Genomic DNA, 115,343 nt, shown 5'->3' with positions numbered 1-115,343 from the left:
GACATCGAACACCATCTGGTAATCGCCGTCTTCATCGACCTCGTAGGTGTAACCCAGCTTTTCCAGGTGACGGGCAACGGCCTTGTCGGCCTTCGTGCTGTCAGTGGTGGTCGCAGCGCCAGCGGTGCCCGCGGCAGCCAGGGCGATCAGCAGGGCGGAGAGAAGGGTCCTTTTCATGAAGATCCTGTGAAACCAAGTGTGTGGGAAGGTGCAATTGTGACGGCGGGCGCCCGTGCCGTCCATTCCACGCGGGGCCTACGCAAGGCCGTCGCACCCCTTATAATCGGCAGATGCCTCGCGAGTCCGCCCCCGATTCCCACCACGAGCACGGCGTTGCCGTGGAGCCCGCGCGCCCGGAAGTGGCGCCGCCGCCCTTCTATCAGGTCATGCTGCTCAATGACGACTACTCCCCGATGGATTTCGTCGTGGACGTCCTGCAGCAGTTCTTCAACATGGACCTGGACAAGGCCACCCAGGTGATGCTGCACGTCCACACCCGTGGCCGTGGCGTCTGCGGTGTGTTCACCCGCGAAGTGGCCGAAACCAAGGTGGCCCAGGTCAACGAGTACGCGCGGATGAACCAGCACCCGCTGCTGTGCACGATGGAGAAGGCCTGATCCTGGCACGGCGTGCCCACCAGGGTGGGCACCTGCCAGGTTCGAGTCACGCCTCCGCCAGCGCCTGCAGGGCCATCACGGCCACCGCCTCATCGATGTCGGCCGGGTCACCATCATCCCTGAACCACACCGCTGACAGGCCGGCACTGGCCGCGATCCAGCGCAGCAGCCGCGTGCGCTCGAGATCGGCCAGCCGGCAGACCTGTTCCACCCGGGCATGGAAGCGCTCGGGCCGTGTTGCCACATGGATGCCCGGCCCGCACAGGTCCGGGTTGCTGAACATCGTGGTGTAGTCGAACGCGCGGTCGCCCAGCAACCGCTTCGGGTCGATCGCCAGCCAGCCCCGTGCGCCGAAATCCAGCACGTTGTTGTGGTGCAGGTCGCCATGCAGGGGCCGCATCTCCTGCTCGTCCTCCAGCAGTGCCATCGCCAGCGATCTGCACTGTTCCAGCAATGGCGGCAGCGGTGCCCTTGGTTGCAGCAGATCGGCGAACCATCTACGCAGGCAGACCAGATCTTCTGGTGGCGCGCTCCGTGGCCGGTGCAGCTGCTGCAGGACCTGGCACAGGATCATGGTGCAGGCGTCGTCCTCGCCCTTGATCGAGCGTTGCCGCAGCGAATCGCCGTGCGCCCGTTCGATCAGGATCGCCGGCCCCTCGTGGGCCAGCAGGCGTGCGGCACCGTCGCCGTTCCACCAGCGCAGCAGGCGATGGCCGTTCTGTTCCTCTGTCTCCGTGCTCACCTTCAACATGGCCGCCTCGCCAGAGGCGGTCAGCACCGGCCAGAGCCGGGCATGGGGGGTACGGATCGAAGGACCATCACGTCGCAATCGCCAGCGGCTCAGGTAGGGTTCGCTCATGTGGGTGGGCTGTCCTGGAGTGAACGATGATCAAGCGTTTGGTAGTGCTAACGCCATCTGAACGTCGCAATCCGCTAGGGTGATGGAAATCGTGTAGTCAGGCCGCATATTGTCTCCAACTGCCGCCGGAGTAATCCATGTTCAGCAAAGACCTCGAACACACCATCGGCCAGTGCTACAAGCGCGCCCGTGAGGCCCGACATGAGTTCATGACGGTCGAACACCTGCTGTTGGCACTGCTCGACAACCCGTCCGCCCAGGCCGTACTAAAGGCTTGTGGCGCCGACGCCGACCGCCTGCGCCAGGAGCTGGAGCAGGCCATCGAGGCCTCCGTGTCCCGCCTGGCCGAAGATGACGGCCGCGATACCCAGCCCACGCTGGGCTTCCAGCGCGTGCTGCAGCGGGCCGTGTACCACGTGCAGTCCTCCGGCAAGAAGGAGGTCACCGGCGCCAATGTGCTGGTTGCCATCTTCGGCGAGAAGGACTCCCACGCGGTCTATTACCTCAACCAGCAGGATGTCACCCGGCTGGATGTGGTCAATTACCTGTCCCACGGCATCGCCAAGCTGGGCGAGGAAGGCGAGCAGCCGTCCTCCTCCGAGGGCGAGGGCCGCATGGAGGGGGGCGAAGGCGAGCCCAAGGGCGATGCCCTGACCGAGTTCGCCAGCAACCTCAACGAGCAGGCCCGTGCCGGTCGCATCGACCCGCTGGTCGGCCGTGCCGACGAGATCGAGCGCACCATCCAGGTCCTGTGCCGCCGCCGCAAGAACAACCCGCTGTACGTGGGCGAGGCCGGCGTCGGCAAGACCGCGATTGCCGAGGGCCTGGCCCGACGCATCGTTGAGGGTTCGGTGCCGGACGTGCTGGCCGATGCGGTCATCTATTCGCTCGATCTCGGCGCGCTGGTGGCCGGTACCAAATACCGTGGCGACTTCGAAAAGCGCCTGAAGGGCGTGCTGACCGCGTTGAAGAAGGTGCCCAATGCGGTGCTGTTCATCGACGAGATCCATACCATCATCGGCGCCGGTTCGGCGTCGGGCGGCACCATGGACGCCTCCAACCTGATCAAGCCGGCACTGGCGTCGGGCGAGCTGCGCTGCATCGGCTCGACCACCTTCCAGGAATACCGCGGCATCTTCGAGAAGGACCGGGCGCTGGCCCGTCGCTTCCAGAAGATCGACATCGTCGAGCCGACCGTCGGCGAAACCTACGAGATCCTGCAGGGCCTGAAGTCCAAGTACGAAGCCCACCACGGCGTCACCTACGCCGATGAAGCGCTGCAGGCCGCCGTCGACCTGTCGGTCAAGCACATCGCCGATCGCCTGCTGCCGGACAAGGCCATCGACGTGATCGATGAGGCCGGTGCCCGCCAGCGCCTGATGCCGGAAGGCCAGCGCAAGGAGTTGATCGACGTCGAGGAGGTAGAGGCCATCGTCGCCAAGATGGCGCGCATTCCGGCCAAGCAGGTCAGCGCCACCGACAAGGATGTGCTGCAGCACCTGGAGCGCAACCTGAAGATGGTGATCTTCGGCCAGGATCCGGCCATCGGCACCCTGGCGTCGGCCATCAAGCTGGCACGCTCGGGCCTGGGCAATCCGGAAAAGCCGATCGGCAACTTCCTGTTCGCCGGCCCCACCGGTGTCGGCAAGACCGAGGTGACCAAGCAGCTGGCGCTGCAGCTGGGCATCGAACTGGTCCGTTTCGACATGTCCGAATACATGGAGCCGCATTCGATCAGCCGCCTGATCGGTGCGCCCCCGGGCTACGTCGGCTTCGACCAGGGTGGCCTGCTGACCGAGAAGATCGTCAAGACGCCGCACTGCGTGCTGCTGCTGGATGAAATCGAGAAGGCGCACCCGGACATCTTCAACATCCTGTTGCAGGTGATGGACCGCGGCGTGCTGACCGACACCAACGGCCGCGAAGCCAACTTCAAGAACGTGGTGCTGGTGATGACCACCAATGCCGGCGCGGCGCAGGCCTCGCGGCGCTCGATCGGTTTCACCAAGCAGGACCACGCCACCGATGCGATGGAGACCATCCGTCGTGCGTTCACGCCGGAATTCCGCAACCGCCTCGATGCGGTGGTGCAGTTCCAGCCGCTGGGCTTCGAACACATCCTGCGCGTGGTGGACAAGTTCCTGATCGAACTGGAGATGCTGCTGCAGGAGAAGCACGTCAGCCTGTCGGCCACGCCGACTGCGCGCGACTGGCTGGCCCACCACGGTTTCGACCCGCTGATGGGTGCCCGCCCGATGGCGCGGGTGCTGCAGGACAAGGTGAAGCGCCCGCTGGCCGACGAACTGCTGTTCGGCAAGCTGGTCAACGGTGGCAAGGTCAGCATCGACGTGCGCAACGACGAGCTGGTGGTCGAGGCGCAGGCCGAGCCGGAACGGCTGTTGCCGGCCACGGTGGAGTAAGGGTGTGCCGGGCAGCGCCCGGCAACGGAAGCAACGACAGGGCGGCGCAGGCCGCCCTTGTCGTGTCAGCTCCTCAGCGGCTGCGCTGGCGGGCCATGCGCTGGAAGGCGGCAGCTTCGAGGGGTTCGATCCGCTCGACCGTGCAGCTGGCGCGGTCGGTCTTCAGCGCGCTGCGTGAGTCGGCGCACAGCTGGTTGCTTTCGCCCTGGGTTTCAAAGGCCAGCCGCCGCGAGGTCACGGCGCTGCTGCAGGAGGCTTTGAACACCACGCGGTAGTGCTGGTCACCATTGCGCAGCAGCACATCGCGATCAGCGCCGGCGCGGACGATCTGCTGGTCTTCGCTCAAGGCAATGCAGCTGTCACCGGCGCTTGCCGACGGCGTGTCGGCGGCCTGGGCGGCGGGTGCGATCAGGGCGGCAGTGCTGAGTACCAGGGCGGCGAAGCCAGCGGGCAGGGAAGTCACGTTCATGGCAGGGGCAGGGGGTGGCGATCCGAACTGGATCGGGTGCCACGATGACGCCGCCGCTGCGAATGCGAATCTGCCGCAAGGATGGCTGACCGATGTCACGGTGCATTCGGTCAGGGTGCCGTCCGGCAGGGCCGGATTCCAGGCATGACAAAAGGCCAGCGTCCAGGGCTGGCCTTGTCGAGGTGGCGCAACGCGCCAGCCGCTTACTTCATTCGGTAGGTGATACGACCCTTGGTCAGGTCGTACGGGGTCATTTCAACCTTGACCCGGTCACCGGTGAGGATGCGGATGTAGTTCTTGCGCATGCGGCCGGAGATGTGGGCAATGATTTCGTGCCCATTTTCCAGACGAACGCGGAAAGTGGTGTTCGGCAGCGTCTCGCTGACGGTGCCCTCGAACTCGATGGAATCGTCTTTCGACATGTAGTCCTGTGCGGTTCAGAAAACGGCCACGCTGGGCCTAAGGCGCAGCATTTTACGCGTCAAACGCCCAGCTTGCAAAGATTGTGTTATTCCCCGGCAAAATCCGCTGCCGGCACGCGCCCGACGAGCCGGGTCCAGGCGCCTTCCCGGCCCTGCGCCTGCACCGCACTGCGGACCTGCTGCAGAAACGGCGCGCGCGGCAGGTGCTCGGCGCCCATGCGCAGCAGATGCGGATTTTCCACCTGCGCATCGATCAGCGGCCAACCCCAGCCGTGCAGCGTTCGTGCCAGTGCGGCCAGTGCCACCTTGGAGCCGCCACTTTCGCCACTGAACATGCTTTCACCGAAGAACATCGTGCCGATGGCCACGCCATAGATGCCGCCGACCAGTGTCTGCCGATCCCACACCTCGAAGGAATGTGCGAAACCCAGGTCGTGCAGCTGGCTGTAGGCATCCACCATCGCCGGGCTGATCCAGGTGCCGTCCTGGCCGGGGCGGGGCGCGCTGGCGCAGGCACCCATCACCTGGCTGAAGGCGGTATCGGCGGTCACTTCCCAGCGGTTGCCGCGCAGCTGCCGGCGGAACCTGCTGCTCAGGTGCACGCCGTCGGTACGGAACACCATGCGCGGGTCCGGCGACCACCACAGGATCGGCTCGCCTTCACTGAACCACGGAAAGATGCCGCCGGCATAGGCATTGAGCAGGCGCAGCGGATGCAGGTCGCCGCCCACCGCAAGCAGGCCATCGGGTTGGCGCAGCGCTGTCTCGGCCGGCGGGAAGGGGGCATCCGGCGCATCGGCCAGGCGCCAGGGCAACTGACGGGTCATGCCGGCATTGTATTCGTCGTGGCGATGCGCGATGTCTGGCACCATCACGCACTACCGGCAAGGAGCCCCGCATGAGCGATCCGATCACCGCCATCCTCGATGCGCACGATGCGCCGCGCACACGCAATGACAGCCTGGCCATGCTGTTGACCCTGGCCAGCGAAGACCGCTCCCAGCTTGGCGCGCTGCTGCTGCAGGCGCTGGACCGCCGCTCACCCGGCTCCACCTTCCTCGACACGGCCTTGGATCTGCTGCCGGACGAGGCTGTCGCCCCGGTCTGTATTGACGCCTGGCGGCGCTATCGTGACGGCGAGCGTGGCGAGCTGCTGACCAGCGTGCTGGAGTTTGCCAGCTACCAGGCGCCGCACACGCTGCAGGACGATTGGGAGGCGCTGCTGGAGGTCGCCATCGAGGATCACATCCAGCTGGCCTCGCAGGTCTGGCAGGCATTGCCGCCGTCGGTTGCGACTGACTGGGCGCATCGGTTGACCGAGGCAGACGACGATCGCGAACTGGAGCGGGCCAAGGCAGTGCTGCTGGCCACCCAGCCGGAGACCCATGCCGCCGCCCGTGGCTACCTGGCCGACTGGAGCGACCTGGATGCCGAGGTCTGGGCGCACTGGGCGGGCCTGGCCGATGGCCCGCGTCTGCGCCGCCTGCATGGCCAGCAACCGCTGCACCTGCGCTTCGGGCGCGAACAGCATCGCGCACAGGTGGCCGAAGAGCCTGCCTGGCGCAAGCGGATCTGGCGGCTGCATCCCACCTGGAATGGCGGCCAGGTGCTTCACGCCGGGCGCGTGGGCGGGCTGCTCGATGCCTTGTGCGGCAGCTGTCATGCGCCGCTGCAGCGTCTGCTGCAGTCCGATGCTGCGGCGCTGCAGCCGGACGCGGAGGGTGAGGTCACGCTCGGGCTGTGCCTGGACTGCTGTGGCTGGGAAGACCCGCCCGTGCGTTTCTATCGGCACGATGCAGAGGGCATGCCGAGCTGCCACCCCAGCCAGCACTGCCAGGTGCCGATCAATCCCACCGACAGCGGCGACCTGCTGCAGGCCGAAGTGGGTCTTGCCGCGATGGACAGCCATCGCTGGCAGCAGCAGGACTGGGGCCAGTCCAATCACCGGCAGAACCTGTCGCGGGTGGGTGGCGCACCGAGCTGGGTGCAGAGCGCGCACTACCCGGCGTGCATCGATTGTGGCGAGCAGATGCCTTTCGTGATGCAGCTGGACTCAACGTTGCCGACCACCAATGAAGGCATGGTGCTGTGGGGAAGTGGCGGCATGCTGTACAGCTTCTGGTGCGCGAAGTGCCGGGTGAGCGGGCACTTCTGGCAGTGCACCTGAGCGCCGCATCCCCGCCATTGCTGTGGTAGATGCCAACCTTGGTTGGCACGCTTCTCCGGCGCTACGGTTCCGCACGAAACGGGCCATGCCCCTGCAGCTCCTGCTGGTAGCGCCGCACATCGCGTCGCTCCTGTCGGCACCAGTCCTGCAGTGCCTCGGCGAAGTCCGCGTCGGCTACCCAGTGCCGGCTGCGCACGATGGTGGGCAGGAAGCCACGTGCCAGCTTGTGCTCGCCCTGCGCACCCGGTTCGAAGCGGGCTACGCCCTCGCGCAGGCAGTACTCGATGCCCTGGTAGTAGCAGGCCTCGAAGTGCAGGCCGGGCAGGGTGGCACCGCCCCAGTAGCGGCCGTACAGCGTGTCGCCACCGCGCAGGCACAACGCGCCGGCGATGGGTTCGCCGTCCTGTTCGGCCAGGAACAGCACCAGCCCGCGCCCCAGTGAAACCGCCAGATGGCGCAGGAACGCTTCGGTCAGCGCTGGCGCGTTGCCGTATTCCAGGAACGTCTGCAGGTAGAAGCGGTACATCGCCTGCAGATCGGCGCGGGTGGCCTCATCGCCATGCACCACCCGGAAGCTGATGCCCTGGCGGCCGACCTTGGCGCGCTCCTGGCGGATGTTTTTGCGGTGTTTGTGGTCCATCGCGCCCAGGAACTGTTCGAACGTCACCCAGTCACCCGGGTTCTGCCACTGGAACTGGATGTCCTCGCGCAGCAGCCAGTCGTCATCGAAGACCGTTTCGTCAGCTGCCGTGTGGAAGTTGATGTGTGCTGATGACACATCCAGCACAGGCAACTGTTCGCGCAGTGCCGTCAGGAGGGCGGTGCGCTGCGCATCGTCGCGGGCCAGCAGGCGCGGGCCAGTCACCGGCGAGTACGGCACCGCGCCGAGCCACTTCGGGTAGTAGTCGCGTCCGTGCCGCGCATAGGCATTGGCCCAGGCGTGGTCGAACACGAATTCACCGTGGGAATTGGTCTTCAGGTAGCCGGGAACGGCGCCGACCAGGGTATCACCGTCCCAGAGGGTGAAGTGCTGCGGCTGCCAGCCCCAGTCCTCGCGCAGGCAGCCGTAGGTTTCCAGGCCGGACAGGAAGGCGTGGCTGACGAATGGATTGCGGCCATCGTGCAGGGCATCCCACGCGGTGGCGGGAACGGACTGCAGGGAGTCGAGGAAGCGGGCGGTGGGCATGGGAGAAAGGATAGGGCAGGTGGGATGCGAGCTGGGTTTGCGTAACCGGTCCGGTTTGTTGCGGGCTCGGTCGTGCTTGCCAGGCATGGCCTGGCACTACTGAAAAGAAAAGGCCGACGCTTTCGCGTCGGCCTTCCCGGTCAACCAAACCTCGACGGTGCAGAAGCCAGCCTCAGCTGGCCTTGCCCTGTGCATCCAGGTAACGCTCTGCGTCCAGTGCGGCCATGCAGCCGAAGCCGGCCGAGGTGATCGCCTGGCGATAGTGCTGGTCGGCCACGTCGCCGGCGGCGAACACGCCTTCCACCGAGGTCTGGGTGGCGTTACCGCCCAGGCCCGAACGGATTTCCAGGTAGCCGTTGTTCATGGTCAGCTGGCCGTCGAACAACTGGGTGTTCGGGTGGTGGCCGATGGCCACGAAGAAGCCGTGGGCATCGATGTCGCGGGTGCTGCCGTCCAGGGTCGACTTCACGCGCACGCCGGTCACGCCGGCCTCGTTGCCCAGCACTTCCTCCACCTGGTGGTGCCAGACGGTTTCGATCTTGCCGGCTTCCACCTTGGCGAACAGCTTGTCCTGCATGATCTTTTCCGCCTTCAGGGTGTCGCGGCGGTGGACCAGGTAGACCTTGCGGGCGATGTTGGACAGGTACAGCGCTTCTTCCACGGCGGTGTTGCCGCCGCCGACCACGACCACGTCCTGGTCACGGTAGAAGAAGCCGTCGCAGGTGGCGCAGGCGGAGACGCCGCGGCCCTTGAACTCGTCTTCGGTCGGGATGCCCAGGTACTTGGCGGTCGCGCCGGTGGAGATGATCAGGGCGTCACAGGTGTACTCGTGGCTGTCGCCGATCAGCTTGAACGGGCGCTGCGACAGGTCCGCGGTATGGATGTGGTCGAAGATGACCTCGGTCTCGAAGCGCTCTGCGTGGGCCTGCATGCGCGCCATCAGGTCCGGGCCCATCAGGCCATGGGCGTCACCCGGCCAGTTGTCCACTTCGGTGGTGGTCATCAGCTGGCCACCCTGCTGCAGGCCGGTGATGACGACCGGCTTCAGGTTGGCGCGGGCAGCGTAGACGGCAGCGGTCCAACCGGCCGGGCCGGAACCGAGGATGACAAGACGCTGGTGGCGGGAGGGCAGGCTGGTGCTCATGTAGACTCGCGAAAAGGTAGATGGGACAAGGCGCGGCGATGTTTGCACAGCATCCTTGGCTGGTCATAGAGTGGCGGCTGGGGCAGGGCGATTCAAGCCAATGAACAGAACAGCGCCATCCACGGGCGGTTTCAGGCCCTGTCATCGCTTGCGCGGCAACGGATAACTGAAAACTGACGCCGTCTCGTTTATTATCAAACACTAACAGCGCATTCCAAAGGTATGGTCTAAGGTGGCGAAGCAGGTCCCCGAACGCTCCAAGTCCGACGACAAAAAGGCATCGCGTCGCTCGGCGGCAGCGGCCACGACCGACAACCCACGCCGTCAGCGCCTGTGGCGCGACCTGGGTCTGATCGCCATCGCGCCGGCGCTGCTGTATCTGGCTGCCAGCCTTTTCACCTATTCAGCGACGGACCCGGGCTGGTCACACACCGGCAGCGTGGTTGCGCCGGTACACAACATGGGCGGCCGCGCGGGCGCGTGGATCGCCGACGTGCTGCTGCAGCTGTTCGGCTACATCGCTTTCCTGCTGCCGGTGGTGCTGGGCGCGCTGGCCTGGATCGCAATGTTCGGCCTCAAGCGTGAGAGCAAGGGCGAGAACGATCTGGACCCCGCGTTGCGGCTGGTCGGCCTGGTCGGCTTCCTGATCGCCGGCACCGGCTTCCTGCACGTGCGCCTGTTCAGTGGCGATGTCTCCAGTGCCGGCGGCATCCTCGGCAAGCTGGTCGGCAATTCGCTCAGCGTGGGCTTTGGTGCGCTGGGCGCGAACCTGTTCGTGCTGGTGTTGCTGCTGGCCTCGATCACCCTGGCCACGGGCCTGTCCTGGTTCGTGGTGATGGAGAAGATCGGTCGCGGCGTGATGTCGCTGGCACCGTTGCTGGAGCGCAAGAAGGAGCAGGCCACCGAATGGCAGCAGACCCGCGTTCTTCGCGAGGAACGCCAGGAAGTGCGCAAGGCCGATGCCGAAGTGCGCGCCAAGCGCGAGCCGGTGAAGATCGAGCCGCGCCCGGAGCCGGTGATCGAAAAGAGCGACCGGGCCAAGCGCGACAACCAGATCCCGATGTTCCGTGGCGTCAATGGCGACGGCTCGGACCTGCCGCCGCTGGCCCTGCTGGATGATCCCAAGCCGCAACCCGTGGGCTATGACAAGGACACCCTGGACGCGCTGTCGCGGCAGATCGAGTTCAAGCTCAAGGACTTCCGCATCGATGCACAGGTGGTCGGCGCCAACCCCGGCCCGGTCATCACCCGCTTCGAGATCGAGCCGGCGCCGGGCATCAAGGTCAGCCAGATCAGTTCGCTGGACAAGGACATCGCCCGCGGCCTGTCGGTCAAGTCGGTGCGTGTGGTCGATGTGATCCCGGGCAAGTCGGTGATCGGCCTGGAAATCCCCAACGTCACCCGCGAGATGATCTACCTGTCCGAGCTGCTGCGCTCGAAGGAGTACGACAAGTCGGCCAGTTCGCTGACCCTCGCGCTGGGCAAGGACATCGCCGGTCGCTCGACCGTGGCCGACCTGGCGCGCATGCCGCACCTGCTGGTGGCCGGCACCACCGGTTCGGGCAAGTCGGTGGCGGTCAACGCGATGGTGTTGAGCCTGCTGTTCAAGGCGTCGCCGAAAGACCTGCGGATGCTGATGATCGACCCGAAGATGCTCGAGCTGAGCGTCTACCAGGGCATTCCGCATCTGCTGGCGCCGGTGGTCACCGACATGAAGGAGGCCGCCAACGGCCTGCGCTGGTGCGTGGCCGAGATGGAGCGCCGCTACAAGCTGATGAGCGCGGTGGGCGTGCGCAACCTGGCCGGCTTCAACAAGAAGGTGAAGGACGCCCAGGACGCCGGCCAGCCGATGATGGACCCGCTGTTCAAGCCGAACCCGGAGCTGGGCGAGGCGCCGCGCCCGCTGGAGACGCTGCCGTTCATCGTCATCTTCATCGACGAATTCGCCGACATGATGATGATCGTCGGCAAGAAGGTCGAAGAGCTGATCGCGCGACTGGCGCAGAAGGCACGTGCGGCCGGCATCCACCTGATCCTGGCCACCCAGCGCCCGTCGGTTGACGTCATCACCGGCCTGATCAAGGCCAACATTCCCACCCGCATCGCCTTCCAGGTCAGCTCGAAGATCGATTCGCGCACCATCCTCGACCAGTCCGGCGCCGAGACGCTGCTCGGTCACGGCGACATGCTGTACCTGCCGCCGGGCACGGCGATGCCCGAGCGTGTGCACGGCGCCTTCGTGTCCGATGAGGAAGTGCATCGCGTGGTCGAGCACCTCAAGGCAATGGGGCCGGCCGACTATGTCGACGGCGTGCTGGACGAAGTACAGACGATGGGCGATGGCGTGGTGGTCGGTGCGACCGGCCTGCCGGAGACCAGTTCCGGCGGCGGCGATGAGTCCGACCCGCTGTACGACGAAGCGCTGCGCGTGGTCACCGAGACCCGCCGCGCGTCGATTTCCGGTGTGCAGCGTCGCCTGAAGATCGGCTACAACCGCGCGGCGCGACTGATCGAGGCCATGGAAGCGGCTGGTGTGGTCAGTCCGCCCGAGCACAACGGCGACCGCACGGTGCTGGCACCGCCGCCGCCGAAGTAAGCCAAGCCCTGCCGCACTCCCGACGTCCAAGGAACCGACGCATGCTTCAACCCGTTTCCTGCGCGCTGGCGCTGGCCTGCCTGCTGGCAGCCGGCCCGGCGCTGGCCGACGCCGCCGCGACGGCTGTACCCGCAGTCGCGCCACCGTCCACCAGCAGCGATGCCGAGGCCAGCAACAACTTCAGCTTCGTACGTTATCGCGCCGACTACCAGGTGCGCGCCGATGCCGGCAACGTGCAGACTGAAACCTACGAAATCCTGCTCAAGACCAAGGCAGCGGTGGAGCAGTTCAGCCAGGTGCGGTTGAGCTACAGCGAGAAGATGGAAACGCTGGATGTGGTCAACGCCTATACGCTGACCGCCGACGGCCAGCGCCGCGAAGTGCCGGCCGACCGCATCTACACCCAGGAAAGCTATTCCAGTGCCTCGGCGGCGATGTATGCCGACCGCAAGGTGCGGGTGATCGTGTTCCCGAACCTGGCGCCGGGCACGCGGCTGTTCTACCAGGTGCGCCGGACCCAGCTGACGCCCTATTTCCCGGGCTACTTCGGCCTGTGGGAAACCTTCAATGTGTTCACCCAGTACGACGATGCCGAAGTGACCCTCAGCGCGCCGGCCAATCTGCCCATGTTCGTGGACAGCCGTGGCGTGCAGGGCAGTGACCGGCCGGTGGTGAAGAACGGCCAGGCGCAATGGCGCTGGCGCTACCAGCGCCGCGAGCCGATGCAGGCGCAGAACTGGTCGGCGGCGGTGTGGGAGTTCGGGCCGAACATCATGGCCAGCACCTATCGCGACTGGGCGCAGATGGGTCGCGCCTACCAACTGAAAGCAGGGCCGGCCGCACAGGTCACCCCGGAGATCCAGGCGCTGGCCGATGAAGTCACCGCCGGCATCAGCGACCGCCGCGCGCAGGCCGATGCGCTGTACCGCTGGGTGGCGCAGAACATCCGCTACGTGGCGGTGTATCTGGGCAATGGCGGCCTGGAGCCGAACAGTGCGCAGAGCATCCTCGACAACCACTATGGCGACTGCAAGGACCACGTAACGATCCTCGAGGCGCTGCTGGCGGCCAAGGGCATCACCAGTTCGCCGGTGCTGATCGGTGCCGGTGGCGGCCCGACGCTGCCGAAGATTCCGCTGCTGGGCCGCTTCAACCACGCCATCACCTACGTGCCCGAGTTCGACCTGTACCTGGATTCGACCAGTGCCTGGGCGCGCTTCGGCCAGCTGCCTGATGGCGACCTTGGTGCGCCGGTGCTGCACACCCGCGATGCCACCCTGGCACGCACGCCGGCCAATGATCCGCAGCGCAACGCCACGGTGATGGAGGTGCGCTTCACCTTCGACGCGCAGGGCAACCTGCGTGGCGAGACAGTGCCGCAGCTGAGCGACAACGCCGAGATCGGCATGCGCGCGCAGTTCGCCCAGCTCAATGCACAGAACCGGGCGCGCGCTGAAGAATCGATCATGGCCGCGTCCGGTTTCGATGGCCGCGGCCAGCTGCAGCTGCAGGGTGTGCCGGTCGACCTGACCCGGCCGTTTGGCTATCGCATGGCCTTCCAGGCCGAGGACTACGTGGACTTCGATGTGGCCGGCGGCATGGCCGTGCCCGATCCGCCCGGTGGTGAATCGGTACGCGGGCTGTATGCCAGCGCCTCGGCGCCGGACAATGAGACGCCGTTCTACTGCAATGCCAGCCTGCGCGAGGAAACCTATCGCCTGCAGTTCCCGGCCAATGCCCCGATCATCGCGATTCCGCGCAGCCAGCGGTTTGCCAATGCCGCCGGCGAGTACCGGGTCGACTGGAGCCGGCAGGGCCAGGAAGTGACCGTGCATCACCGCCTGCAGCAGAACGCGGTGCGCGGCGCCGAGGCGCTGTGCCAGCCGCACGACTATGCCGCGTTCCGAGCACTATTCCGCGAGGTACGCCGCGGCTTCCGTGGCCAGGTGCTGTACGGCAAGCTGCCGGCCGCTGGCAGCTGAATCGCCGATCAGCGATCAGGGCGTCATAATGGCGTCCTGATCGCCCATTCATCTTTCGCCGGGCACACTGGCACCCAACTTTCCTGGCCGCGCGCCCACAGGATCCCCGCATGAACCTTCGCCTCCGCCGTTTCCTTGCCACCACCACCCTGGCCGTGGCCTGCGCCGCTGCCGGCAGCGCCTGGGCCGGCGCCCGTGATGACCTGAAAACCTTCACCACCGGCCTGAAGGGCCTGGATGGGCAGTTCAGCCAGCAGGTGTTCGACAGCCGCGGCAAGGTCAAGGAATCCACCAGTGGTCGCGTCGCTTTGTCGGCACCGCGCCTGTTCCGTTGGGAGTACGTGCGCCCGCACGAGCAGCTGATCGTGGCTGACGGCAAGAAGGTGTGGATGTTCGAGCCGGACCTGGAGCAGGCGACCGTGCGCGAGCAGGGCAAGGAAGAGCAGAACAGCCCGCTGACCGCGCTGATCAATCCGGCACTGCTGGAGCAGCAGTACGACGTGAGCGAAGAGGCCGCCACCCGCGATGGCCTGCAGTGGCTGTCGCTGTCGCCGAAGCGCGAGACCGAAGCCAGCTTCCAGTACGCCGCGCTGGGCTTCAACGCGCAGGGTCTGGCGAAGATGGAGATCACCGACGCCGTGGGCCAGCGCACCGTGATCAGCTTCAGCGGCTGGAAGCGCAACCCCAGCTTCGCCGCCAACACATTCCGCTTCACCCCGCCGGCGGGTACCGACGTCATCGGCAACTGATCGCGGTCGCCGGGCATGGCCCGGCGCTACCGGCCCTGGTGGGTGTCAACCGGCACCGCCTTGGTAGGTGTCAACCTTGGTTGACATGCTTTTGATCTGCCGGCCAGCGGCCGGCACTACCGATTGCCGCAGCTTTCCGATCCGCCGGGCATGGCCCGGCGCTACCTGCTCTGGTGGGTGTCAACCGGCACCGCCTTGGTGCGTGTCAACCTTGGTTGACACGCTTTTGATCTGCCGGCCAGCGGCCGCCACTACCGATTGCCGCAGATCTCCGGTCCGCCGGCATGGCCCGGCGCTACCGCCCTTGGTAGGCGTCAACCGGCACCGCCTTGATGGGTGCCAACCTTGGTTGGCATGCTCTCGCGGTACAATGACCGCGTGCCAAGACATCGCTCCACTTCATTCCCCGGCCCCGATCTGCTGAGTGTCGATCGGGAACACATGCGCCCGCTGGCCGAGCGCATGCGCCCCCGCACCCTGGATGAGATGGTCGGGCAGAAGCGTCTGCTCGCGCCAGAGAGCGCGTTGCGCCGCGCCGTCGAATCCGGACGCGTGCATTCGATGATCCTGTGGGGACCGCCCGGCTGCGGCAAGACCACGCTGGCGCTGTTGCTGGCTGAATACTCCGACGCCGAATTCCGCGCCATTTCCGCCGTGCTGTCCGGCCTGCCGGAGGTGCGCCAGGTGCTGGCAGAGGCCGCGCAGCGCTTCGCCGAAGGTCGCCGCACCGTGCTGTTCGTCGATGAAGTGCACCGCTTCAACAAGGCGCAGCAGGATGCGTTCCTGCCGCACATCGAGCGCGGCACCATCCTGTTTGTCGGTGCAACCACCGAGAACCCGTCGTTCGAGTTGAACTCGGCGCTGCTGTCGCGTTGCCGCGTGCACGTGCTGGAAGGTGTTTCGCCAACCGACATCGTCGAAGCGCTGGAACGTGCGCTCGGTGATCGCGAGCGCGGGCTGGGCGAGGAACGCATCGAAGTCGCGCCCGAGCTGCTGCTGGAAATCGCCACCGCCGCTGATGGCGACGTCCGCCGTGCGCTGACCCTGCTGGAAATCGCCGCCGAGCTGGCGGGCGGAGAGGGTGGTCGCATCACCCCGCAGACGCTGACCCAGGTGCTGGCCGACCGCACCCGCCGGTTCGACAAGGGCGGCGAGCAGTTCTACGACCAGATCTCGGCGCTGCACAAGTCCGTGCGCAGCTCCAATCCCGATGCCGCCTTGTACTGGCTCACGCGCATGCTCGACGGCGGCTGTGATCCCTCGTATCTGGCGCGCCGGCTGACCCGCATGGCCATCGAGGACATCGGCCTGGCCGATCCTCGCGCGCAGAGCATGGCGCTGGAAGCGTGGGACATCTACGAGCGGCTCGGCAGCCCGGAAGGCGAGCTCGCCTTCGCGCAGCTGGTGCTGTACCTGGCCAGCACCGCCAAGTCGAATGCCGGCTATGCCGCCTTCAACCAGGCCAAGGCCGATGTGCGCAACAGTGGTACCGAAGAAGTGCCGCTGCACCTGCGCAATGCACCGACCAAGCTGATGAAGGAGCTGGGCTACGGTGCCGAGTACCAGTACGACCACGATGCCGAGGGCGGCATCGCGCTGGACCAGACCGGTTTCCCCGATGCGATGGGCGAGCGGGTGTATTACAACCCGGTGCCGCGCGGGCTGGAGATCAAGTTGAAGGAAAAGCTCGACCGGCTGCGTGCCGAGCGTGAGGCGGCGAGGGCGGCCAAGGGCGCGTAGTCGTCTGCGTGTGGCAAGGCGGCGCATTGCTCCGCTCGCATGCATTTGGCAGACTGCGCGGCTTATTTTTCAAGGAACGATGCCGTGCAGGAAATGATTCTGCCGTTGAAGCGCTACGCCCAGTTCGAAGGCCGCGCCAACCGCCGCGAGTACTGGATGTTCCAGCTGTTCCTGCTGCTTGCGGGAGCCGCGGTATGCGTGATTGCGCTGACAGTGGCGCTCGTTGCCGGCCTCGTGCTGGACGCCGATTCCAGCTGGATGGCCGGGATCACGATCGGCGCGCTGGCACTGGTGGGTGCGCTCTGGCTGGCCACGATCGTGCCGCTGATCGCGGTGACCGTGCGCCGCCTGCATGACTGCAACCAGTCAGGGTGGCTGTACCTGCTGGCGCTGGTGCCGGGCGGTGGCGTGGTGATCCTGATCTTTGCGCTGCTGCCGGGTACGCCGCAGGACAACCCGTACGGTCCGGTGCCCGCCGGCCCCTGAGTCAACGGGTTTCGGCCCGATGCAACGAAGCCGGCCCAGGGCCGGCTTCGTCGTTTCTGCGCTGCTGTCAGCAGTGCCAAGCTGATTACTGCAGAACGCAGTCGCCCAGCGCCAGGTAATCCGATCCCGAACTGAACTGCAGCGTGCAGCTGGCGGTGAAGGTGACGCCGTCCTCCATCGCTGCAAGCTTGGCGTTCTGCTCGTCGTCGGAGGCGGTCAGGCGGGCCAGCACCTGGCCATCCTCATCGCCCGCCTCAAGGACCGGCCCGCCCTGCAGGTTGCTGGAGGCGCCCAGGCTCACTGCCGTGAACTGTACGGTCTGGTTGAGCTGTTCCAGCCCGAGGGAGGAATAGCCGGCCTCTTCATAGGCCGAATACAGCCCGGCCAGGCTCGGCGCGGCATGGCCGGCCAGCGGGGCGAGAAGGCCGGCGACGAGTGCGATCAGTGCTTTGTGCTTCAAGGGGTTCTCACAATCATGGGATCCGATCCCATGGCGGTTGTGGAGCTGATGGGCAGGGGCCAGGCAGGCGCCCGCAAGGGCGGGGCGATTCCTGCGCCCCGATGGCAGGCAAAGTAGATGAACCCGGACTTCCGGTGCAAGCGCTGGCGTACGCACTGTCGCGCGCGTGATACATAGCGTGACGTTTGATCGATGTGATAATCATTCGCGTTTAAGGTAGACTGCGGTCCCTTGTGAACCGGTGGCCGTGTGCCGCTTTCGCCGTCACTGATGAAGTCTTCCGTCCTGCCTCCGCGCCGCGGCCCGCTGCTGTCCGGCCTGGCCGCCTTGATGATGGGCCTGCTCCTGGCTACCCCGTACGCATACGCGCAGCAACGCAATCCGCTGCAGAAGATGGGCCAGACCGTGCTTGATGCACCGGCGGCCAGCTATCGCTTCGAGCGTTTCGTGATCGACAGCCCCGATCAGCAGCGCCGCTGGCGGGTGAATGTGGCGATTCCGGCCAAGGCCCCCAAGGCGCCATCGCCGGTGCTGTACGCACTGGACGGCAACGCCGTGGCGATGGTGCTGGACCAGCCGCTGCTGGCCGAGCTGGCCGCACGCAAGGCGCCGCCGGTGCTGGTGCTGATCGGCTACGACAACGACCTGCGCATCGATTCGGCGTCGCGCACCCGCGACTACACCGCATGGATCGATCGCGCCGATGATGAAAGCGGCAGGACGCAGGCTGTCGGCGGCGGCGCAGCGGCCTTCCTGGACATGATCGAGCGTCGCATCAAGCCCGAAGTGGAACGCCGCGCCAACATCGATCGCCAGCAGCAGGCCCTGTGGGGCCATTCGCTGGGCGGCCTGTTCGTGCTCAGCAGCCTGTACACCCGTCCGGCCGCCTTCCAGTACTACCTCAGTGCCAGTCCGTCATTGTGGTGGAGCCAAGGTGCGCCGCTGGGTGACATCGAGCAGCAGTTCGTGCAGAACGTGCATGGCCAGCCAGCAAAGGTGTGGCTGATGCTGGGCGGTGCCGAGCGCGTCGGCGACCGTGGCAAGCGCGACATGAGCAATCCGCGCGTGGTCGCGCATCTGCGCCGCATTGGTGGCGCCACCCCGGATGCGGCGATGCAGCTGTCCGAGCGCCTGGGCAAGGTGCCGGGGCTGAGCGTGCGGTACCGCGAGTTCCCGGGCCTGGGCCATGGCCCGATGCTGCCGGCGTCCTTCCACGCGGCGCTGCACGAGCTTTATGGCGTGACCGACCGCAGCGCCGCCGACGGCGCGCCGGCCGGTGGAGACAACGCCGCCGAATGACCCCCTCGCACGGCAGTGCCGTGCGACCCCACTACCCAGGCGGACTGTCGATGTGCAGCGGCCAAGGCAACCGATGAATCCCGCGCCACCAGGCGCGGCCTACGTGTGCAAGGAGCCTTCCATGTCATTCCGTCCGTCTTTCCGCCTCACTTCCCTGGCCGCCGGCCTGCTGCTGGCAGTGACCGCCAGCGCACAGCCGGTGTTCGACCAGCCGGCCAGCGCTACCTTCAAGGGCCAGGTTGTCTCACGCGGTGAGAACGTGGTTCCCGGCAGCACCGCCGATGTCACCGGCCGCGGCTTCGTGCCGGGCCAGCAGGTCAGCCTGCTGCGTGGCGATACCGTGCTCAATAGCCAGCCGGTAGTGGTCGATGCCGATGGCAACTTCAAGACCCAGCTGGCCATTCCGGCCGACGCCGTGCCGGGTACCCATCCGGTGGTGGTGCGCGCCAGCCAGCCGGCCGCCGCAGCCGTGCTGAAGCTGCGTGTGTCGCCGCAGCTGCCACTGTCGGGCCAGGCGAAGTTCGCCACCCAGTCCAACAAGCTGGTGCCGGGCCTGTACCAGTCGGCCTACAGTGCTGCCAGCAATGCCGTGTTCGTGACCTCGGCCGTCGGCCGCCCGCCGGTCACCCAGTCGCAGCTGCTGAAACTGGACCCGAAGTCGCTGAAGGTGACCAAGGCCATCACCCCGGCGCAGGTGCCGGGCAGCACCAACGGTGCGGTGTTCGCGGTGTATGGCGTGGGCGTCGATGATGCCAATGGCAATGTCTGGGTCAGCAACACCCGCCAGGACACCGTGGCTGTCTATCGCCAGGCGGATCTGTCGCTGGTCCATCAGTTCCCGGTCGGCGCCGTGCCGCACGCCCGCGACGTGGTGGTCGACAGCACGCACGGCAAGGTGTTCGCCTCGGCCGCCGGTGAGGACCATTTGTCGGTGTTCGATGCGAAGACGCTGAAGGCACTGGAGCCGATCACCCTGGCCTCCGGCGTGGACGACGAGAAGTTCGTGCCGATGAGCCTGGTGCTGGATGAGCCCAGCGGCAAGCTGTTCACGGTCAGCATCGGTACGCCGGAAGCGGCGGTGATCGATGTGGCCAGCGGCAAGGTCGACAAGGTCATCGACCTGGGCAATTCGATCAGCGCTTCGGGCGTTGCCTTCGATGCCGAGCGCAACCGCCTCTACGTGGCCTCGCAGGGCACCGACAACCTGCTGATCGTCGACGTGGCCAGCGGCAAGGTCGTGCGCGACGTGCCGGTCGGCGCCGGTGCACTGAACGTGGCCTTCGATGCGAAGAGTGGCCTGGCCTACGTCACCAATCGCGGGGCCGGCACCGTCACTGCCGTCGACCGTGATGGCAAGGTGGTCGGCAACCTCGATGGCGGCACCTTCCCCAATCACGTCCGCGCCGATGGCAAGGGCAATGTCTTCGCCGTGAACAAGTCGCGTGGCGCTGAAGATCCGAAGGGTGACCGCATCACCCGCATCAGCCTGCGCCAGCCGTAAGCCACAGGGCAGGGCGGCACCCCGCCGCCCTGCCAGCAAGGAGAATCTGCATGAACATCGCTTCCCGCCTGCGCCAGTGCGCGCTCCCGATTGCCGTTTCATTGGTGCTGGCCGCCTGTGGCGACAAAGCGCCGCCGTCTGCCGGCAGCCCAGACGCAGCAGCACCGGCGGCCGCCACCGCCAAGGCGGGAGCACTTCCCGCAGGTTGGCAGCGGGTGGCAGGCAACGATGTGCCGACACTGCCGGGGCAGCAGGCGGTGCTGCCGAGCAAGGTGCACTCCGACGATGGCGCCGATGTGGAGGTGGATGACAGCAGCCGGATCATTGCCGGCGGTGACGACATCATCGCGGTGATCGAGGCGCTGGGCCTGGGCAAGCAGGTGTTCGCCGCGCCGACCAACACCACCACCGAGGCAGGCCTGGCCGCACCGCACCAGTTCCTGTTCAACCGCACGACCGGCGTGGAGGGGGTTCTCAGCCTGCAGGGGTCGCTGTTCATCGGCAACAGCCTGCGTCGCCACACTGAACTGGCAAAGAAGCTGCGCGAAGTGGGCGAGCCTGCAGTGGTGATCGATGACCTGCAGCCGGCGCCGGACAAGGTGCGCAAGATCGCCGCCGTGCTTGGCGTGGCCGACGCAGGGCAGACCCTGGCCACGCAGGTGCAGCGCCAGCTGGATGAGGCCGCCGCGATCGGCAAGGGCCTGGCGCATGCACCGCGGGTGATCCATGTGTCGGCGACGGGAGCGGGCGGTTCGCCCACCGTGGCCGGTGCCGACAGCGCATCGGCCAAGCTGATCGCCCTGGCCGGCGGCCTGAACATCGGCACCGAGGCCGGCGTGGCCAACTATTCGCAGCTGAGCAACGAAGGCGTGGTCGCGGCGGCACCGGACGTGATCCTGGTGACCGAGCACGACCTGCAGCTGTTCGGTGGCGCTGAAGGCCTGTGGAAGGCGTACCCGACGCTGAAGCAGACCCCGGCCGGACAGGCCAACCGGGTCTGGGTGATGCCGGATGCGCAGCTGAAGTACGCCAGCATCGGTTCCGGTGCGGGTGCATTGGCCCTGGCGCAGGCGCTGGCGGCGCTGCCGAAGGCATGAGCCCTGCGGATCGACGCCGCCGTCGCGGGCGGACGATGTTGTTGATTGCGCTGCTCGCGCTGCTGGGCGCGGTGCTGGCGTCGTTCGCCGTGGGGCCGCTGCGCTTGCCACCGCTGGAAGTGATGCAGGCGCTGGCGGTGAAGCTGGGCCTGCTGGATCCGCAATCGGTCAGCAGCCGTGACCTGGCCGTGGTCTGGCAGCTGCGCATTCCGCGTGCATTGCTGGGGGCGATGGTCGGCGCGGCGCTGGCGATGGCCGGTGCCAGCCTGCAGGGACTGTTCGGCAATCCGCTGGCCGATCCGGGCATCGTCGGTGTCAGCCAGGGCGCCGCGCTGGGTGCCGTGGCGGCGATCGTGCTGGGCGCTGCGGGTGCAGCCGGCTGGCTGGTGCCGGTGGCGGCCTTCGGCGGCGGTGCCGCCGCGATCGGGCTGACCTACGCGCTGGCGCGGCCGGGCAAGGGCAGTGGCAATGCCACGCTGTTGCTGGTGGGCATTGCGATGGCCGCGTTCTGTTCGGCACTGATCGGCTTCCTGACCTACATCGCCAACGAAAGCGAGCTGCAATCGCTGGTGTTCTGGCAGATGGGCTCGCTGGCGCGCGCGAACTGGGCCGACGTGGTGGCGGTGCTGCCGTTGTTCGCCGTCGGCGCGTTCGCACTGCAGCGCCTGGCCACGCCGCTGGACATGCTGGCGCTCGGCGAGCGCCAGGCACAGCATCTGGGGCTGGACGTGGCGCGCACACGGCGCCTGCTGGTGGCCTTCAGTGCGCTGCTGGTCGGCGCTGCGGTAGCGTTCGCCGGCTCGATCAGTTTCGTCGGCCTGGTGGTGCCGCACGTGGCGCGCCTGCTGGTTGGCCCTGGGCACCGCTGGCTGCTGCCGTTGTCGGGTCTGCTGGGTGCACTGCTGATCGTGGTGGCCGACACTGCGGCGCGCACCCTGGACCCGCCTGCCGAGATTCCGCTGGGCCTGTTCTCCGCCGCGCTGGGCGCGCCGTTCTTCCTCTGGCTGGTGCTGCAGCAGCGCCGCAAGGCGGCCGCATGAGCGCCTTCCTGCAACTGCGCGACGTGGTGGTGCGTCGCCAGCAGCGCGAGATCCTGCATGGCATCACCCTCGCATTCGAGCCGGGCACGGTGACGGCGCTGGTGGGGCCCAACGGTGCCGGCAAGTCGACCCTGCTGGGGGTGGCGGCCGGCGATCTGCGCGCCGACGGTGGCGCCGTGCATCTGCACGGACGCCCGCTGCGCGACTACAGGGCTGGGCCGCTTGCACGCGAACGTGCGGTGATGCCGCAGGAGCACGGCGTGCGCTTCGCCTTCAGCGTGGAGGAAGTGGTGGCGATGGGGCGCCTGCCGCACCCGCCGGATCCGCAGGTGGATGAGGCCCAGGTGGAGCGGGCGATCAACGCTGCCGAACTGCAGGCGCTGCGCCTGCGCGAAGTGCAGCAGTTGTCCGGCGGCGAATCGGCGCGCACCACGTTCGCGCGCGTGCTGGCACAGGACACGCCGTTGCTGCTGCTGGATGAGCCTACGGCTGCCTTGGATCTGCGCCACCAGGAGCGCACCCTGCGCAGCGTACGGGCCTGCGCCGAAGCCGGTGCGTGCGTGATCGTGGTGCTGCATGACCTCAACCTGGCGGCCGGATACTCCGATCGCATCGTATTGCTGGAGCAGGGCAGGGTGGCCGCTGACGGCACGCCTTCGCACGTGCTGACCGAGGGCAACCTGCAGCGTGTCTACCAGCAGGACGTGGTGGTGCTGCAGCATCCGCGACGCGGTGTGCCATTGGTTGTGGTGACCTGATGCAGTAAAGCTTCCTTGCGCAGCGCGACGTATCATTGTCGGTTCGTTTTTCTCAACGGAATGACCCCCATGAACTACATCCTCCCGCGCGCGACACTGCTGGCTTCGATCATTGCTGCATCGTGCACGGCGCACGCCGCTCCCGTCCGCACGGTTGTGCTGGACAAGGTGGCTGACCAGGCGACCTCGATCGAAATCCGCCATGCGAAGGGCGCCGGCGCCGCCTCCGATCTTTTCACCACGCACTACTACACCGGTGGCGCGATGCTGATGGCCTGGGGCAATCAAAGCGTGCTGCTGCTCTGCAAGAAGTCGGCGTATCTGAAGCTGCCGGGCATGAAGCCTGCGGCCAGCGAACTGCCGCTGGAGAAGCGGCAGATGATCGGCTACGAAGCGATGATGGCCGGCTACGGCAGCCTCGCTTCGATCAGTGGACTGGTGGATGGCAAGATCGAGGTGGCCGATGACGGCAGTGAAGTGCGCCGCCAGGCCGAGCGGTCGTGGGCCTACGGCGTTGAGCGTTACGACGTGATCAGCCAGCGCATGCCCAATGGTGCGCTGCGCGTGCGCGCACTGAAGACCGCCACCGTGAACAACGCAAAGCCGTCCAAGCCGGGCGACACCTTCAGCACCGATGACGACCAGGCTGCCCGCCTGAGCGAGCTGGGTGCGGTGGGCGCCTGGACTGAAGTGACCATCCACGACACCCCCCGTCGAGGCGAGATCAATGCCGCCTTCCCGCTGAAGGACTGGGTGTCGGTGACGGGGGATCACGCCGCGACGGTGGGTGAGGCGCGGCGGATCAATGGGTGCGAATGATCGTTCTTGGGTGATTGCTGCCCCGTTGCGCCTCATCGTTCCATCCATGTGCGCAATATTCACTTGCGCGCCAGACTGACAGGTCTAGAATGCGCCGCATGAACCGGATGCCGCTCCTGAAGTTTTTCACCCTGACCCGCGCAAGCGCGGAACGGGCGTGTCTGCCTGGAGCCCTACGAGGCCGCTGATCGCGGCCTTCGCTGGACCATCCACAGAGCGCCCTCCGGGGCGCTCTTTTCGTTTCCGTCCCCATCCCTCAACCCGCTCCACGCAAGGAGAACGTGCCATGCACCAGATCGCCGAGACCGAACGCTAGCCGCACACGCCGTTGCCAACCGGCGTGTGCGGCCCCCGAAGTTGGCCCAGCAGGAACCCCTCTCATGAACACCAACACCCAGACTCTGTCGCGTCTTCGCAACCTCGGCATCATTGCCCACATCGACGCTGGCAAAACCACCCTTACCGAACGCCTTCTGTGGAAGACCGGCGAGATCCACCGCGTCGGCGAAGTGCATGACGGCAACGCGACCACCGACTTCTCGGCGATCGAGCGCGAACGTGGCATCACCATCGGTGCGGCCGCCGTGCACGCACAGTGGGCGCCACGCGATCTACCGCTGCACCAGCTGACCCTGATCGACACGCCCGGCCACATCGACTTCGCCATCGAGGTCGAGCGCTCGCTGCGCGTGCTCGATGGTGCCGTGGCCGTGTTTTCGGCCGTGGACGGCGTGCAGCCGCAATCGGAAACCGTGTGGCGCCAGGCGCGCCGGCATGGCGTGCCGTTGATTGCGTTCGTCAACAAGATGGATCGCATCGGTGCCTCGTTCGAGCGCGTGCTGGAGCAGCTGCAGGACAAGCTGCGCGCGCGACCGTGGGCGCTGGGCGTGCCGTTGGGCAGTGAGGGCGACTTCCACGGCTGGGTCGACCTGGTCGATGGCCGCGTGCTGCAGTGGCAGGACGCAGGCGCGGCGACGGTGACGGCATGGAGCGAGGCCGAGCGCGCGCAGTGGCAACCGCAGCGCAATGCGCTGGTCGAAGCCGTGGCCGACCATGATGATGTGCTGGCAACGGCATGGCTGGAAGGTCGTGACATCGACGTGGCGACGCTGCGCGCAGCGATCCGTCGCGCGACGCTGGCGGGCGCCGGCGTACCGGTGCTGGCGGGTGCTGCCTTCAAGGACAAGGGCATCGAAACGCTGCTGGATGCGGTGGTCGATTACCTGCCGTCGCCGCTGGATCGTCCTGCGGTCACTGCCGAAGGCGAGGTCGGCGACGTCCTGCTGCCGCCGGACCCGGACGGTCCGCTGGCTGGCCTGCTGTTCAAGATCACCCACCAGCAGCACGGTGCGTTGAGCTTCGTTCGGCTGTACTCGGGCACCTTGAAGGTAGGCGACAACGTGGCCAGCTCGCAGCACCCGCAAGGGCGTCGCATCAGCCGGCTGGTGCGCGTGCAGGCCGACCAGACCCAGGACATCGGGCAGGCCGTGGCCGGCGACATCGTGGCGGTGCTGGGCTGGAAGGATGCGGTCAGCGGTGAAACGCTGAGCGGGCGAGGGCAGCCGCTGCGCCTGGAGAGCATCCAGGCACAGGCCCCGGTACTGGCCTGGCGGTTGGAGCCGGCACGTGCGGCCGACCTGATCCGGCTGGCGCAGGGCCTGGCAAGCCTGGCCCAGGAAGATCCCTCGTTCCGGGTGGAAACCGATCGCGAGACCGGTGAAACCCTGGCCTGGGGCATGGGCGAGCTGCACCTGGAGGTGATGGTCGAGCGGCTGCGCAGCGAATGGAAGTTGGACATCGGCATTGGCGCGCCGCGCGTGGCTTACCAGGAAACGCCGCAGCGTGCCGTGGAAGGCGTCGTGGGCCGCCTGGTCAAGCAGACCGGTGGCCAGGGCCAGTTCGCACACGTGGTGCTGGATGTGGTGCCGCGCGACGACGGCGAGGTTGTGTTCAATGACCGCATCGTCGGTGGCGTGGTGCCGCGCAACTTCATCGCTGCGGTGGAGAAGGGCGTTCGTGCCGCGCTGTCGGAAGGCCCGCAGGGCCATCCGGTAGTCGGCATCGAAGTGAGCCTGGTGGATGGCCAGACCCACGCGAAGGATTCGTCGGAGATGGCGTTCCATCGGGCCGGCAGCGAGGGCATCAAGGCCGCGTTGGCGGCCAGCGGTACGCAGCTGCTGGAGCCGGTGATGGCGGTGACGGTGCATTCGCCGTCCGCCTCGGTGGGGGACGTGGTGGGTGATCTGAATCGCCGCCATGGACGCGTTGCCCGCATCGACGACCAGGACGGTCGCGCCGAAGTCAGCGGATTCGCGCCGCTGGCGCAGCTGGTCGGGTATACGACCTCGCTGCGTTCGCTGAGTCAGGGACGGGCCAGCAGCGAATCGCACCTGCATGGCTACGAGCCGGTGCGTGCAGCGTAAGGTGGATGCAGGGAGCCCGTTCGCGGGCTCCCTTTTTTGTATTAGCGAGGGGGTCATCCACGCATGGCGTGGATCTACCGACCTTTGCATTGGCGGGGGTCTATCCACGCATGGCGTGGATCTACTTCCCACGCCATGCGTGGATGGGTGCCATCCGTGCACCACGTGCCTGCATTGCATTGCAACAAAACTGCAGAAAAAGCTGGATTAAAGTGATGCCTCACGATAAATTGCGCACCCCCCGTTGCTTGCCGCCGCCCGCACCCTGCCCATGCGTGATGACAATGATCCCGGAACCCTGGAGCTGACCCTGCCGCGCAAACGCGGTCGGCCGCCCAAGTTCGGGTACGCAATGAGCGACGCACAGCGGGCTGCACGCTATCGGGCACGGCGCGCTGGCCAGGCCAACCACGCCGATGTGCGGCATTGCAGCGACATGGTCCTGCTGGACAAGATCCGCGCAGCGGTCAGTGCGCGCGACACCGAACTGGCCGGCTTCCTGGTCCACGTACTGTGGCAGCGCTACCCGTTGCAGCTGAAATAAGTCGGCCGCGGGGTGGCCGTTGTCACCTGCCTTGTTGATAATGCGGGATTCAGGTTGTTCCCGCTGGCGCGCCCGGGATGGCAGGCGCGCATGATCGACATGGTTTCCACGATGACCACCACCAGCGACACCACCACCGAAGCTGCGCCGAGCAGCGCGCCCCTGTTCTACACCCGCCCGGTGCCGCTGCAGGCAGACCTGCACGCCGATCTGCGCATCCTGCCGGGCAAGCTCGAGTTCGCTGCCAGCAGCAACTCCATCCCGCTGGTGCTGGGCGAATTCTCGCTGGCGCTGCACCACTTCCCGATCCTGTTCGCAGGCCCGAGCGCGGTGCCGATGGCCGCCGTGGGCGTGACCACCGACAACCTGTTCATCACCGATGGCCTGTGGGACGACGAGACCTACATCCCGGCCTACCTGCGCCGCCATCCCTTCATCTTCATCGACACCGGCGCGGACAATGACTTCCTGCTCGGCATCGACGAAGACAGCCCGCGCATCGTCCGTGGCGGCGAAGAAGGCCAGCCGCTGTTCGTCGATGGCAAGGCCACCGAGATGGTGCAGCAGGCGCTTGAGTTCTGCGGCCAGTTCACCCGCGAGCACGAACAGACCCAGGCCTTCTCCAAGGCACTGGTCGACAACGGCCTGCTGGTCGAGCGCAATGCAACCGTGCGCCTGCCCGATGGTCGCGAGTTCAACCTCAACGGCTTCTTCGTAGTCGACGTCGAGAAGTTCATTGCGCTGCCGGATGCGACCGTCATCGAATGGCACCGCAACGGCTGGTTGGCGCTGATCCACCAGCACCTGATGTCGCTGGGTCGCTTCAACGACCTGACCCGCCGCCAGGCAGGCCGCAACGCCGCCTGATTCAGGGCGACGGCGCGGTTCCCGCACCCCGGGAGCCGCGCCACGACTGCAGCTCGGCCAGCAGCTGGCGCGCATCGTCCCAGCCGGGCGGCACGCGATCGCCCAGCTCCCATAGCTCGCCGGCGCGTGCATCCATGCCGCCCGCGTTGAGTATCTGCAGTACGCCCTGCAGGCGATGCGCATGATGGCGCAGCTGCGCGGCATCGCAACGAGCGATTGCTTCGTGCAGGCATTGCAGCTCGCGATCGATATCTTCTTCGTAGGCGGCCACCAGTTCGCGGGCCGTGCTTTCGAAGGCACGGCCGGGCACAGGCTGGTCCAGCGCCTGCAGCAGCGCATCGGCCTGCAACGGCTTGAGCAATACCGCGTCGATGCCGACAACCTGGCAGCGCAGCGTGTGATCGTCGCCAGTGAAGGCGGAAAGCGCGATCAGCCGAGCGCGCGGCGCGCCCTCTGCCTCATGCAGCCGCAATTGCCGGGCCAGCGCGTAGCCATCCATTCCCGGCAGACCGATGTCCAGCATCACCAGCGGGCAGGGCGCCTGCATCTGGGCCGCCAAGGCATCTTCGGCATTGGCAGCCTCCTGCACCGTCGCGCCCCAGCGCCGCAGCTGGGCGGCAATGACCTGCCGGGTCAGCGCGTGATCCTCCACCAGCAGGATACGCGTGCCGGCCAGCCGGGGCAGGGCGGGCGCAGCGGCAGTGGCCGGCGCATCTTGCACCTGCTGCACGGGCAGGCGAAGAATGAAGCGGCTGCCACGGCCATGCACGCTATGGACATCCAGGGTGCCGCCCATGGCCTCGGCCAACGTGCGACAGATGGAAAGGCCCAGGCCGCTGCCACCGCGCTGCCTGCCTGCATCGGCCTGCCGGAAGGGCTCGAACAGGGCGCTCATCTGCGCTGGCGCGATGCCGATGCCACTGTCGATGACCTCTATCAACAGTGATGCGTTCTTCGTGGGCGCATCCAGCTGCAGGCGCAGTTCAACGCCGCCTACGTCGGTGAACTTGACGGCATTGCCGAGCAGGTTGTCGAGCAGCTGGCGCAGGCACTCCGGGTCCGTTGCCAGCATCGGGAACGGCGCCTGCGGTGCGCAGAGCTGCAGGCTGAGCGCCTTCTTCTGCGCGAGGGGCGTAATGGCCCGCAGCGCCTGCGTGCAGATCGCAGGGACGTTGCAGGGCACCCGCTTTGGCCGGAACGTGCCGCTGGCCAGGCGGGAGAAGTCCAGCGTGCGGTTGAGCAATCCGCGCAATGTCTGGCTGGCGGTGGCCGCAGCGGCGACCAGTTCGCGTTGCCCGGCTGGCAGTGGCGCCTGGCCCAGCAGGTCGATCGACGCCATGACGGCCTGGGCGGAATTACGCACCTCATGGCTGATCATGCCCGTCATCTGCGCCTGCTTCTGATCAAGACCCTGCTGCTGGCGCAGCCTGCGTGCAGCCAGCAACGGGAGTGCCAGCAGCAGGGCTGCGGCTGGCAACAGCCAGAGCACGGTGCCATCAAGGCCTTCGCGCACCTTCTGGCCGAGCGCGGCCGGCAGCGTCTGCCGCGCCCAGCGCTGCAGCAGTTGGGCATGCTCTTCGATGGTGATGTCATCCAGTGCCGCCTCGATACGATCAAGCAGCGCCTGGTCCTCGCGTCGGGCAAGCAGATGCAGCTGGGTCGAAAGATCGGCATCCACTGTCTGCAACCGCAGGCTGTGGGAGAAGTGACGTCGTGCTATCGCACCTGCAGTGGATTCCAGGCCGATCGCTGCGTCGGCAATGCCGGCATCCACGGCAGCCAATGCCGCCCGCATGCTGGGGTGCGGCAGCACAGGCACTGCAGGGTGGTGCTGTGCCAGCCACACAGGGTAGGGGCCTCCTTCAACCGCAGCGATGCGCAGCGTACCGAGATCGGCAACCCGCCGCGGCAAGCGCTCGCCAATGCGGCCGGCAAGCACGCTGGCACCGCCAGGAAAACTGCGCGAGGGCGCCAGGCTGGGGCAGGGCAGGCGTGCCCCATCGTCAGCACCCATCGCCAGCACAAGATCGGCCCGCCCCTCACAGACGGCGGCCATCGCGGCGAGGGTGCTGGAAAAAGGGACTTCGACGAAGGTCAGGCCGGAATGGCGGGCCACGAGCGCGGCATAGCCATGCGCCAGCGTCTGCAGCACCTCGGGGTCGGCAGCATCTTCGGGCACAGGGTGCAGCGTGGGGGCCGCGGCCACCCGGACCACGTGCCCCGCTGTCCACTTTCCGTGCTGGATGTCGCCTGCGGACGTACAGGGAAGCAGGGTAAACAGCGCCAGCAGCATGAGCCTGCGGCCACGCTTGAACAGCGCGGTCACAGTGCCTCCAACTGCTGCCGTATCGCGAAGATCTCCGCGTCATTGCGCAACCCCAGCTTGCGCAGCGCGGCAATCTTCTGCGTGCTGACGGTCTTGATGCTGCGGTGGCGATGCAAGGCAATCTCCGAGACGGTCAGCCCATCCAGGACCAGCCGGATGACCTCGCGCTCGTTGCGGCTCAGCGCATCGCAGGGCGTCAGCAGCTTGCACGACGGCGGAATGCGGCAGAGCCCTTGGGACACGCGTACGACCGCGTCGGACAGTTCAATCAACGGCTCGGATTTGCCGACAAAGCCGCTGATTCCGGCATCCAACAGGTGGTTGATGATCGCCACCGAGGTCTGTCCGGCAAAACCCAGCAGCGTTACCCTCGGCAATGCCTGCCGCAGGTGCTCGACGAGCTCGGTGCCGCTGATATCACCGGGCGCCAGGGTGATGTCGATGATGGCCACATCGGCATGACGCTGCTGCAGCGCCTGCACGAACGCCCGGCTGTCACTGTGGCTGGCGATGATCTCGAAGCGGCTGTCGTTGCCCAGGTGGAAGGCCGTGCCGCGGCGGACGACGTCATGGTCATCAAGCAGGGCCAGGCGAAGCCGGCGCGGTGCAGGGAATCCGTTCATGCGCAGGAGTGTTGTCAGCGCCCAGTGGCGTGGCACTCATTCTGGCGCCGCTGTCGCGTCGAGCATCGAAAACATTCGATTTTTGAGATTTTTCCTAGAGTGGAAGTAGGAAAAGTTGGAGGTTTGTGTCGGGATCTGCACAGCGCGGGTGCAGCGAAGTAGCCTGTTGCGTCTGATGATTTTTGAATCGCGTCTGCAATGAGCGCGCGGACCGCGTGCACTGCTCAAGTTGAGTGCGTGCTCCGCTGGCGAGATGCCAGCGTCCACGCTCCGGTCAAGGACGGGTCCAATCACGAGACGTTCCAGAGCGGCGCGATTGACGGGTTGGCGGGCGCAATTAACGTGACGCGTCACGGTGGTCGCGGGTCCGCCGGCGTTGAATTCTGCAGGGCTGAGGGCTTGGGTTCCCTCAGAATTGAACGTTGGTCCGGTGAGGTACGCCTGACTAGTGGAGACTGGACCTTGCGACTGCTCGTGTGGGCGTGTGCTGCCAGGACATGCCGGGTTGCCCCTTGTGGGGCGCCGGCGACCAGGGGGGACAGAGAAGCTACGGCTGGGTTGGGGCCCGGGTGATGTCCGGGGTGCCATTGGCCGGGCTCGGTAGCGGAGTCGATGTCCGGTCTGCTTTGAACATAATATACATTATGCGAAATGCCATATCCGTCGTGGTTGGGTTCGTCGGCTCTGCATGGCAATGGCTGAGGCTCTGGCTCGGCTCTTGCCTGCCTACTCGTTCACCCGACAAGGACGAGCTCGCAGCATGATCAAGATTGATCCACATGACCGCATAGATCTAACCGGCCCTTGGGCCGGTTTCGGCTTTCAGGGCGGCCACATGTTTACCCCCGAAGGTCATCAGCTGGAGCCTTGCGACATGACCTGGTGGTCCTTGACCTGCAACATTGCACGGGAATGGCGGTTGATGATGGCTGAGGAACGGGCCGAGGTGGCCACCCGATCGGTACGGCCCCGGCAGGCTCCTGCCACAACGAAATCCAGCGTCATCTACCTTGCCGAAGTGCTCAGAATTCGCCGAGAACGGCGGTTGGGCGCGGGTGTATCCGGTTCCGACGCCGAGCCGTCAAATGTGGTCTATATGAGCCGTGGGCCGAAGCCCCGCCAGCGCGTGTGAGGCGCTTTCCGTAGGGGCGCTGCCCCTACACCCCGGTTCACTGCTCCCGGCAGCGCAACCATTCGCCCTTAGCGTTTCGCAGCTGCTCCCAACCGTTACTGAGTCGCCGCATCGCTGTGCCGCCCATGCAGGCGGCGCCAAGCTGCTTGGATTCCGAGGTGCCGTAGGCCGGTAGCCGGATCAATTCGCTTGATGGCGTTGGCAAACCTTGGCGGCGCGCCTCACTTTGGACGTACCAGCGCTCAATTTCGGCGCAGTATGCCCGAACATCCGGATGGGCATGCTGTTGGCATTTGAGTGGCTCGGATCCCGGGTTGTAGGCCTTCGGCACAGCCGGGCTATACCTGGGCACCGGCTGTGGCCCGGTCGCCGAGCGGACCTGTTGAGCTTGCAGAGGTTGCGCCATCACAAGTAGCGCCAGAAGCATGCCTAATCGAATATCCATACTCGCCCCCAAGAACTTGGGGCATCTTACTTGATGTGGCTTGCGACGTGATGCGTCACGCTAATTAGAGTGTTGACGGATATGGCGGCGTCTCGGGGAACGTACCCAGCGGGCGCTTACCAACTGCAATCAACGTGCTTCCGTTCGCCGCGGCGGTGGTCGGCTGTGTCTCGCTCGCGCTCGTCACAGGCGACCCCGCCGCAGCCCTTATGCGCTCAGTGGTCGAATCGGACTGTTCGCCGAACGGGTCGACGGGCCACGTGGTCGCGATAATCTCATGACCTTGAGCACTCAGCAGTACGCCAAATTCGGTCCTTTTGACAGACCAGCCCAGCGCCCACAGTTGCTCCGTGGTGAATCGATCCAGCACCTGCCCGCCTCCTGATGCTCGGAACTCAACGATATCGCGATGCCCGTACCAGCCAGCGTGCCGGGCCCTGGCATTTGCCGCCATATCAAGGATGTATTGCACGCCTGCCGGAAGCTTCTCCTTCGACTTCGAAGCCTCCACGGCCTTGGTGACCACGGTGGCCGGCTGAGCGCCGGGCGCCTGCGCCATCTTCGGTACAGCGGCCTTCTGCGAGGCGACAACCTCTTTCAGATTTCCGCTATCACCGGTGGTACCACTTGCAAAGAAGAACCTCCCAAGCATCCACACGCCAACAACAAGCGCCAGCACCATCAGAATCGCCGGTGCACGCATGGTCTTCCACAGTGTGCGGGTGTTCCCCTTGTAGACCTCGTTTGACTCAATGCCCGGCTGCACGCCGTGATAGAGCTCCCATATAGCTGGATCGTACTTGCGAACCTCCGTGCCCACAGTTTCATACTTGCCCGTGCCCGTGGCGGCGAAGAACCGCACCGAGTAGCGCTGATCGGAACCGAGCGCATCCAGCTTGGTGTACGTGTTCTTCTTCGCCATGCGGCGAATGATGAGGCGGTGCAGGTCTTTGCAGTCCTGCGAGATGATCACCATGTCCAGGCTGATATGGCCGTGCTTGGCGAAGAAATTCGCGGCACGCTCCGGCAGGTTGGCGCGATTGGTCGGCCAGTACTCATGCGCTTCATCGATCACGATCAAGGCGTGCTTCTCGATGTACGGGAACGAGATCGCGCCGTCGTTATCTGTGTCGCACACGCACCACTCAACCACCTCTTTATCGCCCATGACGTGCACCAGCTCGCGCACCTCATCCTCTGGCATGCCTAAATGTGCAGCGATCTTGTCGAGGCTCTCCCCTACCCCGTTCAGACGTACGTAGACGTGTCGCTTCGCTCGTAGCGCGGGCAGGATATGGTGCAGCACCGCCTCGTAGCTCTTGCCGCTGCGAGGCAGCCCTTCATGGCCGAAGATCATGTCGTTAGGTCCACTGGAACAAGGTGAGGAACACCCGCACAAGGCGGAATACAAGTGCTGCAGTGAGAACCGCTATGGCCTCACCAACGCGCAGTTGGGCGACGATGAATGCTGTCCACGGCCCTGCTGAGTTGAGCATCGCGCAGAAGCTGATTTGCGAGAGGAAATCCGGCGCCGGGATCAGATACACGATGGCCTTGACGAACGACAGAACCAGTTCAACAAAGTCAATTTGCAGGTCCGTCATGAAGTCCGAGAAGTCGGCCCATAGTGAGGTGATCTGTTCCTTTGCCCAGGTGGTGATTGCTGTGACCGGCCCCACTCCATCGGCGTAGGCCCACGAAGCGGACAGCGCCAATGCCGCTAGTGCCGCGCACAGCACGATCAGGTGATTTCTCTTCATAGCAGTGCCCACCTCAGTGCGACGATGCCCATGCCTGCAAGAAACACGAACCCCGCGTACTGAAACAGCTGCAGTAGCGGGCCACTGCACAAGGCGCCCAGATCGAACTTGCCCGCATACTGCCCACCATCCCACGTCGCCGTAGGGCAGCTGCCACCGCCAGTGCAGCTGCCAAAGAAGCCCTTCACCTTCGACAGGATCGGGGCGCCCTCAATGGCCGTTTTGAACTCGGCGAGGACCTTCTGCACCGTCTTGCCGGACTTCTTGTAAAGGCGCCCCGTGGTAGGCCCCGGCGCGCCACCATCACCATCACCGCCCTCGCCCTCGCCCGTTCCCGGCCCCGGCCCGGTTCCCGTACACCCATTGGGATCTGTGCAGTCACCATCCCCGTCGCCGTCGCCCGGGCCAGGACCGCCACCATCGCCGCCACCGTCGCCGCCACCACCACCGCCGCCGTCGCCGTCCCCACCACCATCACCGCCACCGTCGCCCGGATCGGTGCCGCCGCCGTCGCCTCCGCCCTCTCCCGGATCAGGCGTGGTGGGTGAAGGGTGATCATTAGTCGAGCAGGTCCCGCCTGTTGGGACGAACAGGATGCCGATTGGTGATCCTGCGTAGACCGAGCCGCCGTAGGCGCAACCGTCATGACAGACGCTGCCTACGCCACCCGGGCCGGGCCCACGCCACGTGGTCTGCTCGGGCCGCGTACTGCACTGCTTTCCTTCCGGAAATGCACGCCGAACAATGCCGATAACGGCGCCGTTAGGGCCCAGCAACTGGGCGCCAACGATGAGTCCATTCAACTCAACCGCCCCTGTCGACACTTCCCCGGGCCCATAGCCGCTAAATCCTCCCACAGCAATCTGAGCAGCCACTGTGCTCGCCGCAGAGAATGCCATTCCTTGATCTTCGCAGTATCGAAGTTCATAGGTCACCTGCTCACACGCCAACGTGTCATCTTGAGCGAGGGCAGCGGTCGAAGATGCGCACAAAAATGCGAGTAGCACAGCTATAGAAAGTCTCACTGTGAGGCCTCATTGAATGCCAGTGAAACCGCGTGACCGGCTAGTCCACCAATGAACGCGAATACCATGCACACAAGCATCGTTACTGCTCCCGTTCCGATGCGCCGCAGATCACGCATTCGCCGTCGTCATAGTCATGGCCGCTGTCAGCACATACGGCCTCTTCAACATCGCCCGCCTCATCGTCCGCATGTTCGTCGGCGTCGAGATCCTCTCGGTCCTCAAAGAACCCGGCGACCTTGTCAACGCACCATCGCCCGAACCATGGGAGCGCCATCAGGGTGCCGGCACCTATGATCGCGGCCACGACTTGCGCCACCGACAGGCCAAGAAAAACCCCGCTGAAATCCATCGTCCACCCCTAGTAGTCGATGACGATGCGGCACTCCGTACACCACAGGCTGCCGTCGTCCAACACGATCACGTCATCACCGCCGCACTCGGGGCACCAGTCGTCCTGGCATTCATCAGTGCTGACGTCATCGGGCTGTGTCTGCATAGGAATCGGGGCTGGTTTCCCAGCCCCTCCCCGTCACGATTCTTCCGCGATTAGCGGAAGAAGGTCGCGACCTTGTTGGTAGCCCAGCGAGCGAAGCCCGGGCCCGCCTTGATGGCGCCTGCGCCGATGATTGCGCTGATGGCGCTGGCCGCTGCGAGGCCGGTGAGAATTTCGCCGAAATCCATTGCACTACTCCTTCTGTGATGCGCGTTGCGCGCGTTAGGTGGGGTGGTCAATCCCGGTCTGTACTGACCGACTTCACGACGGCGCCGACGAGGTAGCCCAGCACGTTCAGTGCAAGCACCAGCGTGAACACCCCCGAGAACCAACCAGTAGCCACCTCAGGTTCCGGCCACTGGAAAAGATCGATGAGGATTGAGGCCTGTGCGTGCTCTGCCGCTGACACAAGCACGTACCCACCACACTGCGATGCAGGCTCCCCGGTGGGTACGAGCGTCCCCTCAGCAGTAAGAGACACGCACACGGCCATGGCTTAGGCCTGCGCTGCGGCGCGCGGTGCGGCCTTGGGCAGCTGGCGGAGCACGGTGTACTTGCTGAGGGTGGCCACACCCTTGTTGACCTGGAGCATCGATTCCACATCGAGCTCGTATTCGCCCTGCGGGTAGCCCGGCTGCCCGTCCTGCAGGCGCACATCGAACGGGTACGCGAAGCCGTCCGTTTCCAGCTTGCCTTTCTGCTTGCGGGTGCTGTAGGCGACGTCTTCGCCCTTGTCGTTCTTGAAGCTGCCGCCGCGTTCGTCAATTTCGCTTTTCAGGACGGTGACCTTGATGCTCATGCGTAGACCCCTTTGAGGTTTGGTGGTTGCAAGACCGAGGTGTCGGCCCAATGCGCTGCTACATTCCCGTTGAACCACTTCGGCAGCGTTGGCGAAGTGCAGGTTTCCATGACCGCCCGCAGTGAGTCGGTGTCAGGGCAGAATTTGGTGATGACGTTGAGCGTGGCGCCGTACTGACGGCGCAGGTTCCGGAATGCGCTTTGCAGCGTTGCCGCTACCGCTGCCTTGGTGACTTCCATTCGGGTGGACACACAGCGCAGAAAGCGCAGCACGGGATAGGCGCCGAGCAGGTAGGCGGCAGGATCGCGCAACAGATCGAGCGGCAGTTCCTTCCGATTGGAGGCACGGAATTGGGCCTCGTAGCGCACCCATGGGGAATTCTTGTCGCCCTGCTCCCTGCCCTTTTCGTAGACGCGCAGCTGCTTTTCCGAGACCTTTCCGCCCACGTAGAACGTTTTGCCATCGCCGCTGTCGTAGTCGTCAACCAAGCGCGCCTTGGGGCGCTGCCCACGCTGATCGAACTGGCCTTCGTCGTACCACTTCTGTGCCAGGCGCAATGGGTACTTGCCCAGCAGATCATCGGCGCACACGTCGAGTCTGGTGATTCTGCCCGCGCAGCTTTCGAGCTTCGCTCGAAGCTCCAGCCACCGCTGCGCATGGCCGCAGCGCGCTGCGCTAACGTACTTGCATCCCTCGCCAGAAAGCTCGATGCGAGCGGTGATCGTGCCGTCGATGCGTTGGCAGTTGTCCCCGCCAAGCTCGATCATGCCGACGAACTTCTTTTCGGCGTCAATGAGCTTGACCCGCCACTTGTAGAAGCGACCGCCGCCAGCCGCCTCATCCAGTTCAAGGCCAAGGCCACCGAAGAACCACGTAAACACGTGGAGCGCGGCAACCCGGGCGTTGTCGGCGCAGGCGTCGATCCACTCACGGGATTCGTCCTGTGTGTCGCGGTCGAGGAACCCCGTCTCACGCAGTGCGACGAACAGATCGATAGAGGCCGAGAACCAGTCAATCCCGACCGTCAGGGTTCCCTCGGGGTTGCTGAATTCACTGACTCCCCTGTTAGACGCGGGGAGTCCTGCCCCGGCCGGCACCGCGCTCACGGCGAAACCTCGCCCAGAATCACGGCCTTGGCCTCACCCACACACGCACAGACGCGGTAGTCCACCTTGCCGCGCAGGATCTGGCGGAACCAACGCGCATTGCGCAGGGCGTGGGCTTCGTCGCTGCCGTAGTCGCTCTTGTGATTCCAGGCGCCACCCGGTAGACGCTGCTCGATGGTGTAGCGCAGCTTTTCCATCTGGATCACGCCGTGGATCACCGCTTCAAGCGGAGATATCGAGCGAACCGGATCGTAGAAACGCGGATTGACCTTAGCGACCATCGCCCGCCCCCCTCGCACGCAGGGCGAACGCAAGCGACCAATAAAGGCCCGTGAGCAGCACGCCGCCAACGAAATAGACGACCAGCGGATCGCGCAAGAACTCAGCGACCATTCCGAAGCTCCGCACGCAGCCAGTGGATGAAACCAAACACCACGAGCACGAAGGACGCCGGGTGCGGGGCGATAGCGAACAGGCCGACAGCCGGAAGGATCCACGGGAAGGGGCGATCACGAAACATGGTTTGCCTCCTGCCGTTCGGCGTAGCGAGCAGCGGCCAGAAGATCGCCGCGCTTGGTAGCGGCAATCTCAGCCTTTGCGAGTGCGATGACCTGGGCCTCGCGTGACCGCTGCGAGGCGGTGTAATCACGCCGGTCGAGCAGCCGCGAAACGAGCTTTGCGCCGCCGATGGACACGGCCACGATGGCCGCCAGCAGCACGAAGGTAATGAGCGGATCGATCATCACTGTCCCCTACCCCAAGCCCCCAAGAGGACCCGCCAGCGGCCTTGGGGTGCCGGTGGCGGGACCGCCTACATCCGTAGGCGATGGGGGCTTTATACGCGCCTACGCCCGTAGGCGTCAACACCTGTAGGCTACACCCGTACACGAAACGAGGCAGCTATGGACTGGAATGACTTCTTTGAGCGGACCCGCGTAGCGGCCAAGGTCGAGAGCTATTCAAAGCTGGCGCCGCTGCTGGGGATTACGGATGGCGCAATCGGCCACTACCGCATGGGGAGGCGTGTGCCACAGGTGTGGGTGGTGGCGGATGCTCTCCGTATCCAAGGGCATCCGGAGCCTGAAAAACAGGCGATTGAGATCATGAAGCGTGCAGCGCTCACTTCGCCGGAGCGAACCTTCTGGAAGCGCTTAGCGGCTACCGCGATGGCCTTGTGCTTGGCTGTTGGCTTCGCCCTGCCCCACAAGGCTCAGGCGGCGGTACCGGGCTTCGATAGCGTCCACGCTGTATACATTATGCGAAATGAGGCGTGCCCGGCACAGGCTGCGCCGCTGGGCTGCTTTCGTCGGTTCTGCTTGGCAATGGCTGTGGCTCTGGCTCGGCTCTTGCCTGCCTGCTCGTTCCCCCGGCAAGGATGAGCTTGCAGCATGATCGAGATCGATCCCCACGACCGTACAGTTCTAACCGGCCCTTGGGCAGGTTTCGGCTTTCAAGGAGGTCACATGTTCACCCCCGAAGGTCACCAGCTGGAACCCTGCGATATGACCTGGTGGTCGCTGACCTGCAACATCGCCCGGGAATGGCGACTAATGATGGCCGATGCTCGCGCCGAGGTGGTTGCCCGATCGGCGCCGCCCCGAAAGGCTTCTGCCACAACGAAATCCAGCGTCATCTACCTTGCCGATGCCCTCAGAATTCGCCGAGAACGGCGGTTGGGCGCGGGTGTATCCGGCCCCGACGCCGAGTCGTCCAATGTGGTCTACATGAGCCGTGGGCCGAGGCCGCGCCAGCGCATGTGAGGCGTTTTCGTAGGGGCGCAGCCCCTACACCCCGGTTCACTGCTCCCGGCAGCGCAACCATTCCCCCTTAGCGTTTCGCAGCTGCTCCCAACCGTTACTGAGTCGCCGCATCGCTGTGCCGCCCATGCAAGCGGCCCCAAGCTGCTTGGATTCTGAGGTGCCGTAGGCCGGTAGCCGGATCAATTGGCTTGATGGCGTTGGCAAACCTTGGCGGCGCGCCTCACTTTGGACGTACCAGCGCTCAATTTCGGCGCAGTACGCCCGAACATCCGGATGGGCATGCTGTTGGCATTTGAGTGGCTCGGATCCGGGGTTGTAAGCCTTCGGCACAGCCGGGCTTACTGCCACCAGCTTGGTGCTGCCCGAACAACTGGCCCAGCAGGCTGCAGATGCGGTCCGCGAGTTGCTGGCCGAAGCCGCGGCCGAGAACACTACCCGCAGCTACAGCAGCGCTCTGCGCTACTGGGCCGGCTGGCATGCGGCGCGCTACGGTATCGAGTTGGCCTTGCCGGTACCCGAAGCCACCGTGCTGCAGTTCGTGGTCGACCACGTACAGCGCCGATCGGCTGACGGCGAATTGGCCTGGGAACTGCCTCCGGCCGTCGATCAGGCCTTGGTGGCCGCTGGCCTCACCGCCATCACCCTGCCTGAGCTGGAAGCGCTGCTGGCCACCTGCGACGACAGCCTGGAAGGGATTCGGGATCGCGCCCTGCTCTGCTTTGGGTTTGCCAGCGGTGGCCGCCGACGCAGCGAGATCGCCATTGCAGACCTGCGCGACCTGCGCCGCATCGGCGAGGCGGGCTATATCTACCGGCTGGAGCACAGCAAGACCCAGCAGGCCGGTGTCACCGCGACCTCGACGCCGGACAAACCGGTGCTGGATCGGGCCGCCCTCGCCCTGCAGGATTGGCTGGAGGCGTCCGGGATCACCGAGGGGGCGATTTTCCGGCGGCTATGGAAACAGCGCGTCGGCCCTGCCCTGTCCCCCGCCGCGGTCGGCGAAATCGTGCAACGGCGGGCGAGACTGGCCGGGCTGGAGGGGGATTTTGGTGGGCACAGCCTCAGGTCAGGGTTCGTGACCGAAGCCAGTCGCCAAGGGGTGGCGCTGCCGGCGATCATGCAATTGACCGAGCACCGGTCGGTATCGAGTGTGATGGGGTACTTCCAAGCGGGTGGCGCTGCGGCAAATCCAGCTGCACGCTTGCTAGAGGAATGACTGTCGGCGGCCGGTAACGCGAAAGTGCTGGCGCTAACTCAACAGACATTTAGCCTAGTCTTTGCTTCCACTTCGGCAAAATGCCGGCGGATGCCTTACGTGTGGGGTCGCCCTTCGCGCCACGTGGGCGTTTCCTAAAGGGCGCGCGAGCTGACCGCTGCTGGTGGCCAGGGGGGGGCATGGAAACATGCTGGCGGCGCCCCGCTTCCCTTGCCAGCACTCCCGTACAGGCATGTCCGGCCGAGCGTCCCCGATGCACCGGTATCCGGCAAATCTCGCGTCCATTGTGTAAATTTGACCCCTCCACTTCAGCGCAGGTCGCTTGCATGCTCACGGGAACACCCGCGGGATGGGTCGATACCTTCCTTGACTCAAGCATCGCTAAGTTGCTCTTGCTTCCACTTGGCTACGGTTTGTTCCGTCTAGCAGAGTACTTCTTAAAGCGGCGCGCCGAGGGCGCGGATGCCACGCGCGACTTGGCCTCATTGCACAGCGCCGCTGACCTTCAAGAGAAGCTCAACCGCAACAATATGACGTTGGAAGACCTCAAGCAATTCCGGCATAGCGCGCTAAACGAATCGGCACAGACAGCCGTTGTCACAGCACAACACTACGTCGAGCGTGCGATCTACTTGGCGGATGCCACTGACACTGCGTCATCGCGGGAGTGGCCAGAAGCGATGACCCAACTTGAAATGAATGAGCAAGCTTCTGCTCAATTCCTAGAGGCGGAAGATCAACTAACCGCTCTTCTCGTAGAGAGGTTGGCGACCGCAGAAGCTGACGAGGCAGCGGCACTGCAGCGTGCGCACAACGCATGGCATGCATGGCGTGAAGAGGAGGCGACTTGGGGTGCCCGTACCTGGGAGGGGGGAACAATCCGGCCTCTGCTGGTAAGCACGAAGCTCGAGCAGCTAACCCGAGAGCGTATTGCTACGCTAAAATCTGACAACAGCTTGGGACTTGATGCGCAACGCACCATAGTCCCCTATCAGCGCGCTCCTGCAGATCTTCCAGAGCATATCGAGCCCGGAGTAACCGCTCATCGAGTTCGCGAAATTCTCGGCGCACCCCATTTTGTTTCAGGCGACTACTGGCATTACCGATTTCAGGAAACTCGCCTTGACATCTTCTTTGAAGGCGAAGCAATTAAGGATGTCTCCTTCCTAATCATCGAGGGCCAAACATATACCGCAAGCCTTTCAAGCGAGGAATTCTCGTTTGGAGCGCTTACATTCGGCGATCTTTTGGACTTCGACTCATCTGCCAAGATTGAATTCGACTTCTCAGCGCGAACGAATGAGCTCATCGCAAGAATTCGACTAGGCCCTCCTGGTGCATGGAGTGAGTATTACTTCGGCGCCGTCATTCCAGTCCACGGTGGCGGGCAACTTCTTAACACGGACTTCCAGTGGGACAGAGACAGAGATTGCCTGTTGAGCGCACCCAGCTCCACGCTGGTGAATTGGTTCGGACAGACGAGCTCTTTGGATGGTCATCCACGTGTCAGCTGGTTCATAAAATAGAAAGAAGAGCCTCACCCGTTGCTAAGGCGCGGCTGCGCCCCGCCCCCGCCCGGTCCCAAATCCAGCCCTCCGAGACGGTGAAATTTGCCTGGATCCGGGATAGTCTGCACATAGGGGAAGGTCCGCGTCCGGGCCTGCGCGTCGATTGCCATGGGATTGCTGGAAGAACTCCTGGAAATGTCATCCGGATGGCCGACTTGGCAGAGCGATGCCCTGCGTCGCATTTTTGCGACAGGTGCGATCGTAGAACAGGATTTAGTCGATATTCGGGCCGTACTGGAGGAAACCGAAGGCGCCCCAATCTCGGTCCCATTGAAGGTTGCCCACATCCCGACAATGGGGGATGGTCAGACCACCGTGCTGCAGGAACTAAGGGACCTCCAGCACGTCAATCGGTTCGCCCCAGGAAGTCGAATTCAGTTCAATCCCGAAGGGTTGAACATCGTGTTCGGCACAAATGGCGCCGGCAAATCTGGCTATACCCGGGTCTTGAAGCGAGCATGTCGAGCGCGCAGATCGGCTGAAGTCTTGCCTGACGCATTCGCCGAAAGCTCCGGAACGCCCAGCGCCGGGATCGTGGTGTTGGACGCACAGGGAAACTCAATCCTGTATGACTGGCAGGAGGGCATGCATTCCGACAGCCGCCTGGCAATGGTGGCCGTATACGACAGCCATTGTGGCGAGGACTACATTGCTCAGGAGGGAAGCTGTGAGTACCAGCCCTATGGGATCCCACAATTAGGGGAACTCACCCAGGGCATGATGCGGTTGCAGGCGAGCATCAGGCACGAACGTGAAGCGATCCGCCTGGACGTATCGCCATTTGCCGCTCTCAAAGGCGCGCATTCAGTCGGCAAAGCCATTGATAGTTTGTCCGCCGACACTGACCTTGACCACATCCGGCAGCTGGGTGAGTTCAATCAGGCGCACGAAACCCGCATCGTTGAAATCGACCAGCTGTTGACCAACTTGGACCTAGAGCCACAGGCCAAAGCAAAGGATGGCTTGGCCACGCGACTGGAACAGGCAGCGTCGAAATGCCGAAGCATTGAAAGCGTTTCATCGGATCGGGCCGTGGATAGGCTCCAGGAGCTGCATGCCTCGGTGCTTGCGGCCGTTGATGCAGACCGATTAGCCCAAGGCCTTCTCCAGGGAGAGGATGGCGACGAACTTGCCGGCACAGGTAGCGACGCCTGGAAGACGCTATTCAGGGCTGCCGAGGCGTTTTCGGCCCAGGTCTACCTCCACGACGAGCAACACCCTTCAACCGACGAAGGTGCGCATTGTGTCCTTTGCCAGCAACCGCTTGCTCAAAGTGCCAGGGAGCGGCTGGAACGCTTCCGAACGTATGTTGCGAGCGAAGCGGCAACAGCACTGAACACTGCTAACACGGCGCTATCCAATGCAGTACAGAAGGTGGCAGATGGCAGCACCGATGTCATTGACGAGGCGACCCTGGCGGACTTGCGCGAACTTGATGCCACCACCGCCGATCTGATCGCAGTCCACCAGAAGGCGTGGTCTGCGAGTCGACAGTGGGCCGCACAGGCAAATGCAACAGAAGATTGGTGCTGCCCCCGGACCTCACCTGCCCCACAGCCAGCCCTATCTGCAGTCCTTGCCGAGAAAGCGAAAGCATGTCGGGCCAGAGCCGTCGAACTGCGCGCAGCCAATGACGAGACACGAATCCGGTCCCTATCCGATGAGAGGACATTCCTTGCGGCCAAGCGAGGTTTGGCGGCGGTCCTGCCACTGGCAGAGCAGTATGTCCAGGATGCGCGCAAGGCCAGACGCTTAAAATCACTGGAAGACCAGCTCCAAACGAAGGCTCTATCGGCTCGCATTACCAAGATGTCGCAGCAATACATCACGGAGGAAATGCTGCAAGCCATGAAGGCAGAGCTCGCATTGCTGGGAGCACGGTCGCAAAAGCCTGCAATGAAGTCTCGGACCGCATATGGGGTGAGCATGATCACCCTGACGCTGGAGAGCGCAAACTCTCCACCGAGCACGGTCCTGTCGGAAGGCGAACAACGGGCTATGGGTTTAGCCCTGTTCCTGGCCGAAGCTCAATTGCGTGGGGACAAATCCACCTTGGTCTTCGATGATCCTTCTACATCGCTGGACCATCGCTTCCGAAAGAAGATGGCTAGGCGACTTGTCGAGTTAGCCAAAGAAAGGCAGGTTGTCGTCTTCACGCATGACGCCGTGTTCCTGACGGAACTTCGTATGGCCGCCAATGGACAGGGTCTGGAGCCAACACTTCAATCTATAGAGTGGGCCGATCACCGACCCGGCGCGGTCGTTCAAGGACTTGCGTGGGAGAACGAGAAATTTTTTCCGCAGATTGACCGCATCCGCAAAGATGCAGTGGATCTTGAGGGAGTATGCAATGATCATTTGAACGACGTTGAACGCCTTCAGATGAGGAATCTCTATGCGATGCTTCGCGGTGCGCTCGAGCGGGGCATTCGGGAAGTTGTCCTGCATGACGTCGTCCACCCATTCGCCGACCAGGTCAAGATCGAGAACGTGGGCGCCGTCATCGGATTCACCTTGGAAGATTGGAAAGCAATCGTTGAGCTTCACGACGACTGTAGCGGCGTGATCTCAGCCCACGACACACCTTCCGACAACCAGCAGGAAATACCCCATCCTTCAGAGCTTCTTGAGAGACTGAAAGCCATCCGATCTGTGTTCGAAGGGTGCAAGGCGCGCAACTCAGAATTTGAGAGGACGATACTGACTCACCATCGCACAAAGCGAAATGCATTGCGAAAGGGCTGATGTCAGTGCGAGCCGCAAGCGCGCTGCAGGGCGGCCGCACTTGGACTGCGCCCTCTGGCAGCAAATCTGTATAGCCCTGCTCCCCATAAAGCATTCCGATCCACTGCCCCAATTGAAGTGGATCTGCTCATCTTCCACTGAGGAACTGAGTAGGTGCAAGTTCTGCCCTTCCCTACCCTCGATCCCTCGATAAATCTTCCTAATCTACGGCTCACCTTGAGCATGCTACGGTCCCGCAGCGATGGGAGAAAGTGCGGGATCGGATCCTGGCGCTAGCCGGATTGGCGCCAACGACCTAGATCTCTCCTAGATCCTTGAGCACGGACTGCCCCTTCTGCAGGAACCCAGCCAGCAGTCGGCCCCCTGCCACCCTCCGTCCCAGCCGCTGTTGAGGTAGCTGCTCTGCAGGCGCGCATGGGCCAGCAGATCCGTCTGGGCCATGCTGGGAGTTACGAACTGGAGCGGTTCGCCTAGGGGCGCCAGCTGGCCCCAGATCGGCTGGACCACGCAAGTACGCTGGCTGTCACTCTTCGCATATCCCGTGGCCATCATCCGGCCGTTCTTCGGCGACCAGCCACCAAGCACCAACTCGGCTCCGAGCTGCTCGATCGGCAATCCTGCCTCGGCTGCCGCCTTCTCGTAGTTCGGCCACAGCTGGTCCACCACTAACCCCAGCTCGGTAGATAGCTGTTCCATTGTGAAATCTGCGCGGAAGCTGGCCTGCAGCGTTAGCTCATAAATGCGGAGGAAGAACTGCGTAGAACCTCGCGTAGCAAGTATCAGGTTGTGCTGAGGGATCAGCAGCAGCTTTGCTCCTGCTGAATGTTTCCCTGTGAGAGCATCCTCTGCCAAGGTATCCACTGCGACGACAAGGTGGTCACGAGTGAGTAGAAGGTTGAGGAGGCTCACGGCAGGCTCGTCTGGACGTTCGCAGACTATCGCCCTCCCCTTCCCCTCCTGTCCAGACTGCCATGACCTCCGAGATTACAAAGATCCTTGATCGCCTCCATGCTTGCGACGCCGCAATTGAGATGCACCGCGGCTACCTAAAGGCAATGGAGTATGTCCTGCGGATTTCGTTTCTAACGCACCAAGATCAAGAGCTTCTGCCCGACACGTGGACCAGATTGCTCCCTTCGATCGCTCAAAGCCACGAGAGAGACGGTGGCCAACTGTTTGCGGCCGCATTCCAGCAATCTCTGACAGTTCTCACCGAGCGGATCGGCGCGGAATGCACTAGGCCCTAAAACGCTCGGGCAACGGATCGCGCTCCCGCAACCCGGCAAGATACGCTTCAAGAGCATCAACAAATTGCGCGTAGTGAATCGCCATGTCGATCATCTCAAGCCCGTGAAAAGAACCCGTGTTCCAGATCTTGTCGCTCTCCGCAGAGGTCAGCCTCCGGCCCAGCTCGGCTTCCATCGCCGATTGCGTTGCCGCAGACAACAGCCGATTCTGCTCAGATGGTGTTGCCGTGGCGGGGCTTATTCCTCCATTTTGACGGAAGAACTATGCCCTCGCCTCCAGTCTAGTGCAAACACCAAACCCAGCCATGCAAACGACCGCTTGAGCCTCTAGGCGGGAACCGGACAGAGCGCCTGCGCACGTCTGCCTCCGGCCAGAAGCGGGTAACGATCAGTGGCTGGTGATTGAAGTATTCCGTCTATCCAAGCTTGCCCGCCACTACATCATCGCGATGGTGTTGCGCCCGCTGCGGTTACCTGGTCGGTCGCATCGTCATATGGGTCGTCCAAAGCGCGCCGCTGTCAGCCCGCTGCAACTGGTGTCACTACTTCAATAGTCATGAGCTGATCTCCCGCGTGCACTCGATGCTCACTTGATCTTGGCTGGAGGCGCAAACCAAAGCCAGTTGCGCGCCGTCATTACTTGAGATAGTGTCCGCCGCATTGCAAGGGGAACGTGACTGTCACTCTTAAGCGCAGCTATCGCAGCGCGGGTAGTTCGTGCGTAAAGCGCAATGAATGAGGCTCTATTGGCAGCATTTGTCCAGGCGATGTCTCATTGCTATCCGATAAGCCCTGAAGTTGTCTTGTTGCAGACTTAGTAGTCACCGGATCATGTCTGGCCGCTCAGCCAGCGCTACATGGAGACGTACGTGTCATTGCATTCCAAAGTCATCAGTGCTGTCCTCAATCTATTTTTGCTGACACTCGCTGCCGCTGCTCAAGCACAGACTGGCGCGCCACTGACCTCATCGCAGGCGGGCGTCTTCTACGAAGACAAGCTCAAGGGCCTGAGCGAACTCACGGTGTTGGGTAACGACCTGTTCGGTGACAGGGTCAGCCTCTATACGGGCGGCATCCAGTTCACCCAGGTTGATGTTGATCTACCTGGAAACAACGCATTGCCAATGCGGTTCTCGCGCACATTGAAAATGGGCGGGCGCCGGGACACCCTCAAATCGATGAGGGACTGGGATTTTGACCTGCCCTACATCTCAGGCATGTTTGGGCAGAGTGGCTGGGTGTCCATGGTGCCGGGCGAGCCACTACGTCGTTGTTCGATCCCACTGAATTCACCTCAGCAGGCCAGCGCTCCATCCGAGTATGTGAGTGGCGGGCAAGGAAACGTCGGCTTCTCCTTTGATCCGCACTTTTTCTGGGGCGGGCTCTCCCTGAGCCTTCCCGGGAGCGACAGCAAGCCCATGATCATCATGGCTGCGGGTGCCAAGCAACCTACGGACGGTCGTGCCTATCACTGGACCACCGCTGATCGCTGGGTGTTTTCCTGCCTTCCGAGCACCAGCAACGGCGAGAGCGGGGAGGCCTTCATGGCGCATGCCCCCAATGGGGACAGGTACTGGTTTGACCGCATTGTGGCTATACCCCGCGGAACCATGACCGCGAACTACGGTAATGGCTTCTTCAACTACACGAGCACGATGGGACTGCGTGAGTTCCGCGCGTTGCCGACCCGTATCGAGGACAGGAACGGCAACTTCATTACCTTCACCTACTCCCCAAGTCAGGTCGTGATGAGCGCGAGCGACGGCCGCTCCATTACGGTGAACTCAGGGGCTGACGGGGTACAGAGTGTCGTCGCCAATGGCCGCACTTGGAACTATGAGTACACCGGCAGCACTGTCGATCGCAAGCTCACCCGCGTGGCACTTCCAGATGGATCGAGTTGGTCATTTGATGCCGGAGCTGCGTTCGATAACCCCATTGGCGGCTGGAGGAACTGTGCAGATTTTGTGCCGTTCACACCTGGTCCAAGCTCATCCGCAACGGTGGTCATGACTCATCCTTCAGGAGCCAGGGGCACATTTGAAATGAGCTACCGACTTCATGGCAGAACCAATGCGCCGAACACCTGCCGGCCCTTCACGCAGATCTTCTATCCGGTGGAGTCCCACCTCCTGACCGTGCTGGCACTGGATCGCAAGGTCATCTCAGGGCCCGGGCTCGCGACCATGACATGGAGCTACCAGTACACGCCGCTTGCTGCGAGCCTGGACACTGGACAACATGTCTACTGCTCGACTACGCCGTGCCCCGAGACGCGCGCACTCACCGTTACTCGCGAGGACGGCAGCTGGGATCGCTTCACCTTCAGTCAGAAGTACGGAGATCTCGAAGGCCAGCTGCTGAGTGAGGAACGCGGGAATACGCAGGGAGTGCTGCGGCGGATAGACACCCAGTACCGGCGTAGCTCGGACGGCAGCTATGCCCGGATTGGCAGCAATCCCTGTTGGTCATGCTCGAAGGAAGAAGAGCTACCCAAGCCATTGGAGTCACGCACCACCACGCAGGATGGAAATACATTTCTCTATCGCGTGGATCAGTTTGACGCTTATGCAAGGCCGCTGAAGATCACGCGATCCAGCTCGCCCTGAGGGTGAGCTACGACAGGCAGTCGAATGGCAGCGCTCGTGCGCTGCGTCCCACAATTTAGGGAAGCGTATGGCACGTAAATCGCCTCGTAGAAGCACATACCCGCACAAGACGCTGCTCGCAGCTGCTCTGGTTGCAACGGCCAGCCTTCCACAAGCCTGGGCCGCCACTACCTTGGAAACCCTGAGCTACCATGACAACGAAAGCTCGTGGATTCTGGGTCAAGTTGCTACTCGTGCGATCAATGGCGTCCTCGCCGATCAGGCGACGTTCGATCCTGTCACCTCTCGACCCACGCAGTTCTGGGCATTTGGGAAGTTGACCCAATCGCTTGGCTACAACACTGATGGCACCATCGCATACGTGCGTGATGGAAATGGGAACACTATCGTGCTGGGCTCTTGGAAGCGCGGTGTTCCGCAGCTGATCAGCTTCCCTGATGGCACAACGCAAAGCGCTGTCGTGGATGATCGCGGCTGGATTAGCCAAGTCACCGATCAGAACGGGTTCTCGACCGGATATCGCTATGACGCGATGGGACGGGTGGCGGGCATTGACTACCCGAGTGGAGATAGCACCGCCTGGAGCCCGATGAACCAGAGCTTTGTTCAGGTCATGGGCGACGAGTACGGCGTTGCGGCTGGCCATTGGCGAAAAACAACCATTACTGGAAACCGAGTTTCCATCGCGTACTACGACGCACTGTGGCGACCGTTGATTGTCTCGGAGTACGACGCCGCCGACCCAGGCACCATCAGATTCACAGGCAGGGAGTACGACAACGAAGGCAGGACGGTGTTCTCCTCCTATCCTGCAGCAACAGCGAATAGTGATCGTGGCACTTGGACCGTCTATGACGCACTAGGTCGCACCACCTCTGTTACTCAGAACTCCGAGTTGGGTGACCTCACCACGTCACTCAGTTATCAACGAGACGCGTCAGGCGTGTTCACCCTTGCTCGCAATCCCAGGGGGGCCGAGATCCGGACCTGGTATCGCATGCTGGATCAGCCCTCCTTCGATAGTCCAACGCGGATCCTTCAACCGGAAGGAGGGCTGACAGTCATTGATCGCGACGCCTTCGCAAAGCCGCTGAGCATTCGCCGCGGCAGCGCAGATGGCAGCCTGGAGGTTACGCGAGCCTATTCCTATAACGCGGCCCAAGAGCTGTGTCGGACAGTAGAGCCTGAGACAGGAGCTACGCTCGTCGGTTACGACGGAGCTGGTAACGTTGCCTGGTCTGCGTCCGGCCTCGCGAGTAGTACCGGCTGCGAGCCAGACGGCAGCTCGGCGTCGGTAGCTCCGCGACGCGTCTCCAGATCGTACGATGCCCGAAATCGCCTGCTCGCCTTGTCGTTTCCGGACAGCAATGGTGACCAGATCTGGAGCTACACCGCCGACGGCAAGGTCGCCCAAGTCACCACGCGCAATGATGCTGGTAGTAGCCAGGTGGTGAATACCTACAGCTACAACAGGCGTCGCCTCGTTACCGGAGAATCGATCGAACAGACGGGAATGCCTGCACGGTCGGTTGGGTACGTCTACGACCCACACGCTTCCTTGGCCGGTGTTCAGTATCCAAGCGGGCTTAGCGTTGAATACGCTCCCAATGCGCTGGGTCAGCCAACACGCGCGGGCGCCTTTGTATCCAGCGTCACGTACTTCCCTAATGGTGGCATGAGCCGGTTTGTGTACGGCAACGGGATAGTGCACACAACGCAACAGAACGGGAGACAGCTTCCAGCCAGTGTTTCCGACGCAGGGGTTCTCAATAACACTTATGGCTACGATGCTGCAGGCAACGTAGCGCAGATCACCGATGGATTGAGCGCAGCGCGCACTCGCTCGATGACGTATGACTCGCAGGATCGCCTGCTGTCCACCCATTCAACCGCCTTCGGTGGCAATGGGCAGCTTACTTATAGCTACGACGCCTTGGACAACATCCGTGCGGTCAGACTTGAAGGCCTTAAGGATCTTTCCTACTGGTATGACGGCAACAATCGCCTGACCAACATCATCAACAGTAGCGGCTCGACGGTAGTGGGGCTCGCCTTCGACGTGCAGGGAAATCTTTCTGTCAAGAACGGTCAAGGATTTCAGTTCGACTACGGCAACCGACTTCGCACAGCAGTGGGGAAGGAAAGCTATCGATATGACGGTAGCGGACGAAGAGTCCTGTCCTCGGCTGACTCTGGCACTATCGCATCCTTCTACGGAAATGACGGGGTGCTTCGTCGACAAGACAATGATCGCACCGCCAGTAGCGTGGAGTACGTCTATCTAAATGGAAGTCTGGTCGCGAAGGCCACAACATCGACGGCACCCGCGACCCCGGTGGTCAGTGCGCCTGCTCAGAGCTCCAGCGGCAACTACACGGTCTCCTGGTCAGAGGTGGCCCAAGCCAGCCGGTACGATCTGCAAGAGCAAGCGGGCGCCGGCGCGTGGTCCAACATCTATTCCGGGCCTAACAGGACGAGAGAAGTGACCGGCAGGGCTGGCGGGTCTTACGGCTACCGTGTGCGAGCCTGTCGCGCTACGGCCTGTGGCGGCTGGAGTGCCACTGCTATCACTTCGGTCCAGTCGCTCCCTTCAGCTGGGCCCTCCGTAAACGCGCCTGGGCTCTCAATAGACGGCAACTACAGCGTCTCGTGGCCAGCAGTGGCCGGCGCCCAGGCCTATAGGTTGGAGGAGTCCACAACAGGAAGTGGATGGGCCGAAATCCAGAATGACGCCATCCTCTCTCGCTCCTTTGCTGGCAAGCCCAACGGCACATTTGCCTACCGCGCACGTGCCTGCAATGCCGCCGGCTGCGGTGAGTACGGTGCAACGGCGTCGGTGCAGGTGCTGCGCGTCCCAGAATCACCCGCTGGATTGAGTGCTCCCGCACTGTCTGCGAACGGTGCCTACACCGTCTCCTGGTCTTCAGTATCCGGCTCGAGCGTCTACCACTTGGAAGAAAGCAGCGGTGGCTCCGCCTGGATCGTGGCAGCAACAGGCGCAGCGACAGCGAAGGAATTCTCACAGAAGCCAGACGGAAGCTACGCCTACCGCGTGTCCGCTTGCAACAGCAGCGGGTGCGGGCCGAGTACTGGCCCCGCGACTGTGCGGGTCGTTCGTGCTCCGACAGGCAGCTCCAACCTGTCCGGCCCGACTCTATCCAATGATGGAAGTGTCGCTCTGAACTGGTCGCCGGTTCCCCTTGCGACGACATACCGGCTCTTCGAAAGCGTATCCGGCGGTGGGTGGAATGCCATCCTCAATAGCGGCAGCACCAGCGCGACATTGACTGGGCGCGCAAATGGAAGCCTCAGCTACAGCATTGCAGCTTGCAACGATGGGGGCTGCGGGCCGCAGGGGCCGGCGTTGAACGTGGTAGTGATGCGACCACCGTCAGAGCCGGTGCTATTCGGTCCGGGTAGTTCCGGCACCGGCAGTTACACGGTCAGTTGGAACGCGGTTGATCGAGCCAATAGCTATGTAGTTGAAGAGAGCGCGAATGGCGGAGGATGGACGGCGGTCTATAGCGGCGGAAGTACTTCTGCGGTGATCTCCGGTCGCGGCGATGGTACCTATGCGTACCGGGTCGCCGCATGCAATCAAGGGGGATGCAGCGGCTACAGTGGCTCAGTTGCGGTGGCAGTGAATGTTCCGCCTGTAACACCAACCGGACTCACCGCGCGCTTCGTGGTTACCAATGCATTCCCGCCGTGGCAGGTGCGTTACTTCGTCAGCTGGAACGCAGTGGCCGGGGCTGCCTGGTACGAAGTCACAGGAAGGGGAGCCTATTCGGGGCCTGCAACGTCGGTGCAGATCGACTACACGGGCGTTCCTGCAGGCGCTACGTTCCAAGTGAGAGCATGCAAGCCCATAGGGTGCTCGGCCTGGGCCCCCGCCGTTTCCGCAACTGGAGGGTAGTGCGAATGAATCGAGCCAGCATAGCTACCCGCCACATGATCTCGTTGATGCTGATGTGCGGGGCGCTCAGTCCTGAAGTGTATGCGCAGGCGACAGTCACATACGTGCATACCGATGCCTTGGGGACCCCGGTGGCAGAGTCGGACGCATCCGGAAATCTGATAGCTGAATCATTCTATGACCCATATGGATCCATGCTCGTTGCAGGTAGCGATGATCAGCCAGGCTTCACCGGCCAAGTGTCGGATGCCCAGACGGGACTTAACTACATGCAGCAGCGCTACTATGATCCGACAATCGGACGCTTTCTATCGGTCGACCCGGTGGCTGCTCGACCACGCGGGGACAATTTCAATCGCTACTGGTACGCCAACAGCAATCCCTACACAAACCGAGATCCCGATGGTCGCGAATGCAGCGGCAAGGGCTGCTGGGTTACTGTTGAGGAAAGAGCGGCTGCCGTGTCGGGCGATTGGAAAGCATATTATCAATTGGCGGGATCGGGCGGCGATAAGTATGCGGAACGCGCAGGCGAAGTGGCAGGCAATAGTGGCTCCAACCCTCTGAATGCTCGGCTCTCAGAAATCACTAACAGAATTCTCGCAAATTCCATTGCCAGCAATATGGGCACTGACCCCCGGACTATGACAAGCACGCAGGCAATTGCGGTTGCGTTTAAGATGGAGGCCATAAGGATTGATCTTGCGAGAGCGCATGTGCAGGCGCTGGACCAGGCGGGTGCAACTGAGAAGAATCCGGTAATGTTAGACAGGAGTGTCATCGGAGAGTTCCACGAGCGAGTCTTTGAAAGAAATGGAGCAGACCCCAGGGCATTTGGTGGATACAAGACGGATGCTCTGGAGACGGTAATCAATGTTCTTGGCTCAACGACGCGGGACGTATATGACTATTGCGCGCAACCGAGTTGCAGTAACTAGATTTTTTGTGTGTGTCGTGGCAGCTCTTGGGTCCGGATGTGTGGATTCGCCCACTTCATATCGTGTCGATGGTGCGAAGACCGACTTTTGCATTCCTGGCGATCTAGATGCGACGCCTTCCCGGCGGGGTCATGAGGATCCTGTGGCCGGCGGCTTTACCCTGCATGGCTGTTACTCCAGCCATAGCGAGGCTTGTATCGGCCCCGGTAATTTGATCTCGGTAGCGGTGGTAGCCAAATCTTACTTTCCTGGAAGAAGGTTTGGCGACCTCCCCCAAGGATCCCATCTGCGTACGAGCGCTATTGAAGGCTGGCAAGACGCGAAGATGCTGGAGGAAGGATTGCTTGCCGTTCCCGACGGCGGCGACAAGAGCCACATTTTCGTATGGCGCTCGAGTGCACGTGGCGCAACACAACCCATGGATGACGATGAGCTAATGGCATCCTGCGACACGTTGGGCAGTGTTTCCTGCAATCGTGTGCTCCATGGCGACGACTTTGGCGTCACTTACTCCTTCTTCACAGACAATGAAATTCCGGGTGACTTCGGTTCATTAGACAAGCAAGTCCTGAATGAGATTGAGCGGATGAGATGTAGAAGATAGGACTCCGGCTCGGCCAAGCCGCCAGTGATGTTGCAGCGGCAGGCCTTTCGCGTCGTTCATCTCAATCCGTGACCTGGCGCGGGAAATTAAGTGGGAGTGGAGTAAGACGGAACTAATGCGGGTACGGCGGCACATTCTAGCGAGAAGCGCACCTCCCCCCCTACCCTCGATAAACATCCCTCATCGCTAGTCCGCGATCTCAGATGCACTGCAACTCCCTGCCTGGCGCTTGCCAAAACCCAGCCTTATTTCGCAGCAGGAACAGGCATCACACCCTTTCGCACAATTTCCATTCTGCCCACATCGCCAACAGGCACCAGCACAGCAGCCTTCCGCGCAGGGTCCCACAGCGCATAGCTATCACCAAGCCGACCAATCAGGCTAAGGCCGCCCTGCACCGTTCCATCAACAGTCACAGCCGTCACGTGCTTGCCGCCCCCAGAGGAAATCGTCGCGGCACGCCCGGAACCAAGCATGCTTGACACTATCGAGACATAGACCAGCATCACCAAGGCATAGATCAGCCAAGGGGAATCTTTCACTGCGGTCGGTATCACTGGCGAGAGATGGACGGCCAGCGCACAGATGATGGTCAGAAAAAGCCCTATCAGCACAGGCCACGCGTTCGACCACCAAAGCAGCGCACCTAGTCCAGTGAAGAAGATCGTTGGACCCAGCCAGGCGAACCGCTTGCTTTTGGAGGCTCCGCTCGTCAGCTTCACGTCGACCCAGCCGCTAAACAGCAAAGCCACCAGCATCAGAAACAACACCATGCCGATGCCTGCCAGACCGGCCAGGGCCAGTTCGCTCACCGCAACAAACTGAAAGGGATCAAGGCCAAAGTGGCCCCAGTACGCCTTCAGATAAAGCGCGCCTTGAATCAAGCCAAACGTGACGACAGCCGAACCCCAGCCAGCGACATCGGCCATCGTTAGTCCTTTTTGCGTACTTTCCATGTACTCCCCCTTTCAAGCGCCCCTGACGCATCCCGGATAGTGCCATGGCGTGGAGCGTGGCGTCAGCCACGCAGTGCACTCTGATTGCAGCGGATAGGGGTAGACCTAAAAGGGGCATCGAGGGTTCGCCCCGTCCATCCATTTGTCGCGTCTGCCCCACTCCCGGCCAGAGCATGTCGGTACCGGCACGAAATTTGCGGGCCAATCGGCACCGCCCACGGCCCTTGCAGGCCAAGCCTCTAGCGCCCTTCCCCGCCATACAACGATTCTGAAAACGTCGAAAACGGTGACGGCATTGCCCTTACTGTATTGGCAGCGCGCACAACCGGGCGTATTTCTTGCCATGCCACCGAACACCGGTGGTCGGGCCTCGAAATCCCGGTTGTACGATTGATGTTTACGCTTGCCAGCCGGCACCACCACCGCGTGGTGCCGGCTGGCAATCCGTCTGCCGGCTATGGCGGGCGGTGCGTGGAGGCCCTGTGCCTGCCGGTCTAATCGTACGCCGGATTTCGAGCCACGCATCGTCCGCCACCTTTATCGGTGGCGGCTTCTGCCTGCACGCAAGGAGCCCCGCCATGACCACGCCCCACTCCCCTGCCCCACAGCCCATCCACGAGGCACCCTCGGCCGGGCCTGCCGTGGACCCCAACACCCTCATCGCGCTGCTGCACAGCATCGGCTCGGGCGTGGCCGCCAACGGCCAGCCTTGGCCAGAGCGGCATCAGCTGCGTGGCCGGCAGATGGCGCTGGCCGATGCCGACTGCTCGCTGACAGGCCTGCGCGTGGTGCTGGAAGTGCTGCTGGCCGCAGAACGCACGCGCCAGAACGGCGAGCCGGAGCAGTACGTCGGCGACCGGGTGATGGAAGGGCTGATCATGGCCGGCCTGGGGCTCGCAGCCCACGCAAGCGAACGGCTGCAGCCGGCAGACTGAAGGATCACTTCGGTGGGGCCTGAAATGAAGGTGCGCCACGGCGTGATGTGGGTACTCTTTCTGGCGCTGGTCGTTGCAGTACAGATACATTTTCCAGAGCCGGTTGAGCCCGAAGTACTCGCGTACCGTGATGTACCCGATGAGACATTCTGGACGCTGCGTCGCCATGCATATCGATTCGCAGAGGCGCGGGCGCGGGAGGGCTTCGCGTTCATGGAGGGGACGCCCGCTTCGGCTTCCTTCCAGATCCTGTGCAAGGGTGCGCCGGTGCTGCACGTGGAGAGGCAGCCGCCGCTTCTGCTGATCAGGGTTGCGCTGGGTGCCGAGCAACGGGCGCCTGCGATCTACCCCCTACAGGCCACGCTGCAGTGGTCACTGGTGCCGTTGACCTATCTGGAGCAGGTCCTGTCTGGCGTGCAGGAACCTACGCTGCAGGATCGGCTGCTACTGACGCTTGCTGGCGATGTGCCTGAGGATGAGCGGTGTGGCGTGCAGAAGTAGAAGCACAACTCCGGCGACGCCCCGCCTCACCCACCCTGCCCCAGCTCGCGCGCAAGGAAGGGCGCGGTCCTGCTGCCCTTGGCGCGCGCCACCTGTTGCGGTGTTCCCTTCGCCACGATGGTGCCGCCCGCAGCGCCTGCGCCAGGTCCGACGTCAATCACCCAGTCCGCCTGCACGACCGCGCGCATGTCATGCTCGATCATCACCACCGTATTGCCCGCGTCCACCAGTCGCTGCAGCTGCACCAGCAGCCTGTCCGCGTCCGATGCATGCAGGCCGGTGGTGGGTTCGTCCAGCACGTAAAGCGTGCGCCCGCGCTGGCTGCGCTGTAGCTCGGTCGCCAGCTTGATGCGCTGGGCTTCGCCGCCTGAGAGCTCCGTGGCTGGCTGGCCCAGCCTCAGATAGCCCAAGCCGATCTCCTGCAGCAGTTGCAGCGGGCGGGCAATGGCTTCTTCCTCGATGAAGAACGCGTGCGCCTGGTCCACCGTCATCTGCAGGACTTCGGCGATGTTGCGCTCATTCCACAGCACCTTCAGCGTGGCCTCGTTGTAACGCGCGCCGTGGCAGGTGGGGCACGGCGCATAGACGCTGGGCATGAACAGCAGTTCGACGCTGACGAAACCTTCGCCTTCGCAGGTCTCGCATCGGCCCTTGGCCACGTTGAACGAGAAACGGCCGGCATCGAAACGCCGGCGGCGCGCGGCGGGCGTGGCGGCGAACAGCTTGCGCACGTGGTCGAACAGGCCGGTATAGGTGGCCAGGTTGGAGCGCGGGGTCCGGCCGATGGGTTTCTGGTCCACCTGCACTACCCGCTGGATGGCGTCCACATCGCCAGCCAGCCGGCCTCGGGTCGCTTCGATCACGGTCGGCGCGTCGGTGGGCGCACTCTCGGCGCTGTTGTCTTCGGGCTCATGCCCCAGGTGCAGCAGCACCAGCTCGGGCAGTGCCTGCGCCATCAGGCTGGATTTGCCAGACCCTGAAATGCCGGTCACTGCGGTCAGCAACCCCAGCGGCACCTGCGCATCCACACCCTGCAGGTTGTGGCGGTGGATGCCCTTCAGCTCCAGCCAGCTGCTGGGGGTGCGCTGCCGGCTGGCGGCCGCAGGCACCTGGTCGAACAGATACCGGGCGGTGCGCGATTCCTGGACCTTGCGCAGGCCGTCGGGCTCGCCACTGTAGAGAACGCGCCCGCCGTGCTCACCCGCCTCCGGGCCAACATCCACCAGCCACTGCGCGCGGCGCATCAGCTCCAGGTCGTGCTCGACAACGAACACCGAGTTTCCGCCGTCGCGCAACCGGTCCAGCGCGTCGTACAGCGCCTGGCTGTCGGCGGGGTGCAGGCCGGCCGAGGGTTCGTCGAGCACGTACAGCACGCCAAACAGCAACGAGCTGAGCTGCGTGGCCAGCCGCAGGCGCTGCAGTTCGCCGGCCGACAATGTTGGCGTGGCGCGATCCAGCGAGAGGTACCCCAGGCCCAGGCCTCGCAGCTGGTGTACACGCGCCATGACGCCGCCTGCCAGCCGCTGCGCGGCCAAGCGCTTCTCTTCCGACAGGGCCGAGGTCAGCCGCACGTCGGGGGCCCCAGCGTGGACAGGGCGGCCGCTTGCAGCCCGCTGCGTGCGATCGCGTTTCGTGGCGCTACCGCTGGTACGCGCGCCCCCGCTGTGCGCGCTGAAATCGCCCTGCGCGATGGGCCCCAGCAGGTCCGCCAACTGGTCCAGCGGCAACCGCATGAACTCGCCGATATCCACACCGGCAAAGGTGACCGAAAGCGCTTCCGGCTTCAGGCGCTTTCCGTGGCAGGCCGGGCACAACCTGCCTTCCATGTAGCGCGAAACGCGCTTGCGCATCAGTGCGCTCTGGGTGTTGGCAAAGGTGTGCAGCACGTAGCGGCGCGCACCGGTATAGGTACCCATGTAGCTGGGTTCCAGCTTGCGCTTCAGCGCGGCGCGGGTCTCTGCGGGGGTGAAGCCGGCATAGACCGGCACGGTTGGCGTTTCCTCGGTGAACAGGATCCAGTCGCGGCCCTTCTTCGGCAGCTTCTTCCACGGCACATCGATGTCGTAGCCCAGCGTGACCAGGATGTCGCGCAGGTTCTGGCCATGCCATGCCGGTGGCCAGGAGGCGATGGCGCGTTCACGGATGCTCAGCGACGGGTCCGGCACCATCAGCGCTTCGGTCACCTCGTACACATGTCCCAGGCCGTGGCAGGTGCTGCAGGCGCCCTGCGGCGTATTGGGCGAGAAGTCCTCGGCGTACAGCATGGGCTGGTTGGCCGGGTAGGCCCCTGCGCGCGAGTACATCATGCGTACCAGGCTGGACAGCGTGGTGACACTGCCCACCGAGGAACGTGCATTGCTGGCGCCGCGCTGCTGCTGCAACGCCACCGCCGGCGGCAGGCCGTCGATGGCATCCACATCGGGTACGCCCGCCTGGTCGATCAGGCGCCGCGCGTATGGCGCTACGGACTCGAAGTAGCGCCGCTGCGCTTCGGCGAAGACGGTACCGAAGGCCAACGACGACTTGCCCGACCCCGACACCCCGGAGAACACCACCAGTGCATTGCGCGGAATGGAGACATCGACATTCTTGAGGTTGTGCTCGCGCGCGCCGCGCACCTCCACGCAACCGCTGGCTGCGGCAGCGCATGAGGATTCACCGAAAGGGTTGTTGGACATCGTTGCGTTCCTGCAGGCAGTGATCGGTGCGCCCTGGAGCGCGCCCAAGGCTGCATTTTCGCTGCTGCGAGGTGAATGTGGTGAGGGCACGGCCGGAGCGCGTGCACCGCCCCCTCATCCTGGGCTGGACTCAGCCCGCAGGCTGCATCCCGCTGGGCGTTGCCCGGCGCGACGCCGCCAGATAGCGGCAGTACTTGCCGATGAAGATGCCGGTGAATCCGCCAGACAGCAGGAGATAGGCGGCGCTGAAACCTGCGTTGCTGCTCAGGCCGGGCGCCACGGCGAGCGCCGTTTCAAAACCGTACTTGATGACGAACGTGACCAGCAGCAGTGGCAGCAGGCTGTAGTCGGCACTGCGCCACAGCGTGCCCGTGGAGGCGTCCACGCTCAGCGTTGCCCGGCGCAGCAGCAGCCAGCCCACTGCTGCGCCCGCGCAGATGCCGGCCAGCCATTCGCCCCACGCCAACGGCGAGCCGCCATAGCGGTGGCTGATCGACCAGATGCCCCAGGCGCTGAACAGCGCCGGCACGATGGCCAGCTTCCGCAGCGAGGTCTGCCCCGGCCGCATGGCCGCGATGCCGCGCCAGACCAGGAACGCCAGAAGCACCCAGACCCAGATGGGGGTCTGCCAGAGAAGTTGCTGCAGCAGGTTCACGGGAGGTCCTTTCGGTGAGTGCCGGCCAGGCAGGCGGCGGTGGCGCTCACTATTGGCGGTACGCATTGCACGGACAAGTGACAGGTGTCAGCGATACGGCATGCACCCTGTCCTCTGCGAGGCGCTCGGCGACGTACGCGTGTCCTATCGTGTCACCGTGACCAGCGAACGGATGAATCGAATTCGGTTCCTGTCCGCATGTCGATTGCACCCCTGCTCCACCGGCGTTGTGCCGCTCACCGAATCGCAGCCGAGGCTGCACCACATGGCGTCTTGCCGGCCTGGCCGGCACCACCCTTGCGATGCGGATGTCCGGAATTGGCATTACCGTGACGCATCACGGTGAATGGCATGCGCCTTCAATCGGGCGCACGTCGGGTTCTGATACGGCCCTTTGCTGGCGGGGCCGGCGCTGCAGCCGGCACGGTATGATGCCGACTTTCTCGCACTTGCCATCGCTGTAGCGCGCGTTGCTGTTGGCTCGCGCCGGTGCAGCTGAGACCCCACCCACTCCATGCTCGCTTCCTCTTCCCCCTTCATCATCTGGGCGGCCGTGGCCGTTGCCACCGTCGGCCTGCTGTTCCGGCCGTTCCGCATTCCGGAGTACGTGTGGGCGCTTGGCGCGGCCGCGCTGCTTCCGCTGCTTGGGGCGGTGTCGCTCGGCACGACCTGGCACGCGGTTGCTGAAGGCCGGGATGTCTATCTGTTCCTGGTCGGCATGATGGTGCTGGCCGAGCTGGCGCGGCGCGAGGGCCTGTTCGACTGGCTGGCCTTGTATGCGGTGCGGCATGCGGGCGGCTCGGGGCGGCGGTTGTTCGATCTGGTGTTCCTGGTCGGCACGGTGGTGACGGTGTTCCTGTCCAACGATGCCACGGCGGTGGTGCTGACGCCGGCGGTCTATGCGGCGTGCAAGGCGGCCCGCGCCAACCCCCTGCCCTATCTGTTTGTCTGTGCGTTCATCGCCAATGCGGCGAGCTTCGTGCTGCCCATTTCCAACCCGGCCAACCTGGTGGTGTACGGCAACCACATGCCACCGCTGCTGCAGTGGCTGGCGCAGTTCGCGCTGCCTTCGCTGGCGGCGATCACTGCCACGTATCTGGTGCTGCGCTGGGTGCATCGCCGCGAGATCGCACAGCCGTTGGCAGCGTCGCCCGAGCATCGCCCGCTTACCGAGGGTGGCCGGCTGAGCGCGCTGGGCGTGCTGTTCACCGGCACCGTGCTGCTGGTGACCTCCGCACTGAACGGCCCATTGGGCCTGACAACGTTCTGTGCGGGCGCGCTGAGCGTAGCGGTGGTGGCGATCCGCCAGCGCCGCAGCCCGCTGCCGCTGTTGCGCCACGTCTCCTGGGGCGTGCTGCCGCTGGTCGCTGGCCTGTTCGTGCTGGTTGAAGCGGTTTCGCAGACCGGTGTCATCCAGACAGCGGCCAGCAACCTGCAGGCGCTGGCGCAGACCTCGCCGCACCAGGCGGGCTGGCTGGCCGGAGGCGCAGCCGCACTGCTCAGCAACGTGGCCAACAATCTGCCGGTGGGCCTGGCTGCGGGCTCGCTGGGCCAGATGGCCGAGCTGCCGGCGCAGACGCGCGCGGCGTTGCTGATCGGCGTGGACCTGGGCCCGAACCTGTCGGTGACCGGCTCGCTGGCTACCATGCTGTGGCTGGTGGCGCTGCGCCGCGAAGGCGAGCATGTCAGCGCGCTCGACTTCCTGCGTGTCGGCGCGCTGGTGATGCCGCCCGCGCTGATCGGGGCGTTGCTGCTGCTCTGATCAGGCGCGGGCGCAGTATTTGCCTAGAACGCCACCTGCAAACGGGTGTTGAAGGTGGTGCCTTCGTCCCTGCCCGGCCCGGTACCGCTGCGGTTGTCGGTCTGCCAACGGATGGCCTCGAACATCACGCGGCTGAAATCGTTGAGGTACCAGTTCGTGCCCAGCGTCCACGCATGGCCGGTACCGCCGCTGGGCAGTTCGGCGTAATCCACGTCTTCATAGCGCGCCTTCAGCTCCCACGCGCCCCTGCCGCCGCGTGTGACCGGGTCGGTCACCTTCACCCGGCTCCAGGTGCCGGCCTTGCCCGAATAGGCTGGCATGGCACCGGCCAGGAACCAGCCGGCCGAGACAGCCCAGGCCTGGTGGTCGAGGTCGTAGCGACCGCTGGCATCGGCACCGCGCAGGTTGCGGGTGCCCCATTCGCCCGTCGCCCATGCCGGGCCGAAGAAGCCCGCCAGCTCCGCGCCATAGGCGGTGCTGCGCTCGGCGCCGAGCAGCGTGCCCGGCGTGATCTTGACCAGATCGTTGAAATGCCCGGCGATGGCCGAGCTGCGCACCACGCTGCTGGCACCGGCCGCGATCTCCTCGTGGAAGGCCCATGCGCCCAGGTGCACCGTCGCGGCGGAACTCTCGATGGGATTCCAGTGCACGCGCGTGGCCCAGGTCTGGCTGTCGTTGTCGGTACCGGCGTTGTTGAGGTCATTGCCCGCCACCGAGAGGCTGGCGTGCCAGCCCTTGCCATACACCCGCTCGGTAAGGCCGACACCGAACAGGCCGCGCTGCGGCAGCATCAAGGTGCCCACGACATTTCGGTCCTGGAAGGGCGTGTTGGAGGTGCTGCTGGAACCGTCGATGCCGCGGTCATTGAGGCGGTTGCCGACGGTAAGATCGGCAGGCAGGCCGAACAGGCGGTGATCGACAGTGGCGTAGACCGACTTCCAGGCCACGTCGTTGTCGGCGAAATCGCCTTCGACGGCCCAGCCCAGTATGCCGTAACGCCCTTCGGCGCCCAGGCGCACCGAACGGATTTCGGTACCGGACAGGTTGCGGTCGCTCACCGAGGATCCGTCGGTACTGGATGCGTCGACGAACAGGCGGCCGCGTGGCCGGAAGGCTGCGTTGCCGTCGGCGCTGCTGAACTCCGGCGCCCCCTTGGACCAGGACACCTTGGGCTGTTTGGACTGGCCCGATTCCAGCGCGGCGACCCGGGTTTCCAGCGTAGCGGCTGGCGTTGCCGCCGGTACCGCTGCAAGGCCCTGCCCGCCTTCGACAGCGCGCAGGCGCGCCTCCAACTGCTGGATCTGCACGGCCTGCTGCTGCACCAGTTGCGAGAGCTCGGCCTGGCTCAATGGTGCAGGCGGTGACGAAGTGGACTGAGCGCCGGCATGGCCACTGGCCAACAGCAGGCCGAGCGCGACCGACAGCGCTGCCGGCGGCAGCACGGTGGAATGGTTCATGGTCTCTCTCTCCGGCCAGCCGGCCCCCTGGCCTGGCGCTGGCCTGTTGCGGTGGTGCGGGGGAAGATCGGGGAAGGAGGCGCGCGCCGCCGGATCAGTCCGGCGGCGCGGCAAGCGGGCTCAGGCGGCCGCGCTCAGCTGGTGGCCTGCGTCTGCGCGTTCGGGCGCCAGGTGATCAGCTTGTTCTCGACCACATCCAGCAGTGCGTCGATGACGAGCACGAAGGCGGCCAGGATGATGATGCCGGCGAACACCCCCACGGCATTGAAGTTGCCCTCGGCCTGGGCAATCAGGTAGCCCAGCCCTGCCGAGGCACCGAGGTACTCGCCGATGATCGCACCGACCACCGCGAAACCGACGGACGTGCGCAGCGAGGACAGGATCCAGCTGGCCGCCGCCGGGAAGTACACGTGACGCAGCAGATCGCTGCGGCCCGCCCCCAGGATGCGTGCGTTGGCCAGCACCACCGGGTTCACTTCACGCACGCCCTGCATGGCGTTGAAGAACGTGGTGAAGAACACCAGCGTGACCGCCAGCGCCACCTTCGACCACAGCCCAAGGCCCAGCCACAGCACGAAGATCGGTGCCAGCACCACACGCGGAATCGCGTTGAAGCCCTTGATGAACGGGTCCAGGATGCGTGCCGAGCGTCGGCTCAGGCCAAGCCACACGCCACCGGCCACGCCCAGCCCGGTGCCGATGATGTAGCCCAGCGCGGTTTCGGTCAGGGTGATGTAGACGTGCTGGTAGAACGAGGTGTCGGACAGCCAGGTCCAGGCCTGCTGCACGATTGCCGTTGGCGAGGGGAAGAAGAACGGATCGATCACGCCCAGCGCGATGCCGCCTTCCCAGCCGCCGAATACGGCGACCACCAGGGCCAGCTGGATGAATTTGTCAGTCTTGGCGTGCATAGCTCTTCTCCACTTCGCCGCGCAGGCAGGCCCAGATGTCGCGGTACAGGTCGGTGAATCGTTCGTCCAGCTTGATTTCGGCCACGTTGCGCGGCCGTTCCAGGTCCACGTCGAAGCTGCGCACGACGCGGCTGGCGGGGCCGGAGGACAGCACCACCACGCGGTCACCCAGCGCGATGGCCTCTTCCAGGTCATGGGTGATGAGGATCACCGAGCGCCGGTCCTCCTGCCACAGCCGCAGCAGTTCGTTCTGCATCAGGTGGCGGGTGTGGATGTCCAGCGCCGAGAACGGCTCATCCATCAGGATCACCTTCGGTTCGACGATCAACGCCTGTGCCATCTGCACGCGCTTGCGCTGTCCGCCGGACAGCTGGTGCGGGTAGCGATGCTCGAAGCCGGCAAGGCCGACCTTGGCCAGCCAGGCATTGGCCTTGGCCTTGCGCTCGGCTTCGGGCACGCCACGAAAGCGCAGGCCCAGTTCGACGTTCTGGTACGCGGTCTTCCATGGCAGCAGCGCATCCTGCTGGAACAGATAGCCGACAGATTCCTGCACGCCGCTGACCTTGCGGCCGTCGATGGCCACCTCCCCGGACGATGGCGTGAGCAGACCCGCCACGGAATTGAGGATGGTGCTCTTGCCGCAGCCGGTGGGGCCGACGATGGCGAGGAACTCGCCGTCGCCCACCTGGATGTCGACATCACGCACGGCGGTGAATTCGCCGAAGGACATGGTCACCTTGTTGATGGCGACCATGGTCTGTGCAGGCTCCAGCTGCGGCGCGCCATTGAGCTGGCGCACGGTGGCATTGAGGGCCATGGGGTTACCTCCGCTTAACGTTGGGCTGCCGGCGCCGCAGCGTGGGCACGCTCGACGAAGGCATTGGTGTAGGTCCTGGACAGATCGATGTTGGCCTTGGCCACATCCGTGTTGAACTCGCGCAACACCTTCAGCGGCGTTTCCAGGTCGGCCGCGGTGAAGTGGCCATCGGTGGTGAAGATCGCGCGGGCGTTCTCCACGGCGCGGGCATAGGTGGCGCGGTCGCCGGAGACATAGCTGTCAGGCAGGGCTGCGACGATGTCCTCGGCGCTGTTGTCGGCGATGAACTTCAGCGCCATCTGCTCGGCACGGGCGATCTTTTCGGCCGCTTCCGGGCGCTTGTCCAGGAAGCTCTGGTTGGCGTACATCACCGAAGTCGGGTACAGGCCGCCATAGACCTGTCGTGCGCCGTCATCACTGCGTGCGTCGAGAATGATCTTCCCTACCTTGCGTTCGGTGATCAGGGTGGCGGCAGGATCGTAGTTCACCAGCAGGTCGATCTTGCCCTGCTCCAGCGCGGCGACCGCAGCGGCACCGGAACCCACGCCGATCAGCGAGATGCTGTCGACCGGGATGTCATGCTGGGCCAGGAAATGGCGAACGAAGAAGTCGGACGAGGAGCCCGGTGCGGTGATGCCGACCTTCTGGCCCTTGATGGTCTGCGGGCGCGCCGGATCGAATGTGGCGTCTTCGCGGCCGGCCATCACCAGGCCGGAATTGCGCGAGAGCAGTACGAAGGCGACTACGTCCTTGCCCTTGGCCTGCATCTGGATGGTGTGGTCGTAGAAGCCGACGGCCACGTCGGTGGAGTTGGCAACCAGCGCCTGCAGTACTTTCGAACCGCCCTGGGCGAAGTTCTCGGTCTTCACTTCCAGGCCGACGTCCTTGAAATAGCCCTTGGCGTCGGCGATGAAGAACGGCAGGTTGTTGAGGTTGTAGGAACCGACGCTGATGCGCACCGGGGCATTGTCGCCGCCGCGTGCGGAACCACCGGCCGCACCGGCGTCCGGCTTGCTGCATCCGGCCGCGGCCAGGCCGACCGCGCACAGCGCGGCCATGAAGAACTGCTTGTACATCATCCCTCCCAGGAGTGAAGCATCTACGTTGTGGTGGCGGGCAAGCACAGCCGTGCCGGCCCGACCGGTTTCAGATCATGCCGCTGACGTCCATTGGCGGGCTTGGGTAGCACTGGCCCTGGCGGGCGCGGGCGAAGTGGCGAACACACGACCTTCAAACAGACGACGTGCGGTGCGCACCACGCTGGCGATCACCGGCGCGTCGTCCGCGCTGCGACTGAGGCCCACCTCCAGGGCCCCACTCGGATGTTCGAGGGTAATGCTGCCGGGCAGCGGCAGGCACCCGACCAAAGTGTGGGCCAACGTGCCCGAGGTGACGGCGGCGGTCGCGATGCCCACCGCGCCGGTAATGGCCAGCGCGGTGTGGCACTGGTGCGGCATGAAATAGCGCACCTGCAGCTGCCCGCCATGTTGCGGTGCGGACAGCAGCACCGGCTTGGGAATGACCTTGCTGCCGGCGTCGGCGATGCCCATTCGGGCGCCGGCCTCGATACGCAACGCCTCCAGCCGCGCCATGAACGCGGCATCCGCATTCAGTTCGGCAGGTGACGCATCACCGCGTACGCCCAGGTCCTCAGCGTGCACCAGCATCATCGGCATCGCGCAGTCGATCAGGCTGACCGGCACGCCGTCGATGGCTTCCTGCGCATGGCCACTGGGCAGCAACTTGCCGGTCCGTGCGCCTGCCGCATCCAGGAAGGACAACCGGACCGGAGAGGCCGAGCCCGGCGCTCCGGCAATGCGGGTGTCGCCCCGGTAGACCACGTTGCCGCCCGGCGTTTCCACCGTGGCGATGATCAGCTTGCCGGTGTTGACGTTGTGGACGCGCACTTCGGTCTGCGGGTCCTGGGCCTGCACCAGCCCGCGCTCGATTGCATACGGGCCCACCGCCGCCAGCATGTTGCCGCAGTTGGGCGAGGTATCCACCACCTGCTGTTCCACCCGCACCTGGGCGAACAGATAGTCCACGTCGGCATCGGGGTGGCTGGAGCGGTCGATGATGGCCACCTTGCTGGTCAGTGCGTTGCCGCCGCCGATGCCGTCGATCTGCAGCGGGTGGCCCGAACCCATCACCTCCAGTAGCAGGCGGTCGCGTTCGGCGGTATCAGCCGGCAGGTCGCTGGCCAGGAAGAAGGGGCCCTTGGAGGTGCCGCCACGCATGAGCACGCAGGGAATGCTGAGCAGATCGTTGGACATACGTGTGTTAGATTGATGCGTATAGGGGATGAATGACCCCTCTGTGATTCGATACTGGCATGACCCCAATTGATCTGTGAATTGCTGATTTTTGGATGATTGATACCTGATGAGCATCAATTGCGAAATTCTCGATCTGCGCGCCTTCCTGCTGGTATCGGAAACCCGCAGCTTCCATCGCGCGGCAGAGATCCTGCACGTCTCCCAGCCGGCGCTGAGCCGGCGCATCCAGAAGCTTGAGCAGGCCGTGGGCTCGCCGTTGCTCGAGCGCACCACGCGCAGTGTCAGCACTACGGCCGTGGGCGAGAACCTGCTGCCGCTGGTGCGGCGCATGCTGGAGGAGTTCGATGGCTCGCTGTTCTCGCTGCGCGGCCGCGAAGACACCCGCGGCGCCACGGTGACCATCGCCTGCCTGCCCACGGCGGCGTTCTACTTCCTGCCGAGCGTGATGGCGCGCTTCCACGAGGCGCATCCGAACGTGCGCTTCCGCATCCTGGATATTCCGGCCACCGAGGGCCTGCAGGCGGTGGAGCGCGGCGAGGTCGAATTCGGCATCAACTTCATGGGTGCCAATGATCCCAACCTCGATTTCGACGTGCTGGCCGAGGATCCGTTCGTGCTGGCATGCCGGCTTGATCATCCGCTGGCCCGCAAGCGCACGGTGGAATGGGCTGATCTGGCCGAGCACCAGCTGATCACCGTGCATCGCACCAGTGGCAACCGCACACTGCTGGACGGCGCATTGGCGCGCGAGAACCTCAAGCTGAGCTGGCATTACGAAGTGACTCACCTGTCCACTTCGCTGGGCATGGTCGAGGCCGGCATCGGGGTATCGGTGCTGCCGAAAATGGCAACCCCTGATGGCGATCATCCGACGCTGGTGACGCGTTCGATCGGCAACCCGGTGGTATCGCGCACCATTGGCATCGTGCGCCGTCGAGGCGCCCTGCTCTCGCCCACCGCAGAGCGGTTCCTGCAGATGCTGATGAGCCAGTGGCGCGTGGAGAACTGAGCGCGGCCTGGTGCGTATCCGATGAAATGGCAGCCTGCTCTCCATCCACATGAGCAGTGCAGCGGCCCCGGTGCAGATTACTCGGCGTAGCTTGCGGTGTTCTTGCCGTGCCGTTTGGCGTGATAGAGCGCCTTGTCCGCCTTCGCCAGCCAATCTTCTGCGCTGCCCGTGCCAGCCGCTGCGGCGATGCCGATACTGACGCTGAACTGGATATGGGCTGTTTCAGGGGCGCCCGGCTCCTGCAGGTAGTGCCTTATCTGCTCGGCCACATCCATGGCCTCTGCCGGTATCCGCTGGCGCAGCAGGACGGCGAACTCATCACCGCCCAGACGCGCCGGCATGTCGCCCGGCTGGGCCAGCTGACGCAGCACTACCGCGATGCGGCGAAGCACCTCATCGCCGGCACGATGGCCATGCGAGTCATTGATCCGCTTGAAATCATCAACATCAAGCATCAGCAGGCACGCGTCGCCGCCGTGGTGCTGCCCCGTCTGCAGCACCTGCTGGGCGCGCTGGATCAGGAAGCCGCGGTTGGCCAGCTCCACCAACGGATCCATCCGGCTCAGGCGCTGCAGTTGGCGATTCTGTGATTTCACCCGGCGCGCCAGCCGCCAGCTCAGCACGCTCAACCCGATCCCGTAGACGAACAGGAAAGGCAGGCTGAGGACAACCGTGCGCTGCGAGGTGATGGGTTGATAAGGCAGGCCCAGGGCAAGCCAGGTGGCGGCGAACCCGATCACCAGGGCCAGGGTTGCCCTCGTTGCCAGGCGGATGCCGCCAGCGGCGATCTTGTCGGCCACCAGCAGCGCGGCAAACAACGCACTGGGCACCGTGCTGAGGGCCATGAAGGCGATCCATGCGCCTCCAAAAAGAGAGTCGACGATCATGCAGCGGAACTGCGCTGCTGCCGGCTCGCGGGCGCGACGTGTCAGGAGCATCGCCAGCGCCGGCCATGCGAGGGCGTTGAGCAACAGCAGCACCCAGGGCGCAGCATCCGCCTGACGCTCCAGAATGATCGAGGCAATCGGAAGCGCGCCCAAGCCGTTCCCCACGAAGCGCATCCAGCCGATGCGCCGGGCTGCACCGACGCCCTCGACGGCGACTTCTGTTGAGTCAGTGAGAAACGGCATTGCCAGCTCTCCTGATGATCACTCCCCTGCAATTCACCCGGACACCCCTTTGTGCGCGAGTCTGACATCTGTACGTCAACGACAGGTCAGTGAGGCAAGGGAGTGCTGCCATCGCAGCCGCATGCCGAGGCTGCGCACATGGGTTGATGGGCCGTGCGGCAGCCCTTCATCCGCCTGTGTTGCAGCGTTAACGCCCCGTGGCAGAGGCTGGTCAACACGCCCGAGGAGCACACTCCAGTGAACGAGAAAAAGCTGCGGGATGACCTGCCTTTCAACCCTGGCGCCGACGTGGACGATGCGTCGAAGAGCCATACCCCGGACAGGCTCAGGAATGACAAAGCGACATGGAAGGAGCACGACATGCCCGATGATGGTGATGACCCCAAAGCTGCGCCCGACGACTACGAACGGCCTGATCCAGATCCGACCGGGTAGGCACAGCGGGCTGACGCCCATTGAAGCCAACGGTGCATGTCACGCCACATGGCGTGCGCCCTTGCTGAAGGTGCGCCCGCGCCGGATCGCGTGTTGCCGGCCAGCGGCCGGCACTACCGGACGCGACGCATGGGTAACGCCGGGTCATTCCCGGCGGACGCAAAGATGGGTAGCGCCGGGCCATGCCCGGCGGACGCAAAGATGGGTAGCGCCGGGCCATGCCCGGCGGATGCGAAGAACAGAAGGGCCGCAGGCATTCGATGCGGTGGAACAGCCGTGCGGAGTTCTTGAGTTCTGCTGTGGACAGATGATCAGCTGGCGTCGACGCCAGCCAGATCGCCATCGCTGCCGATCTCCCAACGCAGTTCGAAGTTCAGTTCCAGCTGTTGTCCCGGCTGCAACCGGGTCGGCGCCAGCGTGAATCCATCGGGTGGGCCGGTCTGCGGTTCCACGCAGGTGGCGTGCGCCGCCCCGTCGTAGACCACCCAGTGATCGGTGTCGGCGCTCAGCCGCAGCCGCTGGCCGGCGGCAAGCAGCGTCACTTCGGCCGGGTTGATGAAGCAGTCATCCCACGGCCCCTGCGTTGGATGCACGCAGGGCAAGGTGGCGATGCCCTCCCCGTCGCGCGGGTACATCGCGCTGGGTGCGAACAGCAGTCGATCCGGCTTGCGGAACCAGGGATGCCAGCCAAGCACGGCTGGCATTGCCATGGCACCGGCCTGCACTGCGAGGCGCAGCTTCAGGCGGTCGGGTTGCACGAGGAGATGCTGCGATGCCCTGCCTCCGAAGGGCCAATAGGCGTCCTCAGGCAGGTCCAGCGACAGCGAGGCGCCGTCCGGTTCAAGGCGGTCGATGCGCCACGGCCGTGAGAAGCCGACGCCATGGATGGCGTGCATTCCGAAGTTCACCGGCAGCTGATAGGGCCTGCCTTCGAAGGCGAAGCGTCCGTGCCGGATGCGCCCGGCCCAGGGCAGCATGGGATAGCACCCCCACGCAATGCCCGCCTGCCCTACTTCATGTTCGCTGACGAGCCAGTCCACACCGTCACAGCGTAGTTGGGCGATGCGCCCACCGGCTTCCGGTGCAAGCGCGACCTCCAGCCTGCCTGCCCGCAACCAGTGCAGTGGGCCGGCCGGCAGTGCCGCCTGCGCATCATCCGTGGGCGAAGTCGGCTCAGGTGCCATAGGGATGGATCGTCCGGATGCTGCCATCTGCTTCCATGTGCAGCGGTGTGCACTTGACCGAACGCAGGTGGGTGACCCCGCCGGACAACAACGCGTCGTGATAGAACAGGTACCACCGCCCTTGGAACGCACAGATGGAGTGATGGGTTGTCCAGCCCACCACGGGGGTGAGGATCACGCCGCGATAGGTGAACGGCCCGTACGGGCTGTCGCTGGTGGCATAGCACAGCAGGTGCGTATCACCAGTGGAGTACGACAGGTAATACCGGCCCTGGTGCTTGTGCAGCCACGGTCCTTCGAAGAAGCGACGGGCATGGTCGTCGGCGCGCAGCGGCTGCCCGTGCTCGTCCAGGATGACGATCTCCCGGGTGGGTTCGGCAAGCCGGGTCATGCCGGCGTCCAGTCGCCCGATACGCGGGCCCAGTGCCGGCGCCTCGCCGGCAGGTTCTTCATGCGCCGGGTCGTAGCGGTTGTCGCGATACTTCTGCAGCTGGCCACCCCAGATGCCACCGAAACAGAGGTAGTGCGCGCCGTCGTCGTCCTCGAACACGGCCGGGTCGATCGAGTACGCGCCCTCGATGGGTTCGGGTTCGGGAGTGAACGGGCCCTCCGGCCGATCCGCCGCCGCAACGCCGATACGGAACATGCCGTGGGCGTCCTTGGCCGGGAAGTACAGGTAATAGCGGCCATCGCGGGAGGCGGCATCCGGTGCCCACATCTGCTGGCTGGCCCAGGGCACGTCGCGCACATGCAGCGCCACGCCGCAGTCGGTGGCCTCGCCCTCCGGCGTGTCCATCCGCAGCACGTGGTAGTCCTGCATGCCGAAGTGCCCGCCCTCATCGTCGAAGGGGGCGCCGCTGTCGATGTCGTGCGATGGATAGATGTACAGCCGTCCCTCGAACACATGGGCCGAAGGGTCGGCCGTGTAGATGTGGCTTACCAGGGGCTGGGAGATGGCGTGTGCTGCCAGTTGCTGCAGATCGCTGCCCTGGCGCCGCGACTGCAGGTCCTGCTCGATGCGGGTCTCCATGCGCTTGTTGATCTCGTAGAGGAAAAGCAGCGCTACTGCAGCCAGAAACGGCAGGGAGCAGTACACACTCACCGTCAGGCGGATACCATCCACCACGGCTTCGGGCTGTTGCGGTGCGCCTGCCTGGTAGCCGTGATGGGCGAGGATGCCGGCGACCAGCGCGCCACCGATGCTGAGCCCGATCTTCAGGCCACACAGCATCGCCGAGAAGACGATGGCGGTGGCACGGCGATGGTTCTTCCATTCGGAGTAGTCGGCGACGTCGGCGATCATCGCCCACAGCAGCGGGATGGTGATGCCGTAGCAGAACCCGTGCAGCATGAAGGCAGCGAAGGCCACGGCGACCGCCGTGGGCGGGAAGAAATAGAACGCCAGCAGGAACACGGTGGACACCAGCAAGGCACCGCCAAAGACATCACGCTTGCCGAAACGGTCGGCCAGGCGGCGCGATACACCGATGCCCAGGATCATGCAGACGATGCCGCAGGCGTTGAACAGGCTGAATGCCGATGTTGCCGGATCCTTCGGCCAGGCGAACCCGGCCAGGCCCAGACCGTTGAGTGCCGCGTTGACGGCGCCGATGAAGCGGTTGAAGCCGGAGCTGTCGAGAAATCCCGCCAGGGCGGCCTCGCTCATGTAGTACTGGAAGTAGTAGACGTAGGTACCGCCCTTCAGCGACAGGTTGATGAAGACCAGGATGGTCAGCGCCAGCATCACCTTCCATGGGCGGTTGCGCAGCAGGTCGGACAGGTCCTGCAGCACCCCGGCAGTCTGTTCCTTCGCCGGTACGATGCGCTCGCGCGTGGTGGCGAAGGTGATCAGGAAGAACACCGTTCCCACCACCGCAAATACCGTCATGACCCGCTCGAAGCCCAGCACCCGGTCGCCGTCGCCGAGGATCAGCACCAGCGGCAGCAGCAGGACCTGGATGATGAACTGCGCGATCATCACCGCCACGAAGCGGTAGGCCGACAGGCTGTTGCGCTGGGCCATGCTGCCGGTGAGCACGCCACTGAGTGCCGAGTACGGCAGATTGTTGGCCGCATACACGAGCATCAACAGGCCGTAGGTGGCCAGGGCGTAGACGACCTTGGCGCGCGGCGCCAGGTCGGGGGTGCTGAAGGCCAGCAGTGACAGCACCCCGAAGGGAATCGCCGTCCACAGGATCCACGGCCGGAACTTGCCCCAGCGGCTGACCGTGCGATCGGCGGCGATGCCGATCAACGGGGTGAACACGAAGGCACCGAGCACGCCGATCACGAAGATGATCGTGGCGGCCGTGGCGGGCGGCAGCCGGTACACATCGGTGTAGAAGAACGCGAGGTAGGTGATCAGCGTCTGGAAGATCAGGTTGGCGGCCAGGTCGCCCAGGCTGTAGCCGAGCTTCTCCCGGATGGACAGCGTGTGCCCGGTGCTTTCGATGCGGCGCGCATCAGTCACGGTTGGTCTCCACGGTGAACCCGGCCTTCGCGCGGATGTCGGCGCTGGAGCTGCCCACCCATGCCTCGTATGCGCCCGCCGGCACGGCATAGCCGCCGCGCGCGTCGTCATAGTGGCGCAGGGCCTGCTGCGCTTCCAGGTCGAACACCACGGTGCGCCGCTCGCCTGCGGCCAGGTGCACACGCTGGAAGCCGCGCAATGTCTGGCGTGCGTCGCCAGGCCCGGCCTGCAGCCGTCGCACATACAGCTGGACCACTTCGTCGCCGGCGCGCTTGCCCGTGTTGGCGATCTCGACCTGCACCTTGAGTGTACCGTCGTTGGCGATGCGCGTTGAATCGAGCTGCAGCCTGCCGTAGTCGAAGCGGGTGTACGACAGCCCGTGCCCGAACGGATACAGCGGGGTACCGCGGAAGTAGCGGTAGGTGCGTCCTTCCATCGTGTAGTCGTCAAAGGCCGGCATCGCCTCGTCCGCCTTGTAGAAGGTCACCGGCAGGCGCCCGCCCGGATTGACGTCGCCGAACAGCGCCTGGCCGACGGCGGTGCCGCCGCGTTGCCCGGGATACCAGCTCATCAGGATGGCGGACAGATTCTGCTGCGCCCAGTCCACCGCCATGGCAGAGCCGCCGGTGAGGACCATCACCACCGGTTTGCCGGTGGCATGCAGCGCTTCCAGCAGCGAGCGCTGGGGCGCGGGCAGGCGCAGGTCGGTACGGTCGCCGCCGGCGAAGCCCGGGTAGTTGACCTTCATCTCTTCGCCTTCGACGTCGCCGGTGAGGCCGCCCACGAACACCACCACATCGGCGTTGCGCGCGGCCTCCAGTGCCGCTTCGAACGGCGGCTTGGCTCCGGGCATGCGCCACCCCAGGCGGACGCCGGCATCGCGCTCGGCGTCGAAGTACTCAAGCCTCAGGTCATAGGCGCGGCCGGCCTGCAGGTCCAGGTCCGCGCCATCGCCGTGCAGGCGATCACTGTTGGCCCAGTGGTCCAGCACCCGCTTGCCGTCCACGTAGAGGCGGAAACCATCGTCGGCGGCCGCCTCGATCCGGTAGCGCCCCGAGACGGGCGGCAGCAACTGGCCAGTCCAGCGGATGCTGAAACCATCGCTGGGGATGCCCTGCCCCGGTGCGGCTTCACCACGGGCCAGCAGGTTGTCGGTCGGGGAGCCCCGATCCCAGCGGAATCCGATCTGGGCATCGGTGCGGACCAGGGCCGGAGTGCCGGAAAGATCGGCGGTACGGAAGTACTCGCCGCGCAGCCCGCGCTCCGGGGAGTCAGCCGACGGGCGCAGGTAGGTCGCTTCGATCAAGGGTGTAGCGCTGGGATCGTCGCGCCCTTCAACCAGGTCCACGCCGCGTGCGTAGCTCACCTCGATTCCCTTGGCGGCATCGCGGATGCCCTGCAGGAGGGTGACCGGCGCGGCCGGGGTGCCGAAGTAGTTGCCGAGCAATGCCATGGTGTCATCGGCCGTGGGGCCGATCACGGCGATGCGCTTCAGGTTGCGGGACAGCGGCAGCACGCCATCGTTCTTCAGCAGCACCAGCGATTCCTGGGCGGCCTTCAGGGCCAGTGCATCATGCGCCGGAGCCTGGTTGACCGACGCGGGAATCTGCGCCCAGCGCACGCGCTCGGGTGGGTCGAACATGCCCAGCCGCATCCGCGCGGCAAACAGGCGGGTCACCGCATCGTCGATCTCCGCCTCGCTGATCAGGCCCTGCCGTACTGCCGCCGGCAGCGTGGCGTACTCCTGGCCGCACTCCAGTTCGGTGCCGTTGCGGACCGCCAACGCGGCAGCCGCCTCGCGGCTTGGAACGATCCGGTGATGTTTCCAGATGTCGACGATGGCCCAGCAGTCGGACACCACGTAGCCCTTGAAGCCCCAGTCGCGGCGCAGCACGTCGCGCAGCAGGAACCGGCTGGCGCTGGCGGACTCGCCGTACACCCGGTTGTAGGCGCCCATCACCGCGTCCACCTGCCCCTCTTTCACCAGCGCCTCGAACGCGGGCAGGTAGGTGTCGTACAGGTCGCGCTTGCTCGGGCGCGCATCGAAGTGGTGGCGGTCGGCCTCGGGGCCACTGTGCACGGCCAGGTGCTTGGCGGTGGCGTCGAGCTTGCGGTACACCGGGTCATCGCCCTGCAGACCGTGCACGAAGGCCACGCCCATGCGGGCGGTGAGGTACGGGTCCTCGCCGTAGGTTTCCTGGCCACGGCCCCATCGCGGGTCGCGGAAGATGTTGATGTTCGGCGACCAGTAGGTCAGCCCCTGGTAGCGGCCATGCGAGCCTTCACGGAGGAACTGGTGGTGCTTGGCACGGGCTTCGTCGCTGATGGTGCTGGCCACCTGCCCCATCAGCGGCACATCGAAGGTGGCCGCCAGGCCGATGGCCTGCGGAAACACGGTGGCCTGCCCTGCCCGCGCCACGCCATGCAGGCCTTCGTTCCACCAGTCGTAGGCGGGAACGCCCAGGCGCTCGATCGCGGGCGCGGCGTTCTGCATCTGCGCTGCCTTCTCCTCCAGGGTCATCCGTGCGACCAGGGCAGCGGCGCGGTTTTCGAAGCTGGCCGAGGTGTCGAGCCAGGGCGCCGGCTCGGATGCGTAACCCGTGCCCGCCAGCGCGATGGCTGCGCACAGGGCCAGCGTGCGGAAGATGGGAGTGCGCGTCATCATTTGCTCCTCAATGCACGCTCGTCGCGCGCGAATGGTCCCAGCAGGGCGCCGACGAAGCCGCCTGCACGATCCGTACTCAACACCGTTCCGTCCACGTCATCGGCCAGTGTCTGCCAGCCACGCCCGTCGCCGCTGTCGAAGGCGAACGCATAGCGGCCTTCGTCACCGGCGATCTTCAGGCGCAGCGACGTCGCTGCCGTTGCCTGGCGCGTTGCCAGGGTGCGGGTGACACCGCTGCCGTCGCGCGCTTCCAGGAAGACCGCCACGCGGTCACCGCCGAGGCTGCGCACGCCAAGGAAATACCAGTGGGTCTCGCTCTGGAAAGCTGCCAGGCCTGCGGCCACGCCCGCCGCCGGCCGGGTCATGGCCGTGCTGGATTCGAAGCGCAGGTGCTGCTGGCGCCGGCCGAGGAACGCGGGGTTGCGCAGCGTGTCCAGGTTCTCCGCCAGCGGGTGCACGGCCAAGGCCCCCGGTCGCTCGCGCAGGTCCGCCCACGGCTGCCTGGGGATGCGCACGCGCAGCCAGCCGCTGCCGAGTGCCGGCGCATCGAATTCGTCACGTTCGGTGAAATTGCCGGTGGACGGCGCCTGCGACGCTTCGCCCTGCATCCAGGAGGGCGCTCTGGCCACATACGGAATGGCCTGGTTGGCCGGCAGGATCACCGGCCAGCCGTCACGCCATTGCACCGGCAGCAGATAGGTCTCGCGCCCGGTGTTGTAGTGGCGCGTGTCGTAGTTGCGGCTGGCAAGGAACACCGCCCACCATGAGCCGTCCGGCCCCTCCACCAGATCCGCATGTCCGGCATTGGTGATCGGCAACGGCCTGTCGGCGGGCAGGTCACGCTGGGTGAGAATCGGATTGCCCACATACGGCACGTAGGGCCCCCACACATCACGGCTGCGCAGCACCACCTGCGAATGTTGTGGCCCGGTGCCGCCTTCCGCGTCGGAGAGGTAGTACCAGCCATCGCGTTGGTAGATGTGCGGCCCCTCGATCCAGATAGGGTTCCTGGCCGGCTCCACCCCGCCGTCGATCAACACCTTGCGGGGACCTACCGGGGCGAAGGTCGCCAGATCAATCTGCTGCATCCAGATGGCACGGTGGCCCTCGTAACGTGGCGGGCCGGGCGGTACATCGTTGTTGAGCAGATACACGGTGCCGTCGTTGTCGAAGAACAATGACGGATCGATTCCATCGATGCCAGGCAGCCAGTGCGGGTCGGACCAGGGACCGGCAGGATCACGGGCGGTAGCGATGAAGTTGCCGCCGCTGTCGACGGCCGTGGTGACCACGTAGAACATGCCGTCGTGGTAACTGATGGCCGGCGCGAAGATACCGCGCGACACGCCCAGTCCGTCGAAGTCCAGCTGCGACGGTCGGTCGATCACATTGCCGATCTGCTTCCAGTGCACCAGGTCCACGCTTTCGAATACCGGGATGCCCGGGAAGTAGGTGAAGCTGGAATTGACCAGATAGAAGCGCCCGTTTGCGGCGACGATGCTGGGGTCGGCATGGAACCCGGCAAGAATCGGGTTGCGATAGTGCCCGGCCGGCAACGGCGCATCGAAGGCCGCGTCGCGACCGCTGTACTCGAACCAGTCGAAGTAGACCGGCGGCGCTGCCCACGCCTGCGGCAGCAACGACATCAACACGAGTACTGGAGCCAGCAGCAGACGCATCAGGGAACCTCCGCAGGGGTGATGGAAAGCTCGAACGGGCCGGCGGGCGCCCCACTGCTGTCGCGCAGGGTGCACACCGGGCCATCGGCCCAGCAGTAGCGCACGCGCCCGCCCGCGTCTGCCAGCGGGCTGCGCAGCACGACGTCGAGCCCGTCCAGCACCGCGTCGGCGTAGTGGCAGTGGTGCGCATCGGCGTCGCACAGCTCGAAGCCGATGGGGCCGTTCGCGCCGGTCGTGACCAGGGTGCCGGTGACCCCGTTGAAGCGGATACGCACGCCGGCGCGGGTGGCCGATGCCGTGTGTGCAGTTGGGCCGGCGGGCGCCAGGCTGCGCTCGCCATAGACCACATGGCGCGCTGCCCGCGCCAGCCGCCGGCCCAGTTCCTGCTTGTTCGGCGGGTGGATTTCGTAGGCATCGCCGATGTCGATGGCCACGGCCAGCCCGGTGCGCGGGTCTTCCGCCGCAGCGAGCCGCTGCGCCTCGCGCACCTGCGCCCAGCCACTTTCAACCGGCGCCACGGGGGGCTGGCCATAGCCGGCCAGCTGCACCAGCAGCAGCGGCGTGTGCGCGCCGAACCGCCCCCGCCAGTCGTCACGCAGGCTGCGCAGGCGTGCGAGGTATGCCGTTGCGTCGCCGGTGTTGGATTCACCCTGGTACCACAGCATGCCGCGCAGGCCATAGGCACCCAGCGGCGCGATCATGCCGTTGTACAGCGTCGACAGTCCCGTGGCGGCGTGCCACGGTGCCAGCGGCGGCGCCTGTGCGCCGGGCGCCACCCGGTACTGCCAGCGGGCATCCAGCTCGATGCGCGTACCGTCATCCAGGCCGATGGCGTGCGCGCTCGCGGGCCCTGCAAGGCCGCCCTCACCGTAGGTGTCCAGGACATTGATCACCACGGTGTTGGCGCCGGCTTTCAGCAATCCGGCTGGCAGCGCATAGGTTCGCCGCTCGCCCGCACCGTACTGGCTGCCCACGGCCACGCCGTTCACCCAGGTCATGTCCGTCTCGTCGATGGGGCCGAGCTCGAGCTGTGCGCGCTTGGCGGCCTGGTCGGCGCTCAGTGTCACCTGGGTGCGGTACCAGACCATGCCGTTGTAGCCGGCCAGCGCTGGCACACCCCAGCGCTCCCACGCCCCGAGCGTGGCAGGGGCGCGTTGCCATCCACGGCTGTCGCTGCTTGGCTGCCAGGGTGCATCGGCGGCGGCATCGGCGCGTGTTGTCCACCAGTGTTGCCACTGCTGGCCCCAACGTTCGTTTGCCGCCGCCGGATCACGCGCGTACAGCGCGAACACGTCAAGCGCTGGGCCCAGGCCATCCTGCATGCGCAGGGCATTGCTGCTGGTCCAGGCCTCGATACGCGAGCCGCCCCACGCTGCCTGGATCAGCCCCATCGGAACGTCGACGGTCTTGCGCAGTTCACGCGCAAAGTAGAAACACGCGGCGGAAAAGTCACGCACGGTGTCCGGTGACGCGGGGCGCCATGCCACAGATGCGGAAAAATCACTCTGCGGTGAAACCGCCGCCGCCTTCGGCACGGTGAACAGGCGGATCCCCGGTTCCGTAGCGGAGGCGATCTCGCTGCCTGCATCTAGCGCGCGCCATAGCGGAAGCTCCATGTTCGACTGCCCGGAACACAACCAGACATCGCCGATCTGCACGTCGCGCACGATCTGGCTGGCATGCCCGGACCGGACCGACATTTCGTAAGGTCCGCCGGCTGCCGCAGGCGGCAGCGTTGCGTGCCAGCGGCCATCGCCAGCCGCGTGCGCGCTGACAGTGCGCCCTGCAAACGCCACGGAAACCGAGGCGCCCGGCGTGGCCTGGCCCCATACCGGAATGAGCCGGTCACGCTGCAGCACGGCGTGATCCTGGAACAGCGGATGCAGCAGCGCCATCGTTGGTTCCTGTGCCGCTGCACGCGTGGCGCAGTTGCCCATGGCAACCAGCAGCAGCCAGCCCACCCACGACGTCGGCTTCATCGGCCATCTCCTGGCGCGGAGGGAAACTGCAGGGCCTGGTACCAGGCAAGCGGATGCGGCGGCGCGGCTTCGCCTGCGGGCAACGGTCTGCCGCTCACCGACTGGAAATACGCCACGCTGGCATCGCGCCACCACTGTGCTTCGCGCTGCTGGATACGCAGGAAGGCCGTGACCTGCGCATGTCGTTGCGCATCCACCTTGCCCTGCAGCCCCGCCCAGGTGGCCTGCATGCCCTGGACTTGCCGTACCCCCAGCGAATAGCGCCCGACCAGTTCGTCCCACAGCGTTCGCCCCGAGGCCATGCGGTGATCCCACGGCACGTGGTGGAACCACAACAGCAGCGGCTCCGGAACCCGCGCCAGGTCGCCATACTGCTCGGCCACGCCGGGGGAATACTGGGCCACAGCGTTGCTGCCGCGCGCGGTGCGGTCGAAGCCGATGCCGTTGCGATCCGCACGGTGGTAGTACACCGACGTCCAATCCGCGCGCGGGCCACCATCGACCCATGGACCGGGACCATAGTGGTGTCCCCGCGCCATCAGGTGGTGCAGGCCCAACGGCGTCATGTAGTTCACCGCGGCCTCGCGCGAGGCCATCATCATCCCGACGATGGGCTGCACCACGCCGGGATCGGCTGAGAACGTCAGCGCCGCCCAGTCCGCCGCGATGTCCTGGGCCGATTGCCGCGGATCCCACGCAAGGCGCCCGAAGGCGTACCAGTTGGCCTGGTCGAAGTGCGATCCACTCCAGGTGCGGTCGTTGCCGATGTTGGCGACCCCGGCCATGCCGGCCAGGGACTGCGCCACGGTGCCCCCCCTGCCGCGTGTGCGGGTGTCGGCCCGCAGCACTTCCTCGTACAACGGCCCCAGGTAAACCAGATGCGTGGCAAAGCCCAGGTACTCCTTGGTGATCTGCACTTCCATCACCAGCGGCGTGCGCGGCATGGCTCCGAACAGCGGATGGAACGGCTCACGCGGCTGGAAGTCGATGGGCCCGTTCTTCACCTGCAGCACCACGTTCGGGCGGAACGCACCATCCAGGCCGGCGAATTCGCTGTAGGCCTGCGTGGCGCGGTCCGCAGGAACGTCGTGCGCATACACGAAGGCGCGCCACATCACCACGCCGCCGTGCGCGGCCAGCGCATCGGCCAGCAGGTTGGCGCCGTCGGCGTGCGAGCGGCCGTAGTCCTGCGGGCCGGGCTGCCCTTCCGAATTGGCCTTCACCAGGAAGCCACCGAAATCGGGAATGCGCGCGTAGATCTGGTCGGCTTTGTCGCGCCACCAGCGTTGCACGGCCGGGTCGAGCGGATCGGCGGTGTCGAGCCCGCCCAGCTCGATGGGTGCGCTGAAGCGTGCACTCAGGTAGACACGGATGCCGTACGGACGGAACAGATCGGCCAGTGTTGCCGCTTTGTCGAGATAGTCCGGCGCAAGACTCTGTGCGTTTGCATTCACGTTGTTGAGCACGGTGCCGTTGATGCCTACGGATGCGTTGGCGCGTGCATAGTCGGTGTAGCGCGGGTCGCGCCACTCCGGCAACGTCTGCCAGTCCCACAGTGAACGGCCTGCGTAGCCACGTTCGACATGGCCATCCAGGTTGTCCCAGTGATTGAGCACGCGCAGCCGGAGCCGTGGCGATTGGCGCACATCGAGAGCGTCCAGTGCCGCGCCCGTCTGCAGCAGCCGCAGCAGGTGGAACACCCCGTACAGCACGCCGATATCCCGCGGTGCGGCAACCAGCAGCGCATCGCGCCCGCCCACCTGTGTGCGCTTGAGCAGGTAGCCTTCCTCGCCCAGCGGCTGCATCTGCGCACGCAACGGCGCGATCAACGCCGAAGACTGCGGCGTACCCAGCACCAGCATGGGGCCGGTGGCTGCCGTACCCGCCAACTGCGGAGCGCTGCCGAGCAGCCCGGCCAGTCCACGCTGCAGTTCATCGCGCGCGGCGCGCTGCGTGGCTGTGTGATCAGGGGCCACCACCTGCCCCAGGCGGGTGCGGTAGTCGGCAGCGAGGGCCGGTTCGAGCGGGACGTAGCGCATCCACAGGGCATGGCCATCCTCTGCGCGCGCGTCGCCGATGCAGGCCAGCAGCGCCAGCACGGCAGCGAACATCCAATGACACCGCTCGCCATCCGGACCGGACCGTTGGACGGCCGGCAAACCTTGTAAGCTCCGAACGTGCGCGGGCTTCGGCAGCGTCACAGAGAAGAACGGGAGCGCGTATTGGACAAGCCGAAGAAATCGGTCCGCCGCAAAACCAGTGGCGTGACGATCGACGAGGTGGCGGCCCTGGCCGGAGTGTCGCCGATGACGGTGTCGCGGGCGATCAACCAGGGCAAGGTGCGCGACGTCACCCGCGAGCGCGTGATGCGCGCAGTGCGTGAACTGGGCTATACGCCCAACCTCGCCGCCAGTTCGCTGGCCGCCGCGCAGCACACGCGTATTGCACTGATCTACACCGACCCCAGCGGTGCCTACCTGCGCGAACTGCTGGTCGGCCTGCTGCGCGTAGCGTCCAACGCTGCCATCCAGCTGGTCATCGACTACTGGGACGAGCCGGGCCCCGCGGCCCAGCGCAAGGCCGCGCGTGCTCTGGCCGGGCGGGTGGACGGCGTCATCCTGCCGCCGCCGCTGTGCGAATCGAAGCCCGTGGTGACCGAGCTGGTCAAGGCCGGCATCCCGGTGGTGGCTATCGCGCCGGGTCACCTCGGCAATGACATTTCCTGCGTGCGCATCGATGACTTCCACGCCGGCAGGGAATTGGCTGAACACCTGATCCAGCAGGGCCACCGCCGCATCGGCTTCATCTGCGGGCGCACCGACCTCAGTGCCAGCGCGCGGCGCTATGACGGCTTTGTCAGCGCGCTGCACGACGCCGGGCTGGAGGTCGACCCCGCCCTGGTCGAACAGGGCGACTACACCTACCGCTCCGGGCTGGCCGCTGCCGAGAAACTGCTGTGCCAGCCGAGGCCGCCCACCGCAATCCTGGCCAGCAACGACGATATGGGCGCGGCAGCGATCTCCGTCGCGCACCGGCGTGGCCTGGAGGTGCCCCGCGACCTGTCGGTGGTCGGCTTCGATGACAGCTCCGCCGCCACGACGGTCTGGCCCGAGCTCACCACCATCCATCAGCCCATCGCCTCGATGGCCGATGCCGCCATCGAGATCCTGCTGCGCACCATCCGCCGCCGCAGCGAGGGCGTGCGCGTGTTGACCGACCACGTGGTGCCGCACCGGCTGGTGGTGCGCGATTCGGTCACGCGCCCACCCGGTTCCCGATAGCGCAGGACGAAGCGTCACGGTCACGCGCCTGCGCACCCGACGCTGGTCTCCGCCTCGTTCAGGGCGCCCAGCGCGACACGTGACACCGACAGTGTCATCGCCCCCGCCGTTCCGATCGACCACGGGCGATCCAGCTTGCCGACGTCCGCGCCTGCGGCTGCAAGGCACTTCAGCGGCACGCCCACGCGCGTCCATTGGCCCACCGGCAGTTTTGCCAGCGTCGACGTGAGCGCAATGCGGGCCGAGCAGCCCGTGCCGCAGCCCACCGCCAACCAGGCCTCGCCACGGGGTGCAGACTCCACCCGCAACGTGGTCAGCAGCATCAGGTCGCCGTTGCTTTCGCGCTGCAGGTCCAGTGCCGTGTGTGACTGCAGCGCGGCAACTGCCTCAGCCTTGCCCGACCAGGCCAGGCGGCGGCCGTCTTCCTGTGCCAGGTGGTCCACGCCGGTGACTTTGAGCAGATCGCCCTCCAGGGCGTCCGGCACCTTGGTGACCGTGACGCCCTGCCCCGTGCTGTTCTGCAGGCGCAGGGCCATGCCTGAACCGGCTTCGCCGCGCGCGAAGAAGACGCCGGTGGCACCTTCATTGCCAGTTACCCCGGAGACTTCCGGCAGCGCCGCCAGATCGCCGTTGTCGGCGTAGGACAGGCCGAAGCCGAAGGCGAACTGCGGGTTGTAATCCTTCTGCCCCACATTGTTGGCGTACTGCGTCGCCGTGCGCGGCCAGCTGAAGCTCAACCTGCCCTTGAAATCGTGCTGCACGCTGCCATCAGGCCTGCGCAGCAGCACGTCGGCAACGCCAGCACCTTCCGAGCCGGGCAGCCACGCCGCCACGAACGCATCAGCGGCGTTGATCTCGCGGTTGACCCACAGCGGGCGTCCGCTCAGGAACACGGCCACCACCGGAATGCCGTCGGCCTTCAGCCGCTTGATCAGGTCAAGGTCGGCATCGTCCCCCGGCTTGTAGGCCAGCGTCGGCAGATCGCCCTGGAACTCGGCATACGGGCTCTCGCCGAATACCACCACGGCCACATCCGGCTTCGTTACATATTTCCCATCGACCGCCAGCACTGCCTCGCCACCCGCGGCCGACGCCTGCTGGGCGATGCCCTCGTAGATCGTGTCCGCATTGGGGAAGTCCTTGCGGGTCGTGCCGGTGCCCTGCCAGTTCAGCGTCCAGCCGCCGGCCTGCTTGCCCACGTCGTTGGCGCCGTCACCGGCCACCAGGATCCGTTGCTTGGGCGACAGTGGCAACACGCCCCCCTGGTTCTTCAGCAGTACCAGCGATTCGCGCACCGCCTGCCGTGCCAGCGCACGATGTTCCGGTGCGCCTATGAGGGCGAACTGGCCGCCGACCGCACGTGTGGACGGCTTGCCGGCCTCGAACAGACCCAGCCGCATCTTGACGCGCAGGATCCGGCGCACCGCCTCGTCCAACCGTTGCTGGCTGATGGTGCCGTTCTTCACGGCGGCCAGCGTGGTTTCGTAGAAGCCCTTCCAGCTGTCCGAGGCCATGGCCATGTCCAGGCCCGCATTGATGGTGGCCGGGCAATCGGTGGTCGTGCAGCCCTTGACCTGCCCGTGGCCGTTCCAGTCGCCCACCACGAACCCAACGAAGTGCATGCGGCCCTTCAACGCATCGGTCAGGTACTGCCTGTGACCATGCATTTTTTCGCCGTTGACGCTGTTGAAGGAGGCCATGACGGTCTGTGCGCCTGCAGCGATCGCCGGCGGATACCCGGCCGCGTGGATGCGCACCAGGTCCGCTTCGCTGATCCGGGTATCCCCCTGGTCCTTGCCATCGGTAGTGCCACCGTCGCCGAGGAAGTGCTTCACCGATGCGATCACATGACGACCATCGAGGAACGCGGGCGTACCCACTTTGCCCTGCAGCCCCTCGACCATTGCACCGGCATAGCTGGCCACCACCTCGGGCGATTCGGAATAGCCCTCATAGGTGCGCCCCCAGCGGTCGTCCTGCGGTACCGCCACGGTTGGTGCGAACGCCCACTCCATCCCGGTCGCACGGGTCTCCAGCGCGGTCACCTCGCCGATCCGGCGCAGCATATCCGGGTTGCGGGCCGCGCCCAGGCCGATGTTGTGCGGGAACAGCGTCGCGCCGATGATGTTGCTCTGCCCGTGCACGGCATCAATGCCGAACAGCACCGGGATGGCTTTGCCGCCGTTGGAGGTGTCCATCGACGCCGCGTAGAACGCATCGGCCAGCGCCAGCCATTCGGCCGGCGCGGCATCGTAACGGCCACCGGGATCGGAATTGCCACCGGCCAGGACCGAGCCCAACCGATAGCGGCGCACGTCGTCGGGCGTGATGCTGGCGATATCTCCCTGCACCAGCTGGCCGACCTTTTCCTCCACCGTCATGGTGGCCATCAGGTCGGTGATGCGCTTTTCCAGCGCGGGGTCCTCGGCCAGTGGCCAGGCGACCTGCGGCCACGGGTCCGGCGTCGCGGCTGCAGTTGCAGCTGCTTTCTCATCCTTGCCGCAGGCCGCCAGTGCCAGCAGCAGCGTGGTCAGCAGCACGCCAGCGTGGGCGCGGCTAACGTGTCGATGGGTCATCGCGTTCATCCTTCCATCTGCTCCAGTTCCTTGCCCTTGGTTTCGTGCACGTACCTGAGCACGAAGAACACCGAAATGACCGCCGCCACCAGATAGATGCTGTACGTGGCTGCCAGCCCGGTGGCGGCCAGCAGAATCGGGAAGGTCACGGTGACGGCGAAATTGGCGGTCCACTGCGCCGCACCGGCCACCGCCAGGCCCGAACCGCGGATCTGGTTGGGGAACATCTCGCCCAGCATCACCCACATCACCGGGCCCCACGAGATGTTGAAGAACACGACATAGGCATTGGCCGCCACCAGCGCCAGCGTGCCCATGCCCGCAGGCAGCTGCAGGTGCGTATCGACCAGCGAGCCACTGGCGAATGCGGCCACCAGCAGTGCCAGTGACACCGCCATGCCGGCCGAGCCCACCCACAGCAATGGCTTGCGCCCGATGCGATCGATCAGCAGCACGGTGACGATGCAGGCGCCGATGCTGAGCGCACCGGACAACACATTGATCAGCAGCGCGTCGTTCTCGGAGAAGCCGACGGCCTGCCAGAGCACGGCACCGTAGTAGAACACCACGTTGATGCCGACCAGCTGCTGGAAGGTGGCCAGGCCGATGCCGACCCAGACAATCGGGCGGATCCTGCCGGTGGCCTTGTTACGCAGGTCCGACAGCCGCGGCCGATGGTGGTCGCTCGACAGCGAAGCGTCGATCTCGGCAAGCTTCGCCTGCGCCTCGACACCGCCGTACAGCCGCGCAAGCACCTGCAACGCCTCGTCGTTGCGGCGCTTCACCATCAGGTAGCGCGGGCTTTCCGGAATGGTCAGCAGCAGCGCCAGGAACAGCAGCGAGGGCACGGCCTGCATCCAGAACATCCAGCGCCACGCTGCGTGCCCGCCCCACAGTGCCTCGGTGGACGCACCGGCGGTGGCCGCCAGCAGATAGTTGGACAGGAACGCGACGGTCAGCCCGCTGATGATGGCGATCTGCTGGACCGTGGCGAGCCGGCCACGGTAGCGCGCCGGCGCGACTTCGGCGATGTAGGCCGGGGAGATGACACTGGCGGCCCCCACCGCAAAGCCCCCCAACACCCGCGCGACGATGAACATCGCCGAGGAGGATGCGGCGCCGGCGCCGATCGCCGACAGCAGGAACAACACTGCCGAGACGATCAGCACGTTGCGGCGGCCGAGACGGTCGGCCAGCCGGCCGGCGCTGAAGGCACCCACGGCGCAGCCCAGCAACATCGAGGCGATCTCGAACCCCTGCATCCACTCGCCGGATCTGAACGCCTGGTGCAGGCCGTCCTGGGTGCCGTTGATCACGCCGCTGTCGAACCCGAACAGGAATCCGCCAATCGTCGCCACCACGCTGATCAATACGATCAGCCGGGTGTTCTCTCCACCGCTCATTGCCTGCTGCATTGCTGTGCCCCTCCCCGGTTCGGTGTCATCGATGCGAGCCGCTGTGCTCAACGCAGCAGGTACTGGTTGATCAGGTTCTCGTAGCGCTCCTGCTTGCCGCTGATCTGCCTGGGCTCGCCGCCCTTGGCACCCAGCGCAGCCAGCTCTGCGAGACTCAGCGCGCCGCCCGCGAAGTCCTTGCCGGCACCACTGTCGAAGCTGGCGTAACGCTCCTTGCGCCACTGCTCCAGCGGCGAGTCGTTCAGCAGCGCATGGGCCACTTCCAGCCCGCGGGCGAAGGCATCCATGCCGCCGACGTGGGCAATGAACAGATCTTCCAGGTCGGTCGATTCACGGCGCACCTTGGCGTCGAAGTTCAAGCCGCCTTCCAGACCGCCCTGGCGCAGCACCACCAGCATCGCGCCCACGGTGTCGTACAGGTCGGTGGGGAACTGGTCGGTATCCCAGCCGTTCTGGGCGTTGCCGCGGTTGGCGTCGATGCTGCCGAGCAGGCCGTGGTCCGAGGCGACCTGCAGATCGTGTTCGAAGGTGTGGCCGGACAGCGTCGCGTGGTTGGCCTCGATGTTGAGCTTGAAATCCTTGTCCAGGCCATGTTCCTTCAGGAACCCCACCACGGTGGCGCTGTCGAAGTCGTACTGGTGCTTCATCGGTTCCATCGGCTTGGGCTCGATCAGGAAGTTGCCCTTCAGGCCGATGCTGCGGCCATGGTCGCGCGCCATGGTCAGGAACCGCGCGAGGTGGTCGACTTCGCGCTTCATCTGGGTATTGGCCAGCGCGGCATAGCCTTCGCGGCCACCCCAGAACACGTAATGCTCGCCGCCCAGTTCAACGGTGGCCTCCAGCGCCGCCTTTACCTGCACGGCGGCACGCGCCACCACAGCGAAATCCGGGTTGGTGGACGCACCGTTCATGTAGCGCGGGTGCGAGAACAGGTTGGCCGTGCCCCACATCAGCTTCATGCCGGTTGCATCCTGGCGCGCCTTGGCCAGGCCCACCATGTGCTTCAGGTTCTTTTCGTACTGCCCGACATCCTCGGCGTCCGGCGCCAGGTCGATATCGTGGAAACACCAGTACGGCACGCCCAGCTTGGTGAAGAACTCGAATGCCGCGTCCACCTTCGCCTCGGCGGTCGCCATCGGCGAGCCGGCCTCCCAGGGGAAATGACGGGTACCCGGACCGAACGGATCGTGCCCGGCATTGCAGAAGGTGTGCCAGTAACAGACTGCAAAGCGCAGATGTTCCTGCATGGTCCTGCCGCCGATGACCTTGTCCGCGTCGTAGACCTTGAACGCGAGCGGGTTGTCCGAGCCCGGGCCTTCGAAGGGAATGCGGCCGATGCCGGGGAAGTATTCCTTGGCGCCGATGAAAGGTTGCGTGCTCATGGTGCGTCTTCCTGTCGTTGTGCGAGGTGTCGCGGAAAGGAGATCAGCCGCGGTACAGCGGCGTGATCGCGTCGAGATGTCGGAGGAAACGGGCGTAGGCCGTGGCGTAGGCTTCGGCGCGCGCCGTGTCCGGGCGTGCCGAACGCAGCGGGTCAAGCGCAACGTGTCGGTCGGCGACGTCGGCGATGGAGGCGGCATCGCCGCGGCCGTGGCCCAATGCCCACAGGGCCTGCAATGCCGCACCGAATGCCGCGCCTTCGGACTGGGCCGGCACGTCCACCGGCAGGCCGAACACATCGGCCACCAGTTGCCGCCACTGCGCGCTGTTGCTGCCGCCGCCGGTCAGCACGATGCGTTCGAACTGCATGCCCGCGCCGACGAATGCGTCGTAGCCATACTTCAGGGCGTAGGTGGCCCCTTCCATGGCCGCGCGGTAGATGTGCGCCGGCGTCATGTTGGTCGTGTCCAGGCCCGCCAGCACCCCCTTGCCCTGCGGCAGGTCCGGCGTGCGTTCGCCGTTGAGGAACGGCAGCATCACCAGGCCGTCGGCACCGGGCGGCGTGGCCTGCAGGTGCCGGTCGCCCTCGCGGCTGCTGAAGCCGAAGGCGTCAGCGACCTGTCCGGTCACTACGGTGCAGTTCATCGTGCAGATCAGCGGCAGCCAGCCGCCGGTCGACGAGCAGAACGCGGCCCATGCCCCGCCCGGGTCGACCACGGGCGTGTCCGAGAAGGCAAACAGGGTGCCGGACGTACCCAGGCTCATCACCAGACGACCGGGTACGACGCAGCCGGTACCCACGGCCGCCATCATGTTGTCGCCACCGCCGACGGCCACCTTCACCGATGCGGGAAGGCCCAACGCCTCCGCCGCGGCGGGGGTGATGCCGAACATCTCTTCGGGCGCGGCGATGCGCGGCAGGCAGTCGGCGAGATCGCGCTGCGGATCGGTCGCGTGCAGCAGCTCGGCCGACCAGGTTCGGGTGCGCACATCCAGCCAGCCGGTGCCCGACGCATCGCCGTATTCGCAGAAGCGCTCGCCGGTCAACACGAAATTGAGGTAATCGTGCGGCAGCAGGATGGTGGCAAGCCGCGCGTAGGCGTCGGGCCGGTGCGTTTTCGTCCACGGCAGCTTGGAGGCGGTGTAACCGGCGAGCACCGGGTTGCCGGCCAACGCGATGGTGCGCGCCGTGCCGCCTGCGGCGTCCATGATCTGCACGCATTCGGCCGAGGTGCTGGTGTCGCACCACAGCTTGGCCGGTGCCAGCACCTCCCCGGCCGCATCGACCGGCACGAACCCATGCTGCTGTCCTGAGACTGCCAGCGCGGCAATCCGGGAGCGCATCGCCGGATCGATCGCAGCAAAGCAGGCGTGCAGTGCCGTCACCCAATCGGCCGGCCGCTGTTCCCGGCTGCCGTCTGCAGCGCTGGTCAGCTGCAATGGCGCGCTGGCACTGGCCACAAGACTGCGCCCTTCAGGGTCGTAGACGACCACCTTCAGGCTTTGCGTACCAGCGTCGATTCCCGCAACCAATTCCATTCACTGCACCCCGTAGTGGCTTGAAGGTAGCGCTACCAATTCGATGCAACAGCGCGCACTGCGGCTACGCCACGGCCCTGCCCCTTTGCCATGCGTCCGGCGCCGCCCTGCAGTAGCGCTCGATGAACTCTGCCTGCGTCGGCATCTTCGCCACCGTTTCCTGCACTGGCTGCCGGATGCGATGCAACAGGGTGCGCAGGTCCGCATCGCCGATGGCCCGCGCAAGAGGGTGCGGCGGTCCGGGCTGGATGCCCTGGCCCATCAGGACGCTGGTCCAGGAGTCGACCCGGAACAGCTCGCCAGGGTCCTGCCAGGCATGGGCCCGCTCGCGCCACGCGCGCAGGCGGAGCTGCAGCGATTCAGGCAGCGCCATCTCGCGGCAGGCCTTCCACATCGGCTCGTCGCGCTGGTTGGCGTGGTAATGCAGGATGATGAAATCGCGCACGTGCTCCATCTCCTGGCGGCTCACGTCGTTGTACAGCGCCACCAGCGAAGGGGTGATGCCGTCGGATGGGAACAGCTGGATCAGGCGCACCACGGCGCTGATGGTCAGGTGGATGCTGGTCGATTCCAGCGGCTCGATGAAGCCACTGGCCAGCCCGAGCGCCACCACGTTCCTGTTCCAGGCCTGCAACCGGCGCCCGCTGCGGAACGGCACCAGCCACGGGTCGCGCAGGGGCTGTCCGTCGACATCACGCAGCAGCTTGGCCTGCGCCTCGTCATCGGACATGTGGCGGCTGGAGAAGACCAGCCCGCAGCCGACCCGGTGCTGCAGCGCGATGTGCCAGCGCCACCCGGCCTCGTGCGCGATGGCACGGGTGTAGGGCACCGGCGGCGCGGCCGAGTCGGTCTGCACGGCAACGGCGCGATCACTGGGCAACCATTCGTTCCAGTCTTCATAGCCGGTATGCAGGGTCTGCTCGGTCAACAGGCCGCGGAAGCCGGTGCAGTCGATGAACAGATCGCCTTCGATGACCTGCCCGTCGTCCAGCACCAGCGACGCAACCGAGCCGTCATGGGGATGCTGGCGGACTTCGCGGATCTTGCCTTCCACCCGCCGCAGGCCGTTTGCTTCGGCCTTGCCGCGCAGGAACCTGGCATAGAGCCCGGCGTCGAAATGGTAGGCGTAGTTGACCTGGGGTTGGGTCTGCAGCGAGAACCTGTCGGCCAGGGAAGCGGCGCTTTCCAGGCAGAAGTCGCCCAGCTCGGAGGGCATGCCGCGGCGCAGGCTGTCCAGCCAGAAGTGATGGAACGGCGTGGCCCAGGTGCCCTGCCCGATCGTGCCGAAAGGATGGATGAAGCGTTCACCGGGGCGACGCCAGTTCTCGAACGAGATCGACAGCTTGAACGTGCCGGCGACCGCACGCAGGAACTCCTGCTCATCGATCTGCAGGAAACGGTGGAACGTGCGGATGGGCGGCACGGTGGATTCGCCCACACCCACGGTACCGATCTGCTCGGACTCCACCAGGGTGATGTCCAGCTGTTGGCGGAACTGGTGCGCCAGTGCGCAGCCGGCCAGCCAGCCGGCGGTGCCGCCACCGGCGATCACCACTCTCCGGATCGGCCCTTGTGTAGTGTCCGCAGCGTTCAATGCGATGCTCCCATCAGCGGTTGAGTCGACCCAGCAGCTGGGCGCGCATGCGCCGCGCCTGCGTCTCGTCGAACGGTGCCAGCTCACCCCGGGCCGCTTCGGGCAGGTGTTGCCCTGCCTGCTCGCCGGGACCAAACACGTAGTACTGGAAGATCTTTGCCCACGCCTGCTTCTCGCGCGCCGGTAGATCGCGCAGGGCCCACATCGCATGCTGCAGCGCCGGCAGGGGTGAGCCGAGATAGCCAGGCGCACTGCGCCACCAGTAGTTCACCAGCACGTTGAACGGTTCAAGGCTGCGCACGTGGTGCCACCACAGGCCTGGGATGAAGATGGCATCACCGGGCTCAAGCGTGGCGGTCTGCGCGCTTGCCAGGGCATCACGGAAGCGCGGATGGCGGTCGAAATCCGGCTGGTCGAAATCCACCACGCTGACCACCTGCCCACCCGGGGTGGGCTCCATCGGCCCCGGGTAGAGGTTGTCGATCTGCTCCGGCGGAAACAGGGTGAAGCGGCGCCGGCCCACCGCGCAGCACGCCAGGTTGTCCGGAATGTCGTAATGGCAGGAAGCCGTCACCCGGTTGCCGACCCAGATGCTGGCCGAAGCATCGATGCCCTGCCCCGCCAGTCCGGCGTCGTTGTGCTGGGCGAACCCAGGCAGCGCACGCGCGATCAGCAGCGAAGCGACGTAATAGGTGGGCGGGCTCGGCGAATCGAGGTGGTCGGCGATTGCGTCCAGCACCTCTGTCAGCAGGCCACGCCGGACCTCGAAGTTCAAGCGGGTGAAGTCCGCGTTGTAGAACGGACGCCCTTCGATCTCGGGGCCGCCGAAGGAATAGGGAACAGGCACGCCTGCTTCGAACCCGCGCAGGTAGGCCATGGCCTCCTGCAGGGAACGCGACCCGGCCTGCACCAATGCCCAGTCGCGCGCGATGCCGCGCAGCACCACTGGCTCGCCGGCTGCCACCAGCGCCTGCAGCGGCAGCGCCGTGGAATCCAGGCCTTCCAGTGTGCGCATGGCGACGCCGTCCAGCACCGGTCAGTTCCTGCCGCCCGCGACGGCGGTATCCGCTGCGCGCAGGCGTCGCTGCTTCTCGGCGATCAGGCGGCGCATGTTGTGCAGCGATGCCAGCATCAGATAGGCGCCCTCCAGGTAGCCGGCGCGGTTGAGTTCGGCCAGCGCCGCACCCTCCAGCAGCGCGAGGCGGTCACGGTCGACCGCATGCAGGCCGTTGACGCCGACCCGATGCTCCGCGTCGATCCGCACGTCCAGCGTGATCGGTTGGATCAACCCTTTCGCGTCGAGCGTGGCGAACATGTCCGCGGCAAAGGCATGGCCGTCGTGGATGCCGCGCAGCACCCCGGCGATATGGTCCAGATAGGGCGAGTTACCGCCCTGTGGCAGGAACACCGGCTCGCCGTGCATTGCGGTCACGCGCGGATGATCCAGATCCACGTGCAACACCGCTTCCCGGGTAAGCACACCATCGATGTGCCCTTCCTGGAAACCGATCAGGAATGGCCCTTTCGCTGCGGCGCCGGGCAGGTAGGAGGCGTTCCAGCGACCGTCCTGCAGGAACAGGTTCTCGTGCTGTTCGAACCCCAGCAGGGCCACCGCCTGCCAGCCGCCCGTGGCGGGGTCCTTGCGCAGGAAGATGGGATATTCCCGCTGCAGTTCGGCGAACTCGCTCGGATAGGCCGGCACCATGCCCACCGCGTCGCCGAACTCGGCGCCGAAGCCGGTGGCCACACGCAGGTCCCGATGGGCAATGTTGTTGAGCATTTCGTAACGCGACATGGTGTTGTCCAATCCGTCAGCAGCCTGGAACGGGTGCCGCTGCCGTGGCAGCGGCACCCCACGGTTCAGAACCTGTAACGCACGCCCAGCATGTAACGTGGGCTCTGGTCGGCCAGCTTCACGATCATCTGCGAGGTACGCGAACGCCAGCGCACATCCTCACCGGTCAGGTTGATCGCCTCCAGGCCAAACGACCAGTGGTCATCCAGGGTGTAGTTCACGCTGAGATCCCACTGTTCGTACGCCTCCACATAGTACGGATTGCGGCTGGCTCCCTGGTTGGCCAGGATCAGGTACTGGTCACGCCAGTTCCACGCCAGTCGTACCGACCAACCGTACTTCTCGTACATCAGCATCGCATTGGCCGTGTCGCTCAGTCCCGTGAGCGAGAACTGGTCGATGCCCGGGTCGCCTGCGTTGTTGAAGCCCACATCGCCATTGACCAGGGTGTAGTTGGCCAGGATGCCGAAGCCGGTATCACCGAAGAAGTATTGCCCACCCAGTTCCCAGCCGTGGAGCTTGGCCTTGTTCTGGTTGATGGGACGATTGACGTTGAACTGGTACAGCGGATCGCCGGCCGTACCGTACAGGTCGTAGGCTGCTTCAGTGGCCAGCACCTGGGCGTCGGTACCGTTGTAGGCGCCCAACCCGGCGGGATTGTTGCGCAGCAGGGCCAGGGCGGTGAACAGCGAGGTGTCATTGGCCGAGCACGCCGCTGCATTGGCAGCGCCGACCTGTGTGACGCAGGCACCGCTGGTGAGGAACGCCAGCGCCGCCTGCGCATCCGGACCGGCGGTAGGATCGCGCAGGCCGTACAGATTCTCCTGGACAATGGTGTTGCCGACGAAATTGTCGACCGATTTGTTCCAGTAGGTCAGCGAGACGTAGCTCGCATCGGCGAAGTACCACTCCAGCGCCAGATCCAGGTTGTCCGATTCCAGCGGTTTCAGCTGCGGGTTCTGTGCGGTACCGCTGGCCCGCGAGGACGGGTCGATGAGGACCGAGCCGAACGGTTGCTGTGCGGTCGGGCCGGCATACAGGTTGCCGATCGGCGCGCGTGCGATGCTCTTGCCGAATGAGACACGCCCCTTCAGGTCCTCACGAAGATCGATGCTGAAATCCAGATTGGGCAGGATGTAGCTGTAGCTGTTCTTCTCGGTGAACGGCTGTTGTTCGTCGGACAGCACCACGCGGAAGTCATTGTTGGATTGCCACTCGATGGCTTCCGGGATGGCGATGTTCGAGGTGGAGACAACGTCGGTGGTTTCATAGCGCACACCCAGGCGGGTATTGGTACGCATGCCGCCCAGCTCGCCATCCAGCTCCACCTGGAAGTAGGCCGACTTCGTCTTCTCTTCCACCAGGTTATCGGCGGCGCGCTGCGGGCTCACGCCGAGATTGGCGCCATAGTTGTCCGCCGCCCACTGCGCAAGGCGACCGGCATCGCCGCGCCAGGCCGTGAAGCTGTTGGCATTGAAGTCGTTGAACAGCCCGACGATGTTGACCGGCTGCAGCAGGTCCATCAGCCCGTTGGCGACATCCCCGTCAACGTTGGCCACGCCCCAATCGCCCAGGGTGTTGTAATTCTCCGCTGCCTGGATGCGGTGGGTGGTCTGCTTGCTCGAGTCCACGCCAAACTGGAAGCGCCCCTTGTCGAAGCTCCACTCACCGTCGACACGCCCCTGCTTGATCTCGCTGATCTGTGTCTGCGAGTTGATGCGCAGCACCTGCGAACCGATCTCGCCCGGCGCGAAACCCGGATTGACCACGCCGTTGGTGTTGGCGATGGCATCGGCCGTGCTCGGGTACCAGACCTGGGTGCCCACCGGCAGGCCGTTGTTGAAGGCCATTTCCTGCACCCATGACCCACCGCAATGCGGTCCGGCGGTGCAGTTGTTGGTGCCGGCGATGCTGCTGAAGATGGAGCCGCCACCAGTGAGCGGATCGTTCGGGCGGCTTTCGTTCTTCGAGTTGTGCGCATCGAAGCTGAGCTTGAAGCGGTCGGTCACATTCCAGACCGCGTTCAGGCCGAGCGAACCCAGCTTGTACTTCTGCATGCTGCGCTGCTGCTCAAGGCCGAAGTCCTTGGTGCCGGCGATTTCACGGATGTAGATCGGCGTGGCAACCGCACCGCTGGTATCGAATTCGATGTCGGTGTAGTTGCTGTTCTGCAGCCACATGCCCTGCTCGCCACGATTTTCAGTGATCTCGTTGGTCGAATAGGTGTAATCCAGGGTCAAGGTCACCGCATCGGTCGGCGCGAACTGCAGCACGGCCTGGCCGTTGATGCGCTCACGCTCGAATTCGGAGAAGGCATAGCGCAGGTCGTTCGGCCGCGCATACAGCGCACCGATCGCCGGCGCATTGACCACCCTCGGGTTGCCCGGCATCGTGCCGGTCCACGGCTGCACGTTCCAGTAGTTGTCGGTGGCCTGCACCGAACCGCCCTTGCGTTTCTGGTAGCTGGCGCTCACGCCCACGCCGAAGGTCTTGTCGGGATTGGCGTAACTGAAGATGCCGGACAGTTCCGGCGTCAGGTCGTCGCCGAACGGCTGGCTGCGGTCGGAGACGGCCTTCGCCCCGGCACTGGCGACGATGCCCTCGTGGTCGAACGGCCGAGAGGTCAGGATGTTGATGGTGGCACCGATGCCACCGCTGGGGACATTGGCCTGGCTGGTCTTGTAGACCTCGATGCCATTGATGGCTTCAGCGGCCAGCTGGGCGAAGTTGAAGGCACGGGTGCCACCGTCGACACCACCGATGGCGACCTGCCCCGACGCACCGAACGCATCGGCGCCGGGCATCTGCCGCCCGTTGAGCGTCACCATGTTGAACTGAGGGCCGAAACCACGTGCCGTTACCTGTGCGCCCTCACCGTCACGGCGCTCGATCGAGATGCCGGTGATGCGCTGCAGGGATTCGGCCAGGTTGGTATCGGGGAACTTGCCGATGTCCTCCGCACTGATCGCATCCACCACGCCGGCCGAATCACGCTTGATGTCCATGGCCTGGCTGAGGCTGTTGCGGATGCCGGTGACCTGCACGGTGTCCAGCTGCGTCGGGCTGGGCGGGTTCTGCTGCCCGGCGACGGGTGCCGGTGTTGACGCCTCTTGTGCGAATGCGGGATTGATGACCAGGACGCCACCGACAAAGGTGAACATGGCCCTGGAAGTGAACTTCGCCAGCGTCCGGCTCATCGACGAGCCCTCCGGCCTGGGGTACGACGGAAAGTAGCAGCGCTCATGACTCTCCCCTCTGACATACGATCGAATGGATGTACCGCCCCTCCTGGGGGCACGTACGGGCGACGCCCGTCTTCCACACCGAACATCGCAGTGCGCTTTGCACCCACTGCGACTCAAACTCGCTTTCAGACTTGCCGGAACAGCCGCGCGGTAAAGGGGGGGGCATCCGCTGGCCTTACACCGGCTCAGTGGTAGCGCTACCATCGCGTCACGGCGCAGACTACTCATCCGCAATCGCGCTTGTCATCATGCAGCGCAGCAAAGGAATCCAGCCTTGAAAAACGGCCATAAAGCGGTCCGTCGAAAAGCAAGTGCCGTCACCATCGATGACGTCGCTGCCCATGCCGGTGTTTCCGCCATGACGGTGTCACGTGTCATCAACGGCCATGCCGGGGTACGCGAAGGCAACCGCGAGCGCGTCCTGCGCAGCGTACTGGCGCTGGGCTACCGGCCCAACCCTGCTGCCTCCGCCCTGGCTGCGGCGCAGCACACCTGCATCGCCCTGATCTACACCAACCCCAGCTCCAGCTACCTGCGCGAACTGCTGGTCGGCGCGCTGCGCGGTTCCACCCGGTCGGCGGCGCAGCTGGTCATCGCTGCCTGGGATGAGCTGGGCACCCCAGCGCGTCGTGAGACGGCACGGCAACTCGCCACCACCGTGGCAGGCGTGATTCTTCCGCCGCCGCTGTGTGAATCGAAGGACATCGTCGAGGTATTCGTCAACGCGGGCATTCCCGTCGTCTCCATCGCCTCCAGCCGCTTCAGCGACAGGATCTCCTGCGTGCGCATCGACGACCGCCAGGCCAGCCATGACATGGTGTCGCACCTCATCGCCCACGGGCATACCCGCATCGGCTATATCAAGGGCGACCCGAACCAGACCGCCAGCGCGCACCGCTGGCAGGGCTACCGGGATGCACTGGCCAATGCCGGCATCGGCTACGACGACGCGCTCGTGCAACCCGGCTGCTTCACCTACCGTTCCGGACTGGAGGCAGCCGAGCGGCTGCTGGCCCAGGTCCCGCCACCCAGTGCGATCTTCGCCAGCAACGATGACATGGCATCGGCGGTTGTTTCAGTGGCCCACCGCCGCGGCCTGCAGGTGCCGGGGGATCTTTCGGTGGTGGGCTTCGACGATACCTCCGCCGCGACCATGGTGTGGCCGGAACTGACCACCATCCATCAGCCGGTCGCAGAGATGGCGGACAACGCGATAGACATCCTGCTGCGGGAAATGCGCCGCCCCTCCTCTTCAAGGCGCGCCACCGTCAACCACGTGCTTGCGCACCAGTTGATCACGCGCGCCTCGGTATCGACACCGCCGCTGTCCTCTGCACGCCGGGCATCCCGGATCGCAACGCGGCAGGCGCCGGACATCGATGGACAAGGGGGCTGAAGCACCCGCCGGGTCCCGGCCGGCCTACAGCCGACGCATCATCAGCTGGGCCGAGCCTGGGCACAGTTCGCTGAACTGCGTCGACGTAGCGATGAATCCCGGTGCTGCATCACGCGCGACACGCTCATAGCCAAGCAGCTCGAAGAAGGGCGCTGCTTTGGTCGTGAGAAGGAACACGGTCCTGCCACCCGCCGCCTTGGCATGCTGCTCCAGTTCCACCACCAGTTGCCGCCCCAGGCCCCTGCCCTGCGACATCGGCTGGATCGCCAAAGAGCGCAGGAGCACGACGTCGCGGCTCGATTCATAGCCCACGCAACCGAGCAGCTCTTCATTCAAAAACGCTGCCAGAAAGGTGATCGGCCTGCCTGCACGCAGATCCTCCGTAGGCAGGCCGCTGGTCTCCAGCAGGGCCAGCACGTCGGCAGACAACGCTGTCTCCATCACTCGCATGCGGCAGCTCTCGCTTTGTTCCGGCCAGGCGACCTGCAGCGGCGACAGGGGCTCATCGCCCACTCCGCGCGGCGTGGGCGCGGTCGCTGGTAGACGCCGCCTGCTGGCAGGGAAGCGCAGTCTCCAGCGCTACAATGACCAGAGATGCGGCATCCTGATGCAGTCGTTCGGCGGGTAGCTGCCGGATGTGCGAAGACACACGGTCGACCAGTTCATGGGGGAGAATATGTCCCTGGCCACACCACTGCCCTCGGCCTGTATCCGCAACGCCCTGGATGTAGGCGCCCGCGCGGGCGCTCGCCAGGTTCCGGCACTGATCGCCGCTGCAGAATCCGTCTTCACCCCTGCCCTGCAGGAGCTTGGCCAACTCTGCTCCGCTCACGAACCAGGTGCGCGTGACCGGCGCTGTCTGCGCCAGCGCAGATCCGGCCAGCATGCAGAAGCAGAGCACAAGGGCGCCGGGCAAGCAGCGTGCTCTCCTGCTGACTGGATCCCTGCGGGTGCCTGTGCTTGTCATCTAGTTCTCCTGGGCCGCATGGCCGCGCTCCTGGATACGGTCGAACTGATTGCGTGGAGTGAACTGCGGGTCGTCCGCTCCGTCCAGCATGAGCGCGACCATTGCATCGAAGGTCGCAGCGGTCTCGCCGGCCTGCGCCGGCGTCATGAAGCCCGAATCGCCCTTGCCGGCGAGGTGGACCGCGGCAACCGTCTCCCGCTCACCGTCCTCGGCCCATAGGTAGTCGTGCACCAGTGCCACGCCGTGCTCGCCAGGCTCAAGGAAATCGGCGGCGCCCCGCGCCATCGCCAGAAACACGACCAGATCATAGAGGTTCTCGGAATACGTCAGTGACCCTGCAACGAAGTACGCCCCGGCCCGATCGTAGGCCGCAACCTTGATGTTCTCCTCCTGCGCCGATTCCAGGAGGGCGGCCAACGCGGCGCGATTGTCCGCATGCCGGGCCAGCATTGCAGTGCAATCGGAGAGGAATTCACCCAGCTCCACATCACTGGACGCAGCCAGATCGACGCCGCCGGGCAGGCGCCACCGGCCGGCGATGGATCGCCAGTCATCCCACCTCGATGCTGCAGGCACCGGGGCCGCCAACCAGCGTGCAAGACGCTCGCGCGGCAGCTGCAGCCTGAGCAGGGCCGAATAGGGTTCGGACATGGCTCGCGCCCATTCTCTGATCTTCGACAGCTTGGCTTGTACCAAACAACATCAGCCAAGCCAACTGCCGCCAGCGGGCACGTGCTGTTAACGCTCCCGCATTATGCTGACCGCCTCATTGGACTTCCGCGAGGTGCACCCATTGACCAAGCTGCGTACCCTGATGATCGCCGGCTGCCTGTCTGCCTTCAGCCCCTTGGCCCTGGCTGAAACCGTGAACCTGACCAACAGCGCCGACGGTGCCAACCGCGAGGCCGGCATTGCCGCGGTCAAGAAAAAGCTCCACGACGCGTGTACCGATCGCAAGGGCTCGCCCGACGCAGCGTCGTTCGAAGTGGTCTTTGAGAAGACCAGCGACAACCCGAACGTACCCAAGCCGTATTACGTGGACGGCAAGATGAAGTGCGAGTTGCCGGGGTGAGAGCGCGATGTCACCGGCGGTCGTGCCGCCATTACCCCCGCGGCGGCTGCGTGCCGCCCGGGGGCCCGTGCCGGAATCCCTAGCGACGCAAGGCGTCGATGATCACGCCGGTGGCGATCTCCACCAGCAGGTATTCCGTATCCGACTGCCGCACCCACCGCTGACCGCGGCCGGGATCGCGCAGACGGTAATGTGCGTAGTCGTCCACCCAGTAGCGGCGGTCAACCTCGGCCCAGGGCAAGCGATCGCCGCGGCGCCATGCCTTTTTCTGCCAGCCCGGCGGCGGTGCGTCGCGGTTGTGGGGGCCGCCTGCATGGGGCGGCGGTCCGTTGCCACGTGCATGGTGCGGCGGATCGGCCCAGGCAGGGGCAGCCACCAGGGTGACTGCCGCACCCAGGGCAATGCCAAGCAAACGTCCGGTTTTCATGGGGATACTCCCGTTCCAGCCGCGGTATGCAGCGTTGTGACCCGGAATATAGGGCAGCGCCTGTGAATGAATCCGTGCGCCCGACCGGACCCGATGGGCGCCCGCAAACCCGCGTTCAGCAATGCGGCGCCCTCACCCTCGAATCCGGGTGGGAGTCAGGCCCAATCGGCGGCGCAGCAATCGCCTGAGTGTCGCAGAATCGCCCAAGCCCACCTGCGCGGCCACCTCTTCCACCGAAAGCCTGCCGCTTTCCAGCGTCAGCCGCGCCCGGTTCAAGCGCACCGACTGGATGAGCTGCTGCAGCGGGCGCCATCATTGCCGGCGACATGTACAGCGTCTGCAGGCGCTGGGGGCCCAATGGCCAGCTGTGGACGCTGCCGCAGTTCGTGGACGCTGCAGGCTATTCCCATCTGCACCCCTGTGACCCGCTGACGCCGCAAGCGCATGGCCGGGCCTTGCGGACGCACGGTGCGTGTCCGGAAGGCCCTTGTCAGCAGGCCGCGCTATCGATCATGCGCGATCACCCTGCGGTCGGCCGCAGTAGCGGGCGAATTCCTGAAGAAAGGCCTCTGCCGGCGCGCGATTGTCCGGTTGTCTTACAGCACTGGCAATGGCCTCCGGCTCCATCTTCATGAAAGGAAAGCGCAGGAACAGTTCCTCGTTGAAGCGGGAACTGATGGTCGACAGCACAAGCCGGAGAGACGCGAGCATGTCGTCGCCGCGATGCGAGGCGTGCACCAAGGCGATGGGCTTTGCAACCACAAGGTCGCCCGATACCAGCCAATCCATGGCGTTCTTCAGGCCGCCGGGAATGCCTCTTGCGTACTCGGGGCTTGAAATCAGGATGCCATCGCTGGCTTCAATGCACTGCTTGAAGCGCACGACGCTGTCATGCAAGGGCAGATCTTCAAGGTCGGGAGAGAAAACGGGAAGTCCGCCGAGATCGGCGCAGGTCGTCAGCTCGATATCCGGCGGCGCGATTTCTTCCAGCGCCCTCAGCAATGCGGTGTTGGTGGACAGCCGGCGTGCACTACCGGATATGGCAAGGATCTTCATCCTGGCACGCTATCACAGCCGCCTGTCGCCGCGCCCGGCGATGGCCTGCAGCACCTCCCCGCACTTGGCAAACCACAGGTGATCGTCCAAAGTCCGGTGCTCATGCACGGATGCACGTAGCCCATGACACGACTGCTCATCATTGAAGACAACCCCGAGCTGGTTGCCAACCTTTACGCGTTCTTCGAGCCACTGGGCTACGTACTTGACGACGCACGGGATGGTGCCAGCGGCCTGCGCAGGGCAACGCAGAATGATTACGATGCCATCCTGCTGGACCTGATGCTGCCCCGTCTTGATGGCATGGCACTGTGCCAGACACTCCGCGAGAAGTTCCAGAACCCGGTTCCGATCCTGATGCTGACCGCCCGTGATCCGGTGGAAGACCGCGTGCAGGGGCTCGCGCTGGGTGCGGATGATTACCTGGTCAAGCCCTTTTCCCTGAAGGAGCTGGACGCGCGCATCAAGGCGCTGGTCCGCCGCGCCCAGGGCCGGCAGGTGCAGAGCGTCCTGGCCTGGGCGGACCTTCGGGTCGACACCCGTTCGCCACAGGCATGGCGCCAGGGCCAGGCCCTCAACCTGACACCGACCACGCACAAGCTGCTGATGTGCCTGATGCGGGCCGCGCCGGCGGTGGTGCGCAAGCAGGAGATGGAGTACCTGATATGGGGCGACGAGCCGCCGGAGAGCGGCGCACTGCGTACGCATATCCATGAGCTGCGCCTTCAGGTGGACAGGCCGTTCGACCCTGCACTCATTGCTACCGTGCACAGTGTCGGCTGGCGCCTGGGCACGCCGGCGCCAGCACATGCGGGATAGTCGCCACCCATGAATGCCCGCTCGCTGAAGTCCCTATATCGAAGCTTGACCCTGAGAACGCGCATCACCGTTGCGTTCGTGTTGCTGATGGCCGGTGCCATGGGCTTCATCGTACTGGTCGAACTGGTGGACTATGACGAAGTAAGGGCCTCCGTGGTTTCGATGAGCCAGGGCCGGGAGGTCCGCAGGCTGCAGGTGGCCTTGGCCCAAGGCGTGCAACCGGACCTGCCGGAAGGCAGCCAGCTGTTTGATCCGCATACGGTTCCGCAGGTGCTGCGCCGGTACGGGCTGGGTTACCACGGTGAAGCCGCACCGAACGAATGGCATCTTCGGGTCTTCGAAAGCAACGGACAGCGCTACTACCTGCTGCAGCACGGTGATCACTACGCCTACCTCGAGCACCTGATCAACGCCTTTGCTGCGCTGGTGATCCTGACCTGCGTGCTCTGTGCGTTCTGGATTGGTCGCCGGACGTCGGCCCACGTCATCGCGCCCATTACGCGCCTGGCTGATGCCGTGCAGAACAAGCACAAGCCCTTCCCCTTCCAGGACGCGCGCGACGAGATCGGCGTTCTGGCGCGCGCCTTTGCCCAACACAGCGACGAACTTGAGCAGTTCCTGCAGCGTGAACAGTGCTTTGCCGGCGACGCCAGCCATGAACTGCGCACACCACTGGCGATCATCGGTGGCGCCGCCGAAACGCTGCTGCACCAGCTGCCGGCCGACAGCCGGCTGCTGGCCAGTGCCGAGCGCATTGTGCGGACCACGCAGGAAATGCAGCGCCAGCTGACCTGCCTGCTGCTGCTTTCCCGCGACCCCAGGACAGTGCCACGCAGCAACCTGCTGCTGCGACCGGTGATCGAGGAATGCATGGCGCGATGCGTGCCGTGGCTGGCAGGAAAGCCGGTGCGGCTGACCCTTGATGCGGCGCAGGACGAGCAGCTGCTGACCAATGACGTGCTGGCACAGAGCGTGATCTGGAACCTGCTGCGCAATGCGTGCCAGTACACGGAGGAAGGCGAGGTACGGGTGGAACTGCGTGGCAGCACGCTGCGGGTTGCCGATACCGGCCCGGGGCTGCCGTCCAGCATCGACGCGCAGCAGTTCCAGCGCTTCGTGACCAGCGCCCGGCAGAGTGGCGAAGGTCTGGGCCTGTCCATCGTGCAGCGCGTGGTCGAGCATCTTGGCTGGCAGATGACGGTCGAGACCTCGGTGCGAGGCTGCTGCTTCACCCTGCAGATGCGCCCACCCACAGCCGATACCTGACAGCTTCCTGACATTGCTCCTTCCACCCTTGCCGGATCTCTTCATGAAGGCAGGTACGAAATGCAGCCAGGGCAACCCAAGAGCAACGGCAAGTACGCGCACGGCAAGACCGGGCTGCGCCGAATCCTGCATACCGTGATCCATTCCCGCGACGGCTTCGTCGCGACATTCAAGGGTGAGGCCGCGTTCCGGCAGCTGCTGTTGCTGCATGGCGCGCTGGCAACCGTCGCGCTCCTGCTGGACGTCAGCCGCAGCGAGCGCGCCCTGATGCTGATGGTCTGCTTCATTAGCCTGCTGGTGGAGCTGCTCAACTCGGCCATCGAAGCGGTGGTCGACCGCATCTCTCTGGAACACCATCCGCTTTCCAAGAACGCCAAGGACATGGGCAGTGCCGCACAGAGCACGGCCCTGCTGATGGTGGCTACGGTGTGGGCCGTGGTCCTGATGGGATGAGCAAGGAACCTGACAACTTCCTGATGAACGCGTCCAGATACTGCGCGCACTTCTGGCTCAGCGGATTCTGCACGTGCGTTCATGCTTCAGGTCTGTCCCGCAACATCCGATCATGCTTGTCTGGTGCGCGGCATTGTTCTTCACCACGCTGGGAAACATCGCTCTCTGGAAGACGCTCTGGTCTCTCATCGATATCCATGATCTGCGCAGCGCTTTGTTCTTCTGCAGCCTTCCGGTGCTGCTGCTGTGCCTGTTCAATCTGCTGTTCACGCCCATCGGCATGCTTCCCTATGTGCGCAAACCGGTGCTGGCGTTGCTGGTTGTCGTCAGCGCTGCGTGCACCTACTTCATGCTGCATTACAACGTACTGATCGACCGCGACATGGTGCAGAACGCGCTGGAGACCAACCAGGCTGAAATGACCTCCTACCTGTCGCTGCCGTTGCTGCTGACGGTGCTGCTGCTGGGCGCGCTGCCCACATGTGTTCTGCTGATCATGCGCAGTGGAAACAGCGGGCGTCCTTTGCGGGCGGCGCTGGTGTGGTTGGGGAACGTGCTGGCGACGCTGATGGTGCTGGCAGCGGTAAGCCTGGCGTTCTACAAGGAGTACTCGTCCCTGCTCCGCAACAACCGCTACATTCGCGAGCAGGTGCTGCCGATGAACGTCCTTCGTCACACCTATGGCTACCTCCGGAGCAGCTACAGCGCCAAGGCACAGCCGCTGCGCACGATCGGCGAAGACGCCACGCGCGCGCCCGGCGAGCGCCCGCGCCTGGTCATCCTGGTGGCCGGCGAGACGGCACGTGCAAAGAACTTCCAGCTCAACGGCTATCCGCGCCCAACCAACCCGCAACTGTCAAGCAAGGACGGCGTCATCAGCTTCCGGGACGTTGCATCCTGCGGCACATCAACGGCGGTGTCACTGCCGTGCATGTTCTCGCAGATGCCGCGGTCGCAGTACGAGGGCGTCGCTGCGGCATCGGAGGAGAACGTACTGGACGTCCTGCAGCGCACCGGCGCCAGCGTGCTCTGGCGCGACAACAACAACGGTGGCTGCAAGGGCGTGTGCAACCGCGTTCCCACCGACGACATGCCGCCGCTGAAGGTGCCTGGGTTGTGCGTGAACAAGGACGGCACCTGCCATGACGAGATCCTGCTGCACCAGCTGGACACGCGCATCGCGGCCATGCAGGGTGATGGTCTGATCGTGCTGCACCAGCTGGGCAGCCATGGCCCCACCTACTTTGAACGCTATCCCGCCGACTCCAGGGCATTCAGCCCTACCTGCGACAGCAACCAGATACAGAAGTGCAGCAACGAAGCGCTGACCAACACCTACGACAATACCCTGGTCTATACCGACCGGCTGCTGGGCAAGGCCATCGACCTGCTGCAGACCTATTCGGAGCAGCGTGACGTTGCACTGATCTATGTCTCCGATCACGGCGAGTCGCTTGGCGAGCGCGGCCTGTATCTGCACGGAACGCCCTACTTCATAGCGCCACGCGAGCAGACCCAGGTGCCGATGGTGATGTGGTTCTCCCCGGGCTTTGCAACCCATGCCCGCCTTGATCTGGCCTGCCTGCGCCATGCTGCGGGCACCGGATCCTACAGCCACGACAATCTCTTCCACTCCCTGCTGGGACTGTTCGCCATCAGCAGCGGTATCTACCAGCCGGGACTGGATGTGTTCGCGGGCTGCCGCATTCCCTAGCGTGCTGGCCGGTCACAGCGTCTCTGCTAGCCGCAGTACATCCATGGGAAACGCGGCGTAATCGTCGAGCGGGGCCCTGTGGCTCTCCCGCCGTTGAATCTGCCTTACCGCCACCACGCCCTTGTCGGGAACAATGACCAGGTGCTGGCCGAGATAGCCGTTGGCGGCGAATGCCGCTACCGGCCCTCGGTCGATGTCGAAGATGTCGCCGAGCTTCAGTCCACGCCCAGTGATTTCCGCAGCGTAGCGCTGTGGCCAGCTCGGTCCCAGCCGTTCGGCCAGGAAGCTGATCAGCGCTGACTTGCTGTCAAATACCTGGCCGTCGGCGGCCAGCAGCGCGTCCAGCATCACGGCATCCATGCCGCGAGCGCTCAGAAGCGTGGCCGCACCGGCCTTCAATCGGTAGTGCTCCCATGCGGGGATGCGCCACCACAACAGGCCGACGTCGGGGGAACGCGCGCTTTCGGCGGTCATCAACGCTACCGAGCGTTCGCTCAGCAACCGCTTGCCGTCCGGGGTGACGCCGCCGTCCAGCATCAATCGTCCGATCGCTGCAAGATCAACCGCCGACAACGACAGTCCGGCCATGCCCATGGGCGTCCCGGCCTGGTCCTTCATCCATGCATGGCCGGTGATGCCAAGCGGCTTGAACAACCGTTCGTCCAGATAGACATCCAGTGGCTTGCCGGCAAGCCGCTGCACGATGTCCGGCAGAAGATTGGTCGCCTTGTTGTTGTAGGCGAAGGTGGTGCCTGGATCGCTGGACACCTCGGCCGCCAGCGCCAGCTTCACCAGATCCGGCGCGCCCTCCAGTTCCACCCCCGCGTTGGCCACGTTCTGCAGGCCGGAGGTGTGGTCCATCAACATCCGGATCGTGATGTCCCGCTTCCTGCCCTGGCGCCATTCCGGGTACACCGTGCTGACCGGTTCGTCGATGGATGCGAGCTTGCCGTCATCGAGCAGCAGCCCGATGGCCAGGGCGACGACGGACTTGGTCGCCGACATCAGGTGGATGCGGTCTTCACCGGCTGCCGGCGCGATCTGCAGCAGCACCCCGCGCCCGCTTTCAATGTAGACCGCGTCGGAATGCGCGTTGCGGGCATTCCGCTCTATCGCTGCCAAGGCATCAGGCGTGTTGGCTGCGGCCGCAAACGGGCGTAGCGCCAGGAAGAACAGGCAGGCAAGCAGAGGTGCTCTCATGGCAGGATCCTTCAATGGACACAGAGATAATGACTACATTTGTAGTCAATCTGCAGTGCATGAAGTCATGCTTCCTGGACTGAAATCGAGCGTGCGCTGAATGCCTGGTCGGGCCATGGCGAAAGCCGGATGGCCTTGAGGCGTCGACTCAATGTTCCCGGGGAGTCTTTCAGGCCTCCGGCAGCGTCATCCCATAGGCGCGCATGAAGAGCGCCACGGTTGCTTCACTCCCGGACACGGGCATCGCCCCATGAGGCAGGCCATGTTCTGTGAGGATGAGCCTGAGGAACTTCTCACTGTCACCCGGGTGGCTCGAGCGGACCGGGGCGCTCGCCATCGCTCGTGTCGCAAGGTCCAGATACGGTTCCAGTTTCGTGCTCCAGTGTTCCATGTAGACATCACGTGCATGATCAGACCGCGACAGCGTCCGGCAGAAGGCCTGGCATGCCGGGTCCGCTGCCAACCGTTCGATGCCGCCACTGATGCGCATCAGCACATCACCAAGATCCATTGCTCCGTGCGCGTCGAGCCGGGCATCCGGTATCGATGCCAGGTGGCCGTCCATGACCGCCTTGTAGAGCCGCGCCTTGTCACGATAGTGCGCATAGATCGTGACCTTGGTGACGCCACAGACCTCGGCAATGCGCTTCATCGTCGCGTTCTCGAAGCCTTCTTCCGCAAACACAGTGCCGGCGGCATCCAGCATCCAGCGCCGGCTCAACGCCCGTGCACCTTCCCAGCGCAGGGCGGTTTTGCTTGGGAAGCCGCCGGAGGCAGCCACGCTCACATGCGCCTGAACAGTGCACAGGCATTGACGCCGCCAAAACCAAATCCATTGGTCAACGCGAACTCGATGCCAGCCGTGCGCGGCACGCCGGCGACGATCGAAAGCCCTTCGGCCAACGGATCGGGGCGGCCGAGGTTGAGTGTCGCTGGTGCGACCTGATCGCGCAAAGCAAGCACGGTAAAGATGGCTTCGATGCCGCCAGCTGCCCCGAGCAGGTGCCCGGTGCTGGACTTGGTGGCAGAGATCAGAAGATCTGGGCGGGCACCGAACAGGGCACGCATGGCCGCAAGCTCTGCCCGATCCCCCACCTGGGTCGAGGTTGCGTGCGCGTTGATGTGGTCGACCTGCCCGGCGGCAATGCCCGCCTGCGCCAGCGCGATCTCCATCGCCCTGCGCGCACCACTGCCGTCGTCGGGGCCCGCAGTCAGATGATACGCATCAGAGGTGGTGCCGTAGCCGACCAGCTCGGCCAGCGGGGTGGCGCCACGCGCCAGCGCATGATCCAGCCGCTCGATCACCAGCAGCCCTGCCCCTTCTGACATGACGAAGCCGTCCCGCTGCTCATCAAACGGCCGGGACGCTGCCTGTGGCGTGTCGTTGAATGACGTGCTCAGTGCCTTGGCCGCCGCAAAGCCGCCCAGGCTGACCCGATGCATCGCAGCTTCCGCGCCACCACACAGTGCAATGTCCGCCTCGCCGGACCGGATGAGGCGCGCCGCATCACCAATGGCTTGGACGCCTGCCGCGCATGCCGTGACGGGTGCGCTCTGCGGCCCCTTGAACCCGTACCGGATCGACGCCTGCCCTGCCGCCATATTGGCCAGGAAGGTAGGCGCAGTGAAAGGCGACAACCGGCCAGGCCCACGGCTTTCGGTGGTGTGCACCGCATTGACGATGGATCCAAAGCCACCGATCCCCGTCGCAATCACGGTCGCCGTTCGCAGCAGGCCACGCTCATCAGCCTCACGCCACCCGGCCTGCGCAAGCGCTTCGTGGGCGGCTACCAGCGCAAACTCGACAAACCGGTCCATCTTCTTCAGATCTTTTGGCGCGATGATGTCGTTGGAGTCGAAGCCCGCCTCAGGATCCTGCACCCGGTCGGGCACGCGGCCGCCTACGTTGCAGCCCGTTCCGGCGGAAAGCGCATCGCCCAGCGGGCCAATTCCGGAACGTCCCGCCAGCAGGCGCGACCACACCGTTTCCACGCCGCAGCCCAGCGGGCTCACCACACCCATTCCGGTCACTACGATGCGATCTTTGTCGGCAATGTTCATGACTCACTTCCCGTGTAAAAGAGATCCAGGCCACTTTCAGGCAACGCGGGTCTTGTCCGCTTGGACCTTGAACCAGATGGCATACATCGCCGGGAGGAAGACCAGCGTCATCACGGTGCCGGCGATGGTGCCGCCGATCAACGTGTAGGCAAGCGTTCCCCAGAACACCGAATGGGTCAGCGGAATGAAGGCCAGCACCGCTGCCAGGGAGGTCAGGATCACCGGGCGCGCCCGGTGAACCGTCGCCTCGATGATCGCGTGGAAGGTTTCCATCCCGGCTTCTTCGTTTTCGTGGATCTGACCGATAAGGATGAGCGTGTTGCGCATCAGGATGCCCGACAATGCAATCAGTCCAACCAAGGCGTTGATGCCAAACGGCTGCTGGAACAACAGCAGGGTCGGGACCACGCCGATCAGGCCGAGGGGGCTGGTCATGAAGACCATGATCATTGCGGAGATGGAGCGCACCTGCAGGATGATGATCAGCAAGGTGATCGCCAGCATGATCGGGAACAGCGGCAGCATGGCGCTCATCGCCTTGCCGGACTCTTCAATGGCGCCGGCCTGGGCAATGGCATATCCCTCGGGAAGCGAGGCGATGAGTGGCTGAAGCTGCCTGCTGATGGCCGCCGATACGTCCGGTGGCTGTAGGGCATCGTCGATATCACCGCGCACGGTGATGGTCGGCACGCGATCGCGCCGCCGCAGTACCGGCTCTTCCATGCGCACTTCGACAGCGCCGATCTGGGACAACGGCACGCGCTGGCCACCGGCGCCGACCAAAGTGAAATCGGCAATGCGCGACGGGTCCAGGCGCGTATCCCCGCCAGATCGGGCAACCACTTCGACGGTGCGGATGTCCTCACGAACGGCAGTGACCGGCACCCCGCTGAGGAAGAACTGCAACTGCTGCGAGACAGACGCAGAGGTCATGCCCATCGCCTGCAGGCGGTCCTGGTCCAACGTGAAGTGCAACGTTGGCGTGCGAACGCCCCAGTCGGTGTTCACGGTCCGCATCATCGGGCTGGCGTGCATGATCTGCTCCACCTTGGCCGCAATGCCGCGGATGACATCCGGATCCGGGCCACTGACCCGATAGGCCACCGGATAAGGCGAGTAAGGCCCGAACACCAGCTGCGTGACGCGCACGCGTGCTTCAGGCGCCAGTCCCTCCGCCACTGCCTGGCGGAGCCTTGCCTTCAGCGCGTCGCGCTGTTGCTGGCTGTCGGTGCGGACGACGATCTTGGCAAACGCGGGATCGGGGAGCTCCGGCGAAATGGCGAGGTAGAAGCGCGGCGCGCCCTGGCCGATGTAGGCCGTGACGATCTTCGACTCCTCCTGCGCGGACAGCCACTTCTCCACCTTCCTGGCCGCCAGGCTGGTCTGTTCGATGGCGGTGCCGTAGGGCATCTGCACCTCGACCAATACCTCCGGGCGATCAGAGATGGGGAAGAACTGCTTCTTCACCAACCCCATGCCTGCCACCGAAAGCACGAACAGGCCGATCACCGAACCTGCGGCCAGCCACTTGCGCGCAATCACGCGCGCCAGGATTGACCGGAAGCGGTTGTAGCGCGGCGTATCGTAGAGACTGCTGTGGCCGCGCTCCACGGCCTTCAGTTCAGGCAGAAGCTTCACGCCAAGATAGGGCGTGAAGAACACCGCGACCACCCACGATACGATCAGCGCAATGCCGACGATCCAGAACATGTTGCTGGTGTATTCGCCGGCAGTTGAGCGGGCAAAGCCATTGGGCATGAAGCCCACGGCCGTGACCAGGGTGCCGGCCAGCATCGGCGCCGCCGTATGGCTCCAGGCATAGGCCGATGCCTTGATCCGGCTGTAGCCCTCTTCCATCTTCACCACCATCATTTCGATGGCAATGATTGCGTCATCGACCAGCAGGCCCAGCGCCAGGATCAGCGAACCGAGCGTGATGCGATCAAAGTTCTTTCCGGTGGCAGCCATCACCATGAACACCGCGGCCAGCGTCAACGGTACGGCGGCTGCCACCACGATGCCGACGCGCCAGCCCATGCTGACGAAGCACACCACCATCACCACCAGCAGTGCGACGAAGAACTTCATCATGAACTCGTCGACCGACGCGCTGATGTTCACCGCCTGATCGGTGACTTTCTCCAGGGCCATCCCCACCGGCAGGCCGTCGTTGATCTTCTTGACCTCAGCGTCGAGCGAGGCCCCCAGATCCAGGCCGTTCCAGCCGTCGCGCATGACGATCCCGAGCAGCATGGCGGGCTCGCCCCCGTTGCGGATCATGAAGGTCGACGGATCTTCATAGCCGCGCTTGACGATGGCGATGTCCTGCAGCTTCAGCGTCCTGCCCTGCGCAACGATGGGGGTATCCCGGATCTTCTGCAGCTGATCCAGCGCGCCGTCGAGGCGGATGAAAATCTGCGGGCCCTTGGCCTCCACGGAGCCGGCGGGCGTCAACGCGTTCTGCCCGTTCAGCGCGGCGAACACTGCCTGCGGCGTGATGCCCAGGTTGGCCAGACGTTGGTGGGAAAGCTCCACATAGATCCGCTCGGACTGCTCGCCGATGATATTGACCTTCTTTACCCCCGGGACATGCAGCAGGCGCTGGCGAAGGGTTTCGGCGTCACGTGCAAGCGCGCGGAACGGCTCGCCCTTGGCTTTCAACGCGAACAGCGCGAAGGTGACATCGGCGTATTCGTCATTGACCAGTGGGCCGATGACACCTGCGGGCAGGTTTGCGGCTTCGTCGGCTATCTTCTTGCGCGCCTGGTAGAACTCTTCCTGCACCTCCGAAGGAGGCGTACCGTCCTGCAGGGTCAGCGTGGTGAAAGACAGGCCGGGACGCGTATATGTTTCGCTGCGGTCATACCAGCGCAGCTCCTGCAGGCGTTTTTCCAGCTTCTCGGCCACCTGGTCCTGCATCTCCGTGGGCGTGGCACCCGGCCACGCCGTGATCACTGTCATCACCTTGACAGTGAACGCCGGGTCCTCTGCGCGGCCCAGCTGGAAGAACGACACGATGCCGGCAACCGAGACCAGGAAGATCAGAAAGACGGTAATCGCGCGCTCGCGCACCGCAAGCGCCGACAGGTTGAACCCACTCACGGGTGGGCTCCCTTGCCAGCGGTGGTCGTGGCGGTATCGGCCAGACGAACCACCTGCCCTTCGCGGAGCAGGTGCGCGCCCAGTGCGGCCACTCGGTCGGATGCACTCAACGCGCCCTCAACCAGGGCCTGGTCGTCACCCAATCGCTTGACCACTACCGGCGTCCAACGGGCTTTGAGTGGCTCGCCCCCGATGACCCAGACACCGGCCCCGTTGCCGGGATCGAACACCGCGCCCAATGGGACCTCAACGCCCCCCGCCCTGCCTGCAGCTGCGGTGCCTTCAACCGCTACCGCCACGGTGGACCCCAACGGCAATGCCGTGCTGCCGTCCTCCAGGGTGTAGCGGGCTTCAAAGGTGCGGGTTGCGGGATCTGCCGATTCAGAGAGCACACGCAACCGTGCCGGAATCCTGCCACTTGCCCCGAACAGGGAAGCGGACGCCGCCGAGCCGATCTGCGGCCGAAGTGTCTCGGGCAGCTGGACGACGGCCTCGCGGCTGCCTGCACGGGCAAGCCGGGCGACGATCTGCCCCGCTGCAACGACCTGGCCGGGCTCGGCCAGAATGTTCATGACCACCCCATCGGCATCGGCAACAAGCGCCGTGTACTGACTGGCATTGCGCGCGACACGGGCTTGGGCTTCGGCTGCCTTGAGCTGCGCGGACGCCGCGTCTGCGGCAGCCTTGATCTGATCGTAGGCCGACCGGGATACAACGCCTTTGGCCGCCAGGTCGCGATAGCGCGCCTCGTCCGCGGTGGCTTGCACATTCTGCGCACGGGCTGCGATGACGGCCTGCTGCTGGGACGCTGCGGCCAGGTTCAGATCGATGGGATCAATTCGATACAGCACGTCGCCGCGCTTGACCGTCTGCCCCGTCTCGACCAGGCGCTCGGTGATCTTGCCCCCCACCCGGAAGGCCAGATCGCTCTGCACCCGTGCGGCGACGATGCCAGTGAAGGTCCGCGCATTTCCCGTGTCCGGCTGCACCTGGGCGACCCGGACGATGGGCGGCGCGGTTCGGGGGTCGCTTTCACCCGTCCTGCTGCAGGCCACAAGGAGCAACGGAACAACACAGGAAATGGCTGGGAGTACAAAACGGCGACGCATGCGGCCTTCCGGAGTGGGGTGTCCGGACGCATTTTGTTCCTAGTGACTCATTGCGTCAATAGTCACTACTGGTGTGACTGCAAGCTCCTGAGGACCAGCTCCTGCAAGGCTTTGGGCGCTTCTTCGTGCAAGGGCGCCAGGTGCGGCAGCGTCACCGGGTTCAGATAAGGAAGCAGGACCTGATAGACCGCGCGGCCGGTCTCTTCAAGTGATGTCCGGCTCTCGAACGCTCCGCAGGCACGTCCCTCCTTGATGATGTCTTCAACAAGCTGCCCGATCCGGTCTTGATACGCCTTCGCTGATGGCCATTGATCCGTCGCGGCGGCGACGGCGATTTCATACAGGCGCCGATCCTGCAGAAACAGGCGAAGACCGGCCTCCACAATGACGGTGAACAACACACGCAGCCTATCGTCAGGCGCTTGCACCCCCTGCAGGGCCTGACGAACCTCGCTTTCGATCTGACCGAGGCAATTGGCGCAGATCACCTCACCAATGGCCTGCTTGGAGGCAAAAAACTTGTAGATGTAAGCCTTGGAAAAACCGATGGCTTTGGCAAGGTCGGACACCGTGGTCTTGTCGTAGCCGTAATGGCTGAAATGCGCGGTGGCGGCCACGATGATCTGGGTGCGCACGTCGTGCTCGGCGGGGCCGCGCCCGCCGTCGAGTGCTGCGGAGGTCGAAGTAGACATCGTGGAAGCGTAGCGCCGCGCCGTCACGCCGGCAAATGGTGACCGTTTGGGTATCGGTCCACCACCCGCCCGGCGGCTGTTTGATTTCCAGCTCCGGCAGAAGAGCAGGCAAGGCAAAGCGAAAGCAGCTGCCCAATGATCCTCGTCGCGCGCCTCATCAGCCTCATGCCTCTACGGCGACCGCCGAGCCGGATGCGGACGCAGCATCGGCGGCCGTGACATAGGCGAGCAATGCCGCAAACAGCAGCAAGCCCGCACTGGCCAGGAATGTGCAGGCGAAACCAACACTGTCCAACAGCACGCCGCCAAGGCTGGAACCCAGCGCGATCGAGCACTGCACCACCGCTACCATCAGCCCGCCGCCCGCTTCAGCGTTGTTGGTGAACGTGCGTGCCAGCCAGCTCCACCAACCCACCGGCGCAGCCGTGGCCAGCAGACCCCATACCGAAAACAGTGCGGCCGTCGGCCAGAGTTGAGGCCCCAGCGCCACGAGCGCCGCGGCAATCACCGCCATCAGGATCGGGACGGCCACCAGTGTGCGATAGAGACCACGCCTGATGAATGCCCCGATCGCGAGCGTGCCGACAACGCCGCTTGCACCAATGGCCAGCAGCACCAGCGGAACGGCGGATTCCCCTGCACCCGTGACCTTTTCCAGGAACGGGCGCACATAGGTGAACAAGGCAAACTGCCCCATGAAGAAGATGCCGCACGCCGCCATTCCCAACATCACCACCCGCCGCCGCAACAGGGCCAGCACCCCGCCCCGGGATCGCCGTCGTTCCGCGGCCATGGAAGGAAGACACAGCCACTGCCATGCCAGCGCGATGGCTGCCACAGGCAGGAGGCACAGGAATGCCCCACGCCATCCGATCACGCCGCCAAGGTAGCTGCCCAAGGGGGCAGCCACTACCGTTGCCAGCGCGTTGCCGCCATTGAAGATCGCCAGTGCTCGCGGCACCTGCGCTGCTGGCACCAGCCGCATGGCCGTGGCCGCAGACAATGACCAGAAGCCGCCGATCACCACGCCGATCAATGCCCGGCCCATCATGTAGATCGGGTAGCTGGGAGCCAATGCCACCACCACGCCGGATGCCGCCATCAATGCGGTGAGCGTCAGCAGCACTGTCTTCCGGTTGATGCTCCCGGCCAAGCGGGAGATCGACAGGCTGGTCAGCACGGCGAAGGCACCAGAGATGGCAATCCCATACCCGGCCAGCCCTTCGCTCACGCCAAGGTCAGCCGCCAAGGGCGTAAGCAGGCTCACCGGCATGAATTCAGAGGCGATCAGTGCGAACACGCACAGCGTCATTGCCAGCACCCCGCCCCAGTTGGCCCGGTCGGCCGTCGCGTCGTTGCTGCTCATTTCCCAGCCAGGCCTCGCTGGAAGAACGTCGCCAACCTTGCGAAGGGAATCAGGTCGGTGCGGTCATACAGGTCTACATGACCAGCATCCTTCACCCAGTAGAGCTCCTTCGGCTGCCCTGCCCTGCGGTACGCGTCCTCGCTGAACTCACGCGAGTGGGCGTGGTCGCCAGAGATGAACAGCATCGGTCTGGGCGAGATGGTCTCGATATCGTTGAAGGGGTAGAAATTGACGAACTTGACCAAGCTGCTGAACAGCGGCTGGGTGGTCAAGTCGCCGCGCTCGCCTTCGGCGGTGTAAGCACCTCGCGACGTACGGTAGAAATCAAAGAACTCGCGCTGCACTTCGGACGTATCGGC

At 64.9% G+C, this 115,343-nt stretch carries 99 protein-coding genes and 1 pseudogene (2 of these 100 cut by a window edge); 39 read left to right on the top strand and 61 right to left on the bottom strand.

What is annotated here, in order from left to right; translation table 11 throughout:
* Positions 1-177 carry the 5' portion of a hypothetical protein gene (locus tag BW38_RS18900; protein ID WP_025879126.1) on the bottom strand. Its footprint begins 312 nt before the window's first position, so 177 of the gene's 489 nt are visible here — the first part of the coding sequence; the start codon lies at positions 175-177; its stop codon lies off the left edge, out of view.
* Positions 178-290: 113 nt separating this feature from the next.
* Between BW38_RS18900 and clpS the strand changes: the two genes are divergently transcribed.
* Positions 291-617, top strand: coding sequence for an ATP-dependent Clp protease adapter ClpS (clpS, locus tag BW38_RS18905; protein WP_025879127.1), 327 nt, complete (start codon positions 291-293; stop codon positions 615-617).
* A 46-nt stretch (positions 618-663) separates the two neighbouring features.
* On the opposite strand, the gene BW38_RS18910 is transcribed toward clpS, so the two are convergent.
* A complete protein-coding gene (locus BW38_RS18910; RefSeq protein WP_032974819.1) occupies positions 664-1,476 on the bottom strand; it encodes an APH(6) family putative aminoglycoside O-phosphotransferase in 813 nt (270 codons plus the stop codon).
* A 137-nt stretch (positions 1,477-1,613) separates the two neighbouring features.
* On the opposite strand from BW38_RS18910, the gene clpA reads away from it, so the two are divergent.
* Positions 1,614-3,896 (top strand): ATP-dependent Clp protease ATP-binding subunit ClpA, encoded by a 2,283-nt coding sequence (gene clpA, locus BW38_RS18915; RefSeq protein WP_032974818.1) that lies wholly within the window; start codon positions 1,614-1,616, stop codon positions 3,894-3,896.
* A gap of 73 nt (positions 3,897-3,969) precedes the next feature.
* Here the strand turns inward: clpA and BW38_RS18920 are convergent, their stop codons facing one another.
* From BW38_RS18920 to aat, 3 genes are all read right to left on the bottom strand, one after another.
* The gene (locus BW38_RS18920) at positions 3,970-4,365 is read right to left on the bottom strand and encodes a hypothetical protein (RefSeq protein WP_032974816.1); all 396 of its coding nucleotides are present in this window, start codon (positions 4,363-4,365) and stop codon (positions 3,970-3,972) included.
* A gap of 203 nt (positions 4,366-4,568) precedes the next feature.
* Positions 4,569-4,787, bottom strand: coding sequence for a translation initiation factor IF-1 (gene infA / locus BW38_RS18925; protein ID WP_005409596.1), 219 nt, complete (start codon positions 4,785-4,787; stop codon positions 4,569-4,571).
* 86 nt (positions 4,788-4,873) lie between these two features.
* Positions 4,874-5,614: a leucyl/phenylalanyl-tRNA--protein transferase gene (gene aat, locus BW38_RS18930; protein WP_032974891.1), complete on the bottom strand. Its 741-nt coding sequence runs from the start codon at positions 5,612-5,614 to the stop codon at positions 4,874-4,876.
* 71 nt (positions 5,615-5,685) lie between these two features.
* On the opposite strand from aat, the gene BW38_RS18935 reads away from it, so the two are divergent.
* Positions 5,686-6,954: a hypothetical protein gene (locus BW38_RS18935; protein WP_032974815.1), complete on the top strand. Its 1,269-nt coding sequence runs from the start codon at positions 5,686-5,688 to the stop codon at positions 6,952-6,954.
* Positions 6,955-7,015: 61 nt separating this feature from the next.
* Here BW38_RS18935 and BW38_RS18940 read toward each other — a convergent pair whose 3' ends face one another.
* Both BW38_RS18940 and trxB read right to left on the bottom strand, forming a co-directional pair.
* Positions 7,016-8,140 carry a GNAT family N-acetyltransferase gene (locus tag BW38_RS18940; protein ID WP_032974813.1) on the bottom strand — a complete coding sequence of 375 codons (1,125 nt, stop codon included), beginning with the start codon at positions 8,138-8,140 and terminating at the stop codon, positions 7,016-7,018.
* A 172-nt stretch (positions 8,141-8,312) separates the two neighbouring features.
* Positions 8,313-9,284: a thioredoxin-disulfide reductase gene (gene trxB / locus BW38_RS18945; protein WP_025877237.1), complete on the bottom strand. Its 972-nt coding sequence runs from the start codon at positions 9,282-9,284 to the stop codon at positions 8,313-8,315.
* A gap of 232 nt (positions 9,285-9,516) precedes the next feature.
* On the opposite strand from trxB, the gene BW38_RS18950 reads away from it, so the two are divergent.
* From BW38_RS18950 to BW38_RS18970, 5 genes are all read left to right on the top strand, one after another.
* Entirely contained in the window at positions 9,517-11,880 is a 2,364-nt protein-coding gene (locus BW38_RS18950) for a DNA translocase FtsK (RefSeq protein WP_032974812.1), read from the top strand.
* Between the two features lie 41 nt (positions 11,881-11,921).
* Positions 11,922-13,862 carry a DUF3857 domain-containing protein gene (locus tag BW38_RS18955; protein ID WP_032974811.1) on the top strand — a complete coding sequence of 647 codons (1,941 nt, stop codon included), beginning with the start codon at positions 11,922-11,924 and terminating at the stop codon, positions 13,860-13,862.
* Between the two features lie 110 nt (positions 13,863-13,972).
* Positions 13,973-14,611 carry an outer membrane lipoprotein chaperone LolA gene (gene lolA / locus BW38_RS18960; RefSeq protein WP_032974810.1) on the top strand — a complete coding sequence of 213 codons (639 nt, stop codon included), beginning with the start codon at positions 13,973-13,975 and terminating at the stop codon, positions 14,609-14,611.
* A 354-nt stretch (positions 14,612-14,965) separates the two neighbouring features.
* Positions 14,966-16,351: a replication-associated recombination protein A gene (locus BW38_RS18965; protein WP_081794516.1), complete on the top strand. Its 1,386-nt coding sequence runs from the start codon at positions 14,966-14,968 to the stop codon at positions 16,349-16,351.
* 84 nt (positions 16,352-16,435) lie between these two features.
* Positions 16,436-16,837, top strand: a complete 402-nt coding sequence (locus tag BW38_RS18970) for a DUF805 domain-containing protein (RefSeq protein WP_032974809.1) — start codon at positions 16,436-16,438, stop codon at positions 16,835-16,837.
* Positions 16,838-16,922: 85 nt separating this feature from the next.
* On the opposite strand, the gene BW38_RS18975 is transcribed toward BW38_RS18970, so the two are convergent.
* A complete protein-coding gene (locus BW38_RS18975) occupies positions 16,923-17,297 on the bottom strand; it encodes a hypothetical protein (protein WP_032974808.1) in 375 nt (124 codons plus the stop codon).
* A gap of 270 nt (positions 17,298-17,567) precedes the next feature.
* Between BW38_RS18975 and BW38_RS18980 the strand changes: the two genes are divergently transcribed.
* The 9 genes from BW38_RS18980 (at position 17,568) to BW38_RS19020 (ending at position 27,645) form a co-directional block, all read left to right on the top strand.
* The gene (locus BW38_RS18980; RefSeq protein WP_032974807.1) at positions 17,568-18,596 is read left to right on the top strand and encodes an alpha/beta hydrolase-fold protein; all 1,029 of its coding nucleotides are present in this window, start codon (positions 17,568-17,570) and stop codon (positions 18,594-18,596) included.
* Positions 18,597-18,717: 121 nt separating this feature from the next.
* Positions 18,718-20,097, top strand: a complete 1,380-nt coding sequence (locus tag BW38_RS18985; protein WP_032974805.1) for an ATP-binding protein — start codon at positions 18,718-18,720, stop codon at positions 20,095-20,097.
* Between the two features lie 50 nt (positions 20,098-20,147).
* Positions 20,148-21,194 carry an ABC transporter substrate-binding protein gene (locus BW38_RS18990; protein WP_025877220.1) on the top strand — a complete coding sequence of 349 codons (1,047 nt, stop codon included), beginning with the start codon at positions 20,148-20,150 and terminating at the stop codon, positions 21,192-21,194.
* Positions 21,191-22,234 (top strand): iron ABC transporter permease, encoded by a 1,044-nt coding sequence (locus BW38_RS18995; RefSeq protein ID WP_032974804.1) that lies wholly within the window; start codon positions 21,191-21,193, stop codon positions 22,232-22,234. The genes BW38_RS18990 and BW38_RS18995 overlap by 4 nt, the downstream gene beginning before the upstream one ends.
* Positions 22,231-22,992, top strand: coding sequence for a heme ABC transporter ATP-binding protein (locus BW38_RS19000; protein WP_032974803.1), 762 nt, complete (start codon positions 22,231-22,233; stop codon positions 22,990-22,992). Before BW38_RS18995 ends, BW38_RS19000 begins: the two co-directional genes overlap by 4 nt.
* A gap of 69 nt (positions 22,993-23,061) precedes the next feature.
* Entirely contained in the window at positions 23,062-23,811 is a 750-nt protein-coding gene (locus tag BW38_RS19005) for a hypothetical protein (RefSeq protein WP_032974801.1), read from the top strand.
* Between the two features lie 380 nt (positions 23,812-24,191).
* Positions 24,192-26,234, top strand: coding sequence for an elongation factor G (gene fusA / locus BW38_RS19010; RefSeq protein WP_032974800.1), 2,043 nt, complete (start codon positions 24,192-24,194; stop codon positions 26,232-26,234).
* Positions 26,235-26,505: 271 nt separating this feature from the next.
* Positions 26,506-26,778 (top strand): hypothetical protein, encoded by a 273-nt coding sequence (locus tag BW38_RS19015; protein WP_025877210.1) that lies wholly within the window; start codon positions 26,506-26,508, stop codon positions 26,776-26,778.
* A gap of 111 nt (positions 26,779-26,889) precedes the next feature.
* A complete protein-coding gene (locus BW38_RS19020) occupies positions 26,890-27,645 on the top strand; it encodes a SapC family protein (protein ID WP_025877209.1) in 756 nt (251 codons plus the stop codon).
* 1 nt (position 27,646) lies between these two features.
* Here the strand turns inward: BW38_RS19020 and BW38_RS19025 are convergent, their stop codons facing one another.
* Positions 27,647-29,971 (bottom strand): ATP-binding protein, encoded by a 2,325-nt coding sequence (locus tag BW38_RS19025; RefSeq protein ID WP_327083149.1) that lies wholly within the window; start codon positions 29,969-29,971, stop codon positions 27,647-27,649.
* On the bottom strand, positions 29,968-30,594 hold the full coding sequence (locus tag BW38_RS19030) for a response regulator transcription factor (RefSeq protein WP_032974799.1): 627 nt from the start codon (positions 30,592-30,594) through the stop codon (positions 29,968-29,970). Before BW38_RS19030 ends, BW38_RS19025 begins: the two co-directional genes overlap by 4 nt.
* A 763-nt stretch (positions 30,595-31,357) precedes the next feature.
* Between BW38_RS19030 and BW38_RS19035 the strand changes: the two genes are divergently transcribed.
* Entirely contained in the window at positions 31,358-31,726 is a 369-nt protein-coding gene (locus BW38_RS19035) for a DUF3653 domain-containing protein (RefSeq protein WP_032974887.1), read from the top strand.
* 509 nt (positions 31,727-32,235) lie between these two features.
* Here BW38_RS19035 and BW38_RS19040 read toward each other — a convergent pair.
* From BW38_RS19040 to BW38_RS19080, 11 genes are all read right to left on the bottom strand, one after another.
* Complete coding sequence (locus BW38_RS19040) at positions 32,236-33,528, bottom strand: zonular occludens toxin domain-containing protein (RefSeq protein ID WP_032974798.1); 1,293 nt, start codon at positions 33,526-33,528, stop codon at positions 32,236-32,238.
* A 4-nt stretch (positions 33,529-33,532) separates the two neighbouring features.
* Positions 33,533-33,931, bottom strand: coding sequence for a hypothetical protein (locus tag BW38_RS19045; RefSeq protein ID WP_032974797.1), 399 nt, complete (start codon positions 33,929-33,931; stop codon positions 33,533-33,535).
* Positions 33,928-34,866 carry an attachment protein gene (locus BW38_RS21680; protein WP_152543260.1) on the bottom strand — a complete coding sequence of 313 codons (939 nt, stop codon included), beginning with the start codon at positions 34,864-34,866 and terminating at the stop codon, positions 33,928-33,930. The genes BW38_RS19045 and BW38_RS21680 overlap by 4 nt, the downstream gene beginning before the upstream one ends.
* Before the next feature lie 172 nt (positions 34,867-35,038).
* On the bottom strand, positions 35,039-35,308 hold the full coding sequence (locus tag BW38_RS21980; RefSeq protein ID WP_032974796.1) for a hypothetical protein: 270 nt from the start codon (positions 35,306-35,308) through the stop codon (positions 35,039-35,041).
* Positions 35,309-35,317: 9 nt separating this feature from the next.
* The gene (locus BW38_RS21920) at positions 35,318-35,455 is read right to left on the bottom strand and encodes a hypothetical protein (protein WP_161763224.1); all 138 of its coding nucleotides are present in this window, start codon (positions 35,453-35,455) and stop codon (positions 35,318-35,320) included.
* Between the two features lie 50 nt (positions 35,456-35,505).
* The gene (locus BW38_RS19060) at positions 35,506-35,640 is read right to left on the bottom strand and encodes a hypothetical protein (protein WP_051584860.1); all 135 of its coding nucleotides are present in this window, start codon (positions 35,638-35,640) and stop codon (positions 35,506-35,508) included.
* A gap of 308 nt (positions 35,641-35,948) precedes the next feature.
* Positions 35,949-36,251 carry a single-stranded DNA-binding protein gene (locus BW38_RS19070; RefSeq protein ID WP_032974794.1) on the bottom strand — a complete coding sequence of 101 codons (303 nt, stop codon included), beginning with the start codon at positions 36,249-36,251 and terminating at the stop codon, positions 35,949-35,951.
* Positions 36,248-37,357 carry a replication initiation factor domain-containing protein gene (locus BW38_RS19075; RefSeq protein WP_032974793.1) on the bottom strand — a complete coding sequence of 370 codons (1,110 nt, stop codon included), beginning with the start codon at positions 37,355-37,357 and terminating at the stop codon, positions 36,248-36,250. Before BW38_RS19075 ends, BW38_RS19070 begins: the two co-directional genes overlap by 4 nt.
* On the bottom strand, positions 37,354-37,638 hold the full coding sequence (locus tag BW38_RS0120415; RefSeq protein WP_152543259.1) for a hypothetical protein: 285 nt from the start codon (positions 37,636-37,638) through the stop codon (positions 37,354-37,356). The genes BW38_RS19075 and BW38_RS0120415 overlap by 4 nt, the downstream gene beginning before the upstream one ends.
* A complete protein-coding gene (locus BW38_RS22155) occupies positions 37,628-37,750 on the bottom strand; it encodes a hypothetical protein (RefSeq protein WP_268844463.1) in 123 nt (40 codons plus the stop codon). The genes BW38_RS0120415 and BW38_RS22155 overlap by 11 nt, the downstream gene beginning before the upstream one ends.
* A gap of 116 nt (positions 37,751-37,866) precedes the next feature.
* Positions 37,867-38,100, bottom strand: coding sequence for a hypothetical protein (locus tag BW38_RS19080; RefSeq protein ID WP_032974791.1), 234 nt, complete (start codon positions 38,098-38,100; stop codon positions 37,867-37,869).
* A gap of 159 nt (positions 38,101-38,259) precedes the next feature.
* On the opposite strand from BW38_RS19080, the gene BW38_RS19085 reads away from it, so the two are divergent.
* From BW38_RS19085 to BW38_RS19105, 5 genes are all read left to right on the top strand, one after another.
* A complete protein-coding gene (locus BW38_RS19085; protein ID WP_032974790.1) occupies positions 38,260-38,736 on the top strand; it encodes a DUF3693 domain-containing protein in 477 nt (158 codons plus the stop codon).
* Between the two features lie 12 nt (positions 38,737-38,748).
* Positions 38,749-39,117, top strand: a complete 369-nt coding sequence (locus BW38_RS19090) for a DUF3653 domain-containing protein (protein WP_032974884.1) — start codon at positions 38,749-38,751, stop codon at positions 39,115-39,117.
* A 352-nt stretch (positions 39,118-39,469) separates the two neighbouring features.
* Positions 39,470-40,333, top strand: a complete 864-nt coding sequence (locus tag BW38_RS19095) for a site-specific integrase (protein ID WP_032974789.1) — start codon at positions 39,470-39,472, stop codon at positions 40,331-40,333.
* A gap of 326 nt (positions 40,334-40,659) precedes the next feature.
* The gene (locus BW38_RS19100; protein WP_032974788.1) at positions 40,660-41,859 is read left to right on the top strand and encodes a lysozyme inhibitor LprI family protein; all 1,200 of its coding nucleotides are present in this window, start codon (positions 40,660-40,662) and stop codon (positions 41,857-41,859) included.
* Between the two features lie 150 nt (positions 41,860-42,009).
* Positions 42,010-44,646 (top strand): AAA family ATPase, encoded by a 2,637-nt coding sequence (locus BW38_RS19105; RefSeq protein WP_081794513.1) that lies wholly within the window; start codon positions 42,010-42,012, stop codon positions 44,644-44,646.
* A 306-nt stretch (positions 44,647-44,952) separates the two neighbouring features.
* Here the strand turns inward: BW38_RS19105 and BW38_RS21080 are convergent, their stop codons facing one another.
* Both BW38_RS21080 and BW38_RS19110 read right to left on the bottom strand, forming a co-directional pair.
* Positions 44,953-45,555: a hypothetical protein gene (locus BW38_RS21080; RefSeq protein ID WP_235189878.1), complete on the bottom strand. Its 603-nt coding sequence runs from the start codon at positions 45,553-45,555 to the stop codon at positions 44,953-44,955.
* A 327-nt stretch (positions 45,556-45,882) separates the two neighbouring features.
* Positions 45,883-46,068, bottom strand: coding sequence for a hypothetical protein (locus BW38_RS19110; protein ID WP_032974784.1), 186 nt, complete (start codon positions 46,066-46,068; stop codon positions 45,883-45,885).
* A 694-nt stretch (positions 46,069-46,762) separates the two neighbouring features.
* Here BW38_RS19110 and BW38_RS19115 point away from each other — a divergent pair.
* The 4 genes from BW38_RS19115 to BW38_RS21670 all read left to right on the top strand — a co-directional run bounded on the left by BW38_RS19115 (position 46,763) and on the right by BW38_RS21670 (position 53,960).
* The gene (locus BW38_RS19115; protein WP_140226989.1) at positions 46,763-48,502 is read left to right on the top strand and encodes a hypothetical protein; all 1,740 of its coding nucleotides are present in this window, start codon (positions 46,763-46,765) and stop codon (positions 48,500-48,502) included.
* A gap of 67 nt (positions 48,503-48,569) precedes the next feature.
* Positions 48,570-52,418 carry a hypothetical protein gene (locus tag BW38_RS21335; protein ID WP_081794512.1) on the top strand — a complete coding sequence of 1,283 codons (3,849 nt, stop codon included), beginning with the start codon at positions 48,570-48,572 and terminating at the stop codon, positions 52,416-52,418.
* Between the two features lie 5 nt (positions 52,419-52,423).
* Complete coding sequence (locus tag BW38_RS21330) at positions 52,424-53,356, top strand: RHS repeat-associated core domain-containing protein (protein ID WP_223482462.1); 933 nt, start codon at positions 52,424-52,426, stop codon at positions 53,354-53,356.
* Between the two features lie 40 nt (positions 53,357-53,396).
* Positions 53,397-53,960: a hypothetical protein gene (locus BW38_RS21670; RefSeq protein WP_152543258.1), complete on the top strand. Its 564-nt coding sequence runs from the start codon at positions 53,397-53,399 to the stop codon at positions 53,958-53,960.
* A 245-nt stretch (positions 53,961-54,205) separates the two neighbouring features.
* Here BW38_RS21670 and BW38_RS19120 read toward each other — a convergent pair whose 3' ends face one another.
* Positions 54,206-54,889 (bottom strand): hypothetical protein, encoded by a 684-nt coding sequence (locus BW38_RS19120; RefSeq protein ID WP_235189877.1) that lies wholly within the window; start codon positions 54,887-54,889, stop codon positions 54,206-54,208.
* Between the two features lie 605 nt (positions 54,890-55,494).
* On the opposite strand from BW38_RS19120, the gene BW38_RS19125 reads away from it, so the two are divergent.
* Together BW38_RS19125 and BW38_RS22065 are read left to right on the top strand one after the other, a co-directional pair.
* Positions 55,495-55,851, top strand: a complete 357-nt coding sequence (locus BW38_RS19125) for a hypothetical protein (RefSeq protein WP_032974779.1) — start codon at positions 55,495-55,497, stop codon at positions 55,849-55,851.
* A 24-nt stretch (positions 55,852-55,875) separates the two neighbouring features.
* On the top strand, positions 55,876-56,352 hold the full coding sequence (locus BW38_RS22065) for a hypothetical protein (RefSeq protein WP_032974777.1): 477 nt from the start codon (positions 55,876-55,878) through the stop codon (positions 56,350-56,352).
* 26 nt (positions 56,353-56,378) lie between these two features.
* Here BW38_RS22065 and BW38_RS19135 read toward each other — a convergent pair whose 3' ends face one another.
* Both BW38_RS19135 and BW38_RS19140 read right to left on the bottom strand, forming a co-directional pair.
* Entirely contained in the window at positions 56,379-59,030 is a 2,652-nt protein-coding gene (locus BW38_RS19135; protein ID WP_032974776.1) for an excinuclease ABC subunit UvrA, read from the bottom strand.
* 130 nt (positions 59,031-59,160) lie between these two features.
* The gene (locus tag BW38_RS19140; RefSeq protein ID WP_032974775.1) at positions 59,161-59,685 is read right to left on the bottom strand and encodes a DUF6622 family protein; all 525 of its coding nucleotides are present in this window, start codon (positions 59,683-59,685) and stop codon (positions 59,161-59,163) included.
* A gap of 514 nt (positions 59,686-60,199) precedes the next feature.
* Here BW38_RS19140 and BW38_RS19145 point away from each other — a divergent pair.
* Positions 60,200-61,447: an arsenic transporter gene (locus BW38_RS19145; RefSeq protein ID WP_032974774.1), complete on the top strand. Its 1,248-nt coding sequence runs from the start codon at positions 60,200-60,202 to the stop codon at positions 61,445-61,447.
* 23 nt (positions 61,448-61,470) lie between these two features.
* Here the strand turns inward: BW38_RS19145 and BW38_RS19150 are convergent, their stop codons facing one another.
* The 5 genes from BW38_RS19150 to BW38_RS19170 form a co-directional block, all read right to left on the bottom strand.
* A complete protein-coding gene (locus BW38_RS19150) occupies positions 61,471-62,904 on the bottom strand; it encodes a porin (RefSeq protein WP_032974773.1) in 1,434 nt (477 codons plus the stop codon).
* A gap of 134 nt (positions 62,905-63,038) precedes the next feature.
* A complete protein-coding gene (locus BW38_RS19155; protein WP_032974771.1) occupies positions 63,039-63,815 on the bottom strand; it encodes an ABC transporter permease in 777 nt (258 codons plus the stop codon).
* On the bottom strand, positions 63,799-64,632 hold the full coding sequence (locus BW38_RS19160; RefSeq protein ID WP_032974770.1) for an ABC transporter ATP-binding protein: 834 nt from the start codon (positions 64,630-64,632) through the stop codon (positions 63,799-63,801). Before BW38_RS19160 ends, BW38_RS19155 begins: the two co-directional genes overlap by 17 nt.
* A 14-nt stretch (positions 64,633-64,646) precedes the next feature.
* Positions 64,647-65,708 carry an ABC transporter substrate-binding protein gene (locus BW38_RS19165; protein WP_032974882.1) on the bottom strand — a complete coding sequence of 354 codons (1,062 nt, stop codon included), beginning with the start codon at positions 65,706-65,708 and terminating at the stop codon, positions 64,647-64,649.
* A gap of 75 nt (positions 65,709-65,783) precedes the next feature.
* Positions 65,784-66,905 carry a 4-oxalomesaconate tautomerase gene (locus BW38_RS19170; protein ID WP_032974769.1) on the bottom strand — a complete coding sequence of 374 codons (1,122 nt, stop codon included), beginning with the start codon at positions 66,903-66,905 and terminating at the stop codon, positions 65,784-65,786.
* Positions 66,906-67,014: 109 nt separating this feature from the next.
* Between BW38_RS19170 and BW38_RS19175 the strand changes: the two genes are divergently transcribed.
* Complete coding sequence (locus BW38_RS19175) at positions 67,015-67,917, top strand: LysR family transcriptional regulator (protein ID WP_032974768.1); 903 nt, start codon at positions 67,015-67,017, stop codon at positions 67,915-67,917.
* 77 nt (positions 67,918-67,994) lie between these two features.
* Here BW38_RS19175 and BW38_RS19180 read toward each other — a convergent pair whose 3' ends face one another.
* Positions 67,995-69,047, bottom strand: a complete 1,053-nt coding sequence (locus BW38_RS19180) for a sensor domain-containing diguanylate cyclase (protein WP_032974767.1) — start codon at positions 69,045-69,047, stop codon at positions 67,995-67,997.
* A 252-nt stretch (positions 69,048-69,299) separates the two neighbouring features.
* Between BW38_RS19180 and BW38_RS19185 the strand changes: the two genes are divergently transcribed.
* Positions 69,300-69,482 (top strand): hypothetical protein, encoded by a 183-nt coding sequence (locus BW38_RS19185; RefSeq protein ID WP_032974881.1) that lies wholly within the window; start codon positions 69,300-69,302, stop codon positions 69,480-69,482.
* 311 nt (positions 69,483-69,793) lie between these two features.
* On the opposite strand, the gene BW38_RS19190 is transcribed toward BW38_RS19185, so the two are convergent.
* The 7 genes and pseudogenes from BW38_RS19190 to BW38_RS19215 all read right to left on the bottom strand — a co-directional run bounded on the left by BW38_RS19190 (position 69,794) and on the right by BW38_RS19215 (position 81,570).
* Positions 69,794-70,666 (bottom strand): aldose epimerase, encoded by an 873-nt coding sequence (locus BW38_RS19190; RefSeq protein ID WP_051584858.1) that lies wholly within the window; start codon positions 70,664-70,666, stop codon positions 69,794-69,796.
* A complete protein-coding gene (locus BW38_RS22060; RefSeq protein WP_327083150.1) occupies positions 70,656-71,672 on the bottom strand; it encodes a glycoside hydrolase family 43 protein in 1,017 nt (338 codons plus the stop codon). The genes BW38_RS19190 and BW38_RS22060 overlap by 11 nt, the downstream gene beginning before the upstream one ends.
* Positions 71,646-73,118: pseudogene (locus tag BW38_RS22055) on the bottom strand (MFS transporter); the annotation flags it as partial. The pseudogene BW38_RS22055 and the gene BW38_RS22060, both read right to left, overlap by 27 nt.
* Positions 73,119-73,128: 10 nt before the next feature.
* A complete protein-coding gene (locus tag BW38_RS19200) occupies positions 73,129-75,801 on the bottom strand; it encodes a glycoside hydrolase family 3 protein (protein ID WP_032974764.1) in 2,673 nt (890 codons plus the stop codon).
* Positions 75,798-77,480, bottom strand: coding sequence for a glycoside hydrolase family 43 protein (locus BW38_RS19205; RefSeq protein ID WP_032974763.1), 1,683 nt, complete (start codon positions 77,478-77,480; stop codon positions 75,798-75,800). The genes BW38_RS19200 and BW38_RS19205 overlap by 4 nt, the downstream gene beginning before the upstream one ends.
* A complete protein-coding gene (locus tag BW38_RS19210) occupies positions 77,480-79,459 on the bottom strand; it encodes a sialate O-acetylesterase (RefSeq protein WP_032974762.1) in 1,980 nt (659 codons plus the stop codon). The genes BW38_RS19205 and BW38_RS19210 overlap by 1 nt, the downstream gene beginning before the upstream one ends.
* Positions 79,456-81,570, bottom strand: a complete 2,115-nt coding sequence (locus tag BW38_RS19215; RefSeq protein WP_032974761.1) for an alpha-glucuronidase family glycosyl hydrolase — start codon at positions 81,568-81,570, stop codon at positions 79,456-79,458. The genes BW38_RS19210 and BW38_RS19215 overlap by 4 nt, the downstream gene beginning before the upstream one ends.
* 111 nt (positions 81,571-81,681) lie before the next feature.
* On the opposite strand from BW38_RS19215, the gene BW38_RS19220 reads away from it, so the two are divergent.
* On the top strand, positions 81,682-82,740 hold the full coding sequence (locus BW38_RS19220; protein ID WP_032974760.1) for a LacI family DNA-binding transcriptional regulator: 1,059 nt from the start codon (positions 81,682-81,684) through the stop codon (positions 82,738-82,740).
* A gap of 20 nt (positions 82,741-82,760) precedes the next feature.
* Here BW38_RS19220 and BW38_RS19225 read toward each other — a convergent pair whose 3' ends face one another.
* From BW38_RS19225 to BW38_RS22150, 9 genes are all read right to left on the bottom strand, one after another.
* Positions 82,761-85,316: an exo 1,3/1,4-beta-D-glucan glucohydrolase gene (locus BW38_RS19225; RefSeq protein ID WP_051584873.1), complete on the bottom strand. Its 2,556-nt coding sequence runs from the start codon at positions 85,314-85,316 to the stop codon at positions 82,761-82,763.
* 5 nt (positions 85,317-85,321) lie between these two features.
* The gene (locus tag BW38_RS19230) at positions 85,322-86,731 is read right to left on the bottom strand and encodes a sugar porter family MFS transporter (protein ID WP_032974758.1); all 1,410 of its coding nucleotides are present in this window, start codon (positions 86,729-86,731) and stop codon (positions 85,322-85,324) included.
* Positions 86,732-86,778: 47 nt separating this feature from the next.
* Positions 86,779-88,113: a xylose isomerase gene (xylA, locus tag BW38_RS19235; RefSeq protein WP_032974756.1), complete on the bottom strand. Its 1,335-nt coding sequence runs from the start codon at positions 88,111-88,113 to the stop codon at positions 86,779-86,781.
* A gap of 43 nt (positions 88,114-88,156) precedes the next feature.
* Positions 88,157-89,650, bottom strand: a complete 1,494-nt coding sequence (xylB, locus tag BW38_RS19240) for a xylulokinase (RefSeq protein ID WP_032974755.1) — start codon at positions 89,648-89,650, stop codon at positions 88,157-88,159.
* 64 nt (positions 89,651-89,714) lie between these two features.
* The gene (locus tag BW38_RS19245) at positions 89,715-91,244 is read right to left on the bottom strand and encodes a tryptophan halogenase family protein (protein WP_032974754.1); all 1,530 of its coding nucleotides are present in this window, start codon (positions 91,242-91,244) and stop codon (positions 89,715-89,717) included.
* Between the two features lie 13 nt (positions 91,245-91,257).
* On the bottom strand, positions 91,258-92,277 hold the full coding sequence (locus BW38_RS19250; RefSeq protein WP_032974753.1) for a cupin-like domain-containing protein: 1,020 nt from the start codon (positions 92,275-92,277) through the stop codon (positions 91,258-91,260).
* Between the two features lie 3 nt (positions 92,278-92,280).
* A complete protein-coding gene (locus tag BW38_RS19255) occupies positions 92,281-93,039 on the bottom strand; it encodes a SapC family protein (protein WP_032974879.1) in 759 nt (252 codons plus the stop codon).
* A 65-nt stretch (positions 93,040-93,104) separates the two neighbouring features.
* Positions 93,105-96,236: a TonB-dependent receptor gene (locus BW38_RS19260; protein WP_032974752.1), complete on the bottom strand. Its 3,132-nt coding sequence runs from the start codon at positions 96,234-96,236 to the stop codon at positions 93,105-93,107.
* A gap of 268 nt (positions 96,237-96,504) precedes the next feature.
* Positions 96,505-96,627 (bottom strand): hypothetical protein, encoded by a 123-nt coding sequence (locus tag BW38_RS22150; protein ID WP_268844462.1) that lies wholly within the window; start codon positions 96,625-96,627, stop codon positions 96,505-96,507.
* 15 nt (positions 96,628-96,642) lie between these two features.
* Between BW38_RS22150 and BW38_RS19265 the strand changes: the two genes are divergently transcribed.
* On the top strand, positions 96,643-97,680 hold the full coding sequence (locus BW38_RS19265; RefSeq protein WP_235189876.1) for a LacI family DNA-binding transcriptional regulator: 1,038 nt from the start codon (positions 96,643-96,645) through the stop codon (positions 97,678-97,680).
* Positions 97,681-97,704: 24 nt separating this feature from the next.
* Here the strand turns inward: BW38_RS19265 and arsN2 are convergent, their stop codons facing one another.
* The 3 genes from arsN2 to BW38_RS19275 form a co-directional block, all read right to left on the bottom strand.
* Positions 97,705-98,109: an arsenic resistance N-acetyltransferase ArsN2 gene (gene arsN2 / locus BW38_RS19270; protein WP_161763223.1), complete on the bottom strand. Its 405-nt coding sequence runs from the start codon at positions 98,107-98,109 to the stop codon at positions 97,705-97,707.
* A 73-nt stretch (positions 98,110-98,182) separates the two neighbouring features.
* Positions 98,183-98,566 carry a Rap1a/Tai family immunity protein gene (locus tag BW38_RS0120390; protein ID WP_051584872.1) on the bottom strand — a complete coding sequence of 128 codons (384 nt, stop codon included), beginning with the start codon at positions 98,564-98,566 and terminating at the stop codon, positions 98,183-98,185.
* An 81-nt stretch (positions 98,567-98,647) separates the two neighbouring features.
* Positions 98,648-99,298 carry a hypothetical protein gene (locus BW38_RS19275; protein WP_032974750.1) on the bottom strand — a complete coding sequence of 217 codons (651 nt, stop codon included), beginning with the start codon at positions 99,296-99,298 and terminating at the stop codon, positions 98,648-98,650.
* 142 nt (positions 99,299-99,440) lie between these two features.
* On the opposite strand from BW38_RS19275, the gene BW38_RS19280 reads away from it, so the two are divergent.
* Complete coding sequence (locus BW38_RS19280) at positions 99,441-99,719, top strand: hypothetical protein (protein ID WP_032974874.1); 279 nt, start codon at positions 99,441-99,443, stop codon at positions 99,717-99,719.
* 79 nt (positions 99,720-99,798) lie between these two features.
* Here the strand turns inward: BW38_RS19280 and BW38_RS19285 are convergent, their stop codons facing one another.
* Complete coding sequence (locus BW38_RS19285) at positions 99,799-100,146, bottom strand: RcnB family protein (protein WP_025877128.1); 348 nt, start codon at positions 100,144-100,146, stop codon at positions 99,799-99,801.
* Between the two features lie 510 nt (positions 100,147-100,656).
* Positions 100,657-101,202, bottom strand: coding sequence for an NADPH-dependent FMN reductase (locus BW38_RS19290; RefSeq protein WP_032974749.1), 546 nt, complete (start codon positions 101,200-101,202; stop codon positions 100,657-100,659).
* A gap of 123 nt (positions 101,203-101,325) precedes the next feature.
* On the opposite strand from BW38_RS19290, the gene BW38_RS19295 reads away from it, so the two are divergent.
* The 4 genes from BW38_RS19295 to BW38_RS19310 all read left to right on the top strand — a co-directional run bounded on the left by BW38_RS19295 (position 101,326) and on the right by BW38_RS19310 (position 105,454).
* Positions 101,326-102,021 carry a response regulator transcription factor gene (locus BW38_RS19295; RefSeq protein ID WP_032974748.1) on the top strand — a complete coding sequence of 232 codons (696 nt, stop codon included), beginning with the start codon at positions 101,326-101,328 and terminating at the stop codon, positions 102,019-102,021.
* Between the two features lie 9 nt (positions 102,022-102,030).
* Positions 102,031-103,287: a HAMP domain-containing sensor histidine kinase gene (locus BW38_RS19300; RefSeq protein WP_032974747.1), complete on the top strand. Its 1,257-nt coding sequence runs from the start codon at positions 102,031-102,033 to the stop codon at positions 103,285-103,287.
* Positions 103,288-103,347: 60 nt separating this feature from the next.
* Entirely contained in the window at positions 103,348-103,740 is a 393-nt protein-coding gene (locus BW38_RS19305; RefSeq protein WP_051584851.1) for a diacylglycerol kinase, read from the top strand.
* A gap of 112 nt (positions 103,741-103,852) precedes the next feature.
* Complete coding sequence (locus tag BW38_RS19310) at positions 103,853-105,454, top strand: phosphoethanolamine--lipid A transferase (protein WP_051584849.1); 1,602 nt, start codon at positions 103,853-103,855, stop codon at positions 105,452-105,454.
* 12 nt (positions 105,455-105,466) lie between these two features.
* Here the strand turns inward: BW38_RS19310 and BW38_RS19315 are convergent, their stop codons facing one another.
* From BW38_RS19315 to BW38_RS19350, 8 genes are all read right to left on the bottom strand, one after another.
* Entirely contained in the window at positions 105,467-106,654 is a 1,188-nt protein-coding gene (locus BW38_RS19315; RefSeq protein WP_051584848.1) for a serine hydrolase domain-containing protein, read from the bottom strand.
* A 169-nt stretch (positions 106,655-106,823) separates the two neighbouring features.
* The gene (locus BW38_RS19320; protein WP_152543257.1) at positions 106,824-107,435 is read right to left on the bottom strand and encodes a TetR/AcrR family transcriptional regulator; all 612 of its coding nucleotides are present in this window, start codon (positions 107,433-107,435) and stop codon (positions 106,824-106,826) included.
* Between the two features lie 2 nt (positions 107,436-107,437).
* Positions 107,438-108,715 (bottom strand): beta-ketoacyl-ACP synthase II, encoded by a 1,278-nt coding sequence (gene fabF / locus BW38_RS19325; protein WP_032974743.1) that lies wholly within the window; start codon positions 108,713-108,715, stop codon positions 107,438-107,440.
* Between the two features lie 36 nt (positions 108,716-108,751).
* A complete protein-coding gene (locus BW38_RS19330) occupies positions 108,752-111,817 on the bottom strand; it encodes an efflux RND transporter permease subunit (RefSeq protein WP_032974742.1) in 3,066 nt (1,021 codons plus the stop codon).
* The gene (locus tag BW38_RS19335) at positions 111,814-112,926 is read right to left on the bottom strand and encodes an efflux RND transporter periplasmic adaptor subunit (protein WP_032974741.1); all 1,113 of its coding nucleotides are present in this window, start codon (positions 112,924-112,926) and stop codon (positions 111,814-111,816) included. Before BW38_RS19335 ends, BW38_RS19330 begins: the two co-directional genes overlap by 4 nt.
* Before the next feature lie 65 nt (positions 112,927-112,991).
* Positions 112,992-113,618 carry a TetR/AcrR family transcriptional regulator gene (locus BW38_RS19340; protein WP_032974740.1) on the bottom strand — a complete coding sequence of 209 codons (627 nt, stop codon included), beginning with the start codon at positions 113,616-113,618 and terminating at the stop codon, positions 112,992-112,994.
* 163 nt (positions 113,619-113,781) lie between these two features.
* A complete protein-coding gene (locus BW38_RS19345) occupies positions 113,782-114,984 on the bottom strand; it encodes an MFS transporter (RefSeq protein WP_032974739.1) in 1,203 nt (400 codons plus the stop codon).
* A protein-coding gene (locus BW38_RS19350) for an alpha/beta hydrolase (protein WP_032974738.1) crosses the window boundary here: on the bottom strand, positions 114,981-115,343 show its 3' portion. The gene runs 696 nt beyond the window's last position; 363 of the gene's 1,059 nt are visible here — the last part of the coding sequence; the start codon falls outside the window, past its right edge; it ends in the stop codon at positions 114,981-114,983. Before BW38_RS19350 ends, BW38_RS19345 begins: the two co-directional genes overlap by 4 nt.

The organism is Stenotrophomonas sp. RIT309 (genome assembly GCF_000632045.1).
Taxonomy (GTDB): domain Bacteria; phylum Pseudomonadota; class Gammaproteobacteria; order Xanthomonadales; family Xanthomonadaceae; genus Stenotrophomonas; species Stenotrophomonas indicatrix.
Note: the sequence above shows the minus strand (reverse complement) of the source record. Positions and strands in the feature narration are given on the sequence as shown.

Coding starts and splice junctions, on each gene's coding strand:
- clpS (WP_025879127.1), top strand. CDS start 291: ATGCCTCGCGAGTCCGCCCCCGATTCCCACCACGAGCACGGCGTTGCC.
- BW38_RS18910 (WP_032974819.1), bottom strand. CDS start 1,476: ATGAGCGAACCCTACCTGAGCCGCTGGCGATTGCGACGTGATGGTCCT.
- clpA (WP_032974818.1), top strand. CDS start 1,614: ATGTTCAGCAAAGACCTCGAACACACCATCGGCCAGTGCTACAAGCGC.
- BW38_RS18920 (WP_032974816.1), bottom strand. CDS start 4,365: ATGAACGTGACTTCCCTGCCCGCTGGCTTCGCCGCCCTGGTACTCAGC.
- infA (WP_005409596.1), bottom strand. CDS start 4,787: ATGTCGAAAGACGATTCCATCGAGTTCGAGGGCACCGTCAGCGAGACG.
- aat (WP_032974891.1), bottom strand. CDS start 5,614: ATGACCCGTCAGTTGCCCTGGCGCCTGGCCGATGCGCCGGATGCCCCC.
- BW38_RS18935 (WP_032974815.1), top strand. CDS start 5,686: ATGAGCGATCCGATCACCGCCATCCTCGATGCGCACGATGCGCCGCGC.
- BW38_RS18940 (WP_032974813.1), bottom strand. CDS start 8,140: ATGCCCACCGCCCGCTTCCTCGACTCCCTGCAGTCCGTTCCCGCCACC.
- trxB (WP_025877237.1), bottom strand. CDS start 9,284: ATGAGCACCAGCCTGCCCTCCCGCCACCAGCGTCTTGTCATCCTCGGT.
- BW38_RS18955 (WP_032974811.1), top strand. CDS start 11,922: ATGCTTCAACCCGTTTCCTGCGCGCTGGCGCTGGCCTGCCTGCTGGCA.
- lolA (WP_032974810.1), top strand. CDS start 13,973: ATGAACCTTCGCCTCCGCCGTTTCCTTGCCACCACCACCCTGGCCGTG.
- BW38_RS18965 (WP_081794516.1), top strand. CDS start 14,966: ATGCTCTCGCGGTACAATGACCGCGTGCCAAGACATCGCTCCACTTCA.
- BW38_RS18980 (WP_032974807.1), top strand. CDS start 17,568: ATGAAGTCTTCCGTCCTGCCTCCGCGCCGCGGCCCGCTGCTGTCCGGC.
- BW38_RS18985 (WP_032974805.1), top strand. CDS start 18,718: ATGTCATTCCGTCCGTCTTTCCGCCTCACTTCCCTGGCCGCCGGCCTG.
- BW38_RS18990 (WP_025877220.1), top strand. CDS start 20,148: ATGAACATCGCTTCCCGCCTGCGCCAGTGCGCGCTCCCGATTGCCGTT.
- BW38_RS18995 (WP_032974804.1), top strand. CDS start 21,191: ATGAGCCCTGCGGATCGACGCCGCCGTCGCGGGCGGACGATGTTGTTG.
- BW38_RS19000 (WP_032974803.1), top strand. CDS start 22,231: ATGAGCGCCTTCCTGCAACTGCGCGACGTGGTGGTGCGTCGCCAGCAG.
- BW38_RS19005 (WP_032974801.1), top strand. CDS start 23,062: ATGAACTACATCCTCCCGCGCGCGACACTGCTGGCTTCGATCATTGCT.
- fusA (WP_032974800.1), top strand. CDS start 24,192: ATGAACACCAACACCCAGACTCTGTCGCGTCTTCGCAACCTCGGCATC.
- BW38_RS19015 (WP_025877210.1), top strand. CDS start 26,506: ATGCGTGATGACAATGATCCCGGAACCCTGGAGCTGACCCTGCCGCGC.
- BW38_RS19020 (WP_025877209.1), top strand. CDS start 26,890: ATGACCACCACCAGCGACACCACCACCGAAGCTGCGCCGAGCAGCGCG.
- BW38_RS19030 (WP_032974799.1), bottom strand. CDS start 30,594: ATGAACGGATTCCCTGCACCGCGCCGGCTTCGCCTGGCCCTGCTTGAT.
- BW38_RS19040 (WP_032974798.1), bottom strand. CDS start 33,528: ATGATCTTCGGCCATGAAGGGCTGCCTCGCAGCGGCAAGAGCTACGAG.
- BW38_RS19045 (WP_032974797.1), bottom strand. CDS start 33,931: ATGAAGAGAAATCACCTGATCGTGCTGTGCGCGGCACTAGCGGCATTG.
- BW38_RS21980 (WP_032974796.1), bottom strand. CDS start 35,308: ATGGATTTCAGCGGGGTTTTTCTTGGCCTGTCGGTGGCGCAAGTCGTG.
- BW38_RS21920 (WP_161763224.1), bottom strand. CDS start 35,455: ATGCAGACACAGCCCGATGACGTCAGCACTGATGAATGCCAGGACGAC.
- BW38_RS19060 (WP_051584860.1), bottom strand. CDS start 35,640: ATGGATTTCGGCGAAATTCTCACCGGCCTCGCAGCGGCCAGCGCCATC.
- BW38_RS19070 (WP_032974794.1), bottom strand. CDS start 36,251: ATGAGCATCAAGGTCACCGTCCTGAAAAGCGAAATTGACGAACGCGGC.
- BW38_RS0120415 (WP_152543259.1), bottom strand. CDS start 37,638: ATGGTCGCTAAGGTCAATCCGCGTTTCTACGATCCGGTTCGCTCGATA.
- BW38_RS22155 (WP_268844463.1), bottom strand. CDS start 37,750: ATGGTCGCTGAGTTCTTGCGCGATCCGCTGGTCGTCTATTTCGTTGGC.
- BW38_RS19080 (WP_032974791.1), bottom strand. CDS start 38,100: ATGATCGATCCGCTCATTACCTTCGTGCTGCTGGCGGCCATCGTGGCC.
- BW38_RS19085 (WP_032974790.1), top strand. CDS start 38,260: ATGGACTGGAATGACTTCTTTGAGCGGACCCGCGTAGCGGCCAAGGTC.
- BW38_RS19100 (WP_032974788.1), top strand. CDS start 40,660: ATGCTCACGGGAACACCCGCGGGATGGGTCGATACCTTCCTTGACTCA.
- BW38_RS19105 (WP_081794513.1), top strand. CDS start 42,010: ATGGGATTGCTGGAAGAACTCCTGGAAATGTCATCCGGATGGCCGACT.
- BW38_RS19110 (WP_032974784.1), bottom strand. CDS start 46,068: ATGGAAGCCGAGCTGGGCCGGAGGCTGACCTCTGCGGAGAGCGACAAG.
- BW38_RS21335 (WP_081794512.1), top strand. CDS start 48,570: ATGGCACGTAAATCGCCTCGTAGAAGCACATACCCGCACAAGACGCTG.
- BW38_RS21330 (WP_223482462.1), top strand. CDS start 52,424: ATGAATCGAGCCAGCATAGCTACCCGCCACATGATCTCGTTGATGCTG.
- BW38_RS19120 (WP_235189877.1), bottom strand. CDS start 54,889: ATGGCCGATGTCGCTGGCTGGGGTTCGGCTGTCGTCACGTTTGGCTTG.
- BW38_RS19125 (WP_032974779.1), top strand. CDS start 55,495: ATGACCACGCCCCACTCCCCTGCCCCACAGCCCATCCACGAGGCACCC.
- BW38_RS22065 (WP_032974777.1), top strand. CDS start 55,876: ATGAAGGTGCGCCACGGCGTGATGTGGGTACTCTTTCTGGCGCTGGTC.
- BW38_RS19135 (WP_032974776.1), bottom strand. CDS start 59,030: ATGTCCAACAACCCTTTCGGTGAATCCTCATGCGCTGCCGCAGCCAGC.
- BW38_RS19145 (WP_032974774.1), top strand. CDS start 60,200: ATGCTCGCTTCCTCTTCCCCCTTCATCATCTGGGCGGCCGTGGCCGTT.
- BW38_RS19150 (WP_032974773.1), bottom strand. CDS start 62,904: ATGAACCATTCCACCGTGCTGCCGCCGGCAGCGCTGTCGGTCGCGCTC.
- BW38_RS19155 (WP_032974771.1), bottom strand. CDS start 63,815: ATGCACGCCAAGACTGACAAATTCATCCAGCTGGCCCTGGTGGTCGCC.
- BW38_RS19160 (WP_032974770.1), bottom strand. CDS start 64,632: ATGGCCCTCAATGCCACCGTGCGCCAGCTCAATGGCGCGCCGCAGCTG.
- BW38_RS19165 (WP_032974882.1), bottom strand. CDS start 65,708: ATGTACAAGCAGTTCTTCATGGCCGCGCTGTGCGCGGTCGGCCTGGCC.
- BW38_RS19170 (WP_032974769.1), bottom strand. CDS start 66,905: ATGTCCAACGATCTGCTCAGCATTCCCTGCGTGCTCATGCGTGGCGGC.
- BW38_RS19175 (WP_032974768.1), top strand. CDS start 67,015: ATGAGCATCAATTGCGAAATTCTCGATCTGCGCGCCTTCCTGCTGGTA.
- BW38_RS19180 (WP_032974767.1), bottom strand. CDS start 69,047: ATGCCGTTTCTCACTGACTCAACAGAAGTCGCCGTCGAGGGCGTCGGT.
- BW38_RS19190 (WP_051584858.1), bottom strand. CDS start 70,666: ATGGCACCTGAGCCGACTTCGCCCACGGATGATGCGCAGGCGGCACTG.
- BW38_RS19200 (WP_032974764.1), bottom strand. CDS start 75,801: ATGATGACGCGCACTCCCATCTTCCGCACGCTGGCCCTGTGCGCAGCC.
- BW38_RS19205 (WP_032974763.1), bottom strand. CDS start 77,480: ATGCGTCTGCTGCTGGCTCCAGTACTCGTGTTGATGTCGTTGCTGCCG.
- BW38_RS19210 (WP_032974762.1), bottom strand. CDS start 79,459: ATGAAGCCGACGTCGTGGGTGGGCTGGCTGCTGCTGGTTGCCATGGGC.
- BW38_RS19215 (WP_032974761.1), bottom strand. CDS start 81,570: ATGTTCGCTGCCGTGCTGGCGCTGCTGGCCTGCATCGGCGACGCGCGC.
- BW38_RS19225 (WP_051584873.1), bottom strand. CDS start 85,316: ATGACCCATCGACACGTTAGCCGCGCCCACGCTGGCGTGCTGCTGACC.
- BW38_RS19230 (WP_032974758.1), bottom strand. CDS start 86,731: ATGCAGCAGGCAATGAGCGGTGGAGAGAACACCCGGCTGATCGTATTG.
- xylA (WP_032974756.1), bottom strand. CDS start 88,113: ATGAGCACGCAACCTTTCATCGGCGCCAAGGAATACTTCCCCGGCATC.
- xylB (WP_032974755.1), bottom strand. CDS start 89,650: ATGGAATTGGTTGCGGGAATCGACGCTGGTACGCAAAGCCTGAAGGTG.
- BW38_RS19255 (WP_032974879.1), bottom strand. CDS start 93,039: ATGTCGCGTTACGAAATGCTCAACAACATTGCCCATCGGGACCTGCGT.
- BW38_RS19260 (WP_032974752.1), bottom strand. CDS start 96,236: ATGAGCCGGACGCTGGCGAAGTTCACTTCCAGGGCCATGTTCACCTTT.
- BW38_RS22150 (WP_268844462.1), bottom strand. CDS start 96,627: ATGGGCAGCGACGTCATCGATGGTGACGGCACTTGCTTTTCGACGGAC.
- BW38_RS19265 (WP_235189876.1), top strand. CDS start 96,643: ATGACGGTGTCACGTGTCATCAACGGCCATGCCGGGGTACGCGAAGGC.
- BW38_RS0120390 (WP_051584872.1), bottom strand. CDS start 98,566: ATGCTGGCCGGATCTGCGCTGGCGCAGACAGCGCCGGTCACGCGCACC.
- BW38_RS19275 (WP_032974750.1), bottom strand. CDS start 99,298: ATGTCCGAACCCTATTCGGCCCTGCTCAGGCTGCAGCTGCCGCGCGAG.
- BW38_RS19285 (WP_025877128.1), bottom strand. CDS start 100,146: ATGAAAACCGGACGTTTGCTTGGCATTGCCCTGGGTGCGGCAGTCACC.
- BW38_RS19290 (WP_032974749.1), bottom strand. CDS start 101,202: ATGAAGATCCTTGCCATATCCGGTAGTGCACGCCGGCTGTCCACCAAC.
- BW38_RS19295 (WP_032974748.1), top strand. CDS start 101,326: ATGACACGACTGCTCATCATTGAAGACAACCCCGAGCTGGTTGCCAAC.
- BW38_RS19300 (WP_032974747.1), top strand. CDS start 102,031: ATGAATGCCCGCTCGCTGAAGTCCCTATATCGAAGCTTGACCCTGAGA.
- BW38_RS19305 (WP_051584851.1), top strand. CDS start 103,348: ATGCAGCCAGGGCAACCCAAGAGCAACGGCAAGTACGCGCACGGCAAG.
- BW38_RS19310 (WP_051584849.1), top strand. CDS start 103,853: ATGCTTGTCTGGTGCGCGGCATTGTTCTTCACCACGCTGGGAAACATC.
- BW38_RS19315 (WP_051584848.1), bottom strand. CDS start 106,654: ATGAGAGCACCTCTGCTTGCCTGCCTGTTCTTCCTGGCGCTACGCCCG.
- fabF (WP_032974743.1), bottom strand. CDS start 108,715: ATGAACATTGCCGACAAAGATCGCATCGTAGTGACCGGAATGGGTGTG.
- BW38_RS19335 (WP_032974741.1), bottom strand. CDS start 112,926: ATGCGTCGCCGTTTTGTACTCCCAGCCATTTCCTGTGTTGTTCCGTTG.
- BW38_RS19340 (WP_032974740.1), bottom strand. CDS start 113,618: ATGTCTACTTCGACCTCCGCAGCACTCGACGGCGGGCGCGGCCCCGCC.
- BW38_RS19345 (WP_032974739.1), bottom strand. CDS start 114,984: ATGAGCAGCAACGACGCGACGGCCGACCGGGCCAACTGGGGCGGGGTG.